Origin of the sequence: Paraliobacillus sp. JSM ZJ581, assembly GCF_044383835.1 — a bacterium.
Taxonomy (GTDB): domain Bacteria; phylum Bacillota; class Bacilli; order Bacillales; family Amphibacillaceae; genus Paraliobacillus.
The window spans coordinates 57,672-173,014 of record NZ_JBISEP010000002.1; the positions used below are offsets into that span (position 1 = coordinate 57,672).

General features: G+C 35.2%; 112 protein-coding genes, 2 pseudogenes, 3 riboswitches and 2 other annotated features (2 of these 119 cut by a window edge). Of the genes and pseudogenes, 33 read left to right on the forward strand and 81 right to left on the reverse strand.

What is annotated here, in order from left to right; translation table 11 throughout:
- The 6 genes from ACH6CY_RS01990 to ACH6CY_RS02015 all read right to left on the reverse strand — a co-directional run.
- On the reverse strand, window positions 1-36 hold the 5' portion of the coding sequence (locus ACH6CY_RS01990) for a hypothetical protein (protein ID WP_374065556.1). It extends 345 nt beyond the left edge of the window; only the first 36 of its 381 coding nucleotides appear in the window; it begins with the start codon at window positions 34-36; its stop codon lies beyond the left edge, outside the window.
- Between the two features lie 154 nt (window positions 37-190).
- A complete protein-coding gene (locus ACH6CY_RS01995; protein ID WP_374065558.1) occupies window positions 191-916 on the reverse strand; it encodes a hypothetical protein in 726 nt (241 codons plus the stop codon).
- Between the two features lie 12 nt (window positions 917-928).
- On the reverse strand, window positions 929-1,627 hold the full coding sequence (locus ACH6CY_RS02000) for a fluoroquinolone export ABC transporter permease subunit (RefSeq protein WP_483874854.1): 699 nt from the start codon (window positions 1,625-1,627) through the stop codon (window positions 929-931).
- A complete protein-coding gene (locus ACH6CY_RS02005; RefSeq protein ID WP_374065561.1) occupies window positions 1,624-2,478 on the reverse strand; it encodes an ABC transporter ATP-binding protein in 855 nt (284 codons plus the stop codon). The genes ACH6CY_RS02000 and ACH6CY_RS02005 overlap by 4 nt, the downstream gene beginning before the upstream one ends.
- Window positions 2,475-3,089 carry a TetR/AcrR family transcriptional regulator gene (locus tag ACH6CY_RS02010; RefSeq protein WP_374065562.1) on the reverse strand — a complete coding sequence of 205 codons (615 nt, stop codon included), beginning with the start codon at window positions 3,087-3,089 and terminating at the stop codon, window positions 2,475-2,477. Before ACH6CY_RS02010 ends, ACH6CY_RS02005 begins: the two co-directional genes overlap by 4 nt.
- An 826-nt stretch (window positions 3,090-3,915) precedes the next feature.
- Window positions 3,916-6,108 (reverse strand): DNA topoisomerase III, encoded by a 2,193-nt coding sequence (locus tag ACH6CY_RS02015; protein ID WP_374065737.1) that lies wholly within the window; start codon window positions 6,106-6,108, stop codon window positions 3,916-3,918.
- 166 nt (window positions 6,109-6,274) lie between these two features.
- Here ACH6CY_RS02015 and ACH6CY_RS02020 point away from each other — a divergent pair, with 166 nt between their 5' ends.
- Window positions 6,275-7,612, forward strand: coding sequence for a metallophosphoesterase (locus tag ACH6CY_RS02020; RefSeq protein WP_374065563.1), 1,338 nt, complete (start codon window positions 6,275-6,277; stop codon window positions 7,610-7,612).
- 59 nt (window positions 7,613-7,671) lie between these two features.
- Window positions 7,672-8,463 carry a TIGR00266 family protein gene (locus ACH6CY_RS02025; RefSeq protein WP_374065564.1) on the forward strand — a complete coding sequence of 264 codons (792 nt, stop codon included), beginning with the start codon at window positions 7,672-7,674 and terminating at the stop codon, window positions 8,461-8,463.
- A gap of 214 nt (window positions 8,464-8,677) precedes the next feature.
- Here the strand turns inward: ACH6CY_RS02025 and ACH6CY_RS02030 are convergent.
- From ACH6CY_RS02030 to ACH6CY_RS02055, 6 genes and pseudogenes are all read right to left on the reverse strand, one after another.
- A pseudogene (locus ACH6CY_RS02030) lies at window positions 8,678-9,586 on the reverse strand (ISL3 family transposase).
- Window positions 9,577-9,855: a transposase family protein gene (locus tag ACH6CY_RS02035; RefSeq protein ID WP_374065565.1), complete on the reverse strand. Its 279-nt coding sequence runs from the start codon at window positions 9,853-9,855 to the stop codon at window positions 9,577-9,579. Before ACH6CY_RS02035 ends, ACH6CY_RS02030 begins: the two are co-directional and overlap by 10 nt.
- A gap of 108 nt (window positions 9,856-9,963) precedes the next feature.
- Entirely contained in the window at window positions 9,964-10,686 is a 723-nt protein-coding gene (locus ACH6CY_RS02040) for an ABC transporter permease (RefSeq protein ID WP_374065566.1), read from the reverse strand.
- Entirely contained in the window at window positions 10,679-11,416 is a 738-nt protein-coding gene (locus tag ACH6CY_RS02045; protein ID WP_374065567.1) for an ABC transporter ATP-binding protein, read from the reverse strand. The genes ACH6CY_RS02040 and ACH6CY_RS02045 overlap by 8 nt, the downstream gene beginning before the upstream one ends.
- Window positions 11,417-11,650, reverse strand: coding sequence for an AbrB/MazE/SpoVT family DNA-binding domain-containing protein (locus ACH6CY_RS02050; protein WP_374065568.1), 234 nt, complete (start codon window positions 11,648-11,650; stop codon window positions 11,417-11,419).
- A 563-nt stretch (window positions 11,651-12,213) separates the two neighbouring features.
- Window positions 12,214-13,500: a helix-turn-helix domain-containing protein gene (locus ACH6CY_RS02055; protein ID WP_374065569.1), complete on the reverse strand. Its 1,287-nt coding sequence runs from the start codon at window positions 13,498-13,500 to the stop codon at window positions 12,214-12,216.
- A gap of 263 nt (window positions 13,501-13,763) precedes the next feature.
- Between ACH6CY_RS02055 and ACH6CY_RS02060 the strand changes: the two genes are divergently transcribed.
- Entirely contained in the window at window positions 13,764-15,383 is a 1,620-nt protein-coding gene (locus tag ACH6CY_RS02060; RefSeq protein ID WP_374065570.1) for an ABC-F family ATP-binding cassette domain-containing protein, read from the forward strand.
- 504 nt (window positions 15,384-15,887) lie between these two features.
- Window positions 15,888-17,246: an FAD-dependent oxidoreductase gene (locus tag ACH6CY_RS02065; RefSeq protein ID WP_374065571.1), complete on the forward strand. Its 1,359-nt coding sequence runs from the start codon at window positions 15,888-15,890 to the stop codon at window positions 17,244-17,246.
- Window positions 17,247-17,365: 119 nt separating this feature from the next.
- On the opposite strand, the gene trpA is transcribed toward ACH6CY_RS02065, so the two are convergent.
- The 8 genes from trpA to ACH6CY_RS02105 form a co-directional block, all read right to left on the reverse strand.
- Window positions 17,366-18,142, reverse strand: coding sequence for a tryptophan synthase subunit alpha (trpA, locus tag ACH6CY_RS02070; RefSeq protein WP_374065572.1), 777 nt, complete (start codon window positions 18,140-18,142; stop codon window positions 17,366-17,368).
- The gene (trpB, locus tag ACH6CY_RS02075) at window positions 18,135-19,337 is read right to left on the reverse strand and encodes a tryptophan synthase subunit beta (RefSeq protein ID WP_374065573.1); all 1,203 of its coding nucleotides are present in this window, start codon (window positions 19,335-19,337) and stop codon (window positions 18,135-18,137) included. The genes trpA and trpB overlap by 8 nt, the downstream gene beginning before the upstream one ends.
- A gap of 6 nt (window positions 19,338-19,343) precedes the next feature.
- Window positions 19,344-19,952: a phosphoribosylanthranilate isomerase gene (locus ACH6CY_RS02080; RefSeq protein WP_374065574.1), complete on the reverse strand. Its 609-nt coding sequence runs from the start codon at window positions 19,950-19,952 to the stop codon at window positions 19,344-19,346.
- Between the two features lie 12 nt (window positions 19,953-19,964).
- Entirely contained in the window at window positions 19,965-20,738 is a 774-nt protein-coding gene (gene trpC / locus ACH6CY_RS02085; RefSeq protein ID WP_374065575.1) for an indole-3-glycerol phosphate synthase TrpC, read from the reverse strand.
- A gap of 2 nt (window positions 20,739-20,740) precedes the next feature.
- Window positions 20,741-21,757, reverse strand: coding sequence for an anthranilate phosphoribosyltransferase (gene trpD, locus ACH6CY_RS02090; RefSeq protein ID WP_374065576.1), 1,017 nt, complete (start codon window positions 21,755-21,757; stop codon window positions 20,741-20,743).
- Window positions 21,726-22,340 carry an anthranilate synthase component II gene (locus ACH6CY_RS02095; RefSeq protein ID WP_374065577.1) on the reverse strand — a complete coding sequence of 205 codons (615 nt, stop codon included), beginning with the start codon at window positions 22,338-22,340 and terminating at the stop codon, window positions 21,726-21,728. Before ACH6CY_RS02095 ends, trpD begins: the two co-directional genes overlap by 32 nt.
- 1 nt (window position 22,341) lies before the next feature.
- Window positions 22,342-23,721, reverse strand: coding sequence for an anthranilate synthase component I (gene trpE, locus ACH6CY_RS02100; RefSeq protein ID WP_483874855.1), 1,380 nt, complete (start codon window positions 23,719-23,721; stop codon window positions 22,342-22,344).
- Between the two features lie 76 nt (window positions 23,722-23,797).
- Window positions 23,798-24,020, reverse strand: a binding site (T-box leader).
- 34 nt (window positions 24,021-24,054) lie between these two features.
- Window positions 24,055-24,302: a binding site (T-box leader), on the reverse strand.
- Window positions 24,303-24,396: 94 nt separating this feature from the next.
- Window positions 24,397-24,945, reverse strand: a complete 549-nt coding sequence (locus ACH6CY_RS02105; protein WP_374065578.1) for a 3-dehydroquinate synthase II domain-containing protein — start codon at window positions 24,943-24,945, stop codon at window positions 24,397-24,399.
- Between the two features lie 110 nt (window positions 24,946-25,055).
- On the opposite strand from ACH6CY_RS02105, the gene ACH6CY_RS02110 reads away from it, so the two are divergent.
- Window positions 25,056-25,184 (forward strand): hypothetical protein, encoded by a 129-nt coding sequence (locus ACH6CY_RS02110; protein WP_374065579.1) that lies wholly within the window; start codon window positions 25,056-25,058, stop codon window positions 25,182-25,184.
- 384 nt (window positions 25,185-25,568) lie between these two features.
- Here ACH6CY_RS02110 and ACH6CY_RS02115 read toward each other — a convergent pair whose 3' ends face one another.
- Both ACH6CY_RS02115 and ACH6CY_RS02120 read right to left on the reverse strand, forming a co-directional pair.
- Window positions 25,569-26,315: a LysM peptidoglycan-binding and 3D domain-containing protein gene (locus tag ACH6CY_RS02115; protein ID WP_374065580.1), complete on the reverse strand. Its 747-nt coding sequence runs from the start codon at window positions 26,313-26,315 to the stop codon at window positions 25,569-25,571.
- A gap of 666 nt (window positions 26,316-26,981) precedes the next feature.
- Window positions 26,982-27,539 (reverse strand): nitroreductase family protein, encoded by a 558-nt coding sequence (locus tag ACH6CY_RS02120; protein ID WP_374065581.1) that lies wholly within the window; start codon window positions 27,537-27,539, stop codon window positions 26,982-26,984.
- 221 nt (window positions 27,540-27,760) lie between these two features.
- On the opposite strand from ACH6CY_RS02120, the gene ACH6CY_RS02125 reads away from it, so the two are divergent.
- The 4 genes from ACH6CY_RS02125 to ACH6CY_RS02140 are packed head-to-tail and all read left to right on the forward strand — an operon-like array spanning window position 27,761 to window position 32,511.
- Window positions 27,761-28,933: a galactokinase gene (locus ACH6CY_RS02125; protein ID WP_374065582.1), complete on the forward strand. Its 1,173-nt coding sequence runs from the start codon at window positions 27,761-27,763 to the stop codon at window positions 28,931-28,933.
- Window positions 28,934-28,945: 12 nt separating this feature from the next.
- On the forward strand, window positions 28,946-29,941 hold the full coding sequence (gene galE / locus ACH6CY_RS02130; RefSeq protein WP_374065583.1) for a UDP-glucose 4-epimerase GalE: 996 nt from the start codon (window positions 28,946-28,948) through the stop codon (window positions 29,939-29,941).
- A complete protein-coding gene (gene galT, locus ACH6CY_RS02135; RefSeq protein ID WP_374065584.1) occupies window positions 29,941-31,446 on the forward strand; it encodes a UDP-glucose--hexose-1-phosphate uridylyltransferase in 1,506 nt (501 codons plus the stop codon). Before galE ends, galT begins: the two co-directional genes overlap by 1 nt.
- 18 nt (window positions 31,447-31,464) lie before the next feature.
- Window positions 31,465-32,511, forward strand: coding sequence for an aldose epimerase family protein (locus ACH6CY_RS02140; RefSeq protein ID WP_374065585.1), 1,047 nt, complete (start codon window positions 31,465-31,467; stop codon window positions 32,509-32,511).
- A gap of 76 nt (window positions 32,512-32,587) precedes the next feature.
- On the opposite strand, the gene ACH6CY_RS02145 is transcribed toward ACH6CY_RS02140, so the two are convergent.
- The 7 genes from ACH6CY_RS02145 to ACH6CY_RS02175 form a co-directional block, all read right to left on the reverse strand.
- Window positions 32,588-33,790, reverse strand: coding sequence for an ROK family transcriptional regulator (locus tag ACH6CY_RS02145; RefSeq protein WP_374065586.1), 1,203 nt, complete (start codon window positions 33,788-33,790; stop codon window positions 32,588-32,590).
- A 306-nt stretch (window positions 33,791-34,096) separates the two neighbouring features.
- On the reverse strand, window positions 34,097-35,890 hold the full coding sequence (ade, locus tag ACH6CY_RS02150; protein WP_374065587.1) for an adenine deaminase: 1,794 nt from the start codon (window positions 35,888-35,890) through the stop codon (window positions 34,097-34,099).
- A 112-nt stretch (window positions 35,891-36,002) separates the two neighbouring features.
- Window positions 36,003-36,103: riboswitch (purine riboswitch) on the reverse strand.
- A gap of 46 nt (window positions 36,104-36,149) precedes the next feature.
- Window positions 36,150-37,004, reverse strand: a complete 855-nt coding sequence (locus ACH6CY_RS02155; protein WP_374065588.1) for an HAD family hydrolase — start codon at window positions 37,002-37,004, stop codon at window positions 36,150-36,152.
- 125 nt (window positions 37,005-37,129) lie between these two features.
- A complete protein-coding gene (locus tag ACH6CY_RS02160) occupies window positions 37,130-37,597 on the reverse strand; it encodes an NUDIX hydrolase (RefSeq protein WP_374065589.1) in 468 nt (155 codons plus the stop codon).
- A gap of 70 nt (window positions 37,598-37,667) precedes the next feature.
- On the reverse strand, window positions 37,668-38,507 hold the full coding sequence (locus ACH6CY_RS02165) for an aldo/keto reductase (protein ID WP_374065590.1): 840 nt from the start codon (window positions 38,505-38,507) through the stop codon (window positions 37,668-37,670).
- Between the two features lie 100 nt (window positions 38,508-38,607).
- Window positions 38,608-40,959 carry an RNA polymerase recycling motor HelD gene (helD, locus tag ACH6CY_RS02170; RefSeq protein ID WP_374065591.1) on the reverse strand — a complete coding sequence of 784 codons (2,352 nt, stop codon included), beginning with the start codon at window positions 40,957-40,959 and terminating at the stop codon, window positions 38,608-38,610.
- Window positions 40,960-41,316: 357 nt separating this feature from the next.
- Window positions 41,317-41,538, reverse strand: coding sequence for a hypothetical protein (locus tag ACH6CY_RS02175; RefSeq protein WP_374065592.1), 222 nt, complete (start codon window positions 41,536-41,538; stop codon window positions 41,317-41,319).
- A 558-nt stretch (window positions 41,539-42,096) separates the two neighbouring features.
- Between ACH6CY_RS02175 and ACH6CY_RS02180 the strand changes: the two genes are divergently transcribed.
- Window positions 42,097-43,278: an MFS transporter gene (locus tag ACH6CY_RS02180; protein WP_374065593.1), complete on the forward strand. Its 1,182-nt coding sequence runs from the start codon at window positions 42,097-42,099 to the stop codon at window positions 43,276-43,278.
- 363 nt (window positions 43,279-43,641) lie between these two features.
- Here ACH6CY_RS02180 and ACH6CY_RS02185 read toward each other — a convergent pair whose 3' ends face one another.
- A complete protein-coding gene (locus tag ACH6CY_RS02185; RefSeq protein ID WP_374065594.1) occupies window positions 43,642-44,544 on the reverse strand; it encodes a DUF1002 domain-containing protein in 903 nt (300 codons plus the stop codon).
- A 103-nt stretch (window positions 44,545-44,647) separates the two neighbouring features.
- Window positions 44,648-45,028: a RidA family protein gene (locus ACH6CY_RS02190; RefSeq protein ID WP_374065595.1), complete on the reverse strand. Its 381-nt coding sequence runs from the start codon at window positions 45,026-45,028 to the stop codon at window positions 44,648-44,650.
- A 132-nt stretch (window positions 45,029-45,160) separates the two neighbouring features.
- Between ACH6CY_RS02190 and ACH6CY_RS02195 the strand changes: the two genes are divergently transcribed.
- On the forward strand, window positions 45,161-45,562 hold the full coding sequence (locus tag ACH6CY_RS02195) for a secondary thiamine-phosphate synthase enzyme YjbQ (RefSeq protein WP_374065596.1): 402 nt from the start codon (window positions 45,161-45,163) through the stop codon (window positions 45,560-45,562).
- Between the two features lie 75 nt (window positions 45,563-45,637).
- Here ACH6CY_RS02195 and ACH6CY_RS02200 read toward each other — a convergent pair whose 3' ends face one another.
- The 25 genes and pseudogenes from ACH6CY_RS02200 to ACH6CY_RS02320 all read right to left on the reverse strand — a co-directional run bounded on the left by ACH6CY_RS02200 (window position 45,638) and on the right by ACH6CY_RS02320 (window position 68,969).
- Complete coding sequence (locus tag ACH6CY_RS02200) at window positions 45,638-46,372, reverse strand: NAD-dependent protein deacylase (protein WP_374065597.1); 735 nt, start codon at window positions 46,370-46,372, stop codon at window positions 45,638-45,640.
- 35 nt (window positions 46,373-46,407) lie between these two features.
- On the reverse strand, window positions 46,408-47,409 hold the full coding sequence (locus tag ACH6CY_RS02205) for an acrylyl-CoA reductase family protein (RefSeq protein WP_374065598.1): 1,002 nt from the start codon (window positions 47,407-47,409) through the stop codon (window positions 46,408-46,410).
- A gap of 763 nt (window positions 47,410-48,172) precedes the next feature.
- Entirely contained in the window at window positions 48,173-48,460 is a 288-nt protein-coding gene (locus ACH6CY_RS02210) for a hypothetical protein (protein WP_374065599.1), read from the reverse strand.
- Entirely contained in the window at window positions 48,444-48,707 is a 264-nt protein-coding gene (locus ACH6CY_RS02215; protein ID WP_374065600.1) for a hypothetical protein, read from the reverse strand. Before ACH6CY_RS02215 ends, ACH6CY_RS02210 begins: the two co-directional genes overlap by 17 nt.
- A gap of 128 nt (window positions 48,708-48,835) precedes the next feature.
- A complete protein-coding gene (locus ACH6CY_RS02220) occupies window positions 48,836-49,741 on the reverse strand; it encodes a hypothetical protein (protein ID WP_374065601.1) in 906 nt (301 codons plus the stop codon).
- 460 nt (window positions 49,742-50,201) lie between these two features.
- Complete coding sequence (locus ACH6CY_RS02225; RefSeq protein ID WP_374065602.1) at window positions 50,202-50,969, reverse strand: ATP-binding cassette domain-containing protein; 768 nt, start codon at window positions 50,967-50,969, stop codon at window positions 50,202-50,204.
- A gap of 348 nt (window positions 50,970-51,317) precedes the next feature.
- Complete coding sequence (locus ACH6CY_RS02230) at window positions 51,318-51,695, reverse strand: thioredoxin domain-containing protein (RefSeq protein WP_374065739.1); 378 nt, start codon at window positions 51,693-51,695, stop codon at window positions 51,318-51,320.
- A 290-nt stretch (window positions 51,696-51,985) separates the two neighbouring features.
- A complete protein-coding gene (locus ACH6CY_RS02235) occupies window positions 51,986-52,156 on the reverse strand; it encodes a transposase family protein (RefSeq protein WP_374065603.1) in 171 nt (56 codons plus the stop codon).
- A gap of 287 nt (window positions 52,157-52,443) precedes the next feature.
- A complete protein-coding gene (locus ACH6CY_RS02240) occupies window positions 52,444-53,103 on the reverse strand; it encodes a queuosine precursor transporter (RefSeq protein ID WP_374065604.1) in 660 nt (219 codons plus the stop codon).
- A 54-nt stretch (window positions 53,104-53,157) separates the two neighbouring features.
- Window positions 53,158-53,655, reverse strand: coding sequence for a preQ(1) synthase (gene queF, locus ACH6CY_RS02245; protein ID WP_374065605.1), 498 nt, complete (start codon window positions 53,653-53,655; stop codon window positions 53,158-53,160).
- An 82-nt stretch (window positions 53,656-53,737) separates the two neighbouring features.
- A riboswitch (PreQ1 riboswitch) is annotated at window positions 53,738-53,785 on the reverse strand.
- 59 nt (window positions 53,786-53,844) lie between these two features.
- A complete protein-coding gene (locus tag ACH6CY_RS02250) occupies window positions 53,845-55,041 on the reverse strand; it encodes an acetylornithine transaminase (protein ID WP_374065606.1) in 1,197 nt (398 codons plus the stop codon).
- Window positions 55,034-55,834 carry an acetylglutamate kinase gene (argB, locus tag ACH6CY_RS02255; RefSeq protein WP_374065607.1) on the reverse strand — a complete coding sequence of 267 codons (801 nt, stop codon included), beginning with the start codon at window positions 55,832-55,834 and terminating at the stop codon, window positions 55,034-55,036. The genes ACH6CY_RS02250 and argB overlap by 8 nt, the downstream gene beginning before the upstream one ends.
- 11 nt (window positions 55,835-55,845) lie before the next feature.
- A complete protein-coding gene (gene argJ, locus ACH6CY_RS02260; RefSeq protein WP_374065608.1) occupies window positions 55,846-57,075 on the reverse strand; it encodes a bifunctional ornithine acetyltransferase/N-acetylglutamate synthase in 1,230 nt (409 codons plus the stop codon).
- Window positions 57,076-57,094: 19 nt separating this feature from the next.
- Window positions 57,095-58,132, reverse strand: a complete 1,038-nt coding sequence (gene argC, locus ACH6CY_RS02265) for an N-acetyl-gamma-glutamyl-phosphate reductase (protein ID WP_374065609.1) — start codon at window positions 58,130-58,132, stop codon at window positions 57,095-57,097.
- 166 nt (window positions 58,133-58,298) lie between these two features.
- Complete coding sequence (locus tag ACH6CY_RS02270; protein ID WP_374065610.1) at window positions 58,299-58,685, reverse strand: OsmC family protein; 387 nt, start codon at window positions 58,683-58,685, stop codon at window positions 58,299-58,301.
- 546 nt (window positions 58,686-59,231) lie between these two features.
- Entirely contained in the window at window positions 59,232-60,701 is a 1,470-nt protein-coding gene (locus ACH6CY_RS02275; RefSeq protein WP_374065611.1) for a glycoside hydrolase family 32 protein, read from the reverse strand.
- A 23-nt stretch (window positions 60,702-60,724) separates the two neighbouring features.
- Window positions 60,725-62,113, reverse strand: coding sequence for a sucrose-specific PTS transporter subunit IIBC (locus ACH6CY_RS02280; RefSeq protein ID WP_374065612.1), 1,389 nt, complete (start codon window positions 62,111-62,113; stop codon window positions 60,725-60,727).
- A gap of 122 nt (window positions 62,114-62,235) precedes the next feature.
- Window positions 62,236-63,225: a LacI family DNA-binding transcriptional regulator gene (locus ACH6CY_RS02285; protein WP_374065613.1), complete on the reverse strand. Its 990-nt coding sequence runs from the start codon at window positions 63,223-63,225 to the stop codon at window positions 62,236-62,238.
- Window positions 63,226-63,261: 36 nt separating this feature from the next.
- A complete protein-coding gene (locus tag ACH6CY_RS02290; protein ID WP_374065614.1) occupies window positions 63,262-63,570 on the reverse strand; it encodes a PTS sugar transporter subunit IIB in 309 nt (102 codons plus the stop codon).
- A 144-nt stretch (window positions 63,571-63,714) separates the two neighbouring features.
- The gene (locus ACH6CY_RS02295; protein WP_374065615.1) at window positions 63,715-64,614 is read right to left on the reverse strand and encodes an AEC family transporter; all 900 of its coding nucleotides are present in this window, start codon (window positions 64,612-64,614) and stop codon (window positions 63,715-63,717) included.
- Window positions 64,615-64,649: 35 nt separating this feature from the next.
- The gene (locus ACH6CY_RS02300) at window positions 64,650-65,087 is read right to left on the reverse strand and encodes a threonine/serine exporter family protein (protein WP_374065616.1); all 438 of its coding nucleotides are present in this window, start codon (window positions 65,085-65,087) and stop codon (window positions 64,650-64,652) included.
- A gap of 15 nt (window positions 65,088-65,102) precedes the next feature.
- Window positions 65,103-65,843, reverse strand: a complete 741-nt coding sequence (locus tag ACH6CY_RS02305) for a threonine/serine exporter family protein (RefSeq protein ID WP_374065617.1) — start codon at window positions 65,841-65,843, stop codon at window positions 65,103-65,105.
- A gap of 47 nt (window positions 65,844-65,890) precedes the next feature.
- Entirely contained in the window at window positions 65,891-67,045 is a 1,155-nt protein-coding gene (locus tag ACH6CY_RS02310) for an MFS transporter (RefSeq protein ID WP_374065618.1), read from the reverse strand.
- A 246-nt stretch (window positions 67,046-67,291) separates the two neighbouring features.
- Window positions 67,292-67,666, reverse strand: a pseudogene (locus ACH6CY_RS02315) (CAP domain-containing protein); the annotation flags it as partial.
- Window positions 67,667-68,342: 676 nt separating this feature from the next.
- Window positions 68,343-68,969, reverse strand: coding sequence for a response regulator transcription factor (locus ACH6CY_RS02320; RefSeq protein ID WP_374065619.1), 627 nt, complete (start codon window positions 68,967-68,969; stop codon window positions 68,343-68,345).
- 457 nt (window positions 68,970-69,426) lie between these two features.
- Between ACH6CY_RS02320 and ACH6CY_RS02325 the strand changes: the two genes are divergently transcribed.
- The 3 genes from ACH6CY_RS02325 to ACH6CY_RS02335 all read left to right on the forward strand — a co-directional run bounded on the left by ACH6CY_RS02325 (window position 69,427) and on the right by ACH6CY_RS02335 (window position 71,351).
- Entirely contained in the window at window positions 69,427-70,188 is a 762-nt protein-coding gene (locus ACH6CY_RS02325) for a helix-turn-helix domain-containing protein (protein ID WP_374065621.1), read from the forward strand.
- A gap of 96 nt (window positions 70,189-70,284) precedes the next feature.
- Complete coding sequence (locus tag ACH6CY_RS02330; protein WP_374065622.1) at window positions 70,285-71,007, forward strand: DUF421 domain-containing protein; 723 nt, start codon at window positions 70,285-70,287, stop codon at window positions 71,005-71,007.
- A 53-nt stretch (window positions 71,008-71,060) separates the two neighbouring features.
- Entirely contained in the window at window positions 71,061-71,351 is a 291-nt protein-coding gene (locus ACH6CY_RS02335) for a HesB/YadR/YfhF family protein (RefSeq protein ID WP_374065623.1), read from the forward strand.
- 130 nt (window positions 71,352-71,481) lie between these two features.
- Here ACH6CY_RS02335 and ACH6CY_RS02340 read toward each other — a convergent pair whose 3' ends face one another.
- The 4 genes from ACH6CY_RS02340 to ACH6CY_RS02355 all read right to left on the reverse strand — a co-directional run bounded on the left by ACH6CY_RS02340 (window position 71,482) and on the right by ACH6CY_RS02355 (window position 76,585).
- On the reverse strand, window positions 71,482-72,969 hold the full coding sequence (locus tag ACH6CY_RS02340; RefSeq protein WP_374065624.1) for an amidase: 1,488 nt from the start codon (window positions 72,967-72,969) through the stop codon (window positions 71,482-71,484).
- Window positions 72,970-73,080: 111 nt separating this feature from the next.
- Window positions 73,081-74,757 carry a formate--tetrahydrofolate ligase gene (locus ACH6CY_RS02345; protein WP_374065625.1) on the reverse strand — a complete coding sequence of 559 codons (1,677 nt, stop codon included), beginning with the start codon at window positions 74,755-74,757 and terminating at the stop codon, window positions 73,081-73,083.
- Window positions 74,758-74,918: 161 nt separating this feature from the next.
- Window positions 74,919-76,091, reverse strand: coding sequence for an aminotransferase (locus ACH6CY_RS02350; protein ID WP_374065626.1), 1,173 nt, complete (start codon window positions 76,089-76,091; stop codon window positions 74,919-74,921).
- Complete coding sequence (locus ACH6CY_RS02355; protein ID WP_374065627.1) at window positions 76,088-76,585, reverse strand: Lrp/AsnC family transcriptional regulator; 498 nt, start codon at window positions 76,583-76,585, stop codon at window positions 76,088-76,090. The genes ACH6CY_RS02350 and ACH6CY_RS02355 overlap by 4 nt, the downstream gene beginning before the upstream one ends.
- Window positions 76,586-76,777: 192 nt before the next feature.
- Here ACH6CY_RS02355 and ACH6CY_RS02360 point away from each other — a divergent pair, with 192 nt between their 5' ends.
- The 3 genes from ACH6CY_RS02360 to ACH6CY_RS02370 all read left to right on the forward strand — a co-directional run bounded on the left by ACH6CY_RS02360 (window position 76,778) and on the right by ACH6CY_RS02370 (window position 78,658).
- On the forward strand, window positions 76,778-77,473 hold the full coding sequence (locus ACH6CY_RS02360) for a class I SAM-dependent methyltransferase (RefSeq protein WP_374065628.1): 696 nt from the start codon (window positions 76,778-76,780) through the stop codon (window positions 77,471-77,473).
- Between the two features lie 18 nt (window positions 77,474-77,491).
- A complete protein-coding gene (locus ACH6CY_RS02365) occupies window positions 77,492-78,313 on the forward strand; it encodes a DUF2268 domain-containing putative Zn-dependent protease (protein ID WP_374065629.1) in 822 nt (273 codons plus the stop codon).
- Window positions 78,314-78,394: 81 nt separating this feature from the next.
- Window positions 78,395-78,658: a hypothetical protein gene (locus ACH6CY_RS02370; RefSeq protein WP_374065630.1), complete on the forward strand. Its 264-nt coding sequence runs from the start codon at window positions 78,395-78,397 to the stop codon at window positions 78,656-78,658.
- Window positions 78,659-78,782: 124 nt separating this feature from the next.
- On the opposite strand, the gene ACH6CY_RS02375 is transcribed toward ACH6CY_RS02370, so the two are convergent.
- Entirely contained in the window at window positions 78,783-79,364 is a 582-nt protein-coding gene (locus ACH6CY_RS02375) for a DUF1836 domain-containing protein (RefSeq protein ID WP_374065631.1), read from the reverse strand.
- Between the two features lie 140 nt (window positions 79,365-79,504).
- On the opposite strand from ACH6CY_RS02375, the gene trhA reads away from it, so the two are divergent.
- The gene (gene trhA, locus ACH6CY_RS02380) at window positions 79,505-80,152 is read left to right on the forward strand and encodes a PAQR family membrane homeostasis protein TrhA (RefSeq protein WP_374065632.1); all 648 of its coding nucleotides are present in this window, start codon (window positions 79,505-79,507) and stop codon (window positions 80,150-80,152) included.
- Window positions 80,153-80,185: 33 nt separating this feature from the next.
- Here trhA and ACH6CY_RS02385 read toward each other — a convergent pair whose 3' ends face one another.
- The 7 genes from ACH6CY_RS02385 to ACH6CY_RS02415 form a co-directional block, all read right to left on the reverse strand.
- The gene (locus ACH6CY_RS02385; RefSeq protein WP_374065633.1) at window positions 80,186-80,599 is read right to left on the reverse strand and encodes a NusG domain II-containing protein; all 414 of its coding nucleotides are present in this window, start codon (window positions 80,597-80,599) and stop codon (window positions 80,186-80,188) included.
- A gap of 711 nt (window positions 80,600-81,310) precedes the next feature.
- Window positions 81,311-82,024, reverse strand: coding sequence for a trehalose operon repressor (treR, locus tag ACH6CY_RS02390; RefSeq protein ID WP_374065634.1), 714 nt, complete (start codon window positions 82,022-82,024; stop codon window positions 81,311-81,313).
- Between the two features lie 22 nt (window positions 82,025-82,046).
- Window positions 82,047-83,735, reverse strand: coding sequence for an alpha,alpha-phosphotrehalase (treC, locus tag ACH6CY_RS02395; RefSeq protein ID WP_374065635.1), 1,689 nt, complete (start codon window positions 83,733-83,735; stop codon window positions 82,047-82,049).
- A 71-nt stretch (window positions 83,736-83,806) separates the two neighbouring features.
- A complete protein-coding gene (gene treP / locus ACH6CY_RS02400) occupies window positions 83,807-85,243 on the reverse strand; it encodes a PTS system trehalose-specific EIIBC component (protein WP_374065636.1) in 1,437 nt (478 codons plus the stop codon).
- Between the two features lie 251 nt (window positions 85,244-85,494).
- Window positions 85,495-85,836, reverse strand: a complete 342-nt coding sequence (locus tag ACH6CY_RS02405) for a hypothetical protein (protein ID WP_374065637.1) — start codon at window positions 85,834-85,836, stop codon at window positions 85,495-85,497.
- A gap of 179 nt (window positions 85,837-86,015) precedes the next feature.
- Window positions 86,016-87,041: an EmtA family 23S rRNA (guanine(2470)) methyltransferase gene (locus tag ACH6CY_RS02410; protein WP_374065638.1), complete on the reverse strand. Its 1,026-nt coding sequence runs from the start codon at window positions 87,039-87,041 to the stop codon at window positions 86,016-86,018.
- A gap of 893 nt (window positions 87,042-87,934) precedes the next feature.
- Window positions 87,935-88,540, reverse strand: coding sequence for a YpjP family protein (locus tag ACH6CY_RS02415; RefSeq protein WP_374065639.1), 606 nt, complete (start codon window positions 88,538-88,540; stop codon window positions 87,935-87,937).
- 173 nt (window positions 88,541-88,713) lie between these two features.
- Here ACH6CY_RS02415 and ACH6CY_RS02420 point away from each other — a divergent pair, with 173 nt between their 5' ends.
- Window positions 88,714-89,190: a DsrE/DsrF/DrsH-like family protein gene (locus ACH6CY_RS02420; protein ID WP_374065640.1), complete on the forward strand. Its 477-nt coding sequence runs from the start codon at window positions 88,714-88,716 to the stop codon at window positions 89,188-89,190.
- A 91-nt stretch (window positions 89,191-89,281) separates the two neighbouring features.
- Complete coding sequence (locus ACH6CY_RS02425; protein ID WP_374065641.1) at window positions 89,282-90,793, forward strand: aminotransferase class V-fold PLP-dependent enzyme; 1,512 nt, start codon at window positions 89,282-89,284, stop codon at window positions 90,791-90,793.
- Here the strand turns inward: ACH6CY_RS02425 and ACH6CY_RS02430 are convergent.
- The 8 genes from ACH6CY_RS02430 to ACH6CY_RS02465 all read right to left on the reverse strand — a co-directional run bounded on the left by ACH6CY_RS02430 (window position 90,790) and on the right by ACH6CY_RS02465 (window position 96,623).
- The gene (locus tag ACH6CY_RS02430) at window positions 90,790-90,912 is read right to left on the reverse strand and encodes a hypothetical protein (RefSeq protein WP_374065642.1); all 123 of its coding nucleotides are present in this window, start codon (window positions 90,910-90,912) and stop codon (window positions 90,790-90,792) included. The two genes, ACH6CY_RS02425 and ACH6CY_RS02430, sit on opposite strands and share 4 nt — an antisense overlap.
- A 138-nt stretch (window positions 90,913-91,050) precedes the next feature.
- The gene (locus ACH6CY_RS02435) at window positions 91,051-91,332 is read right to left on the reverse strand and encodes a CPBP family intramembrane glutamic endopeptidase (RefSeq protein WP_374065740.1); all 282 of its coding nucleotides are present in this window, start codon (window positions 91,330-91,332) and stop codon (window positions 91,051-91,053) included.
- Window positions 91,333-91,428: 96 nt separating this feature from the next.
- Window positions 91,429-91,629 carry a hypothetical protein gene (locus ACH6CY_RS02440; protein WP_374065643.1) on the reverse strand — a complete coding sequence of 67 codons (201 nt, stop codon included), beginning with the start codon at window positions 91,627-91,629 and terminating at the stop codon, window positions 91,429-91,431.
- 86 nt (window positions 91,630-91,715) lie between these two features.
- Window positions 91,716-92,156 carry an NUDIX domain-containing protein gene (locus ACH6CY_RS02445; protein ID WP_374065644.1) on the reverse strand — a complete coding sequence of 147 codons (441 nt, stop codon included), beginning with the start codon at window positions 92,154-92,156 and terminating at the stop codon, window positions 91,716-91,718.
- 347 nt (window positions 92,157-92,503) lie between these two features.
- Complete coding sequence (locus tag ACH6CY_RS02450; RefSeq protein WP_374065645.1) at window positions 92,504-92,959, reverse strand: DUF3278 domain-containing protein; 456 nt, start codon at window positions 92,957-92,959, stop codon at window positions 92,504-92,506.
- Entirely contained in the window at window positions 92,959-93,156 is a 198-nt protein-coding gene (locus ACH6CY_RS02455; RefSeq protein WP_374065646.1) for a helix-turn-helix transcriptional regulator, read from the reverse strand. The genes ACH6CY_RS02450 and ACH6CY_RS02455 overlap by 1 nt, the downstream gene beginning before the upstream one ends.
- Window positions 93,157-93,873: 717 nt before the next feature.
- A complete protein-coding gene (locus ACH6CY_RS02460) occupies window positions 93,874-95,343 on the reverse strand; it encodes a cryptochrome/photolyase family protein (RefSeq protein WP_374065647.1) in 1,470 nt (489 codons plus the stop codon).
- Window positions 95,344-95,612: 269 nt separating this feature from the next.
- Window positions 95,613-96,623 (reverse strand): YeiH family protein, encoded by a 1,011-nt coding sequence (locus ACH6CY_RS02465; protein WP_374065648.1) that lies wholly within the window; start codon window positions 96,621-96,623, stop codon window positions 95,613-95,615.
- A 114-nt stretch (window positions 96,624-96,737) separates the two neighbouring features.
- Between ACH6CY_RS02465 and ACH6CY_RS02470 the strand changes: the two genes are divergently transcribed.
- Both ACH6CY_RS02470 and ACH6CY_RS02475 read left to right on the forward strand, forming a co-directional pair.
- Window positions 96,738-97,619 (forward strand): LysR family transcriptional regulator, encoded by an 882-nt coding sequence (locus ACH6CY_RS02470; protein ID WP_374065649.1) that lies wholly within the window; start codon window positions 96,738-96,740, stop codon window positions 97,617-97,619.
- A complete protein-coding gene (locus tag ACH6CY_RS02475) occupies window positions 97,616-97,789 on the forward strand; it encodes a hypothetical protein (protein WP_374065650.1) in 174 nt (57 codons plus the stop codon). The genes ACH6CY_RS02470 and ACH6CY_RS02475 overlap by 4 nt, the downstream gene beginning before the upstream one ends.
- Before the next feature lie 245 nt (window positions 97,790-98,034).
- Here ACH6CY_RS02475 and ACH6CY_RS02480 read toward each other — a convergent pair whose 3' ends face one another.
- Window positions 98,035-99,201: a TraB/GumN family protein gene (locus ACH6CY_RS02480; protein WP_374065651.1), complete on the reverse strand. Its 1,167-nt coding sequence runs from the start codon at window positions 99,199-99,201 to the stop codon at window positions 98,035-98,037.
- Window positions 99,202-99,358: 157 nt separating this feature from the next.
- Window positions 99,359-99,910, reverse strand: a complete 552-nt coding sequence (locus ACH6CY_RS02485) for an NAD(P)H-dependent oxidoreductase (RefSeq protein ID WP_374065652.1) — start codon at window positions 99,908-99,910, stop codon at window positions 99,359-99,361.
- Between the two features lie 113 nt (window positions 99,911-100,023).
- A riboswitch (SAM riboswitch) is annotated at window positions 100,024-100,126 on the forward strand.
- A gap of 73 nt (window positions 100,127-100,199) precedes the next feature.
- Here ACH6CY_RS02485 and ACH6CY_RS02490 point away from each other — a divergent pair.
- The 5 genes from ACH6CY_RS02490 to ACH6CY_RS02510 all read left to right on the forward strand — a co-directional run bounded on the left by ACH6CY_RS02490 (window position 100,200) and on the right by ACH6CY_RS02510 (window position 105,570).
- Complete coding sequence (locus ACH6CY_RS02490) at window positions 100,200-100,514, forward strand: hypothetical protein (protein WP_374065653.1); 315 nt, start codon at window positions 100,200-100,202, stop codon at window positions 100,512-100,514.
- Between the two features lie 412 nt (window positions 100,515-100,926).
- Complete coding sequence (locus ACH6CY_RS02495) at window positions 100,927-102,216, forward strand: extracellular solute-binding protein (protein ID WP_374065654.1); 1,290 nt, start codon at window positions 100,927-100,929, stop codon at window positions 102,214-102,216.
- Between the two features lie 76 nt (window positions 102,217-102,292).
- On the forward strand, window positions 102,293-103,570 hold the full coding sequence (locus ACH6CY_RS02500; RefSeq protein WP_374065741.1) for a carbohydrate ABC transporter permease: 1,278 nt from the start codon (window positions 102,293-102,295) through the stop codon (window positions 103,568-103,570).
- A 5-nt stretch (window positions 103,571-103,575) separates the two neighbouring features.
- Window positions 103,576-104,418, forward strand: coding sequence for a sugar ABC transporter permease (locus ACH6CY_RS02505; RefSeq protein WP_374065742.1), 843 nt, complete (start codon window positions 103,576-103,578; stop codon window positions 104,416-104,418).
- Window positions 104,419-104,544: 126 nt separating this feature from the next.
- Entirely contained in the window at window positions 104,545-105,570 is a 1,026-nt protein-coding gene (locus ACH6CY_RS02510) for a LacI family DNA-binding transcriptional regulator (protein WP_374065655.1), read from the forward strand.
- A 43-nt stretch (window positions 105,571-105,613) separates the two neighbouring features.
- Here ACH6CY_RS02510 and ACH6CY_RS02515 read toward each other — a convergent pair whose 3' ends face one another.
- The 3 genes from ACH6CY_RS02515 to serC form a co-directional block, all read right to left on the reverse strand.
- The gene (locus tag ACH6CY_RS02515; RefSeq protein WP_374065656.1) at window positions 105,614-107,140 is read right to left on the reverse strand and encodes an AbgT family transporter; all 1,527 of its coding nucleotides are present in this window, start codon (window positions 107,138-107,140) and stop codon (window positions 105,614-105,616) included.
- Window positions 107,141-107,908: 768 nt separating this feature from the next.
- Window positions 107,909-108,748 (reverse strand): transporter substrate-binding domain-containing protein, encoded by an 840-nt coding sequence (locus ACH6CY_RS02520; RefSeq protein ID WP_374065657.1) that lies wholly within the window; start codon window positions 108,746-108,748, stop codon window positions 107,909-107,911.
- Between the two features lie 365 nt (window positions 108,749-109,113).
- Window positions 109,114-110,202, reverse strand: a complete 1,089-nt coding sequence (serC, locus tag ACH6CY_RS02525) for a 3-phosphoserine/phosphohydroxythreonine transaminase (RefSeq protein WP_374065658.1) — start codon at window positions 110,200-110,202, stop codon at window positions 109,114-109,116.
- Window positions 110,203-110,475: 273 nt separating this feature from the next.
- Here serC and ACH6CY_RS02530 point away from each other — a divergent pair, with 273 nt between their 5' ends.
- The 6 genes from ACH6CY_RS02530 to ACH6CY_RS02555 all read left to right on the forward strand — a co-directional run.
- Complete coding sequence (locus ACH6CY_RS02530) at window positions 110,476-111,183, forward strand: HAD family hydrolase (RefSeq protein WP_374065659.1); 708 nt, start codon at window positions 110,476-110,478, stop codon at window positions 111,181-111,183.
- A 34-nt stretch (window positions 111,184-111,217) separates the two neighbouring features.
- Complete coding sequence (locus ACH6CY_RS02535) at window positions 111,218-111,994, forward strand: MurR/RpiR family transcriptional regulator (RefSeq protein ID WP_374065660.1); 777 nt, start codon at window positions 111,218-111,220, stop codon at window positions 111,992-111,994.
- A 124-nt stretch (window positions 111,995-112,118) separates the two neighbouring features.
- Window positions 112,119-113,057: a 1-phosphofructokinase gene (pfkB, locus tag ACH6CY_RS02540; RefSeq protein ID WP_374065661.1), complete on the forward strand. Its 939-nt coding sequence runs from the start codon at window positions 112,119-112,121 to the stop codon at window positions 113,055-113,057.
- A complete protein-coding gene (locus ACH6CY_RS02545; protein ID WP_374065662.1) occupies window positions 113,050-114,450 on the forward strand; it encodes a PTS fructose transporter subunit IIC in 1,401 nt (466 codons plus the stop codon). Before pfkB ends, ACH6CY_RS02545 begins: the two co-directional genes overlap by 8 nt.
- Window positions 114,451-114,467: 17 nt before the next feature.
- Complete coding sequence (locus ACH6CY_RS02550; protein ID WP_374065663.1) at window positions 114,468-114,923, forward strand: PTS sugar transporter subunit IIA; 456 nt, start codon at window positions 114,468-114,470, stop codon at window positions 114,921-114,923.
- 19 nt (window positions 114,924-114,942) lie between these two features.
- On the forward strand, window positions 114,943-115,343 hold the 5' end (the start) of the coding sequence (locus ACH6CY_RS02555; protein ID WP_374065664.1) for a class II fructose-bisphosphate aldolase. The gene runs 454 nt beyond the window's last position; only the first 401 of its 855 coding nucleotides appear in the window; it begins with the start codon at window positions 114,943-114,945; the stop codon falls past the right edge of the window.

Below are 115,343 nucleotides of genomic sequence, written 5' to 3' on the forward strand. Positions count from 1 at the left end.
ATTATCATACTTATACGTTTCTGGGATGCCAATCAAAATAAGAAGAACGAATATTGTGATGAAATTGCATTATCTATTACAGCCAGAACTCTAGGGGCCCTTTTTTATGTAAAACCAACAATAATAATTAACATAGCTAGTTATTAAAGGTATTGGCAAGTTAAAAATAGTAATCTATCTCTTAACTTCATTAACCTATCTTTCTTTGAAATAAATGATTCAATAGAATAAACCAACAAATTGTAATAATCATACCTATCAGGAAAGCATGAATCCAATCATCATTATGACTTATCAAGATAAACATATATGCTGGCCAATACATCGGCAAAAAGATCATTACTTTTGCCAGTGGGTTTGTAATTGCATAATCAATCAATGGCGACAGAATAGACAGATTAATCACTTTAGCAAGGGCTAAACCCTCCACTTTATTAGAAGCAAGACTGGCCATTAGCATCGTAATCAGCGGTGCTTGCAGTGCTAATAATAGTGCAGTCGGAATAAATGTAATGATCTTCCATTCGATCACTCCCTGAATCAGGATGACAATGAACGACAGAAAGAATGTTGTGATCATCGGTAATAGTAACCTGCAAAACAGATAGCCAACCTTCGTTAACGGAGTTACAGCATAATAAAGTAGGACGCCCTCATCCCGTTCATCTAATATGACAAATCCATATAGCATGCCAATCATCAGTGGTGTCATCAGTAACACCAATCCAACAATTAGAGGGAAATGCTCTGTTAATTCATAAGTTGTATGTGTAGCAATCAGTTCATCAAGCTTTGATAGACCGAATCGAACAAATGAAGCCAATAGTAAAATTCCGAACATCGAAAAAATGAGAAACGGATCTCTACGAATATTCTTCCAATCGCCAATCGATAGTACGACAATCTTTTTAATCATATGCTTTCCCCCTTAAGTAAAGCATTTATCTTTTAAAAATTGTTTAAATGATTGGTACGTCCATAGGTACACTAGACCAATCCAAACAGTTAATATAACAAAAGAGTATAGATAGATTCCAATGGATACTCCTTTAAACGCTCCTTCCATCAAAAGCAAAATTGCCTGTGTTGGAAAAATGAAAAAAATAGGTGTATCGTAACTCCCAATATAATCGACTAATGGTAAATAAAACACTATCACCAAAAATGGGGACGTATATAGAAACGCATTGACTGATTTTACCCGAACAGCCAAGTTAATTCCTAACAACGTAAAAAACATTGAACAAAGTATGACCGCAAGTAAAAACGGCACAACATGAAACGAACTTTGATGAATCACGACGAATAAAACTATGCTAGTAACTGCTGCGAGAAGCGTTAACGACATTACTTTACTAATCAAATACTCGTGAATCTTCAATGGTGTGACGTATAATGTACTGAAAATCGATTGATCGCGCTCAAGCAGGACGATTCCACCAACAAAGAAGAAGCCTAAAACTGATGGGTCAGTGAACACAATTAGAATAGAAGCTGTTTGTACATAGGCTTCTGGGCTGAGTAAGAGTACGCCAATGTAAAAAATAGTAACAAGTGCATAAGCATAATAAAATCCGTGGCGTAATTGAAATTTCACATCCATCTGGAACAACTCGACTATTCTCATATTAGCTTTCTACCTGTCGTTTGAATAAAAATATCCTCTAGGGTTGCTTCCTTTGTGTGCATCGTGATAATCTCATATCCTTTTAGAATCTTTTGGAATCTAGCATTCTCACCCAAATGATTCAATGGGAATCCCTCATTTTTAACTGATTCTTCATCACGATATTCAACGTTTAACTCTTTTTTCCCGTTCACTATTTTTAATTGTTTAGGAGAATCAATTAATGAAATGTTTCCATCGACGATAAAGGCAACACGGTCACAAAGTTCCTCCGCAGTCAGCATATTGTGCGTAGTGATAATAATCGTCTTCCCCTTATCTTTCTCTGCTTGTATGAGTTCCCTTAGCTTCTTTGCGTTCACTGGATCTAAACCTGACGCCGGCTCGTCAAGAAACATAATGTCTGGGTTATTTAGTAAGACACGACAAAAATTCAAACGCATCTTCATCCCTTTTGAATAATTGCCAAACTTTATATCAGCAGCTTCCTTCAAACCAACACTTTCTAGCAACTGTATCAGATCCTGAGTAGCATTTTTATATAGTCGACTGAAAAACTTTAAGTTCTCCAGCCCAGAAAACTTCTGATAAAAATTCGGAAATTCAAACCCAACACCAATCCGTTCATAATAGGAAGCATCAAGTGACTTTAACTCACACCCATCAATCATCACACTTCCCTTGTAGCCTTTTAAAATACCGATAAGAATCTTCTGAGTCGTACTCTTTCCAGCACCAGAAGGACCAAGGAAACCAAAAATCTCCCCTTTGTTCACAGTAAATGATATATCTTTAATACTATCTTCCTTTTTACTTGGATAGCGATAAACTAGGTTATTCACACTAATCATCTATCATTCCCCCCCTCTCTAACTAATCCCGCTGATAAACATTCGGCAAGTAAATCAACAACATCTGGATAAACTTCCTCTCCAATTTCCTGTTTATGAAGTAACATCATGAAAAAGCCTCGAATCGCACCTGTGATAATAGCTGGGTCCTTGTCTACTAACACATTGCTCCGTTGCCATTTTTCTAACAATGGAGAAAGTACAAATTCATCCTCTTCAAGATGTTGCTGGATTCTTTCTGGAGGTAACTTTCTTACAAGATGTTCCATACTTTCTTCTTGAAAAAGGCTTTTAATAATTGGATGTTGGTCGATCATTGAGATTGCAAATAAAAGCATGTTCTTAAAAGCCTTACGTGTCATTGGCTCTTCATCCATTTTATCCAGTAGTTTCCGTTTTATTTCCTTTTCCTCTTCCTCTAAAATATCAAAATACAACTCTTCCTTGGATGTGAAAAACTGATAAAACGTCCCTTGCGCAATCCCAACAGCCTTCGTAAGCTGAGAAATGCTAGTTTTCTTGAGCCCAAAAACACTAAACAATTTTTTCCCTTCTAAAATTAATTTGCTATAGATTATTTGTTTCTCTTGTTTACTAAAACCTTTAACCATTTTTACACCTTCTTGAACATATGAATTATATTATTTTTCATTCATATAGTATACCTGATCACAGAAAATGTAAAGGCGTTTTTTATATTTTGTTTTAATCACCTAAAATGATATACCTTCCCCTCTGTCTGCTACAATATATGATAGTCTTTGTACCCATAGCTATATAAAATGTCGTATATATATTCACTGTGATGTGAAAAAGGAGGAGATTTAACTATGAGTAATATGGTGGACTATTTCGCTGAAAAACGTTTGAAAAGGTTACAATGAAAGATACTAATTTGAATGATGAGAGAGTAAACAGGGATGGTGTTGTATCTAAGACATCTTGGAAAGGGAAATAGCCATGAGTGAAGAAACAATAATCGATGAATTACAGTTCTTACAAAACCAAATCCATCATCCAATATCAACTCAGCTTATTGGTCAATGTTCTCAAAATATTTAATAGTTATACTCCTATTAGTTGATACCATTCTTTTAGATGTTTTTTTGACCATACAATTAAGAGATAAAGTGATAATAGTCTGTTATTCATTGGTGCATTTTTTATCATTCATTTATCATTCAATAGAAAAACATGTCAAGAATAGTACACTTCACTGGCTGTAATAAAGGAATTTAGGTTTACTCATTTATGAATATTTATTACCTAATGTTATTAATCATCAGTTGTTTGGTGATTGCCTGGATTATTTATCAGCATTTAAAATGGTTCATTACACCCATACTGTAAAATACTAATTGTTTGGTTAAAAGGGACTTACCTCCCAATCCCCATCTTCTGTTTGATCGGGAGGTTTATAAATCATCTGAATTCACTTTATTTATCAAACTTCGTTCCTTTTAACAACTCAGCAAATGGATTATTAATTGGGTCAGCACCTTTTTCTTGTTGCTTCAAATACTTCTGTACGTTACGTTTATCCATTTTGCCACTTCCTTCTTTTTTGCGACGAGCTTCAAAAGAAGATAGTTTTTCACGATAACCGCATTTACATGCGAAAATTTGTCCTTTTCCTTCACCACGTAGTTCCATTTTCTTTTTACATTGAGGGCAGCGAGCGTTAGTTACACGTGACACGTTCTTACGATGGCCACATTCCCGATCTTGGCACACGAGCATTTTTCCTTTTTTACCATTCACCTCAAGCATCGGTTTCCCGCAGTCCGGACAATGTTTGTGCGAGATATTGTCGTGCTTATATTTTTTGTCACTTGATTTAATTTCAGTAACAATTTCTTTTGTGTGCTCTTTCATTTCATGAATGAACACTTCTTTCTTCAACTTGCCTTTTTCAATGAGTTCAAGCTTTTTCTCCCATTTAGCTGTTGTTGTAGGTGAGCGTAATTCCTCTGGTACTAAATCAAGTAACTGGCGACCTTTTGATGTGATATAAATTTCTTTACCACCACGTTTTTCAATTAAGAATGAATTGAATAACTTGTCAATAATATCTGCACGTGTTGCAACTGTTCCTAATCCACCAGTTGATTTCAAGGTATCTGCAAGCTCTTTATTATTCGTTTGCATATACTTCGTAGGGTTTTCCATGGCAGACAATAGAGTAGCCTCTGTAAAGCGAGCAGGTGGCTTTGTTTGACCCGATGTCTGAGATACTAACTTTGTTTTTAATACATCACCTTTTTCAATGCTTGGTAATAATTGCTCTTTTATATCGTCTGTTAGTTCTTCATCATCAAATCGGTGTTCATAAACTTCTTTCCAACCAACATTCATTACTATTCTACCTTTAGCAATGAATTTTTCTTTACCAATTGCAGCCTGTATTGTTAATTGTTCATATTCGTGTGCTGGGGATAAAACTGCTAAGAAACGCTTTACTACTAGATCATAGACTTTTCTTTCTTTATCTGTGAAAGTAGATAAATTTACATTTCCCTCAGTCGGGATAATCGCATGATGATCGCTTAACTTCGAGTCATTGACAAATGATTTATTTGCTTTAATTGACTTAGATAAAATTTTATTAGCTGTTGATCGATACTCGCCAACACCACAAGCTTTTAAGCGCTCAGGAATTGTTGATACAATATCACTTGAAATATATCGAGAATCTGTACGAGGATATGTTAGCACTTTATGTTGTTCATACAGCCTTTGCATTATATTTAATGTTTCCTTTGCTGAATAGCCGAAGAATTTATTTGCTTCACGTTGTAGTTCTGTTAAATCATAAAGTCCCGGAGCAAACATTTTCTTTCGTTTACGATCAATCGCCACAATTTTAGCATCTTCACGACCAAGTGATTTAACAATTGCATCAATTTTTTCTTTATTAAAGCTACGACTATTACTATTCGAGTCTTGCCATGTTAATTTAATCATATCGGTTAGTGCTTCTATACCATAATATTTTTGTGGTTTAAAATTTTTAATTTCATCTTCTCTTGCCGCAATTATCGCTACTGTAGGTGTTTGAACACGCCCGCAATTTAATTGTGCATTGAAGCGTGTTGTAAGGGCACGAGTAGCATTTAAACCGATATACCAGTCTGCTTCAGATCGGGCAACAGCAGCATGATATAAATTTTCATAGGCTTTTCCTGGTTTCAATTTTTTGAAACCTTCTTTAATCGCTTTATCTGTTACAGAAGAAATCCATAAACGTTTTATTGGCTTGTTTATTTTCGCCTTAGCAATTATCCAACGAGCTACAAGTTCACCTTCGCGACCTGCATCTGTCGCAATAACAATTTTGTCTACATCTTTTCGTTGCAATTGTGCTTTCACTGTTTGAAATTGCTTATTTGTCTTTTTCATTACGACAAGCTTGAGATTAGATGGAAGCATTGGTAACTCCTCTAACTTCCATGTTTTATATCTTACGTCATACGCTTCTGGGTCTGCTAACGTAACTAAATGACCAAGTGCCCAGGTTACAATATATGTTGATCCTTCAAAATAACCATTCGCTTTTTTGTTACATTTCAATACACGAGCGATATCACGACCTACTGAAGGTTTTTCCGCTAATACAACTGTTTTACCCATTTGTTCCATCCCTTTCGAGTGATACTTCTCTAACTTTAACACAATTTGCTTTAAAAGATGAAATGAACATTTTTTTGAAACATCTATTTTAATTGACAGTAGTAATTTAGAATGAACTCATGCTGGTAGTTTATACTAAAGTAACGAAAAGTAAGGTGGTGTATCCATGCGTTTTCTCTATATTATTTCAATAAGTATGTTACTTATTGGATGCAGTACAAATAATGATAAAACGTCATTTTCATTTAAGAACCCCTCATCAAGCTATATAACGAAGGAAAAAGATTTGAGCCTGTTTGTGACAACTGACTGGCATTACTTAGACGAATCATTAACGGACAATGGAAAGGCATTTCAGCAATATCTCGAATCAGGAGATGGCAAACAATTACAAGATATGGATGTTATTTTAGATACATTTGCTTTTGAAGTAAAGGTAGCAAAGCCTGACATTGTGATTATAAGTGGAGACTTGACTAATAATGGCGAAAAATCGAGTCATGAAGCAGTTGCAAAGCGATTAACTAGTCTAGAGAATAGCGGAACAAGTGTTTATGTTATTCCCGGAAATCACGATATCAATAACCCTTGGGCACGTAAATTTAATGAGACAGAACAAGTCAAGGTAGAGACCATTACAGCGAATGAATTCTCTTCGATTTACCAAGCATTTGGTTATCAAGAAGCTATTTCTATCGACCCATCATCGTTAAGTTATTTAGCTGCACCTTCTGAGTACGTTTGGCTATTAATGCTTGATACTAATCACTACAAAAATAATAAAAACAAAGGTTTTCCAGAATTAAATGGCTCTTTGTCCACTAATACAATCGATTGGATTAAGGCCTGTTATGCTTATGCTAAAGAAAATAATGCTCAAATTATTCCTGTTATGCATCATAACTTAGCAGAACATAATGAGGCATTTAACGATGGCTATACAATAGATAATAAAAAACAGGTAACAAAACTTTTTCAACGTTATGCTACACCATTGGTCTTATCCGGGCATATACATGCACAGAATATCCATAAAACAAAGGAAATTTATGATATTGCTACTAGTGGATTATCTGTTTATCCGCAACAATATGGAGTAATCAATTATAGTGCTACTACGAAAAACTTAAATTATGAGACAAAGAAACTTGATGTTGCATCTTGGGCAAAAAGAAATAAAAAAAAGGAAAAAAACCTATTACAATTTGACTCCTATTCCGCCTCTTACTTTGGTGAATTTGCATATCATTTAGCTTATAACAGTTTAAAAGGCACCTCTCTTTCTAATAAGCAAAAAGAGGAATTAGCAAATGAGATGATTGTTTTGAATCAGCGTTTTTTCTCTGGATCAGAACATTTAAATCAGTCAGACCTCTTATTAGATCAACGTGTTAAAGAGTGGGAACAAATAAAAGATACGTTTTTATACCGTTATATGCACAGCATTCAAACCGACAGTAACCAACTTGACAATAAACTCCTAATACATTTTCAAAGAAATTAGGGCTATTCGTAGCTTTTTTATGTACAATAGATATAAAAATGATAGGAGATGTTGGTGAAATGAATAACCATGAAATTGATTACAAGCTTTATGGTGATGACATGCAATTTGTAGAAGTAGAGTTAGATCCAAATGAAACAGTCATAGCAGAAGCTGGAAGTTTAATGATGATGGACGATAGTATTCAAATGGAAACCATTTTTGGGGATGGATCTTCTTCACAAGGGTCTGGACTTATGGGTAAGTTAATTGGAGCAGGTAAACGTGTCATCACTGGAGAAAGTTTGTTCATGACTGCTTTTACCAATGAAGGAACCGAAAAAAAGCGCGTGTCTTTTGCTTCCCCTTATCCAGGAAAAATTATTCCAATGGATTTAAGTGAAATGGACGGAAAATTAATCTGTCAAAAAGACGCTTTCTTAGCCGCCGCTAAGGGGGTTTCCGTTGGCATTGAATTTCAGAAGAAAATTGGTACTGGTTTCTTTGGTGGTGAAGGTTTTATCATGCAGAAATTAGAAGGAGATGGCATGTCTTTCATTCATGCAGGCGGAACGATCCACCAGCGTACATTAGAAGTCGGTGAAAGTATTCGTGTAGATACCGGTTGCTTGGTTGGGATGACCGGTGATATCGATTATAACATTGCATATGTTGGAGGAATTAAAACAGCACTATTCGGTGGGGAAGGGCTATTTTTCGCCACACTACGTGGACCAGGTACAGTCTGGATTCAATCTTTACCATTCAGCAGATTGGCTAGTCGTGTCTTCTCTTCGATGCCCCAAAAAGGTGGTTCTAAAGGCGAAGGTAGTATTGCCGGAGGTCTGTTTGATATTTTCAGTGGAGATTGAAATGAATTAACACAATAATAAAAGGGTAATCGGAAAATAGTGTGGAAGGAGGGTTAAAATGAACCCTCTTCCATTGCCTTAGTCAGTGTGGAAAAGTCAGCCCCATAGATTTCCTCATACACCCATTCATAGCCAGTTTGTGCCCAATTTGGAGGTTGATCAGGTAACATTTTTCCGAAAGTGACTTCAACTTCTTTGAATTTCTTTTTCTTTTTTACTTTTCGATAGCCTTGTGTAAATATTTTTTTGCTCTAAGGGCTTCAAAAGAGTAGCCACGACCAACATGGTTCATTGTCTTAATTAAACGGTTCAAGGATTCTGTATAGGAATTTGTAATTGGAGAATTGAAATAGTTGAATATCTCTTCTTCCCAATTACTCATTGCTTTTATCAGATCCTCAAAATAAGTCATCAATTCCTTAGGTACATTTGAAATCCAGTTTTGGTAAAGTTTATAGGCTTCATTGATTAATTCAGCCTCATAAATATCAAAGAATTGTTCTTTAAGCTCGTATGCCTGATCAAGTAACGGGAACATATCAGTCCATATTTGCAATTTTATTTGATCATCGAAATCATTAAGGTCTTTGCGTCTTGTAAGTAGCACATAACGGTCTCTCATGAGTTACCTACCTTCTTTGGCTGACACATTTTGACGGTTAGCCTTTCGTATTTTTTCTAAGGATTCATTGGCTAATTTAACAACATGAAACTTATCAATTACGATTTTGGCATGTGGTATCACTGAATTAACAGCACTTTTATAGGGATTTCACATACCCATTGCTACAAGTTCAATTTTATCAATGTTTTGGAGCTTTGAAAGGTAATTGATAACAGTATCTTTATTACGTTTTCGTAAAATATCAATTACAGACTTGTTTTCAACGTCTGTTATGACACAACGATAGTTTTTGAGTAGGTGGATTTCATCAATACCAAGCCATTTGGGAGTTCTAAAGTCTGTTTGTTCTTCAAGTTCAGCAACGTAGTCATTAAAGATATTACGAACAGTTTTTTCGTCAACACCTATTTCTTCTGCAACACTGGTGAATGTTTTATCCAGACTTGCTTCTCGAATCCAATCTATAAGTCTTTTAGTAACAGAACGACTTACATCCATATCAGTAGATTTTCAAAGATGGTTTCATCACATTCCCTGCATTTATAGCGTTGGCGTTTGGCATAAATACCGATACGTTTCGCATGCATTGGTAGGTCAAAAAATAACTGTTGTTTCTTGCCATGTTTGTATAAGTTTGCAACAGCACCACATTTCAGACAGTGTGAAGGAGGTGAAGCAGTTGTCTCAACCAGAAAACGATAATCATCAACAAATTCCTCCATGTCCATTACTTTTAAATCGGATAGGTTGAGTATATTATTTTGCATTTGTGATCCCTCTTTATCTATTCAACTCGTACTCACTAAAATTGTATTTATGAATGAAAAATCTACCTTTACAAATCTTGATTTAAATATTCTTCTACTAAGGCTCTCTTATCTTTTACAGATCTTAATGAAAGCTAATATAGCAATAATTAACGATAGGACTGCATATCCAATTGTCCACCAAAGATGTTCACTGAGTGTAGAATAATTACTAATTAGAATATCTCGTGATAATTCAATTGCGTGTACAAAAGGTAAGCTGTAGGAGATCTTTTCAAATGTCGTACCCAAAAGCGTTAAATCGATCCACGCCCCACTTAAAAATGAAACTAAAAAAATGTAGATGGTTCCAATTCCCTGAATCTGTTTATCCGTAAATAATGCTCCTAAAAATAAACCAAAACAAATGGAGATAATGGCTGTTGGTAATAATACTATGATATTTATAAAAAGGTCTATCCATTCAATAGATAAACCTACAGTCATCGCTACTAAATAACAAAAAACTGCTTGTAAAATAGCTAATGGTATCATTGGTATCGCATAGCCAAGGACATAATCGACCACTTTTAATGGGGAAGCCAACAAACGGGTAAGAAGTGCAGTCTGTTTATCTTTTGCAATTAATAATGCGGAAAACATTGTTAAGAAAGCAAAGCCAAAAACAATTATCCCAGGAGCAAAATTATTTACTTTAAAGATATCCAGAGGAGCATTCTTTTCAATAGTTGTAAAAACAATTAAAAAAATGATTGGTAATGCGATTCCAAGTATAATTGACAGTGGATCACGAAATATTTCTTTTCGATTGCGTGCTGCAAAGTCAAGCATAAACATCTGCCTCCCCATCACAAATGGCTAAAAAGGCTTCCTCAAATGATGTTGTATTCGTCTGTTGTTTTAGCCCATCAGCTGTACCAAGAGCTTTTAATGAGCCTCTTTGTAAAATACAAATACGATCTGCGAGTGCTTCAGCTTCTTCTAAATAATGTGTTGTTAAAATAATTGTTATTTTCCCCTTTAACTTCGCAAGATTTTCCCATAGCCCACGACGTGAGCGAACATCCAGCCCTAATGTTGGCTCATCTAAGAAGAAAATTTGAGGATTCGTAATCAAACCCATTGCAACATTTAATCGACGTTGCATACCTCCAGATAATGTTTTTGCCATTGCTTTTTCCTTCTCAGTTAAATGAAATATTTCCAACATTTCAGATGCCTTGATTTTCGCTTCTCTTTTTGAACACCCATATATGCCTGCTATAAACTCCAGGTTTTCACGTACTGTTAAGTTCATTGCTATAGCGGTTTCCTGTGGAGAAATATTTATCTTGGGTTTAACCTTTTCCATGTTGGTTAAAATACTATCTCCGAGCACTATTGCATCTCCATTAGTAGGTGCAAGGATTCCACAAAGCATACTAATCAGCGTTGTTTTTCCAGCACCATTTTCACCTAATAAAGCAAAAAATTCTCCTTTTTTAACGGAAAACTCAAGATGATCGACAACCATTGCATCTTTATATTTTTTTGCCAGCTGGTTCAGTTGAATGACAGGCATTTACTCATCCTCGCCTTCTTCATCTATTTCTTTGGCATTTAAAATATCATTAGCAAATTGGAAAAAAAGATCTTGTTTTACCAGTGCAATACCTTGTTGTTCATCACCTAACATAAGTAATGAATCTCCTGGCTGAATATTAAAGACATCTCTTGCCTCTTTCGGAATCACAATTTGCCCTTTTGTTCCTACTTTGACAGTTCCGAAGATATGCTTTCCTTTTGGTGCTGTCATTTCATTCCCTCCCAAGTATGACTTGTAATACTTTTCACACAAAGTATACTTATTATTTATATGAATTTCAAGTGTAGACTTAAAAAAGAACTAAAAATAATTTTGGTCATATAAAACAAACCAAGCAAAACAAATTAAATGTTTCGCTTGGTTTTAAAATCCGCCTTTCTAGCCAACTGTTTAGGTTTTTTGAACTTGAACTTTTTTAAGATTCTTTTGACGTATATTTTAAGTGGATGGTATTTTGATTTTTCACTTGTATGATTTCCACACGATAATCCGAATACCCTAATAAAATACAGTGATAAGCTTACATAAATGAAAAGTCTTCTAATTATAAAAAGAGGGCTTCAATTATAAAGGTTGTACAATATATGACGTTGGTGAGTAAAGAAACTCACTAACGTCATTTTTAAATTTAACTTTGAAGTGATGGTGTAATTTTTACTTAACATCTATAAAAGAAGAGGTATAATTTTTGTTGCGCTACAGAAATAGGCTTGCTTTCCGCAAATAATTCAGTTGACTATTATGACTCACCAACGTGATTTGACGTAGAACCATTATAAATTATCTTTCATTTTAATGTGGTTTATTGATTCATGCGCTTGCTTATAACAGGAGGCAGATAGTTTATATTTTCTATTCTCGTAATAATAATCCCCCATTAATAACATATATCTACTATACTGCTTGTACTGCTCTTTTTGTTTTAAAAACGGTAGTACGGTTTTTTCCATCAACACTTCAAATGTCTGATCAAAACCATAAATAAGATAGTAATACGCTTTTAACTCATACACATAATTAATTGGTAGTACATGCTCTATCATCTCTGCGAAGGATGTTGCCTCTTCATACCATTGTTTTGCTTGCTCCAATTGTTTTTGGTCTACATATATCTTCACTAAACATAACATCGCCCTAAACTGCTCAACGTACTCATTACCTTTAGCAACTTGATACGATTTTTTAAAGTATAGAATTGCTTTATCCGTCTCATTATTTCTATTGTACAATTCACCTAATTCACGATTGCATGATGCCAAAACAGCATCATCTTTATATCTATCTAGAATAGAAAAGGCTAATTGAAAACTATTTTTTGCCTTTTCCATTTCATTCATGCGTGTATAAGCAACACCTTTAATCATCTGGCATTCTGCACATCGTCTTAATTGATATGTATTACGATAGAATTCTAATGTTTTTTTTACATACACCATTGTATGATATGTAAAATAAACTTTTGTAGAAAGTTTTGCAATTCGAAAGTACAAGTCGTGTATTTCCTCATTATAATTTTTTAATTGTAAACTAATTACCTCTTCCGCACGTCTTAATTGCCCATATGCCTTTAAAAAGGATAGCTCTACATCAAAAAAATAACAGCCCGAAAACTTGTACCAATAATACTTTTCTACTTCATTGAATTTGTAATGATATTGCTTCAAGATACGATATACACTGGTTGCTTTTTCGTATTGTTTAGATATAACATAATAATAAAGGCGATGTAAATCAGTTAACCAGTATAAATCAGCATCAATAACCTTTTCCATATCATCTTTTAACAATTGGTATGTATGATGTGCTTTCTCGATATCTCCCAATAACAACTCTTTATGCCATTGGTCACTGAGTTGATAAATTTTCTCATCATGTGTACGAACAGGGTTGATGTTTAGCTTTTTACATAATTGTTGTATCGCCTCTGAATTTGCTTCTGCATTATCATGTTCGATCTTAGATAAATATGACACGGATACAACACCGGATGCCAATTCTTCCTGTGTCATGTTTGCTTTCATGCGATAATATTTTATTTTATTACCAATTCCAGTGGTCAACGTATTCACTCCCCTAGCAATTCTACTGTTGATTAGTTATGACATTTGTTGATTAGTTATGACATTTTATTATAATCACTTATTAAGACGGCTACTAAACATCAAACGTTCCCGATTTTAATAAAACTCTTATAAAATTATTTTTATATTTTATATTTAATAATAGTTATTTTCTTTATTTAGGAAACTTGTTAGATTGACTAAAGTTTATTTATCGCTTAAGCTATCTTTGATTATGAATTTTCTGGAGGAATAATAAATCTATGTTACAAGCTACAAATGTTGGTTTACGTTATGGTGATAAAAAGTTATTTGAAGATGTAAATATCAAGTTCACACCTGGAAACTGTTATGGTTTGATCGGAGCAAATGGTGCGGGAAAATCAACGTTCCTAAAAATTTTATCAGGAGAAATTGAACCTCAGATAGGTCATGTTTCTTTAGGTAAAGGTGAACGTTTAGCTGTATTAAAACAGGACCACTTTGCTTATGAAGACTATCCTGTATTACAAACAGTAATTATGGGACACACACGACTTTATGAAGTCATGCAAGAAAAAGACGCTATTTATATGAAGAGTGATTTTTCTGAAGCAGACGGTATGCGTGCCGCAGAATTAGAAGGTGAATTCGCAGAAATGAACGGATGGGAAGCCGAATCTGATGCTGCCGTTTTACTTAAAGGTCTCGGTATCGACGAGTCATCTCATGATAAAAAGATGGCTGAGCTTAGTGGTGCTGAGAAAGTAAAAATACTTCTAGCGCAAGCATTATTTGGTTCTCCTGATATTTTATTATTGGATGAGCCTACTAACCACTTGGACATTCAAGCAATTCAATGGCTTGAAGAGTTCTTGATTAATTTTGAAAATACTGTCATCGTCGTTTCACACGATAGACACTTTTTGAATAAAGTCTGTACACACATTGCTGATGTGGACTTTGGAAAAATTGAGTTATATGTTGGAAACTATGATTTTTGGTATGAATCAAGCCAATTAGCACTAAGTATGGCGCAAGATTCAAATAAGAAAAAAGAAGAAAAAATAAAAGAACTACAAAATTTTATTGCGCGATTTAGTGCGAATGCTTCCAAATCGAAGCAAGCTACATCTCGTAAAAAAATGTTGGACAATATTACATTAGATGACATTAAGCCTTCCTCAAGACGTTATCCTTATGTTGCCTTCACTCCAGGCCGTGAAATTGGAAATGATATGCTTCGTGTAGAAGGAATCTCTAAAACAATTGACGGGGAGAAAGTATTAGACAATATTAGCTTTACATTAAATCGAAATGACAAAGTTGCTTTTGTAGGTAGAAATGAAATAGCTAAAACTACATTACTTCAAATATTAATGGGAGAAATAGAACCAGATGAAGGCTCTTATGCTTGGGGCGTAACTACTTCTCAATCTTATTTCCCTAAAGATAATAGTGCGTTTTTTGATGGAAGCAACATGACATTAGTCGAATGGCTACGTCAATATTCACCTGAGGATCAAACTGAAACATTTCTTCGTGGTTTCTTAGGTAGAATGCTTTTCTCTGGTGAAGAAGCACTTAAAAAAGCAAATGTGCTATCAGGCGGTGAAAAAGTACGTTGTATGCTTTCAAAAATGATGCTTAGTCAAGCAAATGTGCTCGTATTGGATGAGCCAACAAACCACCTTGATTTAGAATCGATCACTTCGCTAAATAATGGATTAATTAAATTTAAAGGATCGGTTTTATTCACATCACATGACCAACAATTTATCAACAGTATTGCTAATCGATTAATTGAAATTACACCAAAAGGGATTGTTGATAAAGAAATTAGTTATGATGAATATGTAGCGGATCAGAAATTGCAAAAAGAAATTGCATCCATGTACGTATAGGGATTATTTTTCATTTTAAACATAAATAAAAGTAGAAACTTCTACATAAGTAGTTTCTACTTTTATTTATTTAAGAAATCATAAAAACCTAAAGTGATTTTTAATAAAGTATTTATCATCCATCCGTGGTAGAAGGTAAATCGTATCTGGTTATAACAGCGCTTATCGATCATTTATGATAAGAAATAAGTCAAAGTAATCATAACGTAGCAATTACCTAATGTATGTTATGCATCCATATAAAACACAGACTATCCAAGCATAATGACTGTTTTTTATGTATGTTTGTAACTGTTACGATATCCCAATACTAAATTGGAACGAGCATGTAAATATACGCTTATCATTTGAGTAAGTGAGCTAGCTTTAAATTTGACGATTTTGTGAAATTCCGAACACATTATTGTGAATTATTACACATAAAAGTATAATAAGTTTATAAAAAAATCGTGCATATTTTATGACCATTTGTGAAAAAATGAACTTAAACGGAGGGTGATCATAATGAAAGTAGCTGTTATTGGTTGCACACACGCTGGAACTGCAGCAATTACTAATATTCTAAATTTATATCCGAATGCGCAGATTGATGTTTTTGAAAGAAATGACAATGTTTCGTTCTTATCATGTGGAATTGCTTTGTATGTTGGTGGGGTTGTTGAAGATGCTAGTGGCTTGTTCTATGCGTCAGTTGAACAATTCGAAAAACACGGTGTACGTATGCATATGCAACACGAAGTCACCAATTGTAATATGCATAACAAAACATTAGAAGCAAAAGATCTAAAAACGGCTAAAAATCAGACTTATGCTTATGATAAATTAATCGTTACTACTGGGTCTTGGCCTGTTACTCCACCAATTCCCGGATCAGATTTAAACAATGTCATATTATGCAAAAACTATGATCATGCGAAAGAAATCATTCGTCGCTCTCAATCAATAGACAATGTTGTCGTTGTTGGTGCAGGTTACATTGGTGTTGAATTAGTTGAAGCATTTCAAGAAAACGGAAAGAACGTTACATTGATTGATTCAGAGAAGCGAATTTTAAATCGTTATTTAGACGAAACGTTTACTACACCTGTGGAAAAATCTTTTGAAGAAAAGGGAATTCACTTAGCACTAGATCAAACCGTTTCTTCATTTAAAGGAGAAGAAACAGTTGAGAAGGTTGTTACAGATAAAGGAGAATATAACACAGACCTAGTTGTTATGTGTATTGGATTTAGACCAAATTCCGATCTTATCCGTGATCAACTTCATACACTTAAAAACGGTGCGATTGTAGTTGATCCATATATGCAAACAAGTATTAAGGATGTTTATGCTGCTGGTGATTGCTGTGCAGTGAGCTATAATCCTACAAAAGAACCCGCCTATATTCCATTGGCAACCAATGCTGTTCGAATGGGAACGTTAGTAGCACACAACTTAGTAAAACCCCAACTTGCTTATCCAGGTACACAAGGCACTTCTGGACTTAAAATATATAACCATCATATCGCATCTACAGGATTAACTGAAACAGCAGCTGTAGATTTAGGATTAAACGTTCGAAGTGCATACTTGGAAGATACTTATCGTCCTGAATTTATGCCTGAAAATGATGTTGTTAAAATTAAACTTGTATATGAAATAGGAGATCATCGTATTATTGGTGCACAGTTAATTGCAGAGGCCGACTTTACACAAGCAATTAATACTGTTAGTGTCGCAATTGCAAACGATATGACAATTGAAAAATTAGCACTAACTGACTTTTTCTTTCAACCACATTTTAATAAGCCAGTTAATTTTCTAAACCAAGTAGCGCTTAATGCAATGGAAGAAGAAGCAAGACGAAAAACAACACGATCATAATATAAATCCCCCTTTAGGTGGATACACCGAAAAGTTAGATTTTTATCTCTAACTTTAGGAGTTCGATACCTTAATAAGGGGGATTGTTCATTTGAACTGTATTTCACTTAACCACTAATTTATTTTTTAGCTGCGGCAATTAATTCTTGAATAGCCTCATATTTTCCAACGTGTAATAAGTCAACAATGCGACTGCCTACTACAACCCCATCACAATGAGCTGCTAATTCTTTTACTTGTTCAGGTGTGGATACACCGAATCCTGCTAAGACCGGAACAGAACTTTTCTTTTGTAACACCTTTAAATGCGCTGCTAAATTCTTTTTAAAGTTTGCTCGTTCACCCGTTGTACCGGTTACAGTTACAGCATATAGAAATCCTTCCGTTCTTTTAATCAATTCTTCGATTCGATCATCGGTACTAGTCAATGCAGCTAAACGAATAAGTGCAATTTTATATTCAGCTAACTGTTCAGTAATTATCCCTTCTTCCTCTAAAGGAATATCTGGAATTATCAATCCATCTATACCCGCCTGTTCACAATTGATTGCGAATTGTTCTATCCCCATTGCATAAATAGGATTAATGTACGACATAACAACAACAGGAATAGCTCTATCCAGCTTAAATGCTTGTAATGTTTCAAATACTTTTGCTAGTGTAACCTCACCTTCCAAGGCTCGAATACCTGCTTTTTGAATCGTTGGTCCATCTGCAACAGGATCAGAAAAAGGAATCCCAACTTCTACAGCAGTTGCTCCACACTTTTCCAAAAAAGAGATTTGTTCGTTCAATTGCTCAAGTCCACCATCACCAGCCATAATATAAGGCACAAAAGCTTTATCACCATTTTGTAACACTCGTTGGAAAGCATGATCTAATTTTTCTTTAGGCATTACGCTCACCTCCTAATACTTCTTTTACTGCTACAACATCTTTATCCCCTCTTCCTGATAAGCAAATAACGACTGATTGATCCTTGGTCATTTGTTTAGCTAGCTTCGTTACATAAGCAACGGCATGCGCACTCTCTAAAGCAGGAATAATCCCCTCTGTTCTTGTTAGTAGTTGCAGCCCATCTAATGCTTCTTGATCAGTTATTGACCGATAGTTCACACGCCCTGTATCTTTCAAATAGCTGTGTTCAGGTCCAACACCTGGATAATCTAGCCCTGCAGAGATTGAATGTGCTTCTTGAATTTGTCCTGCATGATCTTGTAATAAATAAGTCATTGTTCCATGTAAGATACCTCGTTGTCCATCAGTTAAAGTCGCAGCATGCTTCCCTGTTTCTAGTCCTTCTCCTCCTGCTTCTATACCATAGAGTGTGATTTTGTTATTAATGAATGGGTAAAACATGCCCATTGCATTGCTACCTCCACCAATACAAGCAACAATAGCATCAGGTAATTTTCCTGCTTGCGCTTGTATTTGTTGTTTTGTTTCTGTGCCAATGACACTTTGAAAATCGCGCACAATTTGTGGGAAAGGGTGTGGTCCTACTACTGAGCCAAGAATATAATGCGTATCTTCTACATGACTAACCCAATATCGTAACGCTTCGTTTACTGCATCTTTTAATGTACCATTTCCTTGATCTACACTCTCTACACGCGCACCAAGAAGTTCCATACGAAATACGTTTAATTTTTGTCTGCGTATATCTTCTTCCCCCATAAAAATAATACATTCTAATCCAAGCAACGCACACACTGTGGCTGTTGCAACACCGTGCTGTCCAGCTCCAGTTTCTGCAACAACTTTCTTTTTCCCCATTCGAACAGTCAAAAGTGCTTGACTAATGGCATTATTAATTTTATGTGCTCCTGTATGGTTAAGATCTTCTCGCTTTAAATAGATTTTAGGTCCACCTAGTTTTTTAGTAAGTCTCTCTGCATAATATAGAGGCGTCTCTCTTCCTACATATTGCCTTAAATAATGGTTTAATTGCTCATAAAAAGTCGGGTCTTCTTTGGCTTCTTTATATACTTGCTCTAATTCAAGTATCGCTGGCATCAGTGTTTCTGGTACGAATCGTCCACCAAAAGTACCAAAATGACCATTTTTATTTGGTTGATTATATTGCTCCACTATCTATCACCTATCCTTTTTTGCTTCATTAACAAAAGCTAACATTTTTTCAGCATCTTTCTTATCGTTCGATTCAACACCACTTGAGACATCTACACCAATTGGTTGTACTTGTTTAATTGCATCAGCGACATTTTTTTGATCTAAACCACCAGCTAAAAATAGGCGGTTGTTTCTTTTTGACAAATTCTTTACTAAGCTCCAATCAAATAATTCCCCATTTCCACCTTGATATTTACCTGGTGGGCTATCTAGTAAAAAATATGCTACGTTGTATTGATTTAATTTGTTTACATCCTGCTTCTTATTTATTTGTATTGCTTTAATAGTTGGAACCTGAATTTGATCACAAAATGCAGGTGGTTCATTACCATGTAATTGCACATAATCCAATCCGACAACTGTCGATGTTGTGCGAATAACTTCTAAAGACTCGTTGACAAATACCCCAACTTTTTTGACATGACTCGGTATTTCCCGGGAAATTTCCGCAGCATTTTCCATACTTATTTCTCTTTTACTCTTTGCAAAAACAAAACCAATGAAATCCGCACCAGCTTCTATTGCTTGATTGGCTATTTCTAGTGAAGTTATCCCACATATTTTAACTAGCATTTCGTCCCTCCTTTACAATTTGATCTGGAACTGTGCAAAAGTTTGATCAAGTGCTTGTGAACGCATCATTGTTTCACCAACTAATATTCCTTTTGCTCCCACTTTTCTTACTCGTTCTACATCAGCAGTTGTTTTTATCCCGCTTTCACTAATTAAAAGGATATTCGTTATGTCCATTTTCTGTGCTAACCGCTCTGTCGTTGTTAAATCAACATTAAATGTTTTCAAATTACGGTTATTCACACCTATAATCGATGCGCCAATCGATTGAGCTACTGACAATTCTTCTTCATTGTGTACTTCAAACAATACTTCTAGGTCTGCTTGTTTAGCATATTCAAATAGCGCTTGTAATCTTTGTGCAGGTAAAGCTGCTGCAATTAATAAAATCACATCAGCTCCTGCACTTTTAGCTCGATCAATTTGAATTTCATCTATAATAAAATCTTTGTTCAGCACAGGGATGTCTACTTTTTTTCTTACCTCGCATAGGTCATCCATTGTTCCTTTAAAAAAGGGTTCATCTGTTAGAACAGAAATTGCTCCAGCACCATGATTTTGGTATTTTTCCGCCTGCTCACTAGGAACAACATCTGCGTGGATAATTCCCTTAGATGGTGAAGCACGCTTAATTTCTGCGATAATATTCACATGATCGTTACTCATAAAACGCTCAAATAATGAACGCTTAGGGAAAACTTTGGCTTGCTCATTTGTTCGAATGAATTTTTTCAATACTTCCACTTCTTTTGCTTTTTCCATTAAAATATCGTCCAAAATCGTCACTGTTACACCTCATTTGCTAAACTATATTTGATTAAATTCTCCAATTTTTTTAATGCTCTACCTGAATCAATACTTTCTTTTGCAAGTTGAATACCTTCCCGAACTGAATCAACTTTTCCATGGGCATAAATACCAATCCCGGCATTTAGTAGTACTGTATCGCGATGGGCACCTGTTTTACCTTCTAATACACCTCGAAGAATTTTTGCGTTTTTAGTTGCGTCCCCACCCTTGATTGCTTCATTATCATATTGCGGCAAATCGACATCTGCAGGTGAAAGCGTAAAAGAATGTAACTCACCATCTTCTAGTAAAACTAAAAAATTATCACCAGCTAGTGATGCTTCATCCATATAACCTGCGCCATTAACAACAATTGCTCGTTTGCGTCCTAATTGACTTAGTACCTCTGCCATTTGAACAAGCATATCTCTACAATAGATACCCATCAACTGTGTAGTTAGTTGTATTGGATTGGTAAGTGGGCCAATCAAATTAAAGATTGTCGGAACGTTTAAGACTTTTCGTATTTTCATTACTCTTTTTAGTGATGGATGTACGTGTGGGGCAAACAAAAAAGCAATGCCATTCTGCTTTAATATTTGTTGCATTTGATCTTTATCCATTGTTAAAGATACACCTAATGCTTCTAACACATCTGCACTCCCTGTTTTACTAGAGATACTTCGATTTCCATGTTTTGCAACAGTGATACCAACTCCAGCAATGACAAACGCAGCAGTCGTACTTATGTTAAAGCTTTGTGAGCCATCACCGCCTGTTCCACAATTATCTATAACATTTGGTATATGCTCATTAATACAAAGTGATTTTTCTCGAATAACATTAACAATTCCAGTGATTTCTTCTGTCGTTTCCCCTTTGGCTTTCAGTTCCGTTAAGAAAGCCCCTATCTCTGCTTCAGTTGTTGTTTCTAAAAAAAGTAATCTTGTTGCATGCTCCATCTCTTTTTGAGTTAAATTCTGCTTATTTGAGATTTTCTGAAGAAATCGTTGCATCCAATCGCCCCTTTTTAATAGCATTAAAAAAGTTTGCTAAAATTTTCTTTCCTGTACTTGTTCCGATTGATTCAGGATGAAATTGCAGTCCGTATATAGGTAAATACACGTGTTTTATTGCCATAATTTCTTGATCATCAATTGATGTCGCTGTTACTTGTAATACTTTAGGCAACGTATCGGGGTCAATAACGAGAGAGTGATAACGCATCACTTGTAACGGTTGTTCTAAATAACGAAACATCTCATCTTGTTCATGTTTTATTTTTGATGTTTTACCATGTTTAATTTGTTTTGCATGTGTGATCGTTGCTCCATAAGCCGCTCCGATTGCTTGATGCCCTAAGCAAATCCCTAGTATCGGAAAAGTGGTATCTAACTGCTTTACTACTTCCATACAGATTCCGGCTTGTTCTGGCGTCCCAGGTCCAGGTGATAATATAACTGCTTCCGGACGAAGATCCCTGATATCGTCAACCGTTATTTTATCGTTGCGTAGTACGGTAACCTCTTTTCCAATCTCTGAAATATATTGATATAAGTTATATGTGAATGAATCATAATTATCTATTAACAAAATCATGTCACTGAACCTCCAATAGCGATTTAGCTTTATTTAGTGTTTCTTGATACTCGGATTCCGGATCTGAGTCAAAAACAATACCAGCTCCAGCTTGAACATAAGCTTTATTTTCTTTAATAATCATCGTACGAATAGCTAATGCAAGATCGATATCTCCATTCAAATTAATGTAGCCGATCGCTCCTGCATAAACACCTCTGCTTTGATTTTCGAGTTGATTAATAATTTGCATCGCTCTAATTTTTGGTGCACCAGAAACTGTTCCAGCGGGTAATGTAGCAATTAAAGCATCAACTCCTGTATATGGTGCTTTTAATTTCCCATGCACTTCTGAGACAATGTGCATAACATGTTGATAACGTTCAATCATCATATATTTCGGTATGGAAATACTTCCGACTTCGCACACCCGTCCTAGATCATTTCGTCCTAAATCCACTAACATTTTATGCTCTGCACGTTCTTTTTCATCCGCTTTTAATTCCTTTAATAGCGACTCATCTTCTGCATCTGTTTTTCCTCTCGGACGTGTCCCCGCAATTGGATTTGTTATTACTTGTTTCCCTTTCGTCTTAATTAAGCTTTCCGGTGAAGCACCTAAAACAATGTATTTTTCGAAATCTACAAAAAACATATATGGAGAAGGGTTAGCTATTCGTAATCGTCGATAAAATTCAAAAGGATCGGCATCAAAGCTTGCTTTCATCCGCTGTGATAGTACAACTTGAAACACATCACCATTAACAATATGTTGCTTTGCTGTTTTTACCATCTGAATAAATGTTGCTTGATCGATAGACGCTTGAAAGGAAACATTAATCTCTTTCATTTGATGATCATCTTGTTGATGAATTATAGTATTCTCCAGTGATTCCACTACTGTCACTAAATCCTTGTCTGTTTGCTTTCCATCTAAATTTAGAGCAATGATCGTTATATTTTGTTTTTTATGATCAAAAACGATGACCTGTTGATAAAACATGACATGCACATCTGGCATCGTTAATTCATCATCTACTATTTCTCCTATATCCTCATACTGTCGAATCATATCATAGCCTATATATCCAATAGCACCACCATAAAAAGCAAATGGTAGATCAAGTGATTGATAAGACATGTTTTTCTTAACTATTTCTAAAGCATTTTGAGTGACATGATCGATCATTTTACCGTGCTTATCGTAGATTCTAGTTTCACTTTGGTTTCCGATTATCTCTTTAAACGGATTGCTACCAATAAAGGAATATCTACCCTTTTCTCCATGCCCGCTTGAACTTTCTAATAAAAATTTTTTCCGTCCTTGTATTCGATTAAAAACAGTAATTGGTGTTAATGTATCCCCATTTATTCTTTTTTGTTTCATCCGTATGTTGTTCATTCAATTCCACTCCTTTACTTAATAGTTTTAATCTCCTTTAAACAAAAAAACCCTATATAAACAATCTTATGTTTATATAGGGGACGGCCTGAGCCGCGGTGCCACCGCTATTGAAAAGCAAAAATACTTTTCCTCTTTTGATCATGTAACGTTGATTAAACGGCTTCTCCTACAAAGGCTAATTCAGAGAAGCTCTCTGAAGTCCATTCAGTCTGTTCTTCATACCGGTTTCCAGCTACCCGGCTCTCTGTCATGAAGATGATACAATCAAACCTACTATTCTTCATCTACGATTCTTATTTATTTTTTGAAACAAAAAAGGCTTCCCCATCCGATAAGGACGAGGAAACCCGTGGTACCACCTTAGTTAGCTAAAAGCTCACTTTACTATCAGAGTATATACTCGAATAGCTGTCTCAGATAACGATGAGACGATATCGTCAAAGCCTACTTCCTTTTTATAAAGGGGTCGGTTTGAAAGCTCAGAAGTCCATTCACTTAATGCTTTATACTAGTTCACACCAAACACTAGCTCTCTGAATAAAACAATTTAAGCTACTTCTCTTCGTCAATGCTCTTTCCGTTTGATTTGTTGGTTCTAATGATAATATGTTTTTATACATATGTCAATAACAAAGATGGGAATTTTCTAAATTTTCACAAAAACATGTGTACTTAATATTCCTCTATCTCTTCTTCAATCTTTTCACCTAAATGTCTTCCTGGTTGATCTGGATAACAAAAAAGACGATCCCCTGCTTTTAATTCTAAAACTGGCTTTGCTTCACCATCTGCTGTTCGCACATGGACACTATCCGCTTCTTGCAATGTGGCAGAGACTTCTTGATTCGTTCCCTCTACTCGACAAACGACTCGCAAAAACGATCTTTTCTCTACTTTGACCCTTCCAATTGCAATTTTTCTAACACCATCGTTACTCCAAATAGGAATCTCTAATCCTGCTTTTAATTCTGATAAGTAAGCTGTTTTTCCTTCACCTAAATAAATATAATGATGAATAGCTCCACCATTTAAACGAAATACTCTTGGAGGATATGTTGCTGTTGAACGATTCTCTGAAAGAACAGATAAATAACCATTTCCAGTATTGCCTACTAACATACCTTCTAACGCATCTAGTTCATCAATCAGATCAATACATACCCTTGCCCCTAGCCCAATAGGTGTGATCGAAACAACTTCTGCAATTGCTAGTTTTTCCATTTTTAAACTCCTTTACATGAAAAAGTTTAATTTTATTGCGTATTTTTATAGCCAAGTCATGTTATTATAATATACAATATATGCTAGATTTACAAACAGGAGGATGAAACATGAGGAAATGGCTAGTATTTTTATTTCTTCTATTAATTGTTACAGTTGGCACATTAGGAATAATACAAAGCGGGTCAACACAAGGTATCGAAGTGGAAGATAATACGACGATTACTATTGACGAATAAACACAAAAATTATATTCCTAGGCATGATATATATCAATTGAGATTAAAGAAAGCGAACATCAAGCACAAGAGGTTCCAGGATAGCTTACGTATTCTATGGTGACGATCCATTGAAGAAAAATAGGACTTTATAGGCGAATAGATACTGGAGAAAAGCAACCTACTCATGGATTTAAAATCAAAACTCTAGCACGCTTATACTAGAATTATCACTACAGAATGTTGAAAAAATATCATATATCTTCAAAACAAAAAAGAAAAAGAATAAATTTTGCAATCTAGTTTAATTGAGAGGTTATCAAGTAGCAGCGAGTAATGGAGCTGACCTTTCTCATATAATGATTTTAAAAAACCGGATGTGATTCTATCACATCCGGTTAATCATTATCCTAATATAGTTACTTCAACTGTTCTTACTCCCCATTGGTAAGCTTTGTCTTTCGTTGGTACGTGTATATCAATTTTATTACCTTTAATTGCTCCACCAGTATCTCCAGCGACTGCTTCTCCATAGCCTTCAACATACACTCTCGTACCTAAAGGGATAACATTAGGGTCTACGGCAATTACTTTTCTATTTGGATCACTCTTTAAATCAATACCTGTTGCCGTAATACCTGAACAGCCAGAACATTCTGCTGTATAAGCTGTTGCTGTAACAGTTAATGTTTTCTGCTGTTCCGTTTTTGTTTCTTTTGTTGGACTTGGTGTTGAACTTGGCTTTGGCTGATTCGTTGCTTTTGTAGCCTTTATTTGTGTGTCATTCGTTGCTTTTCTAGCTTCTTTTACAACTAACTCTTGATCTACTAGAATCAAATCAGAAGATAATGTATTCCAATGTTTTAAATCCTCTACTGACACGTGATGTTTTTCTGCTATTTGACTTAATGTATCGCCCGCTTTGACGGTATATACAATATCTTTATCTATTTGTAATAACTGTCTAGGAAGAATAATATTTGTTGCTAGATTATTAGCTTCTTTTAAATCATCAACTTCTATTCCATTTTCACGGGCAATTTCCCAAAGCGTATCTCCCTTTTTTACTTGGTACTCTTCTGCAGATGTTTGTGTTGAAGCAGTGCCTACAATAATTAAACCTGTAGCCAAAGCCACAATCTTTTTTTTCATCTGTTTTCCCTCCTTCAAAATGTGACAAGCTCTATCCTAACATAGACACAAGTGTGTTGTGGTTACAATATAGTTAAGAAACCATTGCAATGGTTACGTTTTAAGATTTCCCTTGTCATATTCGTCATTTTGGGGCAGTTTTGCAATATTTTATACATGAAAATGAAATATTTCTGAATTTTTTTCTTATTTAAGCCGTTTATTTCTTAAAACTTTCTTGCTAATTTTCGGATAAATCACGTGTTACTATTATAATAGAGTTAATATGATAAAAGTAACGGCTCTATGTTTATCAATGAATAAATTGCAACTTTTTTATAGTGACACAAATTCCTGTCGTTTATTTTCTTGAGAGATGGGCAGAAGTAACGTACAGAGAAATGATTTGTTATTTGTTAATACAATTAAAAACTGCTCTAATCACCTTTTTCCTAACATGTGAAAAAGAGCATTTCACATATTCTTAACATCTAATTCATACTTGGTTTATATAACATTGATACAATATCATTGTTAAGCAAACTTTTGCTAACGATTATATTTCTCACAAAGTGATAGCCCCAATTTAAGATGCTCCCCATATAATGGAGAGCATCATTTTTTCACTTGTTTTTTTGTTGTTCTATCTATTGTTTTGATAATATAACTGATGTTCGATCAAAAGCCTTAATAAATCTCTTCTATTCGATTATGAATATCCACTCTTGGTCTAGGTTTCGGTACTTTAGCTGGGTAACCTATTTGCAACATACCTACAACCTTTTCTCCCTTCTGTGCACCAATTACATTTCTAAATGCTTCCGTTGTTGTAAGTGGGCCTGTTTTCCATATCAGCCCAATCTCTTTCTCCCATGCAAGCAGGCTAAAGTTCTGAATGATACAACTTGTTGCAGCATAATCTTCCTGTCTTGTTTTCAAATCAGGATTCTCTTCCAATAGTACCATTAGATATACTGGGACACCCATCATTTTTTGATATGCTTTTTCACCGCTACGTTTCTTTTCTTCCTCAGTTGTCCCCTTAGCGGATGAGCGTCTGTTTAATTCAGCAATCTTTTCTTTTCCTTTGCCATAAACAAAAACAAAGCGCCAAGGTTGAGTCATTTTATGATTCGGCACCCATATGGCTGTTCCCAACAGCTGCTTCAATAGAGTAATATCCACCTCTTTATCTTGGTACAATTGAATGGAACGTCTCCCCCTAATAATCTCCTCTAAATTCATTTCCCCATCACCCCTATAATAATTGAGAATAATTTTCATTTAAGTATAGCATAGTTGAAAAATATTTCAAAAAAATAAATATGATACCGATTCACGATGATTTTATCGTATAAAAATTATTGAAGTTTTAGCCTTATCTATTGTTTTGAAGAAAAAAGCGTGCTATTCTATATTTAGTTAATAAATTAATTTAATTAAGTTTATAATTAGGAGGATAAACAATGGAGATAGCTTCACTAATAAAAGATTTTCAAGCCATATTTTCTAACTTCGAAGTACCTCATGTTTTTTTTGCACCTGGACGGATCAATTTAATTGGAGAACATACGGACTATAATGGTGGTTATGTTTTCCCTGCGTCGATTTCATTTGGAACTTATGCCATTGCAACCAAAAGATCTGATAATAAGGTTCGATTTTACTCAAAAAACTTTGAAGAAAACGGTATCATTGAAACTTCCTTGGATCATCTTTCATACAATAAAGCGCATAGTTGGGCAAACTATCCAAAAGGAATGCTGCAAACAATGATCGAAGATGGACATGAGATAACTTCTGGATTTGATGTGTTATACTATGGTAACATCCCGAATGGCGCTGGCTTATCTTCTTCTGCTTCCATCGAGCTAGCTACTGGCGTACTTGTTGAGCATTTATTTGACCTTTCCATCGACCGTATTCATATGGTTCAATTAGGACAACAAGTGGAGAATGATTATATTGGTGTTAACAGCGGAATTATGGATCAATTTGCTATTGGTATGGGAAAAAAAGATCATGCTATCTTACTGGATTGCACCACATTAGATTATACGTATGCGCCTATTGCTTTAGAAAATTACGTAATTATGATTATGAATACAAATAAACGTAGAGAATTAGCTGACTCAAAGTATAATGAACGTAGAAGTGAATGTGAGCGTGCCTTACAAGATTTACAAAAAACTTTAGAAATTAATAGTTTGGGCGAGTTGACTACTGAAGCATTTGAAAACAATAAACACCTCATTAGTAACGACACCGACCGCAAACGTGCCAAGCATGCAGTTTATGAAAATGAAAGAACAAAACAAGCATTGAAAGAATTAGAAGCACAAAACTTACAAGCATTTGGAAAATTACTAGATCAATCACATACTTCCTTACAACATGACTATGAAGTGACTGGAATTGAACTTGACACGATTGTAAAAGCAGCATGGAAGCAACCAGGCGTTTTAGGTGCCCGCATGACAGGCGCAGGTTTTGGTGGATGTGCGATAGCCCTTGTCAAAACCGATGAGGTAGATCGTTTTAAAACAAAAGTAAATGCACAATATAAAGATGTCGTTGGTTATGAAGCTACATTTTATATGGCGACCATCGGGGACGGGGCAAAAAAAATTAAATTTTAAGGAGTGTTATATATGCGCGTTTTAGTATTAGGTGGAGCTGGTTATATCGGCTCACACGCTGTTTATCAATTAATTGATAAAGGGCATGACGCAATTGTTATTGATAATTTAGAAACAGGGCATGAAGCTGCTATTCATAGCAAGGCTACTTTTTACAAGGGAGATATCCGTGATATTTCTTTTTTACGAGAGGTCTTTACTAACGAAAAAATTGATGCTGTGCTACACTTTGCAGCTAATTCATTAGTTGGAGAATCAATGGAAAAACCACTAAAATATTTTGATAATAACGTATATGGTACACAAGTATTACTAGAAGCAATGAAAGAGTTTTCTATTGATAAAATTGTTTTTTCTTCAACCGCAGCAACTTACGGCGAACCAGACGAAGTGCCTATCACAGAAGAAATGCCGACAAACCCAACGAGCACTTATGGCGAAACTAAATTAACAATGGAAAAAATAATGAAATGGTGTGAAGCTGCATATGGTACCCGCTACGTATCTTTACGCTACTTTAATGTAGCTGGCGCTCGCTCTACTAGTGAAATTGGAGAAGATCATAGACCAGAAACACATTTGATTCCTATTATTCTACAAGTAGCACTAGGACAAAGAGATGCGATTACCATATTCGGTGAAGATTACGATACACCTGATGGTACTTGTATTCGTGATTACGTTCATGTAGAAGATCTAATCGATGCGCATATTCTTGCGTTAGAATACTTACAAGATGGTAAAGAAAGTAACATTTTTAATTTAGGTAGTAGTCAAGGTTTCTCTGTAAAAGAAATGATTGATGCGGCACGATCTGTTACCAATCACACGATTCCAGCTAAAGTTGGTGAAAGAAGACCAGGTGATCCAAGTACATTGATTGCTTCTTCTGACAAAGCTAAAAAAATACTTAGATGGGATCCAAAACGAACAAATATTCATCAAATAATTGAAGATGCTTGGAATTGGCATAAGAACCATCCAAACGGCTATCGAGAGGACGTATAATGATGTCAAACCATATATTTCAAATAATTGAACAATTAGTAAAAAAAGGAATAGAGCATGAATTAATTACGTTACAGGATGAAGTCTATGTTCGAAATCAAATCCTAGGTCTACTGCAAGTCGAGGGATTTCTATCTCCTAAATTGGAAACTACCATTCAAGATATTCCTGACCTTTTAGAAGCCTTGGTAGATTATGCTGTTCAAGAAAAAATAATTGAAGATGTATTAGATGATAAAGAAATATTAACTGCAAACATAATGAATTGTTTTTTAGCGAAACCAGCAGACGTCAATCGAGAATTTTATGAACAATTTGTAGTATCACCGGAAGCTGCAACCGATTATTTTTACAAACTAAGCAAAAACAGTAATTATATTCAGACGAAACGAATTGCTAAAAATATTCAATATAAAACTGAAAGTCCATATGGAAAGCTAGACATTACCATTAACCTATCTAAACCTGAAAAGGATCCTGAACAGATTAAACGGGAACGAGCAATGAAACAACAAATTAGCTATCCGCAATGTTTATTATGTCGGGAGAATGAGGGGTATGTGGGTAGAACTGGATATCCCGCTAGGTCCAATCATCGAATCATAGAAGTGCCTTTAGAAGGAGAAACATGGTTTTTACAATACTCGCCATATGTGTATTATAATGAGCACAGCATCCTTCTTTCGGGTGAGCATCGGCCAATGGAAATTACATCATCAACCTTTGAACGTTTAACTGCTTTTGTAGAGAAATTCCCTCATTACTTTATGGGATCTAACGCAGACCTCCCTATTGTTGGCGGAAGTATTTTATCTCATGATCATTATCAAGGCGGTCGATATACCTTTGCAATGACTAAAGCTGCAGACGCATTCTCATTTCCATTAGTTAAATACCCTAATGTAATCGCTTCTGTTGTTGAGTGGCCTATGTCTGTGATTCGAATACGTAGCGAAAATAAGAAAGAAGTAGTAGAAGCAGCTGCCTATTTATTAGAGCAATGGCAAAACTATAGTGATCCTACCATAGAGATCGTTGCATTTACCGGAGATACACCACATAATACAATTACTCCAATTGCACGAATGCGTGATCATGCATTTGAACTAGATTTGGTATTGCGTAATAATCGTACAACAGAACAGTATCCTTTTGGTATTTTCCACCCACATGAGGATGTGCATCATATCAAAAAGGAAAATATCGGTTTGATTGAGGTGATGGGATTAGCAGTACTTCCGCCACGCTTAAAAGATGAATTAAATGCGATTGAGGCTCATTTGCTTGATCAACAAACACCTGTCGCTGACTATCATCAAGCTTGGGTGAAGCAAATCAAACAACAAAATGATTCGATTAACACTTCCAATGTAAAAGGTATTCTTCATCAAGCATTGGGGGATAAGTTTACTCGTGTTCTAGAAGATGCAGGTGTGTTTAAATCAAGTGAAGACGGAAAACAAGCTTTTAAACGCTTTATTGAAACTGTCAATCACAAGCAATAAATTTGGGAGGATATTTTCATGCATGTTCACGAAAAAACACTGACTGTATCTGGACAAAACTGGATAGAGTATACGTTAGAAAATGACCAAGGGATATCAATCAATTGTCTTAACTATGGTGGAATTATTAAAGATATTAACGTACCTGATCGTAATGGAAAATTAGAAAATGTCGTTTTAAGTTTCGCAAACAATGAAGATTATCTAAACAACCCTAATTTTTTTGGTGCCTTAGTTGGTAGAGTTGCTGGTCGGATTGAATCATCCTCTTTTTCAATTGATGGAAAAATGTATACACTTCCTGCTAACGAAGAAGACCACCACTTGCATGGCGGTACTAATGGCTTCCACCAAATTTTATGGGAAACAACGCCTTTTCAAACGGAAACACAAATAGGAGTTCATTTTACACATACTTTTCCTGATGGAGATGGAGGATATCCAGGACAGTTGGAAGTTACAATCACGTATGCTCTAACAAATGAAAATAATTTTGAAATTACTTATCAAGCTATATCAGATCAAGACACGATCCTAACTACAACAAATCACTCCTATTTTAATTTAAGCGGTAACTTAAAAAGGGATATTTTGCACCATGACGTACAAATAGATGCAGGACAATTTGTGGAATTGAATCATGATCTGATCCCAACAGGTGACATTTTATCTGTTGATAATACGGTATTTGATTTTCGTAAAGCACACCCTATCATTGATGGCGTTCACTCTATTGATCAACAGAACTTAGTCGCTTCTAACGGATTTGATCATTACTTTATATTTGATCATCAACAACAACCTAATGCTACTATAACAGAACGGGAAAGCGGAAGAAGATTAGAAGTGCGAACTGATCAGCCTGGAATGGTAATGTACACGTCAAACGGGTTGGATGATTCTATTAAGTTAAAAGAAAGAAATGCGACAAAACATTTAGGAATATGCTTAGAAACACAAGGCTCTCCTGCCTCTTTAAAACATAAAGGTTTTCCTAGTATATACTTAAGTAAAGGTGAAACATACCATAAGAAAACGATCTTTTCTTTTCGTACGATAGATTAGTGAATTTACCGGGTATCTTACCAAGAAATTAGCTACAAAAAAGTCATGAAGCAATTTACTCGCTTCATGACTTCTTCTACATCGTTACCTCTCCATTTCGTTCAAATAACGCCGCCAATAGTAACGCAACTGCACCTAATGCAGTTGCTTGTTCTCCTAAATTTGAGAACACAACTTGTGTTTGCTTCGCTTTTGGTGTAAGTGCTCTGTGTCTAATTGTTTGAACAATCGGATCTAAAATAAATGTGCGCGCTCTCGCTACACCACCACTAATAATAATTTTTGATGGGTTAATCATATGAATCAGATTCGTTAACCCGATGCCAATATACTCACCTGTTTCCTCTAATATTCTTATTGCGTAGCTATCTCCATCTTCAGCAGCTTGAAAGACTCTTTCTCCAGTTATAGGAGAAGTTGTTTTAAGTACAGATTGTGCGGCTTGATCTAAGTGCTGCACTGCCCGCTCTGCTATCGCAGGCCCAGAAATAATCGTCTGTAAGCAGCCTTTGTTTCCACATGAGCATGTTTTCCCATTTATATCTACTGTCATATGGCCAATTTCTCCAGCAAGGCTGTTATCTCCATGGTATAATTTACCGTTAACTGCCATACCAGCACCTACTCCATTACCAATATTGACCGCTACCATACTTTTTGAATTTTTACCCTGTCCAAACCAAACTTCTCCTAAAGCAAGCGCTCGCGCATCATTTTCTACTATTACCATTACGTTAAACCTATCTTCTAACGTTTGTTGGATCGGAACATCTTTCAAGTCTAAATTAGGCGCGTAAAGCGATGTACCGGTTTCTACGTCAATGACACCATGCATCGCTATTCCTATGCCAATAATTTTATCCTTATCTTGAATATACTGTTGTAGCACTGTTTCGATCCCAGTTTCTAAAATACTTAAAAAAGTGGCTTCTGTTACTTTTTCGGTAATTGGTAAGCTACAACGTTCCATGACTTTGCCAGATAAGTCAGTCAGTATCGTCTCAACTTCTCTTGGTCCTGCATCTACACCAACAACATAAAAACTTTGATAATTAATGACTAACATTGTTGGCTTTCTTCCACCTTGCGATATACCAAGTGTACTTTCCTTTACAATGCCTTGTTCAATTAATTCTTTAACAATACTACCTACCGTTGGAGGCGTTAAATTTGTCTCTTTGGCAATTTGAGCACGAGAAATCGGCTCACTATTTAATATTTTATTTAAAATAATTGATTTGTTTAATGATTTCATCCATCTAAAGCTACCAATTTGCATATCACTCCGCCCCCCAAGTGTTAAGCTTTCTAATTACAAATAGCGTATCACATTAATTAATTTAATTAAAGAACGAATAGAAAGTAAGAAGATAGGTACATAATAAAATACTTCTTAAGCTTGTCCATTAAAAATCGGCAATCAATCGATCATTTAAGTGATCTGCTATAGATGTTTATTTTCCATTAATGCCGCATATTCACTCCGCTGAATCATCTTTTCTATTAAAAGAGTGAACCATAGTTCATATCCTGCGCTATAGTTCACTTTTGTTTAATTTTTACTCAAGCTTGTCATTTCTTGCTTCTATATATGTTTCAAACTTTTTATCACCTGAATAAGTGAAAAAGTAGTAACATCTACTAGACCTCGGTTAGAAATTCTCACTTCAGGTATGACAGGTAAAGCAATGAGTGAAAAGGTCATGAATGGTGCGTGAATCGGACAGCCAAGTTCTTCCCAAGCTCTTTCTAAGTCTTTTACCTGTGTGACCACTTCCTCTGCATTCGCATCAGACATTAATCCTGCAATCGGCATTGGAACTTGTGCAAGTATGTTACCATCCTCAACTACAATCATCCCTCCGCCTAAATCGATTAACGCATTAGCAGCAAAAGCCATGTCCTCTTCATCGACACCCATTACTAATAAATTATGGCTATCATGTGCGACTGTGGATGCTACTGCACCACGTTTTAATTGAAATCCATTCACGAAAGCAACAGATATATCTCCGGATTGGTGATGTCTGTCAATACAAGCTAATTTAATAACATCTTGAGCTAGGTCTGATATAACAAGTTGATCCTGTACATCCAATACCGCCTCCATCTTCTCTGTTCTTGCACTATTCTCGATTACTTTTATACCATTAACGACTACTTGCTCAGACGTTGTATCTACTTTTACATTAAAATCATCTGGTACTAGTTTATTTTTGACATGAATGGATTGCTTAATATGATTAGGGTACGTATAGTTCGGTAATGTAGCCACTAAATGTTGATCCGCTACTACTACTTGACCATTTACAATCACGTCACTAGGCTCCATTTGTTCTAAATTTTCCAATACGATGATATCCGCGCATTTACTTGGTGTAATACTTCCAAAATCATCAGCCATATTAAAATATCTTGCTACATTTAAAGTTGCCATTTTAATTGCTGTAACAGGATCCACGCCTTCTTCTATCGCACGCCTGACAACATGATTAATATGACCTTTTTCTACTAATGTTTGTGGATACACATCATCTGTTACTAATAATATATGTTCCGTTGCAACACGATCCTCTGTTACGATCTTGATCACTTCTTTAACATCTTGCCATGCTGATCCTTCTCGTATCATGACATACATTCCTAAACGTAGTTTCTCAAGTGCTTGTTCACGGTCTACTGTTTCATGACAAGAAGTAACCCCTGATGCAATATACGCTTGTAGCATTTCATTACTACCATCAGGAAAATGACCGGTCACTGTTTTACCAGCTAACATTGTTTCTTGAATCTCACCTAACATTTTTGGTTCTCCTGTAATAACTCCTGGAAAATTCATTACTTCTCCAAGTCCAACGACATTATCCCAAGTCAATCCTTCTTTAATATCTTCTACTTCTAATGTTGCTCCTGCATCTTCCAGACCGTCTGTTGCTGGCACACATGAAGGAAACGTGGTAAATACATGCATCGGTAATCGTTGCCCTTCTTCATGCATCTGTCTTACACCTTCAACACCAAACACATTAGCAATTTCATGTGGATCCATAAAAATACTAGTCGTCCCCTTTGTTAGTGCAATACGAGCAAATTCAGTTACAGTGAGCATGGTACTCTCTACATGCATATGCCCATCCATTAACCCTGGGGCAATATATTTACCTGTTGCATCTATCACGTTTGTCACAGTTCCAATCGTATGATTTGCTTTTCCTACATAAGCTATGCGTCCTTTTGAAATAGCGACATCCATGTTTGGTAATAATTCTCCTGTAATCACATTGACAAGTGTACCATTCTGAATCACAAGTTCTGCCTTTTCTTCTCCTAGTGCTACTTTTGCTAAATGTTGATTCACTTGATCTAATGAGTATGCCATGTTTGATAACCCCTTCTTTTTATATAATATAAAAAACCCAAGGCGTGCGTTCATCCTTGGGTAATTACATGAAGGGATGATGATAGAACAATAGCTTGTAGGCATTCTTATTCCATCACTTTTCCCTACATGTAGTCCAGTGATTTACGGTCACCCGGTAGAAACGCTTAAGCCAATTCTTAAGCTTATACATGTAACTTTTATTTAATGATATTTATTCTTTTTAACATAGCTTTTGTAAAAGGTCAACTGCTTTCTATTAGAAAAAGCGTGCTTTTAAATAGTGATACACACCTTCATCATCACAAGTATGTGTAGTTACTTCATCTGCTAAGCTCTTAATCTCTGGAACTGCGTTTTGCATTGCAACGGATTGACCAGCTAAGTGAAACATAGAGAGATCATTGTGGCTATCTCCCATTACTAGAATGTCACTTGGGTCAATACGTACGTTATTTAAAATCGCTTGAATGCCTGTTGCTTTGTTAACATTGGCGACCATTATTTCAACATTATGGTCAGAAGAAGACGCTGTAGTAAAATTCATCCATTGCTTAAGTTCATCTAATACTTGCTTCCAATCATTAATATGTTCCTCTTGTTTACTAAAGCAATAAAACTTAGAGTACATTTGTTCCGGAAATGTTTCTTTCCAGTCTATAGCTTCTTTCATTGCCTCTTTTCGCTCAATCCATTCGTTAATTCCTACACGTTCAGGTTTCGGGTCTTCTACTTCTTCAGCTAATATATTATAATCTTTTTTAAGAACTATTCGCTTCCCTGTTGTCGGAAAAAGTTCATAATAAACCTGATGTTCTCGTGCTTTCTCAACGATTCGTCTTACAAGTTCAAACGGCAAGCCATGTTCTTCAATTTTTTCGTCACCTACATAAGCTGTCATGCCATTCGAACTAATTACACCATCTACCTCGAGGTCATCGGAAAGGAATGTTAACACTTCTCCCTTTGATCGACCAGTTGCAATAAAAACAAGCATTCCTTTTTCTCTTAGTTGTGTTATTATTTGTTTCGTCTTGTCACTTATTCGATTATAGTTATCTAATATCGTTCCATCCATATCAAGAAAAATTGCTTTTGGATCTTTGTGCCTCATTTATTATGCTCTCCCTTTTCTTATCACAGTTATAACTAGTATAGCATGTCTATTCATCTAAAAGTTGTAGCAGTTACTACTTGCTTTACAGTATACAAGAGAATTAAGGCTATTAAACTCTTCATTTATCGTATAATTGGTCGTTCATTATTTGATTTCAAGTCATCAATTACTTTTTTGTGACTCGGAAATAGATTATCAGGTAAATGATCCAATGAAAAAAATGCCGCATCTAATGACTCTTCATTTTGCTTCACTAAATCCCCACTGAATGTATGACAGGTAAACCAATGTTGGACGAGCGCGACTTGATCTCCGTTCACTAATGTTTTTTCATTTCCTTTCCCAGAATAAACACTAAATAATGTTAAATCACCTAACTGTAAACCAGTTTCTTCGGAGACTTCTCGTCTTGCTGTCTCTTCAACCGATTCACCCAATTCCATGTAACCACCTGGAAATCCCCATGTTTGATTATCAGACCGCAAATGCAACAGAATTCTGCCAAGTCTATCAAACACAATTGCTCCACAGACCACCATAATTAAGGGCTTATGACCAACCATATGACGTACATAGCTAATATAATCCATTTTGATGCTCCCTTGTTATGTTATCCATTTATTATACTAGAAAATGACGCCCATACGAGCGTCATTTCTTTTATACTTTATTCATTTCATCTGGATCTGGCCCAACTCGCTCATCTTTGTTAAGCATATTAATTGCATCCATGTCCTCATCAGATAAGTAAAAATCGAATATATTTGCATTCGCAACGATACGTTCTTCTTTCACTGATTTCGGAATCGTAATGACACCACTTTGCAAATCCCATCTTAAGATAACCTGGGCAGCGGTTTTCCCATATTTATCAGCAATTTTTGTAAGTACAGGATCATCTAATATTTCGCCTCGCTTTAAAGGAGCCCAAGCTTCCATTTGAATATGATGTTTTTCACAATAATTACGCAAAGGTTTCTGTGATAAATGCGGATGAAATTCCACTTGATTAACCATTGGAACAATCTCTGCAGCTTTTATTAACTCATCTAAATGATGTTCCTTAAAATTACTAACTCCAATAGCCTTAATCTTTCCCTCTTTATATAATTTCTCCATCGCCTTCCAGGTTTCTTTGAATTTCGCCTGTGCTGGAACTGGCCAATGAATTAAATATAAGTCTAGATAATCTAAACCAAGACGGTTTAATGTTGCTTCAAATGCTTGTAAAGTCGATTCATAGCCTTGATCACTATTCCACAGTTTTGAAGTAATAAAAAGTTCATCACGAGGAACACCGGATTCTTTAATTGCTTTCCCAACTCCTGATTCATTTTCGTAAAAAGCAGCTGTATCAATACTCTTGTACCCATGATTTAATGCTTTCTTAACTGAATCAACCACTTCATCTCCATCTTCTACTTTATACACACCTAGTCCAAACCATGGCATTTTCACACCATTGTGAAGTGTAACTGTGTCTTGTAAATGTGTTGGCATTTGAATTTCCTCCCTTATATTCGCTACCTTTATTTTCGCATATAATTAGTAATTGGAAAACAAACTTGCTTAAGATATAGCAGCAATAACGATCATTAAGCTAACGATCATTTTTTCCTACGGAGTGTATTTTGTAATGCTTAAAGTATTGCTTCGGTACTTGTTGAATGAATGGAGTCACTTCGCCAAGCGATATAACAAATAAATCATGCATAGCTCTTGTGCATGCCGTATAAAGTAAATTTCTTTCTAGATCATTTTCGTATCTAGTTGTTGAAGCATTATAAATAATTACCGCATCAAATTCAATTCCCTTGGCTAAATAGGCAGGAATAACAAGCACCCCTTTTTGATACGTGTGAGCATTTGGATCAAGTAAATTTACGTCCACTTGATCTTTTAGATAAGCGTATATCCTCTCACTTTCATGCAATGTCTTACATATAATCGCAATGGTTTGATGACCCTTCTCTTTGTAAGATGCTATCATTTGTAGCATTTTGTCCTCTAACACACGCACGTCATCTACTTCGATTACTTCTGGAAGTTCACCATCACGATTAAAAGCTTCTATTTCATCCCCTTCAGGCATCCATGATTTAGTAAACTCTACAATCGGTTTTGTTGATCGATAGCTTCTCGTTAATTCTACTCTTTCGAAACTTTTTTCCTCTCGATTTGCTAAAACATTTTCTGCTAATGCATGGACATAAATAGCCTGATTCATATCGCCTAATAAGGTCATGCGACTATTTGGAAAGATTCTCCTGACATAGGCGAACTGAAATGACGTATAGTCTTGTGCTTCATCTACAATGACATGTTTTATTGCTTGATTTGTGCGAAAACCAATTAAGCAACTTTTGAAATACAAGTAAGGCGTAGCATCTTCCCATGTCAAAAAATTCACGTGAAGATTTTTTTTCGTATCTTCACAAATTTCTTTCCATTGGTCTGGCGTATTCGAGTCATCTACAACATCTTGCACATCAAATAATTGCACATAAGTTTGCAACATATCAATAAAATGAAACTTCTTAATTTTTTCGCGTAAGGCTTTTAATTTCTTTTTAATCACTTTTTTACGTAATAACGCTTCTTCAGTCACATGATGCGTAAATGTGTCTTCTGAAGAATCAGATTGCGCTTCTAGTTTTTGATGTACTTCTAAATAATCATCTTTTTCAAGTAATTCTGTTTCGTCTAATACCCAATCCTTGTCTTTTTCATCTTTTTCTAAATCATCAATCCTCTCCAATAACCAATCTTTGAGCTTATCAAAACGAAGTGGAAGAGATAGATTTGGTGATAAGGAATAAAAGAACTGATACATCTGCTTCTTAGATACAACAATCTTCCCACGAAAACGAATATTGCGGAACTGTAGACCATCGTTTAATAAGCCGATTAAAAATTGATCAATTCTTTGTTTAAAATGTGTGCTTGCTTTATAGCGCATTGCTTCTATTCTAACGGGTGGGTTTTTTTTATTTGCGCGCAAATAATATTCCATTTGTTCAAATGGGGTTTCTACTTTAAATTGATAACCTAATTGCGCATCTATATACTGATAAAAAGTAGTTTGCTTTATATTATCCTCTCCTAACTCAGGTAATACAGTAGAAACATAACTGTTAAATAAAGGGTTAGGAGAAAATAAAATCATATTTTTCGAAGATAACTCCTCACGGTATTGGTACAACAAATAGGCTACCCGTTGCAATGCAGCCGATGTCTTTCCACTACCGGCAACACCTTGTACGACAAGCACTTTACTTCGTTCATTACGGATGATTTGATTTTGTTCCTGCTGGATCGTTGCAACAATATTTTTCATTTGTGTAGAGGCGTTCCCTCCTAAAACAGATTGAAGTAAATGATCTCCTATTGTTAACCCCGTATCAAACATCCCTTTCAATTGCCCTTGTCGAATCAGGTATTGCCGCTTTAACGTTATTTCTCCATGCACCGTTTCATCTATTGCTTGATAAGAAGCTTCTCCTGGTGGGTAATCATAGTACATGCTTGAAATTGGCGCACGCCAATCATAAACAAGGAAGTCATCGTCTTGTTCATCCATTAATGAAGCCATACCAATATAAATGGGTTCAGTAGTTGTTTCTCCTTCTTCTAAAAAGTCAATTCGACCAAAATATGGTGATTGATATAAACGTTCTAATGTTCCTAATTCTTTTGATAGCTGACCGTGACTACGCTCACGTTCAGATAAAAACTCTGCTTGCTGTTTTAAACTTGCCTGTGTTTCAATCACATCATCCATTTCATCCAAATTAACAGTGACGTCATCCCAAAAGTTTTTACGTATATCAATTACTCGGTCCTTTAAAATTTTAATATGTTTACCTAGATTTTCTATTTTCTGACTTATAAGTGTCTTTACTCTATCGACACGATCTTTTTCTATTTTCCAATCTTTATTTTGTTCATCCATGGTATCAACCTCCACTAAAAACCATACAACATTATAAATGTATTTTAACATTTCAAATTCATGCAATTATAATATAGTAATTATTATCTTGCCACAACCAAAAGGATCTTAGCAATTTTTTCACACACAACGCTATATGCAACAAATAAAAAACCAAACAGTTGAAATAAACATGTTATTTCAACTGTTTGGAGCCTCCCCCATTGCATATATTTAATTTATTTTTGCGCATTCAAAAACATAAAAACCTCGCTCACTACTGACGGACGTTTTCTGCGGGTATGAGTTGAACCTCCCAGGAAGAATCTCACTTCCTGCGAAGTCTTAATACACATGCTTTACCTCACGGAACCACCGCTATCCATTTAGATGGTAGCTCATTTTTATTAACAAGGAAATTACTTTGATTCCAAGTCTTCCTGTTACATTTTTTTCTTTTTGACCGACCTGCACTTTAACCGTGAATTTGTAAGAAGTATCCGCTTCTTCATTTTGTTCAACATATATGTCCTTTACTTTCATTTGGACGTCATTACGGTATGCGTTTGTATGAAATTCGGACACTAACCCTATTTGCACTACGTCTCATAATACTTCTCAGTAAAACATGCTTGGAAATGATCTTGATAGTAGGAGTTATTGGTAGTTGATGCTTCCCTTCTTCTGCATTCTTATACGTTTTAATTAGTTCTTCGCTTGGTCCTATAAGGTATTTGTTAAAACAGCCTTAATAATTTTAATGTTATTGTCTTCATTTGAATCTTCAAATAAAAAGCAACCTGTCACGAACACAAAACTTCAAAGTAAAATAATGATCGTAATCTTTAACGTATGCTTTTTCATATAATGAAGGTCTTCTTTCTGCTATTAAAATAAATAGACCCTTTCAAAAAAACTCTCTCTACAAGCTTATATTCATTCTAACACCAAAGGGGAAAATGTAATTTTATTCGTAATACATTTTATATTTTCGCGTTAGCTATTATGATAAAGTCAGCATATCCCTTATTCTGCGTATCACTTTAAAATCCTTCTTGAGTAAGCTATGATATATATTTAGAGTAGCGAAATATATGCACGTTGAAAGAAGTGGTAAGCTTGAACGAAAATCATTTAATAAATAAGAATCTCTTTATTATGTGGTTTGCAAACTTTTTCATTGCAGGTAGCATAACGATGGTATTGCCATTTCTGTCACTTTATATAGAAACATTAGGGGATTTTTCAAGTACTTATGTGCAGAATTGGTCGGGATTAACGTTCGGAGTAACTTTTGTAGCTGCGTTCATTTTTTCACCCATTTGGGGTAAATTTGGTGATCGTTATGGGAGGAAACCTATCTTAGTGTTCTCTGCATTTGGTTTAGGACTGTGTGTTTTTCTTATGGGGTTTGTCACTTCTGTTTGGCAGCTTTTTTTCTTGCGATTGTTCATGGGGGTATTTACAGGTTTTATTTCCATGTCTCAAGCATTAATTTCTACACAAACGCCTAAACATATTGCCGGTAGAGTGCTAGGGACGCTGCAAACTGGAAGTGTTACTGGTACATTAATGGGGCCTTTACTCGGAGGTATTATTGCTGACACGATCGGCTATGCAACTAGCTTTAAATGGCTTTCAATTCTCTTGTTCATTTCTGGTTTTCTCGTACTCATCGGGATAAAAGAAACAAGGATACAAGCAGAATCAGGACAACCTACAAGCTATTCAAGCAAAGAAGTACTGATGCACATTATCAAACACCCAATGCTGTTGATCGTGATGCTCGTATCTATGTTTATTCAAATTGCACATTTTAGTATTCAACCGATTCTTTCATTGTATGTTAATGCATTGCACGGACCAGAGAATATTGCGTTTTTCTCTGGCATTGCTTTTTCAGCCGCTGGACTTGGCAACTTAATGATGGCGAGAAACTGGGGTAAAGTTGCTGATCGTGTCGGTTATATCAAGATTTTAATTATTCTTTTATTCTTTGCTGCAATCTTTTATCTTCCTGGGGGATTTGTGTCAAATATTTGGCAGCTTGTTATTTTACGGTTTTTACTTGGTATTACCATCGGTGGGATTATACCTGTTCGTATTGCCTATATTCGTCAAGAAGCGCCAATAGCTATGCAAGGAGAGGTCTTGGGGTATAATACAAGCATTCGCTTTTTCGGAAATATTATTGGGCCAATACTTGGCGGCACGCTAGCTGGTGGGTTTGGCTATACTTCTGTTTTTATTGTAACAAGCGCATTACTATTAGCTTGTGGGATTATATTACTTATAGCTTATAAACGATATCCACAGCCTAAGACGGAGTATTTCAATTAAAATAAAAAGTTGCAAACCAAACGGTCTGCAACTTTTTATTCTCTACTATTACTGAATGCTTCTTCTTCTGATTCAATTAATATATCTGTCGCTTTTCCAATTGTGCCACCTTGCATACGCCAGATAGATTTAAATCCTCACCATCATTTTTTTGAATTTTCCTTCTGACAATTCCATTACTTTTCGCTCTTCTTCTTTGGTGTTACTTTCTTCTTCAGTAGCAATAGCCTAATCATGATAAAAATCCTGATAAACTCGAAAAACAAAATAACCAATTGCACCGACCAATACAACAACTAAAATGATAATGATTCAATGATAGACCTTCCTCCATTCACCTCTCAGTTTAACACTTGAGCTAGATTACTCCGAAGTAAAAATATTTTTTAATCCATCAATAATACTAGAAAAAAAGCTCTTCACACCTTCCCAAAAACCAGGGTCACTTGTTACATCAGAAATTCTATCTTTTATGCTTTTGGCTATATCCTCTAATTGACTAGACACTTTACTAAAATCAATGTTAAGATCTTTCATTTTATTAAACAATTCAGTTAAAGCAGCAATATCTTCTTGACTTAGTTGGATATTAAGGTTTTCTATTTGTTCTTTTATAATTTGTTCTACCTCTTCTTTTGTAACAGGATCTTGTTCAGAGATTTGTTGTTTAATCGTTGTTAATAATTCACTTACCTTCTCTTGATCCATCCCTTCTTTGTCAGCAAGCTCCGTAGCTATCTCCAATTCTTCATTAGCTACTTCCATACGCCCTTGATCTAAAGACTCTCCATCAACATTAAATGCTTTATAAATACCGGTAAGAGCAGAATGACCACTCACTTTAACAGGGGAAGCAACATCAACTTCAGCATTTTCTACACCTGCAGTTAACAATGCGTTAGCATACATATCTTTCGTTACTTCAGTTATATTGTCATCATTAACAATGTTTATTACTAAGCCAAATCCTTTGTCTTTTCTGATGATTTTAGCAGAGGAATACATATTTGAACTTGGGTCTCCATCAATATAATTCGCTAAATCTTCTCCGGTTACGATATATTCCTGCACAGCACTATCGTCTGTTACATCTAACAGTTCTCTTACTTTTTGTTTTTGACTATCAGAAAGCGTATCACCAAAGACAACACGCGGTACTCCGTTCTTCTCATCAATACTATCATCACTAGTAGCTAATACATTAGTGGAAGCACTGAATAAAAAAATTACTAAGACAGCAATCATACATTTAAATGGTTTTATCATACATGTAATCTCCTTTTTTTCATCGATCTATTCTCTCTGTCTATCACCATGAGAACATCTATTTTAACTATATTACAAACGGTTAGTAAATAGTATTACAAACTTAACGTTTTGCAATAACATCCATTTCCACACTAACTCCTTTTGGTAATTTGCTCACTTCTACGGTTGCTCTTGCGGGATATGGTTCTGTTAAAAATTTCGCATAAGCTTCATTTATTTTTGAGAAGTCATCCATATTCGTAATATAAATGGTAAATTTAGCGACATGCTCAAACGTTAATCCCGCTTCTTCTAAAATAGCTTGTAAATTGTTCATTACTTGATTTGTTTGTGCGACTATATCGCCTTCTAATACTTCCATTGTTTCAGGTTCTAACGGAATTTGGCCTGAAACAAATACTAAGTCTCCTAAATCAATCGCCTGAGAATATGGACCAATAGCTTGTGGTGCTCTATTTGTTTGAATTGCTTTACGTGTCATCTAATCTTCCTTTCTAAATTTATAGTTACGTTTTAACCGCTAACTAATATTTTCTATTTATGATATTTTAACATATTTCATTTTTTTAGTAGACTAATAGCAAATGATATTCTTTGAAAGGGTGAATTTTTAATGGAAAAAACTTTTTCTTTACGAACAAATAGTCATGATCAAATGGTTGATATTACGCCCAAAATACAGCATTGGCTCTTAGAACAAAAAATAAATAATGGGATTGTTATTGTTTCCTCCATGCACACTACAGCTGGCATTACTGTAAACGAAAATGCTGACCCAGATGTAAAAACAGACTTTTTAAGACGACTAGATGAAGTTTATCCATGGGAACATACGAAAGATTTGCATATGGAAGGAAATACAGCTGCACACCTCAAAACAAGCACAGTTGGTCATGCTCAAATGATTATTTTATCAAAGGGAAGGTTGATGCTTGGTACATGGCAAGGCATTTATTTCTGTGAATTTGATGGTCCTAGAAATCGATCCTATCATGTAAAAGTAATCGAAGGATAATAGTGAAAAAAATAGTAGGATAGATGAAAAATAATATTGCTCTTTCATCTACTCCTACTACTTTTCATAAATGTTTTACATCACTTGCTTTATCTTTTCAATCGTATCTAAGAGGTCTTCATGGATGATCCAATCAAATACCGTATCCATCGGTGTAGGTTCTCTATTGATTAGAGCTAGCGGTATGCCGATCCCTGCAGCAGTGTAAGGCAATAAACTAAAAGGAGCCACTAGTAAAGAAGTCCCTAATACAACAACCAAGTCACTTTGTTTGATTGCATGCTCTGCCTGCTCATGAAGGGTGATTGGATCACCAAAAAGAACAACATCTGACTTCAACACATCTCCACAACCCTCTTGTTTACACACCGGAACGTCTGACTGTAATAGGTCGTTCAATCCATACGATGTGCCACACACAGGACAAGTAGCAGTATTTAAATTACCGTGATATTCTAACACATGTTGATTACCAGCCTGTTCATGTAATCCGTCTACATTTTGTGTAACAATCGTTACTTCCTTCCCTTGCTCCTCTAATTCTTTTAAAAACAAATGAGCTTTGTTCGGTTGATAATTTTTTAGTAGCTTCACTCGGAATATATCTTTAAATTTCAACCAAAAATCTGTTGGGTTTTTCATAAAATAGTGTCGTGATATATAATACTCACGCGATTGGTCTTCCGTCCATAACCCATTGGTAGATCTAAAATCCGGAATGCCACTTGCAGTCGACACACCAGCACCAGTAAGAAATGTTATTCTTTTCGACTTTTTTATTGCATTAGCAAGCGTTTCTAACTGTGACATGTAATCACCTCTTGGACATAGTAAATGTTGATTTATTACTGTAGACGAACAATGATTCGTCCCAATGATTTTCCTTCAAGTAGTGTTGGTAATACTTCTGATAATTGATCTAATGTAATTTCTTTATGCAAAATGGTGTCTAGTATAGTTGTCGATGGTTTTAGGTCTGTTGCCATACGATTCCAAATCGCTTTTCTTTTACTCATCGGTGTATAGACAGAGTCTATGCCTAACAAGCTAACACCTCGCAGAATAAACGGATAAACAGAGGTTGGTACTTTCACACCACCTGTTAGCCCACTGACAGCAACTGCTCCATCATAGTTTAATTTACTCAAAATAGAGGCTAATGTTTGACCACCAACAGGATCAACTGCGGCACTCCAATCCTGCTTATCTAGAGCGCGAACCTTTTCTTCATACACATCGTCTCTTCCGATCACTTCACTTGCACCAATTGATTTAAGAAAATCTACTGCATTTTCCTTTCCAGAACTAGCGGTAACATGATACCCTCTGTGAGCTAGCATAGCAATCGCAAAACTACCTACACCACCTGTTGCTCCGGTAACTAGAACTTTTCCTTGATCTGGGGTTAATCCATTTCGTTCTAGACGATCAACTGATAGTGCTGCAGTGAAGCCCGCAGTGCCATATAACATTGCTTCTTTCATTGTTAATCCTTCTGGTAAGGCAAGCACCCATGCAGAAGAAACTCTTGCATATTCACTAAAGCCGCCATCATGAGATACACCAATTCCATAGCTTGTTGCAATGACTGGATCTCCTGACTCAAATTGATCATCGGCTGACTCTACCACTTCACCGACAAGATCTATACCAGGAATGAATGGATAGCTTTTCACAATTGCACTATTGTCCATATTGGCCATCGCATCTTTATAATTGATGCTTGAATAGTGAACTTTAATTAAGACTTCTCCTTCAGGTAAATCATTTACCGTAATCTGCTTCACTGTCCCTATTACCTTCTCATCTTCTTTTGTTAACTGATAGGCATGGAATGTATCTACCATGTTATTCCTCCTTAAATGACTGCTTGTCTTTGTTTATTTATTCACACGCATAGACATAAATGATACTATTAAATGTTAATTTTTTTATTATGCATGGATAGTATTCTCTTGACGTTAGTTTATCAAACCTATTCTATATAAAATTAGAAAATTGTTAGTTGACCTCACTCATACTCTATCATATCATTCGTATATGACACACACGATCCATTTCACCATTTTGTCATAGAAAATAAAGATTCTCCGTCAAATGTGGTGGCGTAGTTTTCACTCCACCATCTCTTTTATTACATTTATATTATCAATAGTGCTTGAACCTGAACAGCAGGGGAAATAAGCTCGCTTTCCGCAGCAATACATCGAACGAAGAAAATCACACTTCATTTTCAAGGAGTCTCGCCTATTTCCTCTGCTAAGGAGCTTTTATAATCAGACGCTTCTTATTTCTTGTTGCGTTAGCACTCGTTATAAACAATTCATTATCTCATGAATAATCAGAGGTCACCAATGGCATTCATTTTTCACTTGCCAAATATAGAAATCTAAATTAGAAAAATCCTTGGAATAAAATTAACCTATAAAAACAAGACTAATTTAGATTTACTTGCCGTTTTTATTATAATGCTCCTTATAATGTTGCAATTGCACTTTAAAAGTAAGGTACAAAAAAATTTAAGGTGACATAATAAACTCGCTTTATTCATAAATAAACACTCGCTTTTATTTTAAAATGCAACAAGGTATTTCCTTATATAGTAAGTTATTATGCTTCTTTGGTAGCATTTCTTTTAAACCTTAATAAATATATTATGACAAAGTGGATAACCACTCCTATTACAAATGACAATGCACCACCTAGGATGGTCGCCTCTGTTGAGAATGTAGTTTCTTCAACTTTAATAATATAAAGGTGTGACCCAAAAACTGCTGGATCTAAAACAATATTGGATTTACCTAATAACAATAGAATGATTGGTGTGATAAATACAGTCAATACATAAAAGAATGTGAAACTTAATCCGCTTGATACAGCTTTAAACGCTTTTACCATTGCTATCCCTCATTTCTTTTAGAATTTTTATTATATTTTCTCCATCTGGTAAACGTGGATGTAGCATAACAAGATTGCCGAATGCAACCAATATAAACATATTTGTAATTTGATTATTAATAAAGGAAAAAATAATGCTAGATATAACTATTGGAAATAAACATCCAGATATTGCTACAATTAAATTTTTAATATCTTTTTCAAATTTCTCATGAATCACATAAAAAAATTTTATATTAAATCTCACACTAAAATAGTAGAAAGGCTTTCTTTCTGAAATGTTAAATATCATTACAAAAAGAATATGTCCTATTTCATGTAAAATAAAAACAGCTAAAGTTATCAAGAGAAATGTAATCAAAAAAGAGTTGAATATCATTTGACTATAGGTCTCCTTAGATATACATTTGCAACTACGAAAAACATCATAACAGAAAGTGAAATGTAAGTAATTTGCACCATTAATTGAACTTCAAAAAGTTGTTTTATAAACATATCGATGACATTTACAATAATCAACAATAGAAATAGTACATATATTTTGTTTATCTCATTTATTTTAATAACAAAACCTACTAGTGTTGACAGCATAGTTATAAAGGCAATAATGAAAAAGATATCCAAGTATCCATGTACCTTCATTCCTGTTACAAAATAACTAATGGTTATAAATAAAAAATACGTCATACCGTTTAGTAGATACATAATGAACAATCTAGATAAGAAATATTGGTACTTCCCTACATTTAAGGTATAGATGGAATATTTGTATTTTCTGAAATGAATACCGATTGTTAATGGTAACATGATCAAAATCTCTTTCAATCCATAATTTAATATCAAAGAATAGATTATGGAGAAATTAGATGGTTCTAAATAATGATGAAGACTTAAAATAAACGTTAAAATAATGAAAAAAAATCCTTGTTCCTTATAAATTTCATTTCTGAAAAAGTGTACAAATTCTAACTTAGATTGAAGTAGTAATTTATTTTTTTTAATGAAGTTCTTAGATACATATGTATGTGAGAGAAATCCTGCATCTTGTTGCTTGAATGTAATATTCAGAAAATACAATGTGAGTTGATCAAAGCAGTATATCAAGATGATGCTTATAATAAACAGGAAAGTAAAAGTTAGACCTGTACTATCTCCTAGGAATGCTCGTAATGGGTTTATGACTAAAATAATATTTACAATAAGACCAACTTGAATAAAAGTATTTAACCAAAACCGATCTTTAATACCTAATAATTTTGCTGTTACTACTTTAACAACCATCCATAAAGTAAAAGAAAGAAAGTAATTTATAGCAAATATCATTAGTAACAACAAGACATGAAGAGGATTCATTGAATATCCTATAATGATACTACTTATCAAAATAGGAAGAGAAATAAGAACTAATAGGAAAAGACAGAACAAGAATGGTATAAAAATTCTACTGAATGTCATCTGATAGGCCCTTACTTTCGTATTCAAATACAGAAAAACTATGTCAGCATCATCGAATATGTTTCTAAGAATTATTACAAAGAAAGTACTTAAGATTAAACTCAACTTAATTAGGTTGAGAGAAATAAGCTCTAAGTCTATTTCCATCGGTGTTAACGTTTGTAAAGTTAGTACGCCATAAACGATATATATTAACAAAAGTCCTAAAGAAATTAGTATAAAATGAGATGGATTGCTAATAAGTAAATCTCGTGCTTTTCTTATCAACTTTGAGATTTCTTTTCTTTTAATCATTTGATATATTAAGCTCATCTAATAACCCCTCAATATAACTATAATAATCTTCATTTACTTTCGTATATAATTCTTCTAATGAGATGGATCCAAATTTACTAATTACTTCCTCAACTGTACTATTGAGTTTCATTTTTCCGTCTCTAAGAATAACGATACTATCAAATAAATTTTTACCAAAGTTTAAATCATGTGTAGAAATAAGAATACCTTTTCCCTGTAGTTTTAACTTTGCTAATACTCGTTTTAATGTTATAATCATATCTGGATCTAGACCGTTTGTTGGTTCATCAAAAACCAAAAAGTTTGTTCCTCTAAATAATTGCGAGATGATTTGCGTTTTCTTTTTATTTCCGTGGGACAGATTTTTGATAGGAACATGTAGATAGGTGTTAAAATTAAATATTTGAATTAACTTATCTAAATAACTACTTTGGTTTATCATTCCATTAGATGACATCATTAATTGAAAATACTCTGTTGGAGTTAGATAATCTAATAGTGTTATATTATCTGGTAAATAAGCTATTTGATTTTTAAAATAATCTGTATTTTCTTTAGAATCAAAGGAAAGTTTACGATTATTTAGTATAAGCTCTCCATCATATTCAGTTAGTCCAAACAATGATTTAATAATTGTTGTCTTCCCTGCCCCATTATGACCTAGTAACAAAGTAATTTCACCAGGTTTTATTTTCATTGATATGTCTTTTAATTCGAACGTATTGTATTTTTTCTTTTTAATAGATAAAGAAATCATATTTACACTCCTAAAATGATAGTTTGCAAGGCATAGAATTAACAATATTCTATTCCTTTTATAGCTATTTACAAAATACGTTAAGAGAAAAATAATTTCTCTATCATACTCCGTGTCATTATCATATTTTTGACATACCCACATGCGAAATGCTATCCGTACAACACTAACAATAATTTGGATAGTGATTATAGTGAAGCCTTAGTGGTTACTTGATGAGTGGTAAAAACTAATTTGCTTGACGTTGTACTTGGTAGTAAACAAGCTGTTGAAGGTGAGCGTTTTCCAACAAGCGAATGTCTAGATTATTAGAAAAAGGTTTTAAATTTAATTGTGATTCAATTTCCTCTAAACTAAACAAATCTTGTATTTTCTTTCCATTGACATAAATAGAATGGTTTCATTTATATATTCCGCTGTTCTCCATGTACATGCTTCCTCTTCTTGATTCTCTGCCTCTTTCATAACCTCACGAGAAATTTCATAATACATATTCGAGTAATACCTTTTTAAACTTTGGTCAAAGTTTGATAACCGTAAGGATGCATCATTTAAATAAACCATGATTCCCATAAGAAATTTCACTGAGTCTATATTAATCCAGTTCTCTTCTAATTCTAGTAATACTTCATCCATCCATTTCTTACACCATAGACAAGAGTAATCAAAAACTAATAGCACTTCATTGGTTGCTTCTTGATTTTCTAAAAACCAAGTGACTTCTATTCTCCAATAGGTGTCGTATCATATGACTGATTTATGTCTTAAGCATTTTACATCTGTTTGTTCTATTATAGTTTGATCACTAAGGTAAAATTGACCAGTTATAATTAATGCAATAACAGAACCATATTTACTCAAAGTTCACATTCCTTTCTGTTAATATTTGAACTAAGCTGAACTTGGAATAATTTATATAATATGTAATAAAAATAGCATACCACATGTTTTAGAGAATGTAATATAATGCAATAAAAATGAATATATAGTGCTATTTCTTGAAGTTATTTTATATCTCAAATACAGAAGTAGAAAACATGATGGCAATGTGCATATAAATAACGTCGCTTTCTTAAAGAAATTTTCACTAGTTTATTTGAAATAATCAGCCCTTGAATAAGCTGAATACGATAATTATGAACGCGCTTCATTCTCTTTTTACAAATTGAACATGTCTGTTTCTTCATCGCTGTAATAAGCTCTCTACATAGAAGGCACTTGATTCATTTCGCATATCCCAAATAGCGATATACTTATCTTTCATCCCTAACATTTCTATGATAAATTTTTTTTTGCATGATTTTCTTTTCCTTTGGTGTCTACAACTCTAGGGTAACAAAAGAGAGGGGATAGCGTGTGTTTTTCCGCTTCTTTTGAAGCCTTGATAGAACAGAAGAACGACCACATTTAGTATAGAGTCAAAATAAAATAACCGAACGATAATCACTATGCATTATCGTTCGGTTATTTCATTTTAACTATTAACAGGCGTGATCGTATTGGTTTTATCAAGATTCATTTTTTCTAGTTTGTTTTGTTCTTTTTTCGCTAACCGGACAAGCAAATATGTTATTGGCGTGTCCACAATGGCAACGATAAACTTAAAAACATATTGCGTTGCAATCATGCCTATTAATACATTGGTTGGAACAATTCCGACAAATGCAACAACAATAAAGATGATTGTGTCTAGTAGCTGACTAGATACGGTTGACAAATTGTTACGCAACCAAAGTTTTTTGTCACCGTGACGTTGCTTCAATTTATGAAAGATCGCAACATCAATATGCTGACTGACTAAATAAGCAAGTAAACTAGCAAACATGACACGAAAACTTCCGCCTAAAATCATTTCAAATTCGGTTTGCATACTAAATGCGGAAGCTGCTGGTAAGTGAATTGATACAAATATGAATAGCAGAGCAACGATTTGGGTGATAAATCCGGCGCGAACCGTCTTCATTGCTGCTTCTTTTCCATAAACTTCACCAACCACATCTGTTATTAAATAAGTGACAACGTATACGATTGCAGCTCCAGGCAAAACAAGATCTCCAATAGTAATTAATTTTACAGCAATAATATTTGATAAAATCAATAGTCCTACAAATAAGCCATTTAAATAGATAAACATCATTAATTCTCCTTTTTTATGAATGGAAAAGGAGATTCTTTGCGCTAACCCTCATTAGCGATTGTCAATTTTTTCAGGGTACATATCGTGATTCATTAAACGGTGTGTAGCCATTTCTTCAAATTTGGTTCCTGGTTTTCCATAGTTACAGTATGGATCAATCGAAATACCACCTCTTGGAGTAAACTTTCCCCACACTTCAATATATCGAGGATCCATCAAGTCAATGAGATCATTCATAATGATATTCATACTATCCTCATGAAAATCACCATGATTTCGAAAACTAAATAAATATAGCTTTAATGACTTACTTTCAACCATCTTTTCTCCAGGTATATAACTAATGTAAACTGTACCAAAATCAGGTTGTCTCGTTTTCGGACAAAGCGTTGTGAATTCTGGACAGTTAAATTTCACAACGTAGTCACGATTTGGATGTTTATTATCAAAAGTTTCAAGAACTTCTGGTGTATAATCAAAACGATAATCTGTTCCTTGGCTGCCTAACAAGGAAAGATCCTTTAAATCTTCATCTTTTCTTCCTGCCATAGTGGTAGCCTCCTTCTGTATTATTTTTACAAATCACCCATAAAAAAAAGCCATTCCTAAGGATATGGCTTAATCACGTCATATGTCCTTAGTTTTTTATAGAGGGTTTATTGCTAAGAACCTCTCCTGTATTCTAAACGGAATCGCATCCATTTGCTCAAATCATTATATCGATCAAGCTAATTGCTGTCAACCATTATCATTCTCAAACACTGCTTTCAATTTGGCGAGCGCATAATCGATTTCCTCTTTTGTAGTCGTTAATGGGGGTAAAATACGAATAACGTTGTCCCCAGCAACTAGTATTAATAATTGATGAGCTTTCCTTGCCTTTGTCACATAGTCAATCGCTTTGCCTTTCACCTCTATCCCGATTAAAAATCCTTTTCCTCGTATTTGTTTTATTTCTGGTGTCTTACTTGCTAAACCTTTTAATTCAGACCAAAAATATGCCATTTTTTGTTTGGCTTCCGTTAGCAGATCCGTTTGCATCATCGTTTGCACGGTTGCTAATCCCGCCGTGGCTGCCAATGGATTCCCACCAAATGTACTCCCGTGTGATCCCGGTTGAAAAGCTTTTGCCACATCATTTTTTGCTAAAATCGCACCAATAGGAAATCCCGATCCTAATCCTTTGGCGACACTAATGACATCTGGTTCGATTTGATAATTTTCATAAACGAATAGCGAGCCTGTTCGACCTATACCTGTCTGTATCTCATCAACCATTACTAAGACATCATTATCTTTACATAAACGTACAAGCTCATGAACCCATATCTGGTCCGCTGGAACTACTCCCCCCTCCCCTTGGACTAACTCTAATAAAACAGCACAAGTTTCTTGTCGAATGAGGTCTTTTAATGCTTTTCTATCGTTATAAGGAAGGTATCTAAACCCTGGCGTCAGTGGATTAAAACCAGCTTGAATTTTTGTTTGGCCTGTTGCCGAAAGGGTAGCCAAGGTGCGTCCGTGAAATGATTGGTTGAAAGTTACAATTTCATATTTATTTGATTGGTTTATTTCTTGCGCATAACGCCTCGCTATCTTAATTGCCGCTTCATTTGCTTCTGCACCACTATTACAAAAGAAAACTTGGTCAAATACTGTATGTTCCACTAATTTATTAGCTAATTGCTCTTGTGAAGGAATGGTATAAAGGTTGGAACAATGCCATAGTTCATTTAATTGGCTTTCTATTGCTACTTTGACCGTAGCTGGGACGTGTCCTAAATTGCATGTTGCTATTCCTGATGTATAATCAAGATATGCTTTATCCTCTTGATCCCATACATAGCTTCCTTTCCCCTTTTTTAATGCAATTGGAAAACGATTATATGTTGGCATCACGCAACTATTTATTTTATCGGTTAATACATCAAACATGAGATACCTCCTCTAATTGAATCGTTGTCCCAACTTTCTTTCCATCAATAAAATCAATTAACGTACCTGATTTAATCCCATCTACTATACTTACTTCTGGTACATTTTTTTCTAGTGCCGTTATAGCTGCTTTTACTTTAGGAATCATTCCACCGTATATCACCTTGGATTGGATTAATTGTTCAATCTCTTGTTTACTAGTTTCATGGAGTGTCTGCTTTTCCCCATTGTTTTCCACTATAATACCCGGTATATCACTAATAAAGCACAGCTTTGCTTTTAATGCTTGCGCAATTGCTGATGCTGCAATATCTGCATTAATATTATAACGTTGATTACTGCCATCTAATGCGATCGGAGAAATTACCGGAATATAATTTTTTTCAATAACATCTGTTAGCACGGATGTGTTTACTCGCTTAATATTTCCTACATAACCAATCCGATCGGCATCTTTTACAGGAACAGCTTCGAGTAAACTCCCATCTATACCACTCATTCCAATTGCTTTTACATGCTGATGATTTAAGTTTCTAACAATCTGCTTATTCACCGCTCCGCTTAATACCATTTCTACAACGTCTAACACTTCTGTGGTTGTTACACGTAATCCGTCAACAAATGTTGTAGCAACATTCATTTGCTTTAAATAGGTGGAGATCATTGGGCCACCACCATGAACAATAATTAAATTAATTTTCTTTTTTTTATGCAATTGCGCTATGTTTTTATAAAAATCTGCTGTTAATCGATCAACAATACTTCCGCCACATTTAATTACTATATACTTCATTTTTTCATCTCCTATGTGCGATATGAAGCGTTTATCCTAACATATTCATAAGATAAATCACATCCCCAGGCAATTGCTTCCCCTTCTCCATGTCCAACTTTAGTATGAATCGTTATAGTATCTTTGGATAAATAGGCCTTTGCTGCTTCTTCACCAAATATAACTTGCATACCATTTCGAACGACATCGATTACACCTAATGAAATACAAACTTCATTTGGATTCAGTATTTGACCACTATAACCAATTGCCGTTATAATTCGTCCCCAGTTAGGATCTGAACCATGTATCGCTGTTTTTACTAAGTTCGATGAAATTATTTTTTTGGCAACTACTTGTGCTGCTTCGTCCGTAACTGCTCCTTCTACGTGAACTTCAACTAGCTTAGTTGCACCTTCCCCGTCTCGCGCTATTTCTTTTGCAAGCACCTCACAAACGATATACAATCCTTCTAAGAAAATATCCCATTCTGGATGACATTGGTGTAACAAGCGATTTTCCGCCATTCCATTTGCAAGCACTAACACCATATCATTTGTACTTGTATCTCCATCAACCGTAATCATATTGAACGATTGACTCGTATGTTGTTTTAACGCTTGTTCTAGAGATTCCTGAGACACATTCGCATCGGTTGTAATAAATCCAAGCATAGTAGCCATGTTAGGATTGATCATGCCTGATCCCTTCGCTGCACCTCCTATTGTGACCACTTTTCCATCTATCTCAAAAGCAACAGCTACCTTTTTTTCTTTTGTATCTGTAGTTAAAATAGCTGTCTCAAAATGATTTGCTTGACTATTATCTTGTGGATTGATTCGTTCAATACCTGATCGAATTTTTTCCATTGGCAGCTGTTCACCAATTAAACCAGTAGATGCAACAGCTGCATCATCTATTGCTATGTCTAGTTTTTTCGCGATCAACTCTCTCATTTCATATGCATTTGTCACGCCTTGTTCTCCAGTGCATGCATTTGCAATACCTGAATTCACAATGATTGCCTGCAGGCTTTGTCCATTCGCTATACTTTTTTGAGTTACTTGTAGAGGTGCTGCTTGAAATAAGTTTGTTGTATAGACACCTGTTGCTGTAGCAGGCTGTGCTGAATATAACCAACCAAGATCATATTTTTTCTTACGTATCCCACAATGTAATCCCCCTGCTGAAAACCCAATTGGCGAAGTAACATTTCCATTTTGTAAAATCTTTATCTTATCTACAGCTAATAAATGACTCATCATTTCATCCTTTCTATAGTTAAGGATAGATAGGAGAGTGTTGTAATCCTGTTGTCTCATCCCATCCACACATCAAATTCATGTTTTGTATCGCTTGCCCAGCCGCACCTTTTACTAAGTTATCAATTACTGCAATCACAGTTAATCGATTCGTTCGCTCATCTACATGAACCGCAATGTCACAATAATTACTTCCGTAGACTTCTTTTGTTGCAGGTAAGGAAATATCTGATCGTAATCGAACAAATGGATGTTTGTCATAAAAAGTTTGATAGAATGACTGAACGGTTTGTTGATCCACTTTTTCTTTTAGACTAGCATAACAAGTAACCATAATCCCTCTCGTCATTGGTACAACGTGTGGTGTAAAAGTAAGCTGTATTTCTTCTTTGACAAATGACTGAAGGGTTTGCTCCATTTCAGGAACATGTTTATGAACACCTAATTTATAGGCTTTCGTATTTTCATTCATTTCAGAAAAATGGACATTTAAGGAAAGTCCCCTTCCGGCACCAGATACACCTGTTTTCCCGTCAATAATAATACTATTTGTATTAATCCACCCTTGTTGGACAACTGGTATCAAACCTAATAGTGCAGCGGTTGGATAACACCCTGGATTGGCTAGTAATTTCGCTGATTGAATTTGATCAGAGAAAATTTCACTCAGTCCATAAACAGCCTGTTCTAAATAAGATTGATCTGCTGATTCTGCTTGATACCATTGTTGATAAGTAGTAGCTGACTTTAAACGGAAATCTCCTGATAAATCAATGCAAGTAAGCTCATGATCTAAAAAAATTGGAATTAGTTCTGTACTAACATTGGAAGGTGTTGCAAAAAAAACAAGGTCAATTGTTTCAGTTAATTTTTTTATATTTAATTGTTCCATCGTTAGTGTGACGATCTCACTCATATGGGGGTAGACCATTGAAAAATCAGTCCCATCTTTAGAATGAGAAATAATTGTAGTTAACTCTGCATGCGGATGCATATTTAACAATCGTGTTAATTCCGCCGCTCCATAACCAGAACCACCTATAATAGCTACATTCATCTCCACAACTCTCCTATTCCGCTTCTGATTGTAGTTAATTATTATACTTTATTTTGTATTTTTATACAACAATTATTTTAAAAATATTCTGATTTTTCTATAACGTTTTTACATTTGAATTTCTAAATAATAAAAAGACTGCATTTCATGAAATGCAGTCTTTTTATTATTTAGCTGTTACATTCACTTCAGCACCATGTTCTATCGTATTTCCAACGGTACACGCTCTTTTCGCTGAACGAATCAATTTCTCCTTCACTTTATCTTCAAGGTTCGTATCAAAAGTAATTTCTACATCTAACTTTTCTAGACGGGATGGCCTTCCGTCCGCTTTCGTTACATGAACTTCGATGTCATACGACTCAATTGGAAGATTATCACGTTTGATAAGTGCATCTAATGTTAATCCCATACAAAAACTAACTCCACTCGCAAGATAATCCATTGGGCTATATCCTTCCAACTCACTGTCGGAGGACGCCGCAATCAACGTTACTCCTTTTTGATTCGTAACCTTATGTGGCTGATCTTTCACTTTTTTTAATGTAATCATTCACTTTATCCCTCCAAGTATATTTCTTGTATATACGTTCCCTCTTTTATTTACAACTACACCTACTTTAATATTACTATAGAGCAAAAAACAATATAGTTCAAAAAGAATGCACTGATTTACTGTGTGCTATTCAAAATAGTTAGGTGAATATACGCTCACTTTATTTTCTAACACGATCGGTCGATAAAAAAATTTCTTTATCTATAATAGTAGATAGTTAAATTATGTTCTAAAAAGAGGCAGGGACATAACTAAAAGGTGACTACCAAAATACGAACCTTGATTCTAAAAAGAATTAAGGTTCGTCTATTTGTTTGAAGTAATAATCTAGCTGTGAAAATACACGACACTCCTCGAAAATGAAGTGCAATTTTCTTCGTACGATGCGTTGCGGTCGAAGTATTCCTTGTCCTGCAGGTACAACACGATCTGAAGCCGTGCCTGCGGTAAGGGAGTCCATTTCCTCAGCGGTGTTTGTTCTGCTTCATTAATATAAATGTTTGGATTTTCTCTTGAGAAATGTTGTTTTGTCTTAACCTCTTTTTACCTCATTACTTTATTTAATTGCCAGCCGCTAACATCATATTGTAGCGTTCCTGTTACTTTTATAGTTAATTGGCGCGTTAATAAATCTTCAAACAATCGAGCTGAGAAGACTTTTTCGCCCTGATTAACAAACACTTCAATAGATGATGTATCAAGGTATATATGCAAATCAGTTAATGATTTTAATTCCGTTTTGCGAGACTCTAGTTGATTCGTTCTAAAATTAGCGCGTGTTAAAGTTAACATCTGTTCCACAGCATCAAAACGTAGTGTCGTATTTTTATCAAATGTAAAAGAAATAGCATCTCCTTGAAAACGATTAACTTGGAATTGAAATTCCATCGCCTCATGGTTTCCTGTTAGGTAGATCACTTCATCTTGACTACTTGTTTTATGTTTGTCTATTATTTGATTGCTTCTTAATTGTTTTAATTCCTTAACAGGTTGCTGGTAAAGATGATTATCTCGTAATATAAGTTCTCTAGGAATAGTCATGGCGTGAATCCAATGGTATGCTTTTGTTGGATGGTAAGCCTCACTTTCCTCTGGTAACCCCATCCAGCCAAATAAAATTCGCCTACCTGCTTGATCAATTGTTGTTTGCGGTGCATAAAAATCAAATCCGCTGTCCAACTCCACAAAAGGTTGATGTATAAAACAACCATTTTTTCTATTTAGCTCACCTAATATATAACCAGTTTGATAGATATTTTGATATCGAAATTCTTCTGGCTCCATTCCTTGTGGCGAAAATAACAATGCATCTTGCTCTTTGAATGGAAGAAGGTCTGGACATTCCCACATATAACCGAAATCTGAGTAATCGATGTTTGGATCTCTAACTTCTCCAACAAGCTCCCAATCAAATAAGTTAGGTGAGTGATATAATAAGGCACATCCTAAGAGCTCATTTGTTTGCGCCCCAATCACAAGATACCATTGCTCTTTTTCTTTCCACACCTTAGGGTCTCTAAAATGTGCTGTATAACCATCTGGTACAGTAAACAACGGCCCTTTTTTTTCAAATTGAATGCCATCTTCAGAAACGGCTAGACATTGATAAGACTTTCTATCACCCGATGAATCACGAACATTACCAGTGTAAAACAGATACAATTTTCCTTCATTTTCAATTGCCGACCCTGAATAACAACCATCTTTATCAAACCAATCACTAGGGGCTAAAGCAATAGATTGCCATTTCCAATCAACAAGGTTAGTAGATGTCATATGTGCCCAAAACTTATTTCTATGGTTTGTAGCAAACGGATTCCATTGGAAAAATAAATGATAGAACCCTTTAAAATAAACGAATCCATTTGGATCATTTAATAATCCAACTGGTGGCATGATATGGTAATGGAATCGAAATGGATCCTGAATGACTTGTTTTGTTTTATTCAAAATTTCTTGCATCGCTTGTGTTTTTAATTGTAAATCCAATGAACGATTCTTCTCTTTCTCCATCCTAGCATCACCCTAACGATTGTTTAGTCTTCTTTATTTTTATAACCAAACATCCAAGTAAGCACAAAAGCTGTTGCAATAGATACTATGTTAACAAAAATATACAATAACAATTGACTATTTAAATATAGCAATGTTCCGGGGATAACAGTAATAGACATGCCAGTAGCTTCGAGCCCAAGTAAAGAAGCTAAAAATCCACCTACACCTCCACCAATTAGCCCCATTAAAAATGGCTTGCCTAATCTCAGATTAACACCAAAAATAGCTGGTTCTGTTATTCCTAAAAATGCGGATAAGGATGATGGTAAAGCTAAAGCCTTCATTTTAGTAGATTTTGTTTTTAAACCAACCGCCAATGCTGCTCCACCTTGGGCTGCAATTGCCCCTGTAACAATTGCATTAAAAGGGTTACTTCCCAAATTCTCTAATAACTGAATTTCTAACAAATTAAAAATATGATGTACACCAGTAACAACAATAATCTGATTGAAAAAACCTATTAGTAAGCCACCTAATCCTATTGGTAAACTTAGAACAGCTAATGTGCCTTCTAAAATATAATCTTCTACTACGTGAAAAGTTGGTCCAAGTATAAACATTGCAAAGCTAATCATAATTAGTAAAGTCAAAAATGGTGTTACAATTAAATCTAATGCTTCAGGTACACGTTTTCTTATAAATCTTTCTACTTTCGCACCGATCAACCCTGCAAAAAATGCTGGTAATACGGAGCCTTGATAGCCGACAACCGGAATAAATCCCATAAAATAAATTGGCTCAACTGATCCACCAGCAACTCCCCACGCATTTGGCAAGGAAGGACTAACAAGCATCAATCCTAAAACAAGCCCAATAATTGGTGAACCACCAAATACTCTAAAAGCAGACCATGCAATTAAAGCAGGTAAAAAGATAAATGCTGTATCCGTCAAGATTTGAGTGAATAACAGAAAATTCTCTGATATATCGCCCGGGGTTAAGCCGAACATACTAAGAATTTGTTCTTGCATGACTAGACCACGTACCCCCATAAAAAGACCCGTGGCAACTAGTACAGGAATAATCGGTACAAAAACATCTCCCAATGTACGAATCGAACGTTGTAATATATTACCTGATTTCGCTGCTTTCTTTGATTGCTCTGCTTTGGACGATCCTTGTAAACCTAATTTTTCAACTTCTTCATAAACGCGATTAACTGTGCCAGTACCTAAAATAATTTGATATTGCCCAGAATTAAAAAATGCACCTTTCACGCTATCTATAGCCTCTACTGCTTGTTGATCAATTACTTCTTTATCATTTACCATCAACCTAAGTCTTGTAGCGCAATGTGCGAACGAGGAAATGTTATCTTTTCCACCTACAGCACTAATTATTTCTTCAGCTACTTTACGATTATCTGCCATTATTTGTTCACTCCTTATATTTTTGTGGGATCGATCCCACAAAATAAAAAAATAATATCCCTTAGTGGGATCGATTCCATATTAGTGATTAAAAAAAGAGATGAAATCGATTTCATCTCTGATTATACACTACCTCTAACTAAAAGTCTATAACCTAACATAATTTTTTCCGCACCACTCTCTTTACTTTCTACTTGCTGCATTAACAACTTCGCTGCTTCTTCACCAGCTTGCTCATTTTGATAATCCACCGTTGTCAAAGGAGGGGTAATATGCTCTGACACCTCTGATGCACCAATGCTTACAACTGCGACATCATTCGGCACTTGATAGTTATGTTGTTTTAAATACTGCATTGCACCTATGGCGAGACGATCTGTCACAGCAAATATCGCTGTCGGCTTCTTGCTAGAATCCATTATGATTCTTTCCATTGCACGATAACCAGATTGTATATCAAAAACGGCTTGCTGCATCCAATTCTCTTCTATAGAAATAGTATTTTTCTTCATGGTATCTAAAAAGGCTTTTTTCCTTAAATACCCTACTGCTCTATCCTTTTCATCCACACCAATAAACCCTATTTGCTTATGACCTTTTTCAATCAATAGTTGTGTTAGGTCTTGCGCTGCATGATAATCATCGTATAGAACATTTGATATACCATCAATTTCCTGACCAATTACTACAAGCGGACTATCCATTGTCATCAGCTTATTGATCAGTTCTGGATTTATATTTGTGGCTGCTAGTATAATACCGTCCACTTGTCTTACTTTGAGTAATTGTAAAAACTCCAATTCTTTTTCTCTATTTTGATTGGTATTAGCAAGTAAGATTTGATAACCAGATTTCGCTAAAATATGATCCATTCCTGCTACTAGCCGACTTGACGTTTCCGTTCGAATAGTCGGAACAATAACACCAATTACTTTTGTCTCTTTAGTCCTTAATGATTTCGCTTGCACACTAGGCATATAACCAGTTTCTTCAATCACTTTCTCTACACGCTTTCGTGCATCTTCGCTAACATAACCAGAGTCATTCAAAACCCTTGATACTGTAGAGCGTGATACATCGGCCATTTTAGCAATTTCTTTTATAGTAGACAATCACATTCTTCCTTTTTTATTTATTACGATAAATGGTTACTTAACCATCAACTCTATCGCTTGATTTAAAACTCCCTTCCCATCGACACGACCATAAGCTTTAGGATCAATCACATCAAGTGGAATCTCTAATTCTTCAGCAATTCGGGAAAGTTTTTCTGTCAAAAATCTCATTTGTGGACCGATCAATAATACATCTGCACGTTTCATTTCAGATGGCGCATTATCTTGTGTGACAGCCCAAATCTCAACATCCATTCCTCGCGCCTCTGCCTCTTCCTTCATTCTAGAAACTAAAAGGGTCGTTGACATTCCAGCTGAGCATGCAAGTAATATTTTTTTCATTAGTTATCCTCCTTGATAAATTAACTGCTTTCTTTATATTATATTGCATTTTACAAACATTTTCACCCTTACTTATTTAACAAATAAGTAAGGGAGTTAATCATCATTTATATTGCACGGTAATGCATATTATAAGCAATTATTTCACAGAATAATCGCCAACACAATTGGCAAAGTAATCACACTTAATAACGTACTTGTTAATGTAGCGCTTGAGACAAACATAGGCTTAGCATTGAATTTAACGGCATACATCGTCGTATTTGCAGCTGTTGGCATAGCAGCAGTTAAGATCATAATTTGTTTTGCCATCTCATCAATAGGTAAAAATAATGTAATGATAGCCGCAATAACCGGAGCAATCGCCAGCCGAATAACTAAAGCAATAGATAGATTTCCAAACTCTATTTTTTTCAATGAAATAGTTGCCAACTGCATGCCGAGCACAATCATCACTGTTGGAATAGCAGCATCAGCTAACATATTAACAACAGTTGTAATTTCTTGTGTGAGCCTGATTTCTAATCCATTAAATATTACGCCAGCTAATGCACCGTATACAATCGGAACTTTGATGACTTCTTTTAATGGGGAATATGTTTGTTCTGTCTGACCACCTTGTGCTGCAACATAAATCCCTACTGTACACATAATTAATTGCTGCAATACCATGAGGATGACCGCATAGTGAAAACCTGTTTCACCAAAAACTAAAAGTACGAGTGGAGCGCCATAATTGCCATTATTCATAAACGAGGAAGCTAGGATTAAGCCGCTCAATTGTCGCTTTGACCAGCCTTTCATAACGCCTATAATATAACAAATTAAAATACTAAACAGACACAGTAAAGCTAAATATATAAACATATAAAAATAATCTAGATTAATTGGGTTTTGATAAAATGTTTGAAACGCCAAGAATGGATAAAGCAAATAAATAGCCATCGTTGCTATTGGTTTTACATCAATAGACCATAATTTTTTTCCAATAAAACCAATCGCAAACACAGAAAAAATAGGTAATAACATAGGTATGAATTCCATCAACAACACCTTTACTTTCTAAAGTTCACACTTTTCTAAACATCTTTCCATTTTACTCTTCGTATGATTTGATTAATTATTTCAGAAAACACCAATCCTAAAGCAATAGCACCAGAAATCAACAATGCCTTTGCAGCTAATTGTATAGCCATATTATAATCATTCTCCACAAACTGCCGCATCGCATCATATGACAATCCTCCAGGAACAAGCGGAATAATTCCAGACACATTAAATATAATAATTGGGGTTTTAAATAGCTTTGCACACAATTGGCTTAAAATAGCTACTAAAGTAGAAGCAGCTACTGTGGCAACGACAGCATCTATGTTTTGCAACATACAGACTGTGTATACATACCAACCGAGCATACCTACCGCACCACATTGAATCAATGATCTTTTTGGTGCATTAAAAATGATTGCAAACGCACTTGAGGCAAAAAAGCTGGTCATTAATTGTCCAATGATCATATCTGTAACACTTCCTCACGAAATTAAAAAAATTGCCGCAACTCCTGCACCAATCGCAAAGGCCGTTAAAAATGCTTCTGCACCTTTTGACAGACCTGATACCAAATGACCAGCCATCAAGTCACGTACAGCGTTAGTAATTAGTAAACCCGGTACAAGTGGCATAACAGATCCAATAATAATTTTATCTAATTCTGCACCATTCCCTGTGTAAACAAATAAAACAGCAGCTAAACCAATTAAAAAAGAGGACAAAAATTCAGCAAAAAAACGGATTTCTATTATTTGTTGTAGAAAAACCATAGCTGAATAACCTAAGCCACCTGCAATAAATGCAGGAAAGAAATCAATCCATTGCCCTTGGAACATGATTGTAAAGCACCCACTTGCTAAACAGGCGGCTATAATTTGCACATAAATAGGATACGCATGTACTTCAGCTTCGATTTTATACAATTGTTGTAATGCTTCATCTAACGATACTAATCCGTTTGATATATTTCGTGAAATACTATTCACTTGAGTTACTTTATGTAAATCTGTTGACCGCTTAACAATCCGTACAAAGTTAGTAGGCTCTGTTTCTCCCATCGAGAACAGAATTCCTGTTGGCGTTGCATGGCTTTGTGCTTTCTCTACACCAAAAGCCAAAGCAATTCGAATCATCGTATCTTCTACACGATATGTTTCTGCACCACCCTGCAACATAATTTTTCCTGCAAGAAGACAAACATTTGTTATTTTTTTCTCATTCACCTACACATCTCCTAACTTAATAGTGTACTTTTCTATTAAAACCCACTTTATTTCTTCCAAAAGGGTAGCAAGTGATAAGCTATCATTAATATTGTCCCTACAAGCGCCATGATTCCCATGTATAAATATAAAGTATTGCCTCCCAATAAATCAATAATGGCTCCACCTCCTAAGGATCCTACAATCCCAGATATGCCAAAAAAGACTGACATAAACACTAAATGACCCGTTGACTGTAGCTCCTTTGGAATAAGCCGTGTAATATAATGAAAAGCCGCCAAATAAAATACACCAAATGTTAATCCGTGGAATACTTGAAGGCCCACAATAATAAATGGCTCATTAATGAATGCATACAAAAACCATCTAATTGTGAATAAAGCTCCTGCCGCAATAATAAACATCAATGGGTGAAATTTTCGAAACCACAAATGTGCAAAAGCAAAAACCATTGCCTCACTAGCCACACCTACAAACCACGCTACACCGATGATGCTCTCATTACCACCTAATTGTTCAATAAACAAACCAATATAACTGTCATTCGCACGGTGTGTGATAGTCATAAACAATATTAATATTAAAAATATAATATATGGACGATTGCGAACTAGCTTTTTTAGATCACCAAATTGAATCGGATCAACATCCACTTTAACATCTACTAAACGAAAGCATACTATCAACGCTAAACTACCCATAATTAAATACGGAAATAGTAAATTTTGGACACCAATTAACTCTAGTACTTTACCTATAGCCAAAGAAGATACAGCAAACCCAAGTGATCCCCATGTTCTTATCGATCCAAAAGAAATACCAAGAGAGTCAGCTCTTCGCTGTGCTAGACTATCCGCTAACGCGCCAATAGGAGCAGTAAAGAAATAATACACTCCCGCCATTATTAATAAAAGAGGAAGAATTGTCATTTGAAAGAAAAAAACACTACTAACTAAAAGACCAATTAAACAAATCATTAAAATGCGCTTAACTGTTTGATATTTATCACTCATATAGCCCCAAAAAGGCTGTGAAAAAATGGATACAGTTGGACCTACTGCTAAAACCCAACCAATCTCACTCCCTGTTAAACCTCTATATTGTAGCAACAATGGTAAAAAACTAATAACTATTGTATTCGCCCCATGAAAACTGAATAATAACATTTTTAATGGAACAAGTGATTGTTCATTATTATGCACAAAACGTCTCTCCCTGTGTCAACGCTATATTAGTATACTATTATACGGATTAATGTTATATAAAGAAAGAGCTTTTAAGAGATTTCATATCGTCTAATCTACACGATAATTTTTTTCAATAAATAAAGAGGCAGAGACTCAATAATCAAACTTTATCTAAATAGACGAATCTTAATTCTTCTTTTTAAAATTAAGATTCGTCTTTTAATAATCATTATTTTGATTTGTCCTAGACACTTTCTCTCATTATTTTGCTATAAAGAGCTGCGTCCAATAAGCACCGTTCGTCGCATAGCCAACACCGATATGCGTTATTTTTTGGTTTAAAATATTCTTTCTATGACCTGGGCTATTCATCCAACCAGCAACTACTTCTTCAGGCGATTGTTGTCCTGACGCAATATTTTCTGCTGCTGTGGTGTAGTCAATTCCAAGTTCCTGTAGCATGTCAAAAGGAGATCCATATGTCGGTGACCTGTGAGAAAAATAATTGTTTTTGGCCATGTCTTCTGACTTCATTTGAGCAGCACGAGATAATTCCGTATCCATTTGCAACTCGCTTAATCCTTGTTTTTTTCTTTCAGCATTTGTTAACTGAATCACTTCTTGCTGAAAAGATGAATCGGCCTCGATTTGTTCATTTTCTCTACGTTGGTTTTTCTCTGGAGGTGCTGTTCGAACGCCTTGATCATTTGTAAAAATGTTTTGTTCCCGACCTGGTTGGATAGGCAATGGATGATTTTTTGTTTGCCGCTCCTGATTTGCATATGGATTTTCTCCACCAAAGCTGATCGGCTCAGTATCTAATTGATTTCTTTGTTTTTCTGCTTGATCCGATATATTATTTGCACAACCCATCAATAAAAAGCCAATTATCGTTACATACATTAAATGTTTTATCATATGTTTTCCCTCCTACACATAATATCACTCAATCTTTAAATATTATGTGCACCCATACGTACTCAGGTTAAGAAAAAAAGAGCCAAACATGTCAGATATCTACATACAGATAATAACAACAAAAAAGCTTCGTAAAAAAGGATACAAAGCTTGCTAGCGAGTTTATTTCCAGGTATCTGTATAGGATTGCTTGATTAGGAAAACATTTGTAATATAGAGGCACTTTCTTTTTTCAATCAATGTGATCTTAATACCTTTCAATCATATATAGCATATTGTTTAGAGAAAAAATTGTTCTAATCCATTCATTAGTTAACTATTCCCTCAATAATAGTCTTCCTATTCTAAAAATATTTTTTTGAAATTCCATTCACTAAAAAGAAAGAAGTCAAATTCATGATATGTATAGCCATTCTTCCTTTACAGCTTTTAGCACCGCATTTGTTCGGTCTGGTACATTTAATTTTTTTAGAATCGAACTAATGTAGTTTTTTACAGTTTTATCAGATAAGTACAAATTTGCAGCAATATCTAGATTGTTATAGCCTTCAGAAAGTAATTGTAACACTTCCCACTCTCTATTAGATAAAATACCCATTGGCTGTTTTGGTTGTTTATCATTGACCCGAACATATTCCTCTAATAAGCTTGCTGATAGGATAGGATGAATGTATTTTCTCCCTGATTCAATTGTGTAGATCGCATCTAGTAACTCTTTCTCTTCCATACCTTGATAAAAATAGCCATCTAACCCTAGTTTGAACACATGTGCCAATTGTTGATTTTTCTCATCACTCACCCATATAATTACTTTTTTTCCCAACTGTTTAAAATAATGTACTAAATTTAAATCTGGAGAATCTATTGTAATATCTATCATTACCATACCACATATTCTTTCATACGCTTTAAGGTCTGTCACATCACAAGCATACACTTTTTTGTTATGCAATTTTCTCTGTAAAAGCTCTACAATTCCCTCTCGCAACAAAGAAGGTCGTTTAATAAAGATTATATTCACTTTTTTATCACCTAACCATCCAATTTTTTTAGAATATCTAACTATGTAGTAAAAAAGATTCATAAATCGGATTGATTTATTGGAAAAACGGGTAAAAATATAATCAACCTAACCTAATTATTTAATGAAGATTGAATTTAGCACATGAATTATTTCTTTTTATAGCCACGTTTGAGAAATAGGTAACGAACTCTTATCATTTCTTGGCAAGATTGACGTTTCTCCTCCCTTTTGCCTAAATATTAATCAATTTAATCCTTTTACTTATACTAGTTGATATATTCTACATATCAGTTAGTATTCTTTAACAATTTTACTGATTAAAATTAACATAGTCAAATAAACGCTAATAAATAACAATTAATGATACTATTTTATTATTAAAAATAGGTAAAAATATTCATTTTTGATAGTATAAAGATACTACTATCAATACTCATTGGGGGGAGTTATAAAAGTGAAGACAATAGGAAAGCGTATAAAGCAGTTACGAAAAGAAAGAGGGCACTCGATGGCAATACTCGGTAAAGCGATTGGCACAGACTCCGCAAATATTAGCAATTGGGAGAGTGACAAACGAATTCCAGGTGGAAGGTTTATCGTTGCATTATCAGAGCACTTTAATGTATCAACAGATTGGATATTAAAAGGAACTACTGTAGCAAAAATCGATTACAGTGGAAATTTTTTAGTAACTGATGCAAGCCAGTTACAAACAGAGATAACAAATCTGTCAATGAAAGACCAGCATTTCATCCATGCATTTGTAGAATTTTACAGAAATTACACGATACACATGAATCAACAAGAGAAGATTCTACAAAAGCAATTTACCTTTTTACCCTTGTTGAAGCAAACGATAGTAAATGAAGCTATTTTATCAGATGAGAATATTGTTACACACCTTCCAATACCAGTTTCATTAGCTAAAGAAGGTGATTTTCTTTATTCTAGTTCATACAACCAGAATCAATTAGAAACAAAGAAAACAACAGAATTAGCTATCATAAAAAAGCAAACGGATGCAGCAAGTGGGCAAACTGTTTTAGCTACATACGATAAGCAGTTAATTATGTGCAAACTGATAAAACGTGAAGATGCGTTGATTTTACAAGCGATTGATTCAGATGATAATATTGACATAGTTAACGAGAAAGAAATACAAATACATGGACTTGTTACTAGTTTATACAACTCGTCCTCTACATGTCCTTCTTAAACTTAATTTCGTTCGACATGACCGTATTCTCATAAAGAATTAATTTCATACAATTTAACTCACCGGTCCATATTATCTATATAGATCGTTTGGAGGATGATAGAATTGTTTACTGAAATTTTGACTGTAGTTGGACGTATTTTCACTATTCTTCCGCTACTACTAGTTGTAACTATTTTTATGGGAAGACGAGCGATTGGAGAGTTACCTGTTTTTGATTTTCTAATTGTATTAACGCTTGGTTCTGTTGTAGGTGCAGATATCGCTGACCCTAATATAAAACACATTCATACTGTCATTGCCATTGTTGGTATTGCTGTTTTAGAAAAAATAGTTGCGTCTCTTCGTTTAAATCAAAAAGTAGGACACTATTTAACTTTCTCACCAATCATCGTCATTAAAGATGGGAAATTAGCAAGTGAAAACCTGAAAAAAATTAAATATTCCATGGATAGTATTTTACTTATGCTCCGTCAAAATGACATAGTTAATTTAGCTGATGTTGAATTAGCAATTATCGAGGCAAACGGGCGATTAAGTGTTTTTCAAAAAACAAAGCCAAATCACAATATGAAAAATGGCACTCCAACAAAGAACAATGCTGCAAACAAATTAGCCTTTCCTGTCATCGTTGATGGGAAACTGTATCCGAATGTTCTTAGGCAATTACAAGTAGATGAACCATGGCTGCTCCGATCTTTATACGCTAATGGCATTCAAGATATAGATGAGGTTTTTTATGCTTCATTAACTGAGGATTTGCATTTGCACTTTTCAAAAAAACATGAAAACATGGCGTTGCCACCGCTTAATTTTTAACGATTAATTTACTATTTTTGATATAGTAATAGGCAAAGGGGGATATATACATCATGGAATTATCAATCACTCAACCTGCTGTGACATGGTTTATTAATGAACTAAACTTAAAAGAGCACGATTATGTTCGTTTCTTTGCGCGATATGGCGGGCATGGAGGGATCCACAAAGGGTTCTCTTTAGGCATGTCTACTAACGACATACCAAATGATCCAGCAATGCTGGTGACAAAAAGTGGCATTACTTTTTTTGTTGAAAAATCTGATGCTTGGTATTTTGATGGAATGAACTTCCACATCAAATATGCTAGAAAATATAATGAGATTGACTTTGTCATTAAGTAAAGTTAAGTTAAGCAGCAATATAACTAACTACTTTTCCGCTACACAAATGAATTATGATTTGTGTAGCGGATCAAATAAAAATCACACTCACTTTGATGTTTTTGTTTAAAATGATCTTGTTACCGTCGTATTATTTAACATATAAATGTTGTTCAGGCTTTATCCATAGATTAGATTGTTCTAGTTGAGCAGCAAGTTGAAATAAAAGGTCTTCTTTTCCTTTTGATGCCATCACTTGGACACCCATTGGTAAATGATTATTAGTAAGATAAACAGGTATACTCATTGCAGGCTGACCTGTTAAATTTGCTAATTGCGTAAATGGTGTGTAAGTCAAGCTAGGTAAAAACATATCATATATCAGTTGTTGTTGTTCACTGGCGCTGTGTTCACTTACTCGCAATAATTGCTCCATCTCCAAGTCCGAAGGTGTGAGCACAGCAATTTCAGGCGCAGGGTGGGCATTCGTCGGTGTAATTAACACATCATAGGCTTCATGAAATTTCATCATTTGTTCCGCAGCTTTATCCCAGCCTATTAGACTCTCACTATACATCGCTGCTGAAATGTTCTTGCCAGATTGATGTAGTACCCAAGTGAAAAGATCGACATCGTTTGCTGTCAGCTCCCTTTGTAAAGCTTGCTCCATTCCAATAATTACTCGATTCATTTCCCCTGCATTCATTTTGTAATAATGATTGATTAACTGATACCCATCAACAGGAATAGAACATTCTTCTACATCGTGTCCTTCTTTTACTAACCAATTAACTACTCGTGCAACTGCTTGTTTAGCATCTTTACTGACTGGTGTCCCTACTGGAGACTCACTTGTAAAACCAATCCGAAGTTTTTTTCTATCCTGTCTGTTAACAATATTTAAATAACTTCCTTCAAATAATGGTGTTTGGAATGCTGCTTCTGGTTGCACAGTTTGTAAATAATCTAATAGAGCAGCACTATCTCTCACTGACTTTGTTAACACAAAATCAATCGAAGCACCTTGCCATTGTCTGCCAACGCCGGGTCCAACAGGGGTACGCCCTCTTGTAGGTTTCAGTCCAAATAAACTAGTGAATGACGCAGGTATCCTTATCGATCCTCCACCATCACTTGCACCTGCAACAGGGACAATACCAGCTGCAACGGCTGCCGCTGCTCCACCACTTGAACCTCCAGGAGAGTGCTCCAAGTTCCAAGGATTCCTCGTTGCACCATAAGCTTCAGGTTCAGTAATATTTTTCAAGCCAAATTCAGGTGTATTTGTATGGCCAATTGGTAAAAAACCAATTTTTCTTAATCTTGCAACAAAATTAGAATCATATTCCGCTATATTTTTTTTTAATAGCTTTGATCCAGAGCTTAGCACTTCTCCTTTAATTGCTTGAGATATGTCTTTTAATAAAATTGGCACACCAGAAAACGGAGCAGCTTTTACTTTTTTCGCTTCTTCATATACCGCATGTTTTCTCGTTCGAACAACCGCATTAAGCTCTGTATTCACCTCGTTTATTCGTTCAAATGCTGCATGTAATAACTCTTCACTAGATACTTCTTTTTTTTGAATCAGATTTGCTAGATCAATTGCATCAAATCGCTGATACTCTTTACTATCCATAGAATCCTCCAACAAAAATAATATATTTCATACTTGCAGTAAAACACGCGGATAATCTCCCATGTTTTACGGATCATTATCTTTAACTATACATTTAATAGCTAACAAAAGTTAAAAAAGACCAACAGCTCTTCCTTGATCATCCATGTCCATTTTTAATGCTGCTGGTTCCTTTGGTAATCCAGGCATTGTTAACACATCACCAGTTAGTGCAACGATAAAACCGGCACCAATTGATGGTCTTAACTCCCTTACCGTAATAACAAAATCCTCTGGCCTACCTATCTTATTCGGATCATCAGATAATGAATATTGCGTTTTAGCCATACAAATAGGTAAGTTCCCCCAACCAAGTGCTGTCATTTCTTTTATTTGCTGCTCTACTTGTGGAGTAAATGACACATCCTTCGCTCCATAAACTTTTTGAGCAATTTGTTTCATTTTATCTTGCATTGTATCTTTCAAATGATACAATGGCGTGAAGTTTGCTTGCTTCTGTTCGATTGTTTCTACTAATTTATTGGCTAGTTCTATACCACCCTTACCACCATGCTCCCAAACCTCAGTTAAAGCCACTTCTACACCTTGTTCTTTACACCATCGCTGAACAAAGGTGATTTCATTCTCTGTATCGTGCACAAAGCGATTAATCGCTATAACAAATGGTAAACCAAACGATTCAATGGTTTCCATATGTTTTTTTAGATTTTTTATCCCTTCACGTAATCCGTCGATATTTTCTTCATTCAATTTTCCCTGCTCTACACCACCATGTAGCTTTAGCGCCCGAATCGTAGCAACAATCACAACGGCTTTAGGATCCAGTTCTCCAATCCTCGCCTTTATATTCAAAAATTTCTCCGCACCTAAATCGGCACCAAATCCTGCCTCGGTAATGACATAGTCCCCTAACTTGCTTGCCATTTTAGTTGCAAGTAAACTATTACAACCATGAGCAATATTTGCAAATGGACCACCATGAATAATTGCTGGTGTGTTCTCAAGTGTTTGCACTAAATTAGGCATAACCGCTTCTTTTAAAAGTAATGTCAAAGCCCCTTCTACTTTTAAATCGGCTACAGTCACAGGCGTTTCATCTGGACGATAACCGACAACAATATTCGCCAAGCGCTTACGCATATCCGATAAGTTGCTTGCTAAACAAAAGATCGCCATGATTTCAGAGGCTACAGTAATATTAAATCCATCCTCTCTTGGCACACCTTGTTTCGCTCCTCCTAATCCAATAACGACATTTCGCAATGCGCGATCATTTAAATCCACCACACGTTTCCAAACAATTCTACGTGTATCAATATTACATTCATTTCCTTGGAAAATATGATTGTCAATAAACGCAGCTAATGCATTATTAGCAGTAGTGATTGCATGGATATCTCCGGTAAAATGAAGATTGATATCTTCCATTGGAACTACTTGAGCATAACCTCCTCCACTAGCACCACCTTTTAACCCCATTGTTGGACCTAAAGAAGGTTCACGTAATGCAACAACTGTTTGGTGCCCAAGCTGATTCATTGCTTGCCCTAACCCCACAGTAACCGTTGATTTCCCTTCTCCTGCCGAGGTAGGATTTATCGAGGTTACTAGCACTAGATTCCCATCCGGCTTATTTTTCAAACGATCCAGAAGTGAAAGTGAGATTTTTGCTTTATAGTTCCCATACGGTTCCCACTCCGATTCTAGCAAGCCTATCCGTTCCGCTATCTCTTTAATCGGCTTTTTTGTGACTTGATTGGCTATATCAATATCTGTAGGTACAACCATTAAAGAACACTCCTATCCAATATTTTGTTATGCATTTCCTATCAATCTATGCATAATTATAACATTTATCTATTTGTTTTGTTTCAAATCAGTTATATTTCGTTACTTGCTTAACTCATACAAAATAGACAGGAATTTCGAGGAATCCCTGCCTAATTAATTTATAATTTTGTTTGAACGAATTTAGCCATCCTTTTCATTGCTTGATCAAGTTGTTTCATTGACGATGCATAAGAACATCGAATGTACCCGCTTCCGCTGTTACCAAATACATCTCCTGGAACAACAGCTACATGTTGTTCTTGTAAAAGTTGCTCAGCAAATTCAGTTGAAGTCAGACCTGTTTTTTGAATGGAAGGAAACACATAAAATGCTCCTCCTGGCAAATGACAGTCAAGCCCCATATCTTGCAGGGACTTTACAACAAAATTTCTACGTTGACGATAACTCACACGCATTTCTCTTACATTATCCATGCCATTACGCAGTGCTTCTAATGCACCATGTTGCGCCATTGTTGGTGCACACATGATAGTGTATTGGTGAATCTTAGTCATTGCTTGTATAATATCTTCCGGACCAGCTACATAACCTAATCGCCAGCCTGTCATAGCAAATGCTTTAGAAAAACCAGAAATAAGAATAGTGTGCTCCATCATACCTTCAATTGATGCAAAGCTAGTAAATGCTTCATCGTATGTTAGATCTGCATATATTTCATCAGACAAAACAAGAAGGTTATGTTTCTTTACAACATTAGCTATCGCTTCTAACTCTTCTTTACTTAATACTGCACCTGTTGGATTATTGGGACTACAAATCAAAATAGCCTTTGTTTTTGGTGTAATAGCAGCTTCAACTTGACTCGATTGTACTTTGAATTCGTATGCTTGAGTCGCCTCAACAATAACTGGAGTTCCACCAGCTAAACGTACTGCTGGCACGTAAGCAACAAAGCTAGGCTCTACAACAATTACTTCATCTCCTGGATTAATGATCGCTCGCAAAGCCACATCTATCGCTTGGCTAGCCCCTACGGTTACTAGTACTTGTGATTCAGGATTATATTCTATTTGAAAATTCCCGGACAGAAACTTACTTATTTCTTGGCGCAACTCTAATAAACCAGCATTAGCAGTATAAGATGTATACCCGCGTTCTAGCGAATGATAACTCGCTTCAATAACATTCCAAGGGGTTACAAAGTCTGGTTCCCCTACCCCTAACGAGATGACGTTTTCCATCTTAGAAGCTAAATCAAAAAAACGTCTTATCCCAGATGGTTTTAATTCATTTATGTGATCGGCTACAAAAGATTTATTCTGTTTTGTCATGGCGAAACCATCATTCTTTTGTCTTGTTCATCTTGCTCCTCAAAAATAATCCCATCATGCTTATATTTCTTTAGAACAAAATGTGTTGTGGTAGATACAACAGTATCCAATGTAGATAGCTTATCTGAAACAAATCGACTGATTTCCATCATTGTTTTTCCCTCAACAGAAACGGAAAGATCATATGCTCCTGACATGAGATATAGTGCCTTAACTTCCGGAAAACGATAAATGCGCTCAGCTATTTTATCAAATCCAGCTCCCCTTGTCGGTGTTACCTTGACATCGATCATCGCTGTTACGCCCTCATATTGAAGTACTTTAGCCCAATTAACTAAAGTGGAATAACCTAAAATAGCACATTCATTTTCTAGCTTCTCCATCATTCCTTTTGTTTGACCTACCGTAAGATCAATCATTTTAGCAATTGTCTCGACTTCCAATCGTCCATTTTTTTCTAATAGCTTTAATAATTCTAGCTCTTTCTTTTCCATGTCATTCACCCACTTTTCAATGATAAACATAAGACTTAGTTTGATAATTATACTTTATCGTACTACAAACGAAAGCGAAGGTAAATAACCGAAACCTTCTAATACTATCTTCCCTTTTCTTTTATTGGCGCATATATTATCTCAGAAGAAAAAAAACATATTAATTTAAATGACTTAAAGGAGTTTTAAAACATGAATGTTAATTATACAGATATGATCGCTACGTTTGGTATAGGAGGTGCACATCCTGGGGGGTTAAGTGCCACTAAGCATATCGTTGACCGACTACAATTAGCCCCCGATGAAAAAGTACTAGATGTCGGCTGTGGCAATGGACAAACGCTTGAATATTTAGCAAACACACTCCCGAATCCGCTATATGGTATTGATCAACACAACACTATGCTAGCTAATGCAAAAAAACGTCTAAAGGATCATCCGTCTATCACATTAAAACATGCAGATATTGAGAATTTACCTTTTCCCAATAACTATTTTGGATTGATTTTATCTGAATCGGTTACTGCGTTTACACCAATCGACCTAGCCTTAAAAGAGTATGCTCGTATTATAAAAGATAATGGCAATTTGATATTACTAGAGATGACTACAAATGATACGCTAAAACAAGAAGAACAATTAGAAATTGAAGACTTTTATCGCATTCCTCAATTATTGACTAAAGAAATGTGGTGTGATTCTATTCGTAAAGCTGGTTTTCAAATTATTTCTGTAGAAGCAATTCCTGATCATTTAGAAAACATTATTGATTTCGATTTACAAACAGTCATTAGTCAGAGACATTTTGAATTAATGGCTACACATTATCATTTAACCGAAAAATACAAAAGTACACTAAGCTCCAGACTGTATTATTGCAAGAAATAATCAAAGGAATCAATCATGATGAAAATTAAAAATACCGCAGCTTGGTTACAAGAATATACAATCAATAAGAAAAACAGGTTACAGGATAACTTGCAAATACACGCTGAAACACTATGTCAACCGCTCGCCCCCTACTTTCAAGATACAGATGCACATACCATACAACATCACCTTATCCAACACGGCATGTTTTATCCTGATCCAATCGATAAACAGGTTATCAAACAAATCATCGCTAAAAACTATTGGGAGCGTGTTAGACAGCAGCTTCAAACACTTGAAAAACTTTGGTCAAAGCAGGAAGGAACACTTTTTATATTCCCTTCCGACTTTACAAACCCTCAATTACTAAAACAATTCAACGGTGTATCTGGGTTAAGCTTTACAGATAAATTGTTTCTGTTTATCACAGATCAAACAACTGAAATACAATTGCAAGTATTACTCACGCATGAATATAGTCATATTTGTCGTCTGCAACATTTTTCAGCACTAGGGCTTACATTTACACTTGCAGATGCGATAGTTTTAGAGGGAATAGCAGAAGCTGCTGTAAAAGAGCTAATAGGAGAAAGGTATTGTTCACCTTGGGTTCATTTATATAGTAAAGCGCAACTAGCGGATTTATGGAAAGAATGGATACAGCCAAACATTGACGTGTCAAGTACTTGTATGAAACACTATGCGCTCATGTATGGAACTGAGGAAATTCCACAATGGGCAGGGTATGCTGTTGGATACGATGTGATCGATCATTATATAAAAAAATATAACATTTCCACCAAACAATTAATCACTACCCCGACAAAAGAAATTCTTACTAGCATAGATCATTTATAAAATGGGTGTTCACCGTCGGCGTGTATCCCTTACATTCCTATACGTTTGTCATAAGATATAGTAACTTGGCAAGAAAGGAGTATGCTCATGTCTCGTTATTATAATCTTTGCAACAAAAACATTGGTCGTCCTGTACAAATTCGAACAAAAGATGGCAGGGAACATCGTGGAGTGATTCATCGTGTGAATAATTCACACGTATTTCTACAGCCGATGCCTTCTAATCTCGGAGGGTATGGCTATGGCTACTGGGGACCTTATTGGGGACCAAGACCTGGCTTTGGGTGGGGCGTTGCTTTAGGCTCTATCGCTACTTTAGCCTTACTTCCACTCTTCTTCTGGTAATAAACGCTAAAGCACTAGGAAGCAATCATTCCAAACACAAGCTGAAATATACGATTGTATATTTCAGCTGTTTATTTTATACCGTCATTCACTAAAGTTTTTAATAATATATATTATGATGAAATTATTTTATATCTTTCGTTCCTTCCATTTGATCAACGATTCGTTCCGCTAATTTACGATACATATTACTCATATTAATTAATGACGTAACCATTAATAATTGTTCGATATATGCTTGATCCTTCACCTCTACTTCAGATAACTTTTCTTCGACAGCTTGATGCAACGTCTTCACAGCGTCTTGAAATGTCTGCACCTGCTCATCTTGCATTCGAATGTATTGTTGGTAAATCGGTTCGAACGCTAATGCTTTTGTGTCGAGTTTCCTGTTTAATTTTTCTAAAACAATTCGGATATCATTAATCGATAAAGCACCTTTTAATTGATAAATCAATTGAATCAGCATAATATGCGCTTTAGTATATTTTTTATTTTCTATCGGAAACAACAATTTTCCCTTTGCATAATTATTAATCATTGTCTTCGTCAACACTTTCTCATTTTCATTTCTTTTACTCGCATGATAGGTGTTTTCAAATAACTGTGTTACTTGATCCATATATAAATCAATCGCCGGAATATCTTCTAATCGAACTTGATTAGTCAACCCAACATTTTTGATTAATTCTGATAAATTATCCATCATCAAACCTCAATTCTGCGCTAAGACTATAGATCAATTATATCCTGTTCATAAGAAAAGGTAAATGTTGACTACTTAATTAAAAAGTTATATCATGTTATGTAGTATCTAAAACCACATAACATGATCGGAGTGTTTATATGCACCAATTCATTCGAGAACCAGTAAATGGTTTTACTCATTTAGCTGGAGCAATTTTGTCTTTCGTCGGTTTATTAGCGTTAGTAATTAAAGCAGCCTCTGTCCCTCATTCAAATTTAACAATTGCAGCAGTGATTATCTTTGGGATTAGTATGATTATGTTGTATGCCACTTCTGCCACTTACCACATGGTTATTGCTAGAGATAAGGTTATTGCTTGGCTTAGAAAATTAGATCACTCCATGATTTTTATTCTAATTGCTGGAACATATACACCATTCTGTTTAATTTCATTAAATGATGTAACTGGTTGGGTGTTATTCGGCATTATTACTGGCGTGGCAATTAGTGGTGTTGTTTTTAAAATGGTTTGGTTTCATTGCCCAAGATGGTTATCAACAACATTATATATTGTAATGGGTTGGATGATTATTTTTGTGGCTGCACCGCTAGCGGCAAATATTCCGACTGGTGGGTTAGTTTTATTGTTTTTAGGAGGTATCATTTATACAATCGGTGGTATTATCTATGCAACGAAACCAAGTTTCTTAGAATCAAAATATATGGGATTTCATGAAATTTTTCATATTTTTATTTTACTCGGAACATTAGCTCATTTCTTAAGTGTATATTTATATGTATTGTAAAACCGAAGTGATCGGTCACTTCGGTTTTATCTTTTAATAAGAAATAATCTCTTCTTCCACATTTTCACTATTCTTTGCTTGAATTTCTATTAGTAACTTATGAGGCAAACAAATGATGGTTTCTCCAGGTTGACCTTTCCAACCCATTTTCACCCCAACTTGGTCAGGGCTATTATCTTCTTTTATTCGAATTTGCTCATTATCGACTTCCATTAAATTGTACTGGTCACCTCTACCTTTTATAATAAATTGTTCATTCTTTTCATGACCTGTTAACGTAATTTCACGAATAACTTCTCCATCTTGAATAATCACCGCTACTACTTCGTCACCAGCCGCTGTTGATTGCGTCATAGAAAATACAGTAAGCGGAATAAAGGAAATAGTAATTAACAAAGCAATAATTACAATATCAAATGGTTTAAGCACACGTAATACTTTCCGCATCATTACATACCCCACTATCTTCGTTTGTCCTAGCATCATTTTAACATTTTCTATTCTATTATTGAATACCTTCGTACTTGTAAGCATGTATCAAGTTTTTCAAATGACGCAGGAACCGCATTAGATAGTACATTGTATTTACAGTTAAACCGTAAAATATTACCACACAGTTACTTGCTCTCCACTACATTTAGTTAACGAAAGGCTTTTAACAAGACGCCTCTTGTACTGGAATGAACGGTATACAAATTGATCGAACCATATTTTGCTCCAATCAATAGATGAGTTAGTTTTCTTAGATAAGCGGAAATAGGAATGATTTGTTTTACTTTTTGTTGCTCTTTTACACTGGTGTGTTTATGCTTTAAGTATACCTCTCATAATATGCCATTTAACTGCGCCTGTGACGCCTTTACCTTAACTTCTGTCCTTCGTCATTTGATAACACCTTGATTACTTCTAGTTATTCTTTTTGTAAATCTCACAGACACTTGTTTAGACACAACAGTAAAAAAGGTGAGTAAAGTAAATCAATCCTTTAACCAACTAGTTGATAAAAATGTTTACCTCATCAATTTCAACATCTTTCATTTTTATTATTCACTCTCCAACTTGAGCTACCACTGTATTATTAACATGGGTCTGATTTAGTAATAAAGCCATTATAGTAGCGGATAGAAAAAACAAACTAATGATAATATTATACATATTTCAATGATGTCTTCTAGCAAAGTCAACAAAACGAAAGCGATCTGGTCTATGTCTTGATTCTGTATATTGAAACAGGCTTGCATCATCTAAATAAACATAGTTCTTAATCACTACAATAGTATGAAACCCTTCTAAGTCTAGTAATTCTCGATCTTCTTTTGTGGGCTCATCTATCGTTATCTCTTTCTTCGCAAAACTAATCGTTAAACCTAGCTCACCTTCTAAATAAGCATAAATCGAGTCGGAACAAATTTCCTCTGTTAAATGCGGCACATAATCTTTGATAAAAAAGTCCTTGTCAAGGATGACTTTATTTTCTTCTAGCTCCCGCACACGAATAACTTCCCAAATAGCTTGGTTTGATGATAATTGTAATTGTTGTTTAATAAAGTTTGTTGATGTCACTAAAGAAAGTTTTTCGACAGTTGTCTTTGGTTTACTTCCCATTTTATCGGCTAATTCCTTGAAGCTTACTAAGCCCGACACAGGAAAGTCGTATTTATTACGCGGAATAACGACAGATCCCTTTCCTCGCACTTTTTGAATGTAGCCATTTTGAGACAACAAGTTTAATGCTTTCCGAATCGTTTCCCTGGATGTTTGATACGTGTCTTTTAACTCATTTTCAGATGGGAGTAACTGTTCGGATTTCCATCTTCCTTCCTCTATTTGCTTTGCAATTTCTTGATAAATGACAAAATATTTATTGCTCATTCCCTCCACGTCCCCATCTAAGTTACTTCTTTAAATAGTAGACAATTGACTCATATGGACGAAGCTTTCCTTTTTTTTGTTCTAATGAATTGGAATCTTTATAGTTAGAAAGTAGAATAGACGTATCCCATTTGTCTAACTCCATGCTATCGGGCAAGACATAGTTAGCTTCACCTTCATAAAAATTATTCAACACTACTATTTTTTCATTTCCATTGTTTCGTATATAAGCAAAAATAGCATGGTGGTCAGGTAAAATCAACTGATAATCGCCATTTGTTATTACATCATAAGTTTTTCTAAGTCTAATCAACTTTTGATAGTGATAAAAGATAGAATTAGCATCTTTTAAAGCTGCTTCTGCATTGATTGTACAATAATTCGCCGCAACAGGAATCCAAGGGTGATCAGATGGTGAAAACCCTGCATTTTTTTTGTTATTCCATTGAACAGGTGTACGAGAATTATCACGGGATTTTTGTTTAAGGATGTCCATAATTTGCTGCTTAGACACTCCCTCTTCTAATTTTATTTGATACATATTTAACGTTTCCACATCACGATAGTCTTCTATTTGATCAAATCCCGGATTCGTCATACCGAATTCCTCCCCTTGGTATATATAAGGAGTACCCTGCATCATATGAATGGTGGTCGCAAGCATTTTAGCTGATTCTTCATGATAGATTGCATCATTACCAAATCGAGACACAACACGAGGCTGATCATGATTACACCAGAATAAAGCGTTCCACCCACCGCCTTGATACATCTTAACCTGCCATTCCGATAAAATTTGCTTTAATTGATGAAAATTAAATGGTGCATTTGTCCATTTCTCCCCATTTGGATAATCTACTTTTAAATGATGAAAATTGAATGTCATATCAAGTTCTTCTCTATCTGGGCAAGTATATTTAATACAATTTTCAATTGAAGTGGATGACATTTCTCCAACTGTCATCATGTCATACTTTCGAAAAACGCGTTTGTTCATGTCATGTAGAAAAGTATGAATCTTCGGCCCATCCGTATAAAACTTACGTCCATCTCCTGGAGAAATTGATCCATCGTCATCAGGGAAATCTTGATCTTTTGAAAGTAAGTTAATTACATCTAAACGAAATCCATCTACACCTTTTTCAAGCCAAAAATCCATCATCTCATAGAGCGCATCTCTTACTTTTTCATTTTCCCAATTTAAATCAGCTTGGGTTTTATCGAATAAATGTAAATAATATTGATCAGATATTGCGTCATATTGCCAGGCAGAACCACCAAATTTAGATTTCCAGTTCGTTGGTGCTTGTCCATTTTTTCCATCTTTCCAAATGTAAAAATTACGATAAGGATTATCTTTAGATAATTTAGCTTCTTTAAACCATTCATGCTCGATAGATGTGTGATTCACAACAATATCCATAATTAATTTCATGTTACGTTGATGTACTTCCATTAATAATTGTTCGAAATCATCCATTGTGCCATATGCATTGAAAATTGTATAATAATCACTAATGTCGTATCCATTATCATGTTGCGGGGATTGATAAATCGGCGTCAGCCATAGCACATCTACACCTAATTGTTGCAAATAATCTAATTTCTCTATAATCCCTTGCAAATCACCAATTCCATTGCCTGTTGTATCATTAAAGCTCTTTGGATATATTTGATATACAACTGCTTTTTTCCACCAAGGTTGTCTCATTACATTCACCTTCCTATAGATGACAGATTAGCAACCATAAGCATATGGTTGCTAATCACGTTTATTATGTTTTATTTCCCTAAGCGTTTGAATGCATTTTGTCCCATTTTCATTTTAGAGAATAGCATGGTTAGTACAATAGGAACAACAATCGCTACAGTCATTGAAACAAAGAACATTGTCCAATCCTGTGCCTGTATAGATAAAAACCCAGGTATACCACCTACTCCAATAGAATTAGCCATCACACCGCTTCCAACTGAAATAACCGCTGCAAGCATTGATCCAATCATAGCTGCCAAGAATGGAAATCCATATTTTAAATTAATCCCGAACATCGCTGGCTCCGTTACACCTAAATAACAAGATATTGCAGCCGGTATAGAAACTTGCTTTTCTTTATCATCTCTGCGATTAATAATAATCATAGCTAATACTGCTGAGCCCTGTGCCATATTTGATAAGGCAATCATTGGCCATAAATTAGTACCGTCAAATTCACTCATTAATTGTAAATCAATCGCATTTGTCATATGATGTAATCCTGTAATGACCAGTGGTGCATAGGCAAGGCCAAACACTGCCGCAAATAGCCATCCGAAAGCAGAGGTTAAACCACCATAAACCACGTCAGAAATCCAAGAACCAATTTCCCAACCAATCGGCCCTAGAACAACATGCGCAATCAGTACCGCTGGAATTAATGCAAAAAACGGAACAAAAATCATAGATACAACGCTTGGGATAATTTTTCTTAAGCCAAGTTCCAAATAAGCTAAAACAAAACCAGCTAAAATGGCAGGAATAACTTGTGCTTGATAACCGATCATATCTACCGTCGCAAAACCAAAATCCCAAAACGGAATTTCTTCTGCTCCAGCTACTCCATAAGCATTTAATAGCTGTGGGGATACTAACGTAATACCAAGGACAATGCCTAGAATTTGACTTGTTCCCATTTTACGTGTAATCGACCAAACAATTCCTACAGGCAGAAAATGAAAGATAGCTTCACCGATTAACCAAAGGAAAGCATGTGTCCCTGACCAGAATTGAGACAATTCAATTAATGTTTGATCACCATTTGCCCCAAATTCAGGAATCGAACCAATCACATTACGAAACCCTAAAACTAGACCACCAACCACTAAAGCGGGTATTAGAGGCGTAAATATTTCAGCCAAATGAGAGATCATTCGTTGAATTACATTCATATTCTGTTTTGCAGCAACTTTTGCATCCTCTTTTGAAGTATCATTTACTCCAGCAATTTGGGTAAATACTTGATAAAAACTAGCAACATCATTACCGATAATTACTTGAAATTGACCTGCATTAGTAAATGTACCTTTCACAATATCCATTTCCTCAATCTTGTCTTTGGACGCTTGTTTAGAATCATTTAATACAAAGCGCATTCTTGTTGCGCAATGTGTAACAACAGAAATATTCTCACTTCCACCAATGTGCTGTAGTAATTTCTCAGCATCAGATGTATACTTAGACATTTTCATTCCCCTCTCTTATTTAAAAACATTCTTTTTACTCAAAACTTAAAATAAAACCAAACTTGTATATACATGTTATGTTTGCGTTTTCATTATATCTTGTATATACAAGATCGTCAATAATAATTTTTCTGTTAATTTACAAAATCATGATGTATTTAATACCTCAAATAAAAAGCACGCTCCATAATCGAAGCGTGCCATTAATTATATATCGTCCATTTTCTAAGCTTAGTTAAATCACTTTTCCTTTACTTAAACATTTCCTTGTCAACATAACCATCATTTTCATGTAAAGTTTTTAAAGCTTCATTAAAGTCTTCTTCATGCACTTCACACTCTAATGAGACATTGCGACCTTGGTTACTGTTATCTAACGTCTCATCATCCATTACCTTAAACGGATATGCGGGCATACCAGCTGTATTAGGCGTAGTGCCTATCCTTGCGATTAGAGGGGCGGTAAATGTAGAGTCATAGTCTGTTCCCAGTGTATCAACTTGGACATTTTTCACATTTAACTTATTTAATTTCGCACGGACGTCTTCCGCATCATTTTCTGTTCTAAAATAAGCTTGTAATCTTCTATACATTTTTCCTCACCCTTTTAGTTTGTCATTATATTCATCTTTACTATACCCATTTTTCAAATGTTAAAACAAAATATTTTAGGTAATAGGAAAATAGTGTGGAAAAGTCAGCACCACAGATTTCCTCATAGACCCATTCATAGCATCTATTTCTACTTTGAATGAATTTTTCTCTTAAATTGCTACTCCCTTCTATGCTCACCTTGTTTTTCAAACACAAACAAGGTAGGATTCACGCCCTTCAAACTCAGAGAGTAAGATTTCAGACAAAAAAGCCCTAATCGTTTTGCTTCCCAAAACAATTGATTGACACTCTCAGACAAAATAACGGCTCTCCCGTTCGGATTCAAGACTCTACATACTTCATTCATAATATGGTGATTGAACAATTCTAAATCCTCGTCGGGGGAAATTTGTCTACCAAATGGAAGATTAGTTACAATTTTATCGACATAACCGGTAGCAAAAGGCAATTTCTTTGCATCCCAAACATTAACTTCCGCCATGGAATCATCAAGATTATTTTTTGCTATTTTTGTGACTGGGTCAGATATATCTCCACCAACTATCTGATTTGCAGGGTATGTGGCTCGTTCAGACAAAATTGTGCCTGAACCACAACAAGGGTCTACGAAAATATCTGTCCATTTAGGATCTGACAACCACACCATCGCATGAGCCACAGTAGGAAGTAATGATGCACGAGAGAACCGTCGATTCTGATTGCGAAAACGAAACATCGCATTTGTAAGTCGAAGTGAAAAAATCACATTATGATGTTCAATGTCGAGCCTGAATTCTACCTGATGATTTTGAGAAGTTCCAATGTTCCATTCAGCGTATCGCTTTTTAATGCCCTCCATTGCTTTTTTTGCTACTTCAAAACGACTATAGGTTTGTTTTCCTTTACGGCTTGCATTTACCCAATATAAATCTTTATGATCAATAAAATCCAAATCCAACTGGGATATTCGATCACTTACCTGAGATAGGTGTTTTTTATGTGGACCAATTTGAAATTGATCAATTACTTGAAATAAATTATCTGCCGACCTTAAAGTACTTAAGCATGTAAAAGACTCAGCTATGGTAAAGAAAACTTTCCCTCTATTTATTTGAATTATTTCAGAATCACTCACTTTGTTGTTAATTTCATTTGATAAAACGTATTCTAATCCAGATAATACGCTCGCAAAATAAAGAGTCATACTAACGCCTCCAATTTTTTGAACGCCGTTTAAGAACACAAAAAAGCCGTGAATGAACCATTCTTAAGATTCATCACGACCTCTTGTCAACTTTATTTATAAACTGTTTTTAGACGTGTGTGCAAACAGCATATTTAACGGCATTATGATGATTAAGTTCATTGACTGCTAATACTTGAAAATCACATGACAATTAACCCCATCCACCAGAGGTTTTTTTCAAGTATCATTGTTATTCAATTTGTGATTATCGAATAACTGTCAAGAACACTGCCATCATCATAATTAAAATACCTCCACCATTTAATATTACTATTATCTTAAAACATCTGATTATAAAAAACAATAATTTATGGCATAAGTTGTATAAGTTTACTCTCGGATTAAACCAACAATAGTTTAAAGTGATATAGAATTTACTGATACAATTATTTTCTATTACCCACACGATAATCCGAATACAAAATATTTTTTAAAACATAACAACTTGATTGTACACGTCTTCTTTAGTAACAACTTATGTGGCTTATGTCACTTTTGCTTTTTCTCACATGTTTTTTTATCTTGAAATAACTTTTTGAATCTTAAAATTTGTCTAAATCATGATTAAACCATTGACATAATAATTTAAGATGAAATTACAACAAGATTTTCTTGTATGATCTCTTTTATTTAAATACTATCCATCAAAATTCAGTTTCCATCGCCTTGTTCAATTAATTGATAAGCCGTTTTTACAGTAACACACGCCCTTAATCACCTTCATTGTAAACACACCCGATTATCGGTGATTAAAACAATTTGATCCAAGCAGAAACATACCCTCTAGCTAGCGTTTTTCATTAACGCGTAACTACAGGGTAAATAATTTATTACTATTCAATTATACTTCCCTACGCCATCCATTTTGGTGGTGTATCTTTACTCCAGTATATTTCGCCAATTGTATGATGCGCTTCATATTTATCTTGTTGTACATGATAATGAAAATTGAACCAATATCCTTCTTGTGGGCGAATATCTCTTCTCACATGAAAACGAATTAAATCTTCACCTGTTTGCTCATTGTATACATTAAATATTTTTTCACCGTAACCGGCTACTTGATCTGCGGAAATGCGAATAGAAGTAATTTTATCTTCTGAAATATCCATTAAAACCGTTTCTAGTACTGATTCAATACCTGGTAAAATAGTAGCTGTAAAATCGTCTTCAATCTGACCTGTAATTTTCGGACCAAGCTTTGTCATTGCTTGTGTTTTAGCTTGTTCAATTAGTTGATCAATTGGAGCAGGTTCGATGAGGGGATCGTAAATAGATGACGCTTCATAGTTATCTAATACAACAGACATACTCTGTTTGTTCGAGTTTTCATCAGATGGCTCTATTTCCTTATTCGCAGCTTCTGCATCTGTATGTAACTGCATCGGTGGTACATATAAACCTAAGGTAACAATAGAAACAAATGTAACAAACAACCGCTTCAACCAGAGTTTCATCTAATCCCCTCCCTTTTTCTGAAAATTATCCTTATTACAATAATATCACGTTGTATTAAAAAATCTATATTTTTATCCCTTTTTTAATAGAAACGAAATATTTCACATGTTTTTGCCACAATTAACACAACCTAAAAAGATCAAGTAGATCAATAAGAAAGGAGCAAAACAAAATGTCAGACAAGATGAATTTATTAATGTTTAGCGGAGAATATGACAAAGCGATGGCAGGTTTGATTTTGGCAAACGCTGCGAGGGAACTAGATGTAGAAGTAACCATGTTTTTTGCTTTTTGGGGACTATGGCTCGTTCGCGATCCCGAAAAAGTTTCCAACGAAGATAAGACGATATACGAAAAAATGTTCAGCGCCTTTTCACCAAAAGGGGCAGAAGATCTCCCGCTGTCAAAAATGAACTTTAATGGGCTTGGTAAAAAGCTATTAGTCGACATGATGGATGACCATCACGCACCACATGTCATCCATTTTTTAAAAGGGGCTCAAAAAAAGCAAGTAAAATTTTACGGATGTAAGCTTTCACTTGAAATTATGGGATTTAAACAAGAAGAACTGATCCCCGAATTAGAAATTGTTGACGCAAAAACTTACTTAAAGAATGCATTGCAATCAAATATGCAGCTATTCATTTAATAGCTGCTCCACCTGAAATTCATCCTAACACTTTTGTTCGCCCAGCATAGGCTAATGATATAGTAAGATCGATCGGAGAGGTGGAACAAGGATGTTTAAAGCTAAAATCGGAACAAAAACCCATTACCCTAACGGAGAATTGGAAGAATATTTTAAACCTTATCGCCAACAAACGATTGGTTATAATCAACGCATAAAGACACCTTATGGACATAAAAACATGATTTACGCTGACTGGACAGCTAGTGGCCGGTTATATGAGCCTATTGAATTAAAACTAATGAACGTCATCGGCCCTTTTATCGGCAATACCCACACCGAATCTACTGTAACCGGCATGACTACAACCGAGGCCTATGAGCAATCTAAATATATTATAAAAAATCATGTGAATGCTCGAGCAGATGATATTCTAATTGCAACTGGCACCGGCATGACTGATGCAGTAAATAAGTTACAGCGTTTGTTAGGTATCAAGGCACCAGAGGGGATACAACAGCAGATGAACATAAAAGAAACAGACCGGCCGATTATTTTCGTCAGTCATATGGAACATCACTCTAATTATTTATCTTGGAAAGAAACAACCGGAGATGTAATCATGCTATCACCTGATAAGAACGGTCAGGTAAATACAGAAGAGTTAAAAAAACAACTTCAATTCTATGCCAAACGAAAAACAAAAATTGGTGCTTTCACCGCATGTTCAAATGTAACAGGATTACAAACAGATTATCACGAATTAGCGAAAATGATGCATGAGCATGGAGGCGTTTGCTTTGTTGATTTTGCTGCATCTGCACCATACAACGATATCGATATGCACCCAGATGAATTATCAGAGAGGCTTGATGGAATCTTTTTTTCTCCACATAAGTTTCTTGGCGGACCTGGATCTAGCGGTATTTTAATTGTGTCAGAAAAATTAATACCAAGCGAGATTCCTGATATTCCTGGAGGTGGAACTGTCTTATGGACAGATAAGTGGGGAGGATATAAATACAATAACCATACAGAATCCAGAGAAGATGGTGGTACACCAGGATTTTTACAACTTATCCGTGCTGCTCTAGCAATCAAATTGAAGGAAGCAATGGGAACAGAAGAAATGCATTATCGCAAACAAGAAATAATAAACTTTTTTATACCAGCATTAGAAAACATAAACGGAATAGATATCTTAGGCTATCCATCCACTCAACCTTGTTTAGGAATGATTGCCTTCTGTGCAAAAGATATTCATCACCATTTATTTGTAAAGCTATTAAATGATCGATTCGGTATCCAAACAAGAGGTGGTTGTTCCTGCGCTGGACCATATGGCCATTATTTATTAAATATTGATTCTAGCCTTTCCAAGAAAATAGTTCAATCTGTTGAAGCTGGAGATCTATTCTCAAAACCAGGATGGGTGCGCATCTCGTTCCACCCATTCATGTCGAATCAAGAAATAGAGCATGTGATCGATGCTATTCAACTTGTAATGAAGCATGCTGAACAATGGAAAAAAGACTATGTTTATGACTGTCGCAAAGATACATTCATTTACAAAGATGAAAAAGAACAGCCTAACGTTGATTTAAACCAATTGTTCTCGTTCTAAATATTATTTATTGTTGAAAACATGCGATCTTTTTTAACAATAAATAAAGAAATGAAAACGACAACTGCAATGCCGCATGAGAACTCACTGCGTTTAAACACTGTAGTCTCATGCGGCATTTTTACACAGGGAAATGCAGCACCCTCTCATATTGGGAAAATACAGTTGCTTGATTTTAGCCCAATGTTGCATAACAGTTCGTATATGTAATAATAAAGTTTTTTAAAAATATTAGTGCTATTCAACAATCGCGCCCGTCAGTAAAACAATGACACTAACAAGTTATACAAAGAATGAATAATAATTACCGACCAAAGAGAATTACTTTTCTTATACACAAATCCAAATATAATCCCCAATACAAAAACCGTTAATATAGAACTTAGAATATATGGGAATCCAAACAGACCTTTATAAAACCAAATTGGAAAATGAATCGATACAAAGAGTAAGGCGGTAATTATATTTGCTATCCAGAATTTATAAAAATCCATTAGTTTTCTTAATAAAAAACCTCTAAAGACAATTTCTTCAGTGATTACAGCGAAATCCTGATTCCTTTATCATATCTGTTTTTACTCTAAAATTCTCCTTGTACTTACCTCGAACCCATTGCTTTCTTTATTCAATTTAACCTAATGTTCTGCAGTTAATTTAGGAATCACATAAGTTAATATCACATACTGCATCTCCATTACAAAGTCACTTGGAACATTATATTTAATCACTTTTTTAGTGTTTCTCCATTTAGCCTCCATACTATCTATACCGTCAATATCCACCATAAATAAATTAGTGACTTTCTCTAACACGCTCATTACTACTCGAAATTTCATCGCAGTTCGAAAATACAGCTATAACATCCATATTATCTATTATTCATAATGCGATGATGTTTCATGCCGAATTACCAAAATAATAATCAACGAATAAATGCTGCTTCCTTTTTCGAAAGCGCATCCCCTAACCATTGAGGGTGCATTGTTAACAAATTTTCTGGTAAGTTGTCTTGACCAAAAAACTTAATTTCAAGTGATTCACCTGAATTACATTTAAGTTCCCCACTTATAATTTCAGCAAGGAAACAAGTTGTTATAAAATGCACTGACTTACCATTTGGATAATTAAAAACTTGTGAATCAGGATCGGAGTATACACCAATCAGCTTTTTAATTCTGATATCTAAATTAGTCTCTTCCTTCACTTCTCTGATTACTGCCTCAGAAACTGTTTCACCAATTTCAACATGGCCTGAAGGGATTCCCCACAGGCCCACATCAGCTCTTTTTTGCAATAAAACCTGATTCTTTTCGTTCAAAATAATTACAGCAATTCCGGCTTTTAAATCATCAATTTTTTGCAAATCAAAACTCCTTTCTTCAAAGAAACAGTCCTATTATGACACAATTTCATTCGGTTATATAGGATGAAACCAAATGAACTCTTTAAGTATTTGTATAGCATAGTATATTTAAATAGTGCCAAATATCATTCTCCAAACACGATTGCTATCAAGCCTATACATGTATCGTTTTTGTCTTTCTTTCTGTTTCACAATTATTTCTAAAGCACAAAACCTTATTAACCTTTAAATTGACCAATCTTTTAATTAAGTAATTTCCTGATTTTCGAATCTTTTTCTTCTTTAGATATTGTGTTTTAGCGCGCAATCAAAAAGGAACCTTTTCCATTACACGTATAAAAGAACGTTTATAACAATTCCTTGTTCCTTTTATAAGAACGATTTAAAGAAATAAAGCTCGCGAAAAACATCGCTATGCTACCGATTGATAATGTTCCTAATAATTTAAACCATGCATTACGACTGGAAGGGACATTAGCAAATATTAAATATAGCATAATAAATATAATAACAAATATGATTGTCCTATTAACTATAGCGCTTATCTCTTTCTTATACTCCTGCTCTGTTACAATATCCGTATATTCAATACCAGATATTATATACCTTCCTGATACATAAAAGAAGAAAGTAGCTATGAGGAACAATAAAACAAATGCTATATTTAAATTCAAATACTCGTTACTAATAAATATCCCAACTAGAAAAACGATAAGGATTACTGCCCCTTCTGAAAAAAAATACAATATTCTTTTTTCCTTATACTCATCAACTGGTAATAAAAACGATAACCAAGATTTCATTATGTCTCAACCTCCCAAAATAACTCATCTAAAGTTCTATTAAGTTCTTTTGCTATGGCAACGCAGAGTTGAAGACTTGGATTATATTCTCCTTTCTCTATAAGTCCAATTGTCTGTCTAGTTACACCTACTCTTCTCGCTAATTGTTCTTGAGTCATTGAAGTTTTTATTCGAGTTATTTTTACATTATTTTTCATTTCCAACCCTACCCGATGTAATGTATAGTTTGCATATGCAATTTATACATTACATAAAGCGTAGTAAAAAGTCAAATACATTTCCATAAATCATTCCATTAGTCAATTGAAAGTGTTTTTGCTTATACCATAGAGAAGTCAACGCTAAATGAAAAGACAGTAGGAGAAATAGAGCTCCCCCTTTGTATATATAAACACAAAAGGGGAATCATTTTAAAAGAAACTATCTACAGATAAAATTTAATATTATTCAACAACCTCGTCAATTTTACACTATTTTTTTCGATCAACATTTCAAATTAATTTGTTTCGCCCAAGAACTTTAAACTGGACACTGATCAAATCTAACATCATCAATAAATAACGCCCTATTTTTTCTATTCATGGCTCTCCTGTCAAAAAACAATGTCTTTATCTGACTATCTTATAAGACATTTTTATTAGTAATCACTTTTGACCATTGAATGGAAGTTCCTGTCTTTAAGACGAAAGCCGACACACAGCCCCACCATACTAACAGAGATAGATCAGCCCCTACACACTAAAAACACTGTCGATGTAAATAAAACAAGTAATTAATTTGAGATTTCACCTGTGATTTGTCCATAAATCAGCAAAATATTTGCTAGCGCATTGACAGTGATTACCACCAGAATAGCAACAAAATTGGGTATAAACACCTTCATTTGCTTTTCTCTTCCATATAATATGTTTAGACTAACTATTTTTTAATTCATTAACGAAATGTTTCATATCTTGATATACTGCTAATGCTCGTTCTCTACTTGCTTTATGATCTACAATCGGCTCCGGGTATGTCTGTCCTAATTCAACACCCGCTTCTTCCAACACTTCCTTTGGCGCAGTCCAAGGCGAAAATAAATATTTAGTCGGAAGTGCGGCGATTTCCGGTACCCATCTTCGAACATAATGACCATTTGGATCAAATTTGTCTCCTTGTGTTATCGGATTAAAAATACGGAAATAAGGCGAAGCATCATAACCTGATCCTGCAACCCATTGCCACCCCATAATATTATTTGCACGATCATGATCCACTAACGTATCACGGAACCAGCTAGCACCTTCTTTCCAATGAATTAGCAAATGCTTTATTAAAAAAGATGCTGTAATCATTCTAACTCGATTATGCATCCAGCCCGTTTCCCATAATTCACGCATTCCGGCATCAACAATCGGATAACCTGTTTTAGCTTGTTTCCACTGATCTAAGTGATCTTGATCATTTTTCCAAGCAAAATATTTGAACTCCGTCTTCAGAGGCTCGTCTTCTACATGAGGAAAAGTAACCAATTGGTGATAAGCAAAATCCCGCCAAACCAATTGCCTTAAAAACGCTTCCAATTGTCCATGCACTTCTTCTTGTTGTCTACTATCTAATTGTATTAACTTCCTTTGAATATCATGCCATATTAGTCGCGGACTAATTTCTCCCCATGCCAAATATGGGGAAAGACGAGAAACTCTATCTTTTGCCGGAAAATCACGCTCTTTATCGTAGCTCATAATATCTTCATCCAAAAAAGTGTTCCATCGGTTAATAGCATGTTGCTCTCCTGGCGTCCAATAGGTATAAAATTTTTTTGTCCAAGGATGTTTAGGTAGTAATCCCAAATCATAAATTTTCCCTATGTCATAGTCACGAGGTACACCTGATTCTATAAGTTTAGGCAAATGAGTAGGAAAGGCAACATACTGTTTACGAACTTGCTTCCAAAATGGCGTGAAAATCTTATATGGTTCCCCTTTTTGATTCGTAACTGAACCAGGTGTGAAGAGTAGGTCAGATTCAAACTGTTTTATAACAACATTTGCTTCTTCAAATTGCTTTACAACTCTTTTCTCTCCTGCTCTATTTGCAGAATCATAGCACTTATTAAAGTAGACTCCCGAAGCACTTGTTTCATCTATTAATTTTTCTAACACCTTTTTATATGAACCCTTTTTAACAATTAGAGGTATATTATATTTCGCTAACCGCTCAGTTATGTGTGCTAAACTATAATGTAACCACCATTTGCTTGCTGAACCAATTGATTTTTCCTCTTCTTCTGACAAAATATATACAGGTATAATCTTCCCATCTTTTGCTGCATGAGTGAATGCTCGGTTATCATGCAAGCGTAAGTCTTTTCGAAACCACACAATGATTGTATTATTCGTCATTTAACAACCTCATTTCTTTCCCATTTTCCAAATTTAACTTAGTTTATGAGTATACACTAAAACCAGTTGTGGTTTCACCTATATTAAAAAGAAGCGCCCCTCAGATAAAGCAAAAGCCTGACCAAGTTGAGCGAAGATTTCAGCGCTAATTATCACACATGCACCGAGGAGCGTAGTGCTACTTTTCTTATAGAATGACACAAGATCCCCTCACGAATTAGTAGGTAGTTATGTTATATCCTTAAATTTGCATACTAAAACACCTACTTCTACAGACCTATTAATCGAACGAAGAGAAAACCTAAAACGGATAAAAGAATAGAGCCAATTAGCGCAGCTACAAACGCCTTCACGCCCCATTTACGGAACGTTTTCAAGTCCACATTCAATCCTAGACCAGCCATTGCCATCCCTATAAGAAGATAAGCTAAATCAACTAATCGCAAAGCTATTTCTTCTGAAAAAATGCCTATTGTATGCACACCGCTCATTGCTAAAAACCCTAAAATAAACCACGGAACAGAAGAAAAGGAAAACGCCTTTTCATTCGTATCCAATTGATCACCTTGTGATTTTCTATAAAAATAGCCTACAATTAAAGCGACTGGTACTAACAACGCAACTCTAGTAAGTTTCACAATCACTGCCATGTCAACAGCTACGGATCCACCTGCATCAGCAGCTGCTATAACATGTGCTACTTCATGTAATGTTCCACCCGCAAACACACCATAACCTGTAGCGCTTAAGCCTAACACACTATAAATCACCGTATATATAAGTGTGAAAATCGTACCCAATATGGCCACTGTAGAAGCACCAATGGCTGTTTCATTGTCCTTTGCTTTAATATACGGAGCAATTGCGACAACAGCTGCAGCACCACATATCGCTGTACCACAAGCGGTTAGGATGCTAAGTTTTTTCTCTACACCAAATAAACGAGCTAAACTATAGACAACGATTAAAGCAAAGGTCACTTGAATCACAGCAACCAAAAAAACATGACTACCAGCTTGATAAATATCAACTAAATTCAAACGCATACCAAGTAGAACAATACCGACACGCAATAATTTTTTACTAGAAAATCCAATACCAGACTCCCATGCATCTTTTTTTCCGATTGTAACCTTCCAGACAACTCCGAGTAAAATAGCAATTACCAATGCACCTAAAATTGAAAAGAAAGGTAAACGAGCAATAAATTTTGCTATGATTGCAAGCAATAAAGTCAAACCGATCCCCTGGAGAAATCCTTTATTTATTTTTTTGTTCATTTAAACACTTCCCTATTCTATTCTTCTCCTTTACTTTACGCATGAATGCAATATTAGTAAAATACATATATCTAATTATATTGATTAGTTTTTTTAATCACAGGAGGTCAAATGGTGATCTTAAATGAACTTCAAACATTTACTACATTAGTTGAAGTAGGGAACTTTACTAAAACCGCTGAAAAACTATTAATATCGCAACCGAGTGTTAGCTTACATATTAAAAATCTTGAAAATACGTTTGATACACAACTATTGGATCGCTCACGCAAAGGATTTCGATTAACACCTACAGGACAGATTCTTTATCACCGTTCAAAGCAATTATTATCCATTTACAATAATGCAAAGCAAGAAATAGTGAGTCATCATCACACAGTATCTGGATCGCTAACAATCGGAGCTAGCTTTACTATTGGGGAGTACATTCTACCCTCCCTGCTAATTGAGTTACAAGAGGCTTACCCAAATCTCACTTTAGAAGCCATTATCGGAAACACAGAAGAAATTGTTCGATCCGTTAAGCTGTTTCAAGTAGATATCGGGCTAATTGAAGGACAAACGAATGAAAAGGACATTGAAGTATATCCGTTCATGGAGGATCAGCTTTATTTCGTTGCTTCTGCCGACCACGCTTTGGCTAAAAAAGAAAAGCTGTCAATAAGAGCATTAGATAATCAGTTTTGGATTACCCGCGAGAAAGGATCTGGGACAAGGGAGTATCTTTATCATGTCATTCGTAAAGAAGGATTGAAAGCAACAGCATTTCTAACGATCAACAGTAATCAGGGAATTAAAGAGACATTGATGCAGGGAAAAGGAGTCTCTTTACTTTCAAAAAGTGTCATTGAGCGGGAAGTGTTGGAAGGAAACTTGGTGATCCTACCAATCAATAATAAGCAATTAACACGAACTTTCTCATATATCGTGTCACCTATTATGAAAGAAAAGAAAAATGTGGAGGCTTTTTTGCAAAAACTGAGTAACGCATATTGAGGGCAATTAGAACATTTACTGATGCATCATATTGGTTTATTTTTATGTACGAGTATCCAAGCAGAAATATAGCGGAAACAGAAATACAAGCAGCTTATCCAGAAAATAACCGCTTTTTACTTTTAGGTTATACATACGGCGCTTCCAAATATAATGTCGTTGTAAAATAGGAAATGACGCTTCGTCGCATGGCTTATAATGTCAAAATAGATATATTTCAGCCATTCGTACTTTATTTTTGTGTGTGAATGGCTGATTAATTCGATTTATCGGGCATTCATACATTATTTTCTCAATCAAATGGTCGATAAAAATATCAAACCGATCAAAACAGTCTTTTACTGTTCAATTTTCACGTCACACCTTTGTTTTCAGAAAATCTCCACACCATTATGTGATGTGGAGATTTTACTTCTTATATATTATTGATAAATAACCGTACAACATCCGTCCCCGCAATAATCGTTCCTAATGTACTACCAAGATTAGCTAGGACGATAATTAACAACACACGAGTAACTTTATTCCTCCAAAACCCTTTTACAGTGAAAACATCTTCTGATAAGTTTTCAAAATCAGAAACATGTGGTCTTTTGACAAAGGCTTGTACAAAACCAGCAAACCAACCAGCTGCAATTAATGGATTTAAGGATGTAATTGGAGCAGCTACAAATGCAGTAACAATTGCTAATGGATGACCCAATCCAATTGCTACGCCTAATGCCGAGAATGTACCATTCCACAATAACCAGCTCAGCATTTGTTGCCAACCTGCAGCTGGGTTATTTAGAAAAGTAAACGCGATCAGTGCAATAATCAAAATCGGTATCGACCAACCAATGATTTTAGGCACTTTAGATTTTGGTGGTACAGATGTTAAAGCTTTTAAGTCATGCTCTTTTTTAATCTCTTTTGTTATACCAGGTACATGCGCAGCACCTAACACAGCAACAATTTTTCCACCAGGAGCTTGTTTAATTTTTTGAGCTAAATATTGATCCCGTTCGTCTATTAATGGTTTTTTCAATCGAGGAAATGACTCAGTAAATTCACTCAGAATCGATTGAATAGAGTCCTGACTTTTCATTTTTTCTAAATCTTCTTCTGTTATTGTTTCTTTCGTGAAAATACCTGCCAAAATTTGGGCTAAAAGCATCATTTTCCCTTTAAAACCTACGCCACCCCAAATTCTTGCAAAAGTAATTTGAATATTACGGTCAGCTAATACTAACTGTGCATTATTTTCTTTCGCAGACGTGATACCTTGAATCATTTCTTGTCCTGCCTCTATACCAAATTGCTTTGCCATACGTTTCTGAAAAGATGAAACAGCAAGATTCATCAATAACAGGGAGGCTTTTTTCTCTTTAATCACTTTAAAAATGTCCATGTCTTTCCACTGATCACCATTTATAATAGACTGATAACGTTGCTTATCTAATTCAACACATACCGTATCTGGTTGCTCATTCCCAATAACTTCTTTTACTTGTTCTGCACTTGTTTTTGACACATGCGCAGTCCCTATCAAGATAAACTCTTTTCCATCTTGTTCTATTCTTGTTATATTTTCTTCCGACATGAACTTACCTTCCTTTTATAAAATACATGCACATATAAATTATTTTATCATAAAGTATATTATTGCACATAAATTTAGAAAAAAACTAGCGAACGATCACTTAACATGAATTTCGTTCGCCGATTATATGATTTATTTACTTTTAATTTTTCTCTCATTATTCTTTCAGCGCTTTTTTTAAATGTTGTTTAACATCTTTTACATACTTATCGACCTGTAAATCTTTAAAGATATTGTGTACAGAAAAGCTTTCTAGTTGCTCCATATCCATATAACGGTGCATACAATGGATGGGAAAAAGAACATCTTCCACTGTTTTACCATTAAAAAAACCATCTTTTGTTCCAAACTCTTCTAATGGTGCGCCCCATGTTGTGGAAATCATATATTTCTTCCCTGTTAACAGACCACCTCTTCCATACCTTTCTCCCTTTGCATAAAAAACACCGCGTTTTAATACTTGATCAAAGTAACTTTTGAACTTTCCAGGTAAACTAAACCAAAAAATTGGGGTCTGGTAGATGACTATATCAGCAGATAAATATTTCTCTCTTTCTTCTTCTACCTCGAACCCTTGATTAACAACTGTTGTTGCAACATTATATTCTTTTTCTAATTGTTTGTGGATGGCTTCAAACATTGTTTGATTAAGCTTCCCTTGACTATGTGCATACCATTGGTGGCCGTTTATTAATAAAACTTGTTTCACTTTTTCAAACGCCTCCTCTCATCTTTACAGAGTATATGTCTTAAAAATTGAAATATTAATTTGATTTTTAGGAAATAATGATAAATATATGTTATAATTAGGCTAACAACATATATTTATAAAGAGTGGACGAGAGAACTGGCTCTAGGACTCCACGGCAACCTACAATTAGCAAGGTGCCCCAACCAGCAAAGCAAATGCTTTGGATGATGAATCATAACGGTTATATAAGTAACCCCTCTTTCATCATTTGATGAAGAGGGGTTTTTCGTTTATCACTTTTTAATATATGTTGCATTTAAATTTAACAGGAGTGATCTATTTGGTTAACAAACAAAGAACAGATCAACACAAACTTTTTTTCGCAGAAGTAATCACTGTAGTTTCAAAGCTATTAGTTAATTATGAAGAAGGATATACCTTCCACTTTGAAAAAACAAACGAAAATAAAACCTATCAATTAGCAATTAAAGACGACTCTTACCGATGCTTCAAGTTAAAATTAACAGAGAAGAAAGTGTTGCAATTAAAGCAAAAACAGCAACACGCACTAGAACATTATATTTGCAACCAATTGCTACACCAAGGATTCCCAATCATATAACGGTGTTGTTATTTGCCTATCATAAGATAAGACAACTACGCATTGGGACATAACAAAGCAATACCTCATTGTGTCTTTATTTGATAATTATAAACAAACGGAGATACAGCACGATGATAAACAGATGTATGAAGCATATACATTCATTCCTACTATAAATTCGAACAATCGATTGCACTAATTAAGTATATTTATTAAAAAAATATACTTAATTAGAACTTGATCATAACGTCTATCATAAGTATATAATTATTCGTTTTATTTTGTAAGCGTTATATTTATTAAAAAACCAACATTTTATTTGTATTTAGTATTGTAAAATTCTTTTAGGCAAGTTATAATAATTCACAAGAAACATGCGCAACCGTTTTCATTAAAACCTATATTATCATTACAAGGAGGCTTATGTGTTATGAAGAAATGGTTTTTATCTTTCGTAGGAATATTTTTTTTAGCAGGCACACTAGTAGGCTGCGGTCCAGAAGAAACAGGTTCAAAAAATACTGGTGACGGTAATGACGAAGGAAAAGAAAAAGCTGTGGAAATGCCAGAAAAACCAGAAAAATTAACCATCTGGGTAAACGCAGAAGAAAAGCAGGAAGAAGCTGTAGGACAAATCGCCGAAAAATACACAGAAGAAACTGACATTGAAATTGAAGCGATTCCAATTAATATGCTTGATCAAATTGAAAAATTGGATGTTGAAGGACCCGCAGGAAACGGACCAGATATCATCTTCCAACCCCATGATAGAATTGGTGACTTAGTTCTACGCGGGCTAATTGATCCAGTTAATTTAAATGATAAAGCAGCAGAATACACAGATGCAGCGATAAGCGCTGTAACAAATGACGGTGAAACATGGGGTTATCCTGCAGTAACCGAAACATACTCACTATTCTATAACCAAGCATTGGTTGATAGCGCACCAGAAACAATGGACGATTTAATGACCATTGCCGAAGAAAAAACAAATACTAGCAATGATGCATATGGTTTCTTAATGGAAGCAGCAAATTTCTATTTCACATATCCGTTTTTCTCTGGTAACGGGGCATATGTATTCGCTAACAATGATGGTGCGTACGACATTAGCGATATCGGTTTAAACAATGATGGTGCTGTAGAGGGTGGTAAATTAATGCAGTCTTGGTTTGATAACGATTACATCCCTCAAGATTTAACTCCCGATATTATGAACGGATTATTTAAAGAAGGAAAAGTCGCCGCTGTTATTAACGGTCCTTGGATGGTAAGAGAATATCATGATGCACTTGGAGATGATTTACAAGCAACCCCACTCCCGACATTAGATAATGGCGAGCATCCAAAATCATTCGTAGGTGTAAAAGCTTATTTATTATCATATTACTCAAATAACAAAGAGTGGGCACAAGATTTCATGTCTTATATCACTAATAAAGAAAACGCAATGCTTTACTATGATGTTGCTGGCGAAATGCCTGCTCGTGTAGATTCTATCGATGATCCAGCAATAGCAGATGATCCAATCTATTCTGCATTCGCAGAACAAGCAACTTACGGCGAGCCAATGCCTGGCGTTCCTGCAATGCAACAGATTTGGGACCCTATTAATAACGCACTCTCATTTATTTCTAAAGGGGAACCTGTTGAAGATGTGCTAGACGAAGCCGTTCAAACGATTTCAGATAACATAGAGGCATCTGGAGCTACAGAATAAATATTAGATACTGCTATATGGGAAGCGCCCCTCCCCATATAGCACTTGTATTAAGGGAGGAAATAAAGTGGCTTCGCTGAAAAAAATCAATCTTAGTCAACGACGAAACAGAGCTACGTTACTATCTGTCATTCCAGGATTAGGTCAATTATATAACAAGCGTTATATGAAAGGGATACTACTATTAGTGGTTACCGTCTCTTTTTTAATAACAACTTGGAATTATATTGATATCGGTATTTGGGGACTTTTCACTCTTGGAACTATCCCAAGAGAACACCATTCTATTCAATTATTGATTCAAGGGTTTATTTCTTTAATCATTTTAGCATTTGGCATTGCAATATACTTTTATAATTTATGTGATGCACGCAAAGATGCGATTGCGATCGAGAAAGGAAAACCAAACCCTTCACTATTACAAGGCGTACGAGATTTTTACAATAACGGTTTCCCTTATTTCATGATATTACCTGGATTAGCAATGTTACTTTTTATTGTTGTTCTACCTTTGTTATTTATGGTTGCATTAGCATTCACAAATTATAACCAGTATAACGCACCACCAAGAAAGCTATTGGATTGGGTAGGATTTGACAACTTTATTAACTTAATCAATATTGATATTTGGCAAGATACTTTCTTAAACGTATTCACATGGACCATTGTTTGGACAGTAGTTGCAACGACATTACAAATTGTACTTGGACTTTTTTTAGCTTTACTTGTAAATGATAAACGGATTAAATTTAAACGGACCATCCGAACTGTATTAATCTTGCCTTGGGCCGTGCCAGCATTCGTATCCATTTTAATATTTTCAGCATTATTTAACCCTACTTTTGGCGCAATCAATCGAGATATTCTTAGTCAGTTTAATTTGATGATCCCCTGGTTATCTGATCCATTTTGGGCGAAAATCGCATTAATTATGATCCAAACATGGTTAGGCTTTCCATTTGTTTTTGCACTCTTCACCGGTGTTTTACAAAGCGTTCCGTCTGACATGTATGAGGCCGCAGATGTAGATGGTGGGACAAGAATGCAAAAGTTTCGCTTTATTACACTACCTCACATCTTGTTCGCAACTGCACCACTGCTCATTATGCAGTATGCACAGAATTTTAATAACTTTAATATTATCTACTTATTTAACGAAGGTCTACCAGCAGTCCGCGGGCAAAACGCAGGAGGTACTGATATTTTAATTTCATGGGTATACAAACTAACCTTTGAAACGAACAACTACAACATGGCTGCAGCTATAACGATTATCATGGGAGTCATTGTAATGGGATTCGCATTTTTCCAATTTAGAAAAACAGCTTCATTTAAAGAGGAGGGGCGTTACTAATGACTATTAATCGTAAAACAAAATCAAAAGCGGAAGTAGCGTTCATCTACTTATTTCTAATTATCATGTTTATACTAATCGGTTACCCTTTAATATGGACTGTTATGATGAGCATAAACCCAGGTACAAATATGCTAGTAACGCAACTCATTCCCGAAAACCCTACACTTGAGCATTACAAATGGTTATTCACCAGTCCTAATAGCGATTATTTAATATGGTATAAAAACAGTTTAGGGGTTGCAATCGCTAATTCTCTAGGTTCCGTTGTCATCACTTCATTAATCGCTTATGTATTTTCAAGATACAAATTTATCGGACGAAAGTATGGCTTATACATGTTTTTATTACTTCAAATGTTTCCAGCACTAATGGGAATGGTTGCCTTGTATATTTTATTAACCACCATTGGTTTAACTGATTCTTTAGTCGGCTTAACGTTGATATATCTAGGCGGGCAAATTCCTTTTAACGCTTGGTTAGTAAAAGGGTACTTTGATACGATCCCTAGAGAATTAGATGAAGCCGCAAAGATCGATGGAGCTGGACATTTACGAATTTTTTGGTCTGTTATGCTTCCGCTCGCGAAACCAATTTTAGCAGTTGTTGCATTATTTAATTTTATGGCTCCCTTCATGGATTTCTTATTGCCACGCATTGTATTAACAAGTCCAGAAAAATATACATTAGCCTTGGGGTTATATAATTTTATTAATGATCAATTTTCAACTAACTTTACCCGTTTTTCTGCTGGCGCGATTCTAATCGCCGTTCCGATCGCACTAGTATTCTTACTGTTACAACGCTATTTAATTGGCGGTTTAACAGCAGGAGCAACAAAAGGATAATCGAGTAAGTAATCCAAGCAACGATTATCCTGTTGTTTGGATTACTTGTTTGTTTTCAAAGCGTTAACGTTCGTTTATAATATGGATGAATAAAGAAAGATTAATTTTTCAGAGGATGGAATGTATATGGCAGTTACCATTAAAGATGTAGCAAAAAAAGCAAATGTAGCACCTTCTACTGTTTCGCGAGTAATTGCAGACAGCCCACGCATTAGTACAGATACGAAAAAGCGGGTGCGAAAAGCAATGAAGGAATTAGGCTATCACCCAAATGTCAATGCAAGAAATTTAGCAGTACGATCAACAAAAGCAATTGGAGTAATCATGCCAACATCTGCTGAAACCGCTCTACAAAATCCTTTCTTTCCCGAAGTATTAAGAGGAGTCGGGACATTCGCACATGAAACAGAGTACTCATTATATGTATCAACAGGCGGAGATGCAGCACAACTTTTTGAAGAGGTTAAGCGCATGGTTTATGGCAATTGGGTTGATGGTATCATCCTATTATATTCTCGAGTATCAGACCCTATCATGGACTTTTTACTAGAGGAAACTTTTCCTTTTGTTGTCGTTGGAAAACCCTATGAGAACGAGAGTAAAATCACATATGTCGATAACGATAATTTTGCGGCAAGCGCAGATGTGACCAATCACTTGATCGAGCTAGGGCATCAACACATTGCGTTTATTGGCGGTTCTAAAGACCTTGTTGTCACCGTTGATCGTCTTCATGGCTATCAACGAGCCATAAAGGATGCAAATTTAACTACACAACCAGACTATGTTGTTCATGCAGAGTTCTTAAAATCAGGTGGAAGAAAAGCTGTAGAAAGATTATTCTCGTTAGAAGCACCCCCTACCGCACTCGTTATTGCTGATGACATTATGAGCCTAGGGGTTATAAACATGCTAGAAGAACTTGGAATAGCTTGTCCCGAAGATATCTCCATTACCAGCTTCAACAATTTATATTTATCTGAAATTACAAGACCATCGCTTACAACTGTGGACATTCAAATATTTATGCTCGGTGTTCAAGCCGCCAAATGTTTAATCGAAAAGGTTACAAACAAAGATGAACCCGCAAAACGAATCATCATACCACATACAATTATTTATCGAAATTCAACAAAAGATGTTTCTGAATGATTATAGAAAAGTCAAGGTAATGACATCACCTTGACTTTTCTAATCAACCTGTATAATGAATAGGTGAACCTGGACCTAAATCAATTCCTAATAGCATCCAAACAACGAGCATTACTGTCCATGCAATTAAGAAGAAGATCGTATACGGAAACATTGTAGAAATCAACGTTCCAATCCCCATTTTCTTATCATATTTTTGCGCAAAAGCAATAACTACCGCAAAATAAGTCATTAATGGCGAAATAATATTTGTAGCCGAATCAGCGATACGATAAGCCATTTGAGTTAACTCAGGTGAATAGCCCATCCCCATCATAATCGGAACAAATACAGGCGCCATCATCGCCCATTTCGCTGTAGCACTGCCTATAAAAACATTAATAAATCCGGCAATCAGAATAAATAGTATAATTAATGGAATACCTTCTAATTGAATACTTTCTAGAAAATCAGCACCATAAACACCAATAACCAAACCTAAATTGGATTCATTAAAATAAGCAACAAATTGCCCAGCAGTAAACGATAGAACAATAAACATTCCCATAGCTGCCATCGCATCAGATAATTTACTTGCCACATCTTTATCACTTGTGATATTTTTTGTAACAATACCATAAACTAAACCAGGAACAAAGAAGGCAAAGATAATAATGACAACCAACGACTGCATAAATGGAGATTGAATAATTGCCCCATCTTCCCCACGTAGCGGTGCACCTTCAGGTACAATTAAGAAAGAAGCAGCAATCACTGTAACAAGTAAACTTAACCCTGCATAAATTAAGCCTTTTTTCTCTATCTTACTTAAACCTGTTAAATTTTCTGTATAATCCCCTTCATATTTACCTAACCTAGGTTCAACTAATTTCTCTGTAACAACCGCACCAACAATAGTAAGCAAAAAGACCGATACAATAATAAAATAATAATTCATAGTAATATTCATGCCTTCTGCATAACTCGGATCGACAATAGCAGCGGCCTCTATCGTCATATTTGCTAGCAATGGTTCAAGCGAGGATAATAACAAGTTAGCACTAAAACCTGCCGAAACACCAGCAAATGCAGCGGCAAGACCAGCAAGCGGATGACGTCCTAACGCCGCAAAAATAACAGCACCTAAAGGTGGTAAAACGACATATCCGGCATCAGTAGCTACACTTGACATAACACCCGCAAACACAAGCCCTGCTGTAATCAGGCTCTTAGGAATAGCCAAAACAAAACCGCGCAAACAAGCACTAATAAGTCCAGAACGCTCTGCCAAACCGATACCAAGCATTGTAGCAAGCACCACACCTAATGGAGCAAAATTAATAAAGTTATCTACCATACTTGTAAATATATAAGCAATTCCTTCTCCATTTAATAAATTCTTTACAGTAATCATTTCCCCTGGTTGACCCGGATGCTCAACCGAAACACCTGTGGCAGAAACAATTGCAGATACGACTAAAACAAGCAACGCAAGCAATGCAAATAATGCGACAGGATGAGGAAGCTTATTTCCAACAGTTTCAATTCTATCTAGACTTCGTTGGAAAAAGCTTTTCTTTCTCTTTGACACGTCATCTACTCCTTTAATTAAAACATGAATTTTCTAACAATTGAATAAATATCAATGCACATTAATACACATTTTCAAAATATATCACATTTCTTATTATTTTAAAAGATAAAAACAATTATTGCGAAAATTAAGAATTTCAATAGGTTAAGTTGTCAGTTCTAGGTGAAACATACAACCTTATTATCGTCTACAATCATGGATTCGAAAGGTTTTTACACAAGCATTTCCCATTAACTGTCGCAGAAAATTTTAATGTTGTATTTGACACAATAAACAGCGTTATTTTAAACAGTAGCATGACTCGCTTTAAGTCTGGGAGATTGTATCGTTACAATTGCAGTAGATAGCGCCTGTTAACTCAAAAGACATTAACTCTCATGTTAAGCATGCTTTTCCGTTTCATTCGCTAACTTTAAGGCAGTATATGACGAAGCGTAGCATATTATACCAAAATTAAAAAATCAGTTAAAAAGATATAGCTAAAATGTTGCAGGACACAGTTAACCTTAACATTTGTCTGTATCCAGTAGCTTTTATAATTAACAACAAAAAGCATTATCTAGATCAGTTAAGATAATGCTTTTTGTCCTATTCTATTCCTTTGATTTCATTCAACAAAGTAGAATTCCTAAAAACAATATAGTAGAGACTACTTGTTGTAAATAGATTACTCGTTCTTTTGTTTAACTCTTTCAATAACAACTTTCAACCCAATGGATCACCCTAAACGTACCAGATATACAAACATCCAAATCTTACTGTATATTATTCTACACCTTCTATTTCTTTTATATCTGTTTCCAATTTTTCCGACACATCTTGTCCACCGAAAAATTGTTTTGATAATTCTGTTAACGTTTGGTCTTCTTTCATTTCTTCAAGCACATCATCGATCTTTTGTGCTAATGTAGTTGCATCCTTCTCTGCAACAACACTAACTGTTTGTGGATGGAACTTTAAATCCGGATGTAGTTTCAAATCCATTTCTGGAAATGCTTCTAATGCAAGCAATTGTAGATAATAATCATTTATTACAACATCTGTCCGACCATTATCTACATCTCTTAAATAAACATCATTGGTTGCATTTCCATAAGTGATCACTTCAGCTCCATATTTACGAGCAATATCACTATAAACAGTCGTTGCTGCACCTCCTGCTTTTTTACCTTTCAGATCTTCTAAAGATTCTATCCCCGAATGGTCCTCCGATCGGACAATCATAGTAGAATAAGAATATTTAATTGGGTCACTAAAAATGAATTTATCTTTACTCTCTTCCCTAGGACCTGCCGTTATAATATCAACACGACCTGATTGTAAAGCTGCTAGCATAGCATCAAACGACATGATTTCAAACTTCACTTCTACTTCCAAGCGCTTTGCTAATTCTCGGATTACCTCAACATTATATCCTGTTAAACGCTCAGACCCCTCCGGATAATAAGATGCTGGATACAACGTTCCCGCTGTCCCTACAACAATTTCCCCCGATTGTTGAATGTTTGACCATTTCTCTCCAGCAACATCCTTTTCAGATTCCTCGTCTTGCCCACATGCAGTAAGGATGAAAAGCACTATACATAAATAAATAACCCTTTTCACAAATATCCCCCCTATTATATTATGAATACAAAATTAATATAACAGTTATAACTTATAATATCAACACTTTGCACACCTGTATTAATAAATTAATAAATAATATTGATACAGAACAAGTCCAGCTTCACTTCCTACCATTTCAAACTGGTCTTCTTTTCAAGTACAGACGAGACAAGGGAACATCCAATAACAGTACATCGTAAAAAACAGTTTTTTATTAATGCATATCACATATTGCAACAGCCAAATGATTGGATCTAAATAAAAAATGAACGATAATCTTAATCTAACATCTTATCGTTCATTTCTTTATGCGTCATTTAGTTGTATCTCAACATTTTTAATTTTTATCTTTCCATAATCTGTTAGACGTAGTCTTTTTCAAACTTATTAATAAATGCAACTAGTTTCTCTACTCCTTCTTTCGGCATTGCGTTGTAGATACTAGCTCGCATTCCTCCGACAGAGCGATGACCTTTTAATGTTTCTAACCCTTCTCCCTGTGCAGCTTTAATAAATTTCGCTTCTATATCTTTATCTCCATTCACAGAAACAAATGGAACATTCATCAATGACCGGTCTTTCCGATCAATTGGCGATGTAAATAGTTTTGATTCGTCAAGACATTGATAAAGTAACGCTGCCTTTTCTCGATTGATTTCCTCCATTACCTTCAGCCCACCAAGATCTCTAATCCATTCAAACACCAGTTTAGCCATGTAGATAGCAAATGTAGGCGGTGTATTGTATAGCGATTCACTGTCTCTATGTGTTTCGTAATTTAACATAGTAGGAGTGTGAGCTGGAGCATTACCAATTAAATCTTCACGAATAATCACCACAGTAAGACCAGCAGGACCAATATTTTTCTGTGCTCCTGCATATATCAAGCCAAATTTCGATACATCAATATCCTCAGATAATATACTTGAAGACATGTCAGTTACAATTGGTACATTTCCTGCATCAGGAATGTCTCGAAACACGGTACCTTCTATTGTATTATTCATTGTAATATGGACGTAATCCGCTTTTGGATCAATCATATTTGATGTTACACTTGGAATATAAGTGAAATTTTTATCTTCCGAAGAAGCAATCACTCGAACCTCGCCAAACTTTTTTGCTTCTGCCATTGCTTTCTTCGACCAAGAACCGGTATGTACGAAATCTACTTTTCGATTTTTAGTTAACACATTCATCGGAACCATCGCAAATTGCTGTGAAGCTCCTCCCTGCAAGAATAAAACGTTATAATTGTCAGGGATCGACATCAATTGACGTAACAAGTTTTCTGCTTCTGCAATAATCTCAGTAAAAAACGTCGATCGATGACTAAGCTCCATAACTGACATTCCAGAGCCTTGATAGTTTAATAATTCCTTCTGTGCCTTTTCTAAAACTGGCAAAGGCAACATAGAAGGACCAGCTGAAAAATTATATACTCTATCCATACAACCACACCTATCTATAATTTTATATAAAAAGAGAAGGATCTTATTATTTACAATCCTCCAAACTCTTCCTAAGCAATAAATCTCATCATGTATGCTTCTCTTTCATCTTTGTGATTATTTTATCAATATTATTATCTACTTTCAACTTGTAATTTTCTAAAAATTTTGTCTATTGTTTGACTATTTAAAATACGACTAAATAAAAAAACAGCATGCAATACGTGTTATGATAGAAAAAGGAATAATTAATCATGTTAGGAGATGTTGATGTTGAAAACGATTGTATTTGATGTAGACGACACATTATATGATCAAATACTACCATTTAAAAAAGCGGTACAGTCTTATTTTAGTAGAAAGTTTTCTGAAAATGAACTAAATGAATTTTATATAAGTAGTCGAAAGTTTAGTGACCAACTATTTCATCAGAGCGCTTCCGGTGAAGTGGCTATAGAAGATTTACACGTTTATCGTATAACTGAAGCTGCCAAAGCATTTGATATTGAACTTGAACGCAAAGAGGCACTATTGTTTCAAGAAAAATATTTACAAGAACAACATAACATCCGATTGTTCGATGAGATGAAACAATTAATGGAGTATCTCAATCAGCATAATATACAATTAGCTGTTTTAACAAACGGAGAACAAGCACATCAGACGATGAAGATCAAACAGCTACAGCTGAACCGATGGATTCCAAAGGAACATGTCTTTATTTCCGGAGCTCTAGGTATTGCAAAACCTAGCAAGCAAGTTTTCTCCTATCTTGAACAGCAATTAAATTTAGAAAAAAAGCACACCATTTACATTGGAGATTCTTTTGAGCATGACATTATAGGAGCAAAGCAAGCCGGATGGAAAGCCATTTGGATGAACCATCGCCAAAGACAGGCGCCGAGTTGTAACATCTCACCAGACTTCGAAGTCAGCCACCCAAGCAAATTAGTGACATTATTTCAGAATAACCGCTTATAAAATTGATTTTAAAAATGAAGCTAGGAGGGATATAGTGAATGATATATTATTTGATATTGAACCTAATGTGTTTATCCATTTGAGTGAGACTGATAAATATTTACTTGAATATATACAGCATCACATTGAGGAAATTTCAACCATGTCTATTGTCAAACTTAGTGAAAATGCAAATGTCTCCACAGCAACAATCGTCCGCTTGATGAAAAAAATCGGTTATGATGGTTATACTTCTTTCAAGTATAGTCTGAAAGAAAAAGTGAATTTTTCTGATAAAAATAATGAGATGCAAGATATTAATTCAAAAATCACACAAGCCATTCAAAAAAATGAGCATGAAGTACAAAAAACAATCCAACTTCAAAGTACCGGAAAAATTGAAGATGCTGTACAAAAAATTTATAATGCAGGTAAAATTTATATTTTTGCGAGAGGTTTTTCGGAAATGATTGCAAAAGAAATGGGGGTTAAACTGCAATTAATGGGGAAAAATTGTGAAGTTCATGATGACCCCAACATTATCCGAATTAAGTCTAAAAGTATTTCAGATAATGAATTAGCAATTTTCATTTCTCTAAACGGAGAAACAAATGAATTAGTAGAAGCTTGTAAAAACTTAACGATCAGACAACTAACTACTATCACACTAACAACACGGGTAGATTCCACTTTGAGTTCCATGTCTGAGATGACTTTTATCGGATTCAAAGGTAGTCATTCCTATATACCCGACTATGAAGTTCGTTCCAGACTTCCTCTGAATGTAATTGCTAGAATTTTATTGGATGCGTATGCAATTAGAATGCTCTAACTAAGGGCATTCTTTTTTATTTTCACTTGGATAAAACGTTTACATAAGTTGAAAACATTTTCATTTGATCCTATGCAATAATAAAGTTAGATAGAGATAAAACAACGAGACGGAGGGTGATGAGTTGCTCTACACATTAACACCAAATCCAGCTATTGATCTATATATAGGGATGGATCAATTACTACCAAACATCGTAAACCGAACAAACGAAGCGGATTATCAGGCAAACGGAAAAGCAGTCAATATATCCGTTATGTTACAGCGTTTCGGTTTGGCTAATACAGCACTAGGGTTTCTTGGTGGATTTAGCGGCAGATTTATTGAAGAAGACTTACAGAAAAAAGACATTCAAACAAATTTCATTTCCATTACTGGTACTACAAGAATCAATGTGTTTGTTAACGCCGACAAAGAATATAAAATTGTTAACCAAGGCCCTGACATACCGATAAACGAGCTTTCCAAAATGATGAAGCTACTAAGTGAGCTTCCAGAACAAAGTACATTATTTATATCTGGTAGCCTGCCACAAGGACTTGACGATACTTTCTATTTAGAAGCAGCAAAAATTTGTAAGGATAGAAACATTAAGTTGATTCTAGATATTAGCTCTCCTATTTTAATAGATTGCTTAGCATACAAGCCTTACTTAATCAAGCCGAATGATGATGAGTTAGCTAGCTTCTTTAACATTAAAAAAGAGGACCTAACTGAAGATACAATCATTTTATATGCAAATGAACTAGTCAAACAAGGAGCTCAACGGGTTTTAGTGTCTAGAGGAGAAAAAGGAGCGATCTACGTTTCTGAAACAGATGCTTTTAAAGTTACTGCACCTAAAGGGAAAGTTGTGAATACAGCTTGTGCTGGTGACGCCATGCTTGCTACCTTCATTGCTCAAGAAATAAAAGGTGAGTCTATTGAACAAGCACTTATTATGGCTTCAGCAGTTGGAGCTTCAACCGCTTTTAGCAAAGGTTTAAGTGACCTTTCAGATATTCATGCACTAATAAAACAAATTTTCATTTATTCATTAAAGGAGGAGTTAAACAATGGCTAAAGTTAAAATTGTTGCCGCTACAGGGTGTCCAACTGGAATTGCACATACATTTATGGCAGAAGAAGCATTAAAAGTAGCAGCGAAAAAATTAGGCGTAGAAATTAAGGTGGAAACACATGGGCAAGTAGGTGTTGAAAACGAATTAACTAAACAAGATATTATAGAAGCTGATGGTGTTATTATTGCAGCGGACAAAGATGTCGATCCTAGTCGTTTTCAAGGAAAACCTACTGTACAAGTAACTGTTGCAAAAGGGATCCATGAAGCAGAAAAACTAATTCAACAAATTATTGATGGAAAAGCAACTGTTTACAAAGCAAAAAAGAATGATGTATCTGATAACGATAAAAATGAAAATACTACATCAGGAAATAATACATTTTTGCACAGCATTTACACCCACTTAATGAATGGTGTATCACACATGCTACCATTTGTCGTTGGTGGCGGTGTATTAATCGCAATCTCCTTCTTGTTTGGGATTCACTCAGCAGACCCGGAACATAGCTCATATAATGAGTTTGCCGCATTATTAAAAAATGTTGGAGGATTAGGATTTTCATTAATGGTGCCTATTCTTGCCGCATTTATTGCTGATTCAATCGCCAAAAGACCTGGGATGGTTGTTGGGTTTATCGGTGGTTTAATCGCAAATAATGGTGGTGCTGGATTTTTAGGCGGGATTGCAGCAGGGTTTATCGCTGGTTACATTATTATACTATTAATGAAGTTGTTAGAAAATATGCCGAAATCACTTAATGGATTAAAATCTATCTTCTTATATCCTGTAATTGGCATCTTACTCATTGGCATCATTATGACTTTACTCGTAGAGCCAATGACAGCAATTAACGAAGGAATGAAAACATTCTTAAGTAATTTCCAAGACTCAAATCCAGTTGTATTAGGACTAATCGTTGGTGCCATGAGTGCATTTGATATGGGGGGACCAGTAAACAAGGCCGCATATGTCACAGGTACTGCTTTGCTAGGTGAAGGTAACTACTTCTTCATGGCTGGTGTATCTGCAGCATGTATTACACCACCATTAATAACAGCTTTTGCAACCGTATTCTTTAGAAAGCATTTCAACCAAGCGGAAAGAAACGCAGGTGGAGTTAACTTTATTCTCGGTGCGACACATATTACAGAAGGAGCTATACCATTTGCCGCTAAAAACCCAATTGTTGTTATTCCTATACTAATGATTGGTTCATCTATCTCTTCTATTTTAACATATATGATGAAAATTCAAGTTCCTGCACCACATGGCGGATTTTTAGTACTCCCAGTTGTTACTGGTGCATTTCAATGGGTATTCGCAATTCTAGTCGGTTCGCTTGTAGGAGCATTCCTATACGGTTCTTATAAAAAAAGAGCTAGTAATAAATAAAGAAAGAAGGAATTACTATGGGAAACAATCTAATTAATGAAAATTACATTCGATTAGAACAAGATATCCATTCACAAAAAGAATTATTTGAACTTGTTGCTCAGTTAGCTATTGAACAAAAAATAGCTACTAATAAAGCAGAAATAATTGTTGGACTAAAACAAAGAGAAAAAGAGAGTACGACTGGATTTCAAGATGGATTCGCTATTCCACACACACAGTTAGATACGATTGTACATCCATCCATTTTAGTCATAACTACTAAAATGGAGCTGGAGTGGAGTTCAATGGATGGGCAGCCTGCTAGATTTTTCATTATTTTATTAATTCCTAAAGACCAAGCAGGCTCCACACACATTAAAGCATTAGCTTCTGTATCAAAAATGCTAATTCATTCAGAAAACCGAGAAATTTTAAAAAATAGCAAAAACAAAGAAGAAATCTACCAGTTATTACAAGATTGGATTAGCTGACTATTAGGGGGAAATAAAAATGGCACTTGTTTCATCTACACCAATGTTAAAAAAAGCACAGAAAGAAAAATATGGCGTTGGCGCATTTAATGTACATTCACTAGACATGATTTATGCAGTTACTGAGGCCGCGGCGGAATTGCAAGCGCCAGTTATTCTGCAAACAACAATGGGAACCGTTCAATCGTTAGGTGCTAACAATATCGTCGCAGCAGCCACAGCTGCATCAGATACTTATGGCATACCTGTTGCGCTTCACCTCGACCACTGCACCGATTATGGATTGATTGTGCAATGTATTCGAGCTGGTTATACATCCATTATGATCGACGCATCGATGCATTCCTTTGAGGAAAACGTAAGTCAAACAAATAAGGTAATGGAAATAGCAAAGCATTTATCCATTAATGTTGAAGCAGA

Excerpts from the sequence above, each read along its gene's own strand:
- ACH6CY_RS01995 (WP_374065558.1), bottom strand. The coding sequence starts at position 916 with ATGATTAAAAAGATTGTCGTACTATCGATTGGCGATTGGAAGAATATT.
- ACH6CY_RS02000 (WP_483874854.1), bottom strand. The coding sequence starts at position 1,627 with ATGAGAATAGTCGAGTTGTTCCAGATGGATGTGAAATTTCAATTACGC.
- ACH6CY_RS02005 (WP_374065561.1), bottom strand. The coding sequence starts at position 2,478 with ATGATTAGTGTGAATAACCTAGTTTATCGCTATCCAAGTAAAAAGGAA.
- ACH6CY_RS02010 (WP_374065562.1), bottom strand. The coding sequence starts at position 3,089 with ATGGTTAAAGGTTTTAGTAAACAAGAGAAACAAATAATCTATAGCAAA.
- ACH6CY_RS02015 (WP_374065737.1), bottom strand. The coding sequence starts at position 6,108 with ATGGGTAAAACAGTTGTATTAGCGGAAAAACCTTCAGTAGGTCGTGAT.
- ACH6CY_RS02020 (WP_374065563.1), top strand. The coding sequence starts at position 6,275 with ATGCGTTTTCTCTATATTATTTCAATAAGTATGTTACTTATTGGATGC.
- ACH6CY_RS02025 (WP_374065564.1), top strand. The coding sequence starts at position 7,672 with ATGAATAACCATGAAATTGATTACAAGCTTTATGGTGATGACATGCAA.
- ACH6CY_RS02035 (WP_374065565.1), bottom strand. The coding sequence starts at position 9,855 with ATGCAAAATAATATACTCAACCTATCCGATTTAAAAGTAATGGACATG.
- ACH6CY_RS02040 (WP_374065566.1), bottom strand. The coding sequence starts at position 10,686 with ATGCTTGACTTTGCAGCACGCAATCGAAAAGAAATATTTCGTGATCCA.
- ACH6CY_RS02045 (WP_374065567.1), bottom strand. The coding sequence starts at position 11,416 with ATGCCTGTCATTCAACTGAACCAGCTGGCAAAAAAATATAAAGATGCA.
- ACH6CY_RS02050 (WP_374065568.1), bottom strand. The coding sequence starts at position 11,650 with ATGACAGCACCAAAAGGAAAGCATATCTTCGGAACTGTCAAAGTAGGA.
- ACH6CY_RS02060 (WP_374065570.1), top strand. The coding sequence starts at position 13,764 with ATGTTACAAGCTACAAATGTTGGTTTACGTTATGGTGATAAAAAGTTA.
- ACH6CY_RS02065 (WP_374065571.1), top strand. The coding sequence starts at position 15,888 with ATGAAAGTAGCTGTTATTGGTTGCACACACGCTGGAACTGCAGCAATT.
- trpA (WP_374065572.1), bottom strand. The coding sequence starts at position 18,142 with ATGCCTAAAGAAAAATTAGATCATGCTTTCCAACGAGTGTTACAAAAT.
- ACH6CY_RS02080 (WP_374065574.1), bottom strand. The coding sequence starts at position 19,952 with ATGCTAGTTAAAATATGTGGGATAACTTCACTAGAAATAGCCAATCAA.
- trpD (WP_374065576.1), bottom strand. The coding sequence starts at position 21,757 with ATGCAACGATTTCTTCAGAAAATCTCAAATAAGCAGAATTTAACTCAA.
- ACH6CY_RS02095 (WP_374065577.1), bottom strand. The coding sequence starts at position 22,340 with ATGATTTTGTTAATAGATAATTATGATTCATTCACATATAACTTATAT.
- trpE (WP_483874855.1), bottom strand. The coding sequence starts at position 23,721 with ATGAACAACATACGGATGAAACAAAAAAGAATAAATGGGGATACATTA.
- ACH6CY_RS02105 (WP_374065578.1), bottom strand. The coding sequence starts at position 24,945 with ATGGAAAAACTAGCAATTGCAGAAGTTGTTTCGATCACACCTATTGGG.
- ACH6CY_RS02110 (WP_374065579.1), top strand. The coding sequence starts at position 25,056 with ATGAGGAAATGGCTAGTATTTTTATTTCTTCTATTAATTGTTACAGTT.
- ACH6CY_RS02115 (WP_374065580.1), bottom strand. The coding sequence starts at position 26,315 with ATGAAAAAAAAGATTGTGGCTTTGGCTACAGGTTTAATTATTGTAGGC.
- ACH6CY_RS02120 (WP_374065581.1), bottom strand. The coding sequence starts at position 27,539 with ATGAATTTAGAGGAGATTATTAGGGGGAGACGTTCCATTCAATTGTAC.
- ACH6CY_RS02125 (WP_374065582.1), top strand. The coding sequence starts at position 27,761 with ATGGAGATAGCTTCACTAATAAAAGATTTTCAAGCCATATTTTCTAAC.
- galE (WP_374065583.1), top strand. The coding sequence starts at position 28,946 with ATGCGCGTTTTAGTATTAGGTGGAGCTGGTTATATCGGCTCACACGCT.
- galT (WP_374065584.1), top strand. The coding sequence starts at position 29,941 with ATGATGTCAAACCATATATTTCAAATAATTGAACAATTAGTAAAAAAA.
- ACH6CY_RS02140 (WP_374065585.1), top strand. The coding sequence starts at position 31,465 with ATGCATGTTCACGAAAAAACACTGACTGTATCTGGACAAAACTGGATA.
- ACH6CY_RS02145 (WP_374065586.1), bottom strand. The coding sequence starts at position 33,790 with ATGCAAATTGGTAGCTTTAGATGGATGAAATCATTAAACAAATCAATT.
- ade (WP_374065587.1), bottom strand. The coding sequence starts at position 35,890 with ATGGCATACTCATTAGATCAAGTGAATCAACATTTAGCAAAAGTAGCA.
- ACH6CY_RS02155 (WP_374065588.1), bottom strand. The coding sequence starts at position 37,004 with ATGAGGCACAAAGATCCAAAAGCAATTTTTCTTGATATGGATGGAACG.
- ACH6CY_RS02160 (WP_374065589.1), bottom strand. The coding sequence starts at position 37,597 with ATGGATTATATTAGCTATGTACGTCATATGGTTGGTCATAAGCCCTTA.
- ACH6CY_RS02165 (WP_374065590.1), bottom strand. The coding sequence starts at position 38,507 with ATGCCAACACATTTACAAGACACAGTTACACTTCACAATGGTGTGAAA.
- helD (WP_374065591.1), bottom strand. The coding sequence starts at position 40,959 with ATGGATGAACAAAATAAAGATTGGAAAATAGAAAAAGATCGTGTCGAT.
- ACH6CY_RS02180 (WP_374065593.1), top strand. The coding sequence starts at position 42,097 with ATGTGGTTTGCAAACTTTTTCATTGCAGGTAGCATAACGATGGTATTG.
- ACH6CY_RS02185 (WP_374065594.1), bottom strand. The coding sequence starts at position 44,544 with ATGATAAAACCATTTAAATGTATGATTGCTGTCTTAGTAATTTTTTTA.
- ACH6CY_RS02190 (WP_374065595.1), bottom strand. The coding sequence starts at position 45,028 with ATGACACGTAAAGCAATTCAAACAAATAGAGCACCACAAGCTATTGGT.
- ACH6CY_RS02195 (WP_374065596.1), top strand. The coding sequence starts at position 45,161 with ATGGAAAAAACTTTTTCTTTACGAACAAATAGTCATGATCAAATGGTT.
- ACH6CY_RS02200 (WP_374065597.1), bottom strand. The coding sequence starts at position 46,372 with ATGTCACAGTTAGAAACGCTTGCTAATGCAATAAAAAAGTCGAAAAGA.
- ACH6CY_RS02205 (WP_374065598.1), bottom strand. The coding sequence starts at position 47,409 with ATGGTAGATACATTCCATGCCTATCAGTTAACAAAAGAAGATGAGAAG.
- ACH6CY_RS02210 (WP_374065599.1), bottom strand. The coding sequence starts at position 48,460 with ATGGTAAAAGCGTTTAAAGCTGTATCAAGCGGATTAAGTTTCACATTC.
- ACH6CY_RS02220 (WP_374065601.1), bottom strand. The coding sequence starts at position 49,741 with ATGGTTGTTAAAGTAGTAACAGCAAAATTATTAGGTATTAAAGATCGG.
- ACH6CY_RS02225 (WP_374065602.1), bottom strand. The coding sequence starts at position 50,969 with ATGATTTCTTTATCTATTAAAAAGAAAAAATACAATACGTTCGAATTA.
- ACH6CY_RS02235 (WP_374065603.1), bottom strand. The coding sequence starts at position 52,156 with ATGAAGAAACAGACATGTTCAATTTGTAAAAAGAGAATGAAGCGCGTT.
- ACH6CY_RS02240 (WP_374065604.1), bottom strand. The coding sequence starts at position 53,103 with ATGTTTATCTATTTAAATGGCTTATTTGTAGGACTATTGATTTTATCA.
- queF (WP_374065605.1), bottom strand. The coding sequence starts at position 53,655 with ATGGCAGGAAGAAAAGATGAAGATTTAAAGGATCTTTCCTTGTTAGGC.
- ACH6CY_RS02250 (WP_374065606.1), bottom strand. The coding sequence starts at position 55,041 with ATGTTTGATGTATTAACCGATAAAATAAATAGTTGCGTGATGCCAACA.
- argB (WP_374065607.1), bottom strand. The coding sequence starts at position 55,834 with ATGAAGTATATAGTAATTAAATGTGGCGGAAGTATTGTTGATCGATTA.
- argJ (WP_374065608.1), bottom strand. The coding sequence starts at position 57,075 with ATGAGTCATTTATTAGCTGTAGATAAGATAAAGATTTTACAAAATGGA.
- argC (WP_374065609.1), bottom strand. The coding sequence starts at position 58,132 with ATGAATGTAGCTATTATAGGTGGTTCTGGTTATGGAGCGGCGGAATTA.
- ACH6CY_RS02270 (WP_374065610.1), bottom strand. The coding sequence starts at position 58,685 with ATGATTACATTAAAAAAAGTGAAAGATCAGCCACATAAGGTTACGAAT.
- ACH6CY_RS02275 (WP_374065611.1), bottom strand. The coding sequence starts at position 60,701 with ATGGAGAAAGAGAAGAATCGTTCATTGGATTTACAATTAAAAACACAA.
- ACH6CY_RS02280 (WP_374065612.1), bottom strand. The coding sequence starts at position 62,113 with ATGGCAGATAATCGTAAAGTAGCTGAAGAAATAATTAGTGCTGTAGGT.
- ACH6CY_RS02290 (WP_374065614.1), bottom strand. The coding sequence starts at position 63,570 with ATGAAAAAAATATTACTTGCATGCTCAGCTGGAATGTCAACGACCCTT.
- ACH6CY_RS02295 (WP_374065615.1), bottom strand. The coding sequence starts at position 64,614 with ATGGAATTCATACCTATGTTATTACCTATTTTTTCTGTGTTTGCGATT.
- ACH6CY_RS02300 (WP_374065616.1), bottom strand. The coding sequence starts at position 65,087 with ATGATCATTGGACAATTAATGACCAGCTTTTTTGCCTCAAGTGCGTTT.
- ACH6CY_RS02330 (WP_374065622.1), top strand. The coding sequence starts at position 70,285 with ATGATAGAATTGTTTACTGAAATTTTGACTGTAGTTGGACGTATTTTC.
- ACH6CY_RS02335 (WP_374065623.1), top strand. The coding sequence starts at position 71,061 with ATGGAATTATCAATCACTCAACCTGCTGTGACATGGTTTATTAATGAA.
- ACH6CY_RS02340 (WP_374065624.1), bottom strand. The coding sequence starts at position 72,969 with ATGGATAGTAAAGAGTATCAGCGATTTGATGCAATTGATCTAGCAAAT.
- ACH6CY_RS02345 (WP_374065625.1), bottom strand. The coding sequence starts at position 74,757 with ATGGTTGTACCTACAGATATTGATATAGCCAATCAAGTCACAAAAAAG.
- ACH6CY_RS02350 (WP_374065626.1), bottom strand. The coding sequence starts at position 76,091 with ATGACAAAACAGAATAAATCTTTTGTAGCCGATCACATAAATGAATTA.
- ACH6CY_RS02355 (WP_374065627.1), bottom strand. The coding sequence starts at position 76,585 with ATGGAAAAGAAAGAGCTAGAATTATTAAAGCTATTAGAAAAAAATGGA.
- ACH6CY_RS02360 (WP_374065628.1), top strand. The coding sequence starts at position 76,778 with ATGAATGTTAATTATACAGATATGATCGCTACGTTTGGTATAGGAGGT.
- ACH6CY_RS02365 (WP_374065629.1), top strand. The coding sequence starts at position 77,492 with ATGAAAATTAAAAATACCGCAGCTTGGTTACAAGAATATACAATCAAT.
- ACH6CY_RS02370 (WP_374065630.1), top strand. The coding sequence starts at position 78,395 with ATGCTCATGTCTCGTTATTATAATCTTTGCAACAAAAACATTGGTCGT.
- ACH6CY_RS02375 (WP_374065631.1), bottom strand. The coding sequence starts at position 79,364 with ATGGATAATTTATCAGAATTAATCAAAAATGTTGGGTTGACTAATCAA.
- trhA (WP_374065632.1), top strand. The coding sequence starts at position 79,505 with ATGCACCAATTCATTCGAGAACCAGTAAATGGTTTTACTCATTTAGCT.
- ACH6CY_RS02385 (WP_374065633.1), bottom strand. The coding sequence starts at position 80,599 with ATGCGGAAAGTATTACGTGTGCTTAAACCATTTGATATTGTAATTATT.
- treR (WP_374065634.1), bottom strand. The coding sequence starts at position 82,024 with ATGAGCAATAAATATTTTGTCATTTATCAAGAAATTGCAAAGCAAATA.
- treC (WP_374065635.1), bottom strand. The coding sequence starts at position 83,735 with ATGAGACAACCTTGGTGGAAAAAAGCAGTTGTATATCAAATATATCCA.
- treP (WP_374065636.1), bottom strand. The coding sequence starts at position 85,243 with ATGTCTAAGTATACATCTGATGCTGAGAAATTACTACAGCACATTGGT.
- ACH6CY_RS02405 (WP_374065637.1), bottom strand. The coding sequence starts at position 85,836 with ATGTATAGAAGATTACAAGCTTATTTTAGAACAGAAAATGATGCGGAA.
- ACH6CY_RS02410 (WP_374065638.1), bottom strand. The coding sequence starts at position 87,041 with ATGACTCTTTATTTTGCGAGCGTATTATCTGGATTAGAATACGTTTTA.
- ACH6CY_RS02415 (WP_374065639.1), bottom strand. The coding sequence starts at position 88,540 with ATGAAACTCTGGTTGAAGCGGTTGTTTGTTACATTTGTTTCTATTGTT.
- ACH6CY_RS02420 (WP_374065640.1), top strand. The coding sequence starts at position 88,714 with ATGTCAGACAAGATGAATTTATTAATGTTTAGCGGAGAATATGACAAA.
- ACH6CY_RS02425 (WP_374065641.1), top strand. The coding sequence starts at position 89,282 with ATGTTTAAAGCTAAAATCGGAACAAAAACCCATTACCCTAACGGAGAA.
- ACH6CY_RS02430 (WP_374065642.1), bottom strand. The coding sequence starts at position 90,912 with ATGCCGCATGAGACTACAGTGTTTAAACGCAGTGAGTTCTCATGCGGC.
- ACH6CY_RS02440 (WP_374065643.1), bottom strand. The coding sequence starts at position 91,629 with ATGAAATTTCGAGTAGTAATGAGCGTGTTAGAGAAAGTCACTAATTTA.
- ACH6CY_RS02450 (WP_374065645.1), bottom strand. The coding sequence starts at position 92,959 with ATGAAATCTTGGTTATCGTTTTTATTACCAGTTGATGAGTATAAGGAA.
- ACH6CY_RS02455 (WP_374065646.1), bottom strand. The coding sequence starts at position 93,156 with ATGAAAAATAATGTAAAAATAACTCGAATAAAAACTTCAATGACTCAA.
- ACH6CY_RS02460 (WP_374065647.1), bottom strand. The coding sequence starts at position 95,343 with ATGACGAATAATACAATCATTGTGTGGTTTCGAAAAGACTTACGCTTG.
- ACH6CY_RS02465 (WP_374065648.1), bottom strand. The coding sequence starts at position 96,623 with ATGAACAAAAAAATAAATAAAGGATTTCTCCAGGGGATCGGTTTGACT.
- ACH6CY_RS02480 (WP_374065651.1), bottom strand. The coding sequence starts at position 99,201 with ATGTCGGAAGAAAATATAACAAGAATAGAACAAGATGGAAAAGAGTTT.
- ACH6CY_RS02490 (WP_374065653.1), top strand. The coding sequence starts at position 100,200 with ATGTTGCATTTAAATTTAACAGGAGTGATCTATTTGGTTAACAAACAA.
- ACH6CY_RS02495 (WP_374065654.1), top strand. The coding sequence starts at position 100,927 with ATGAAGAAATGGTTTTTATCTTTCGTAGGAATATTTTTTTTAGCAGGC.
- ACH6CY_RS02510 (WP_374065655.1), top strand. The coding sequence starts at position 104,545 with ATGGCAGTTACCATTAAAGATGTAGCAAAAAAAGCAAATGTAGCACCT.
- serC (WP_374065658.1), bottom strand. The coding sequence starts at position 110,202 with ATGGATAGAGTATATAATTTTTCAGCTGGTCCTTCTATGTTGCCTTTG.
- ACH6CY_RS02545 (WP_374065662.1), top strand. The coding sequence starts at position 113,050 with ATGGCTAAAGTTAAAATTGTTGCCGCTACAGGGTGTCCAACTGGAATT.
- ACH6CY_RS02550 (WP_374065663.1), top strand. The coding sequence starts at position 114,468 with ATGGGAAACAATCTAATTAATGAAAATTACATTCGATTAGAACAAGAT.